We start from the raw sequence: 112749 nt of genomic DNA, 5'->3' as shown, positions 1-112749 counted from the left end.
GTGACCGCGTCGGCGAAGAAGACCGAGAAGGCCGAGGAGACCGTCGAGGCGCCCGCCGCCGAGGCCGCGCCCGAGGTCGTCGAGCCCGCCGAGGCCGCCGCCGAGGGCGACGTCAAGTCGGAGTCCTGATCGTGCTCGCCGACGCTCTCGAGCACCTCGTCCGTGGCGTGGTCGACCACCCCGACGACGTGTCCGTGCGCGACCGGCAGGCCCGGCACGGATCCGTGCTCGAGGTCCGGGTCAACCCCGAGGACCTCGGCAAGGTGATCGGCCGCGGTGGTCGCACCGCGACGGCCTTCCGCACGGTCATCAACGCCCTGGCGGGCCGCGGAGGCGCTCGCGTCGACTTCGTCGACGTCGACAAGCGCTGACCTCGTCAGTGGGTCCGCACGCCGCCTGAACGGCGGGGAGGCACGACGCCTCCCCGCCGTTCGTCGTCCCACGACACCTGACACCCGACTGAACCGCGAGAGGAGCCCTGGTGGAAGCCGAGCAACCGCTGTGGCTCGCGGTGGGCCGCGTCGGCAAGCCGCACGGCGTACGCGGCGAGCTGACCGTCGAGGTCCGCACCGACGAACCCGAGCGGAGGTTCCGGCCCGGTGCCGTCCTCACGGTGCTGCCCCCCTCGCCTACGACCGCCCGCGGTGAGCCGCAGGCGACGCTGCCGTCCACCGTGGAGGTCGAGAGCGTCCGCTGGCACCAGGAGCGACTTCTTCTCCGTCTGGTGGGCGTGACGGACCGGACCGACGCCGAGGGGTGGCGTGGGGTCGTGCTCCAGGTCGCGGTGGACCCCACCGAGACACCGGAGGACCCCGAGGAGTTCTACGACCACCAGCTCGAGGGGCTGGTGGTGGTGGACCTCGAGGGTGCCGTGATCGGCGCCGTCGAGGAGGTCCAGCACCCGGGGGTGCAGGACCTGCTGGCGGTGCGTACGCCCGAGGGCCGCCTCGCCCTCGTGCCCTTCGTCGCCGCGCTGGTCCCCGAGGTCGACCTGACCGCGGGTCGGGTCGTCGTCGCCGACCGACCCGGTCTCGTCGCGCCGTTCGAGGACTGAGGGCGGCTTTCGTCATGCGCATCGACGTCGTCTCGATCTTCCCCGACTACCTCCTCCCGCTGCAGCTGAGCCTGCCGGGCAAGGCCATCCGCGACGGGCTCGTCGAGCTGGCCGTCCACGACCTGCGCGGCTGGACCGACGACCGTCACCGCACCGTCGACGACAGCCCGTACGGCGGCGGAGCCGGCATGGTGATGAAGCCCGGACCGTGGGGCGACGCGCTCGACGAGCTGGTCGCGGCGTCGGCGACGCCCGAGTCCGTGCTCGTCGTGCCGACACCCTCGGGGCGTCCCTTCGACCAGGCGCTCGCCCGGGACCTCGCGGGAGCGGCCCATCTCGTGGTGGCCTGCGGTCGCTACGAGGGCATTGACCAGCGGGTCGTCGACCACTACCGCAGCGGTGCGGGCGGCTCGGTACGGGTCGAGGAGGTCTCGCTCGGGGACTTCGTGCTCAACGGCGGCGAGGTGGCTGCGCTCGCCGTCATCGAGGCCGTCGTACGTCTCCTGCCCGGCTTCATGGGCAACCCGGAGTCGCTCGCCGAGGAGTCCCACGACCCGGAGACCGGGGGACTCCTGGAGTACCCGGTCTACACCAAGCCCGCCTCGTGGCGCGGGCTCGACGTGCCGGCGGTGCTGCTCTCCGGTGACCACGGCCGGGTCGCGACCTGGCGGCACGAGCAGTCGCTGCGACGCACCGTCGCACGGCGACCGGACCTCCTCCCCGCCACGGCGTTGACGGGGCTCGGTGCCGTACCCGACCTCGAGCTCACCGCGGCGGTGCCGGCGGACGTGCCGGAGTGGCACGTGCTGCAGCTGGCGTGCTGGGTGACCGAGCAGCAGGCGAACCCCGGCACGGTCATCCCGACCCTGCACGAGACGGTGGACGACGTCCGCGCCTGGTGGCCCGGCTGGACCGTGCGCGTCCTCCGTACGCCGCAGGGTCGTCTGGTGGGAGGGTTCCGCGGTCGTCTCGTCGAGCGCGAGGACGGCCCCACCTGGGAGGTGGGGCGGCTGATGGTCGCCCCCGACCTGCGCGGACGAGGTGTGGGTCGCTCGCTCCTCGCGGCGTGCGAGGAGCTCGCCCCGGACGAGGCTGTCGCGTGGTCGCTGATCACCGGCGCGTCGAGCGAGCGCAACCACCGTCTCTACCGGCGCGCGGGGTACCGGCGTGGGCCGGCGCAGGAGCCCGGTGCGGTGCGCTTCACCAAGCGACGTCGCGTACGCCCCGGGGCCCCGCCCACCGATTGAGAGTTCAGGCGGCCGCTGTGGCATCATTGCGCCTTGGTCCGGTCGCCGGCCCGCCTGCCACAGGGGGAACGTCCGAGCGACCCGGCCCGACCCGGTCTCAGTCCCGGGTGGGCCCGCGACCCGCACGTCCGCCAGACACCCACGAACCGTGTGCGACCTGTGGCGCCCACGAGGAGCAGCCATGACGAACGTCATCGACACCATCAACGCCGCCTCCCTGCGCGACGACAACCCCGACTTCCGCGCCGGCGACACCGTCAAGGTGCACGTGAAGGTCATCGAGGGCAACCGCAGCCGCGTCCAGGTCTTCCAGGGCGTCGTCATCAAGGTGCAGGGCTCCGGCGTCGGCCGCACCTTCACCGTCCGCAAGGTCTCCTTCGGCGTCGGCGTGGAGCGCACCTTCCCGCTGCACTCCCCGATCTTCGAGAAGATCGAGCTCGTCACGCGCGGCGACGTGCGCCGCGCGAAGCTGTACTACCTGCGCAACCTGCGCGGCAAGGCCGCCAAGATCAAGGAGCGCCGCGAGGCGTGAGCGAGACACCCGGGTCACCGGGGTCATCCACCGACGCGACCAGCCGGCGCCGCTCGACGTTGATCGAGCTCGCCGTGCTGGTCGTGCTGTCCCTGCTGCTGGTCTCCGGGGTCAAGCACTTCGTGGTGCAGGTCTTCTACGTGCCGAGCACCTCGATGGAGCCGACGCTCGCCGTCGACGACCGGATCCTGGTGGAGAAGTGGTCGCAGGGGCCTTACGACCGCGGTGACGTCGTCGTGTTCGACGACCCCGGCGGCTGGCTGTCGGAGGCCGACACCCCGGTCGCGTCGAACCCCTTCACCCGCGCGCTGGAGCTGGTCGGGCTCTACCCGACGACGGGCCACCTCGTGAAGCGGGTCATCGCCGTCGGTGGTGACCGTGTCGCGTGCTGTGATCCCCTCGGTCGTGTCACGGTCAACGGCCTGGCGCTGGACGAGCCGTACATCCCCGCGGGCAAGCCGCCCTCGCGCATCCGGTTCGACTCGGTCGTGCCCGCCGACCACTACTGGTTGATGGGCGACAACCGCGACGCCTCCGCCGACTCGCGCGTCCACCTGGGCGACCCCGGCGGCGGCATGGTGCCCGAGAGCGACGTCGTCGGTCGGGTCTGGCGCATCGCGTGGCCGCCGAGCCGCTTCGGACCGGTGGAGGTGCCCGCCGTCTTCTCCGAGGTCCCGGCGCCGTGACCAGGGTCCCGCGTGGCACCACGGTGCGCCGCGACGCCGGTCTCGGCGGCTACGAGCGGGCGCTGCGACGCGCCGGCCTCGGGCCCGTCGCAGGCGTCGACGAGGCCGGGCGCGGTGCCTGTGCCGGGCCGCTGGTGGCCGCGGCCGTCGTGCTGCCCGACGGCGGACGGGGCCAGGTGCCCGGGCTACGGGACTCCAAGCTGCTCACCGTCGCCGCCCGCGAACGCTGCTACGACCAGGTCGTACGCCGCGCCGAGGCCTGGTCCGTCGTGGTGGTCGAGCCGGGGGAGTGCGACGCCATGGGGATGCACGTGGCGAACCTCGCCGCGCTGCGTCGCGCGGTGGCCAGGCTCGCGGTCAGGCCGGCCTTCGTGCTCTCCGACGGGTTCCCGCTGACCGGGACGGGTGCCGCGAACCTCGCGGTGTGGAAGGGCGACCGGGTCGCCGCCTGCGTCGCGGCCGCGTCGGTGCTGGCGAAGGTGACCCGTGACCGGCTGATGCACGACCTGCACGGCGAGCACCCGGCGTACGCGTTCGACGTGCACAAGGGCTACATCACCGACCTGCACACGGCCCGGCTCCTCGAGCACGGGCCCTCGGCGGTGCACCGCCGACGGTTCGTGAACGTCCGCCTGGCCGAGGCCGCCACGAGTCCCGCATCGAGGTGAGCGGGCCGGGCGAGCGGGTGGAGCGGGCCGGTTAGCGTCCCGGCGGCGCGTGGCGAGAGGTTCTCCACCGCTGCGGGAGCAGGCCCTCGGCGATCGCGCGCAGAGGCGACAGGGTCGCCGACATGGACACCCCCACCGACACCCCCACCGACACCCCCACCGGCGCCCCGGCCGGACGGCGCCGCTCGGCCCTCGTGCACTCGACGAGCTCGGCGCCGCTCGGCAGACTTCCCGATCGCGCGGCGCACCTCTCACTGGGCGAGATGGGGGAGCGGTTCGCCCGACGCCACCTCGTGGCCCAGGGGCTGGTGCCGCTGGACCGCAACTGGCGGTGCGAGCTCGGCGAGCTGGACCTCGTGGTGCTCGACGGCTCCGTCGTCGTCGCCGTCGAGGTGAAGACCAGGCGCGACGTGAACCACGGCCACCCTGTGGAGGCCGTCGGCGAGGAGAAGCTGGCCCGGCTGCACCGGCTCGCCTGGCGGTGGCAGCAGGACCACGGCGTCCGAGCGACCGGGGTGCGGGTCGACGTGGTCGGTGTGGTGTGGCCCCGCCGCGGCCGGCCGCAGCTGACCCACCTCCGGGGTGTGGCCTGATGGGCATCGCGACCGCCCACACCGTCGTCCTGGCCGGCGCCGTGGGCCACCGCGTGGACGTGCAGGTCGACGTGTCCATGGGCCAGGTCAACACCCTGGTCGTGGGGCGGCCCGACGCCTCCATCAACGAGGCGCGCGACCGCTGCCGCACGGCCGTGGACAACTCCGGCTTCCGGTGGCCGACGACGAGGCGTACGACGATCCTCCTCAGCCCGGCGGACCTGCCCAAGCGGGGCAGCCACCTCGACCTCGCCATCGCCGTGGCCGTGCTCGTGGCGGCCGAGGACATGGCGGCCTCGCTCGCCGGCACCGCTCTCATCGGCGAGCTGGCGCTCGACGGTGCCATGCGCCCGGTGGTGGGGGTGCTGCCCATGGTGCTGGCGGCCCGGGCCCAGGGCCTGGGCCACGTCATCGTCCCCGAGCCGCAGGCGGCCGAGGCCGCGCTGGTGCCGGGCATGGCCGTGACCGGCGTCCGGTCCCTGGCGCAGGCCGTGGCCGTGCTGACGGGTGAGGAGGTGCCACCGGCGCCGCCCGTGGCCGTGGTCGGCGCGTCACCCATGCTGGGAGCGGGCGCTCGCGGACCGCGCGCCGACCTCGATCTCGCCGACCTGATCGGTGTCGTGGACGCCCGTCACGCCCTGGAGGTCGCCGCCGCCGGCGGTCACCACCTGATGCTGTCGGGGCCGAAGGGGGCGGGCAAGACCTCGCTGGCCGAGCGGCTGCCCGGACTGCTGCCGGACCTCGACGTCGAGGAGGCGCTGGAGCTCACCGCGCTGGTCTCCCTGGCCAGTGCCACGGGATCGGGGGCGGTCGAGGTCGAGGGTCTCGTGCGACGGCCGCCCTTCTCGGCGCCGCACCACACCTCCTCGCGCACGTCCGTGCTGGGCGGCGGCTCGGGCCGCGTGCGTCCGGGCGAGATCAGCAAGGCCCATCGCGGCGTGCTCTTCCTCGACGAGTTCCCGCTCTTCCACGCCGACATCGTCGAGGCGCTCCGGCAACCGCTCGAGAGCGGTGAGATCACGATCGCCCGCGGTGAGGAGGTCGCCACGTTCCCGGCGCGCGCGGGTCTCGTGCTCGCGTGCAACCCCTGCCCGTGCGGGGAGTGGCGTCCCGACGACCGGCACGCGGCCTGCAGCTGCACCGAGGTGGCGCGACGGCGCTACCGCGCCAAGATCTCCGGACCGATCGCCGACCGCATCGACATCACCCGACACGTCATGCCCGTCTCCGCGTGGGAGGCCCGCGACCCGTTGGCCGCGCGGGAGAGCAGCGCGGTCGTGCGCGCCCGGGTGACCGCCGCCCGCGAGCGGCAGCGCCGGCGCTACGCCGGCACGCCGTGGCGGGTCAACGCCGACGTCCCGGGGGCAGCGCTGCGCGAGCAGTTCCCCCTCAGCGAGGCTGCCACGACGGTGCTCGACGAGCAGCTCTACAGCGGCCGTCTCACCCACCGTGGGTCCGTCCGCGTCCACCGGCTCGCCTGGACCCTCGCCGACCTCCGCCTCGAGGAACCGTGTCCTCCCGACGTCTCCGAGGTACGCGACGCCTTGGCCCTGCGGCTCGGTGAGCCGCTCCCGGACGCGTCGCTGACTCGTCGGGCGGGGGCCGCACGATGACGGGTTCGTACGACGGCGAGGCTGCCGCGCAGCTGTCGATCTTCTCGACGGACGCGGCCGACGACCGCGAGGCGACGACCGCTGTGGGTGGACACCACGAGCAGGAGCGCCTGGCGCGCGCGGCCCTCACGCGCCTGGGGGAGCCTGGCGACCTGCGGATCGCCTCCCTCGTCGCGGACGTGGGGGCCGAGCAGGCCTGGAGGCTCCTGGTCGACCAGGACGTCCGCGTCCCGTACGGCAACCGCGAGGTGGGCACGGTCCGCGACGACGTGTGCCTCCGCGCCGCGGACGTCGACGCCGCCGCCGACCTCGAGCGGGCCGCGGAGCTCGGCATCCGGTTCCTGGTCCCGGGCGACCCCGAGTGGCCTGGGCGGCTCGAGGACCTCCACCGCGCCGGGGCGGTGCAGCGCCGCGGCGGACCGCCGCTGGGGCTGTGGGTCCGTGGCCGGCCGCTGACGACCCTGGTCGAGCGTGCCGTCGCCTTCGTCGGGTCACGGTCCGCGACCGGGTACGGCACCACCACCGGGGCCGAGATCGCCGCCCACGTCAGCCGCGAGGGCTACGGGGTCGTCTCCGGTGCCGCGTTCGGCATCGACCAGGCCACCCACCGTGCCGCGCTGGCCGTCGAGGGGGGCACGGTCGCCGTGCTGGCCTGCGGGGTCGACCGCGCCTATCCCTCGGCCCACGAGCAGCTGCTCGAGAAGATCGGGGAGCGGGGCGCGGTCGTCAGCGAGCTCCCGCCCGGGTGTGCCCCGACCAGGGTGCGGTTCCTGGCCCGCAACCGCCTCATCGCCGCCCTGTCCGAGGGCACGGTGGTCGTGGAGGCAGCGGTGCGCTCCGGCGCCCTGAACACCGCCCACTGGACCACCCGGCTGCACCGACCGCTGATGGGCGTGCCGGGCGCCGTGACGAGTGCGGCCTCGGCGGGAGTGCACGAGCTGATCCGTACGCGGGACGCCACCCTGGTCACCAGCGGCGAGCATGTGCTGGACCTGCTCGGCGGGCCCGAACACGCAGCGGGCCTCGCCCGCGGCGCCGAGACGGTGCGCGACCAGCTGCCCCGCCATCTTCGCGAGGTGCTGGAGGGCGTGCCCGTGACGCGCGCCATCACCACCCGCAGCGTCGCGCGCGAGGTGGCGGTCAGCGAAGCCATAGCGCGCGACTCACTCGCCGAGCTGTCCGCCCGTGGGCTGGTCGAGCACGGCGACGGGCGGTGGCGGCTGAGCGCTGGTGCGCGCGCCGACGCCGAGGCGGGCACCGGCACACCTACCGTGGACTGGTGAGCCGAGCCGCGACCGGTAGCGACGCCCGATCCCACCCCCAGCCCCAGCCCGACGTTGAGCTGCCGGCGGCGTGGGAGGAGGCCGTGACGGCGTACGCCCGGCACCTCACCTCCGAACGGGGCCTGGCCGAGCCGACCGTCCGCGCCTATGTCGGCGACGTCACTCACCTCGCGCAGCACCTGACACGACCTGGCCGCGACCACCCCGCGGGCGGCCGGGGTCCCGCCGCGCTCACGCTGACCGATCTCCGGTCCTGGCTGGCGGAGATGCAGGCGCAGGGCCTGGCACGGTCCACGCTGGCGCGCCGGGGCAGTGCCGTACGCGGCTTCACCGCGTGGCTGGTGCGGTCGGGACGCGCCGAGGAGGACCCCGGCCTCCGCCTCGCCAGCGCGAAGCCGCGCCGGGCTCTCCCGGTCCCGCTGGAGCAGCAGCAGGCCCGAGCCCTCCTCGAGGGACTCGGTGAGGACCCGGAGCCGGCGGAGGAGGGCACCCGCAGCGAGGAGGCGATCGCGGTGCGTCGCCGTGACGCGGCGATGCTGGAAGTCCTCTACGCCACCGGCATCCGGGTCGCCGAGCTCTGTGGTCTCGACGCCGGCGACATCGACGAGGAGCGGCGGGTGCTGCGCGTGCTGGGCAAGGGCGGCAAGGAGCGCGTGGTGCCGCTGGGACGCCCCGCGCACGAGGCGCTGCGGACCTGGCTGGACGGGGCGCGCGAGCAGCTCGCCGGCCCTGCCTCAGGCGAGGCGGTGTTCCTCGGCGTGCGCGGGCGACGCATCGACCCCCGCACCGTGCGTCGTGTCGTGCACGACCGCGTCCGTGAGGTAACGGGCGCGCCGGACGTGGGGCCGCACGGGCTGCGACACTCCGCCGCCACCCACCTGTTGGACGGGGGAGCCGACCTGCGCGCCGTGCAGGAGCTGCTCGGCCACGCCTCGCTCGGCACCACCCAGATCTACACGCACGTCAGCAACGAGCGGCTCCGCCGCGCCTTCGACCAGGCTCACCCCCGCGCCTGAGCGTCGTCGGCCGGCAGCAGGCGGACGCGTCTGGCACCGAGGAGGTCCATCGGGTCCAGGTACTCCTCGTCCCGTTTGAGGCCCCAGTGCAGGCAGACGCCCGGTGGGCAATGGGACCCCTCGGCGCTGAGGTGCCCGATCACCTGACCGGGGGTCACGTCCTCACCGACGGCGACGGCGGCGCGCACCGGCTGGTACGTCGTGCGCGTCTCGCCGTGGCTCACCACCACCACCGGCGTCCCGGCGATCGAGCCCGCCGTGGTGACGGTCCCGGCGAGAGGTGCCAGCACCGGCTGCCCGGCAGCGCCGGCCAGGTCGACGCCGCGGTGACCCGCACCGAACAGGCTCGACGGGGGATCGAAGGCGGTCATCAGCTCGAGCGGAGTCAACGGCGGCACAGCCCGTGGCGCCGACGCCGCCGGGTCCGGCGTGGTGGCCGGCGTCGCGACCGACGACAGCCCTGACGGGGCGGCGAGTCCCGCCGGCGGCGCCTGCGTGGGCGCGATGAGCGCAGCGATCGACAGGGGAAGGGCGAGCGGGGCCAGGGCGGAGGAGAGGATCACGGTCGCAGTCTGGGCATCGTGCCCGCGTCGGGCCATGGCCCGCACGGCCGGCGGTGGACAAGACGGACGGGGAGGCTCCCGGCAGGGCAACCGGCCCGAGAGGACAAGCAGGGCCCCCGACGCGTACGATGTCGGCAGCAGCCCGCATGGGTTGACTTCGCGCGCTCGCTCTCCGCGCCGGACCGCGCCCTCCCGGGGCCGGAGCCGGGACAGACCCGCGGGCGACGACCTTCAGTCCAGCACACCAGCCCGATCAGGGTGCCGGTCCGGTCGCGCCGAGCGCCAGGGCACACGGCTCCCGCCGCGTGCAGAGAACTGAGAACCCGGTCCGCGCTCGCGCGCGGGCCCTGACGAGAAGGACACGAGCCCATGGCCGTCGTCACCATGCGCCAGCTCCTCGAGAGCGGCGTCCACTTCGGGCACCAGACCCGTCGCTGGAACCCCAAGATGAAGCGCTTCATCATGACCGAGCGCAACGGCATCTACATCATCGACCTGCAGCAGTCGCTGTCCTACATCGACCGCTCGTACGCGTTCATCAAGGACACCGTCGCCAAGGGCGGCACCGTGATGTTCGTCGGCACGAAGAAGCAGGCTCAGGAGGCCATCGCCGAGCAGGCCGCCCGCGTCGGCATGCCGTACGTGAACCAGCGGTGGCTGGGCGGCATGCTCACGAACTTCCAGACCGTGCACCAGCGGATCAACCGCCTCAAGGAGCTCGACGACGTCGACTTCGACAACGTCGCCGGCTCCGGTCGCACGAAGAAGGAGCTCCTGCAGATGAAGCGGGAGCGGGACAAGCTGCAGCGCACCCTCGGCGGCATCCGCGACATGGGTCGCACCCCGTCCGCGGTGTGGATCGTCGACACCAAGAAGGAGCACCTCGCCGTCGAGGAGGCCCGCAAGCTCAACATCCCGATCATCGGGATCCTCGACACCAACTGCGACCCCGACGAGGTCGACTTCCCGATCCCGGGCAACGACGACGCCATCCGCGCTGTCGGTCTGCTCACGCGCGTCATCGCCGACGCCGTCGCCGACGGTCTCCAGGCCCGTGGGGGTGCCTCGGCCGGTGAGTCGGGCACCACCGACGAGCCGCTGGCCGAGTGGGAGCGCGAGCTCCTCGAGGGCTCCGCCGACGAGGCTGCCGTCGCCGCGACCGGCGGCCAGGTCGAGTCCGCCCCGCAGGCCAACGTGCCGACCGAGGCGACCACCGACACCCCGGCGCCGGACGAGACCCCCACCCCGGTGGCCGAGGCCGCCACCCCGGAGCCGGCCGAGGCCGCCACGGGCGCCTCCAGCGAGAAGGCCGAGGCCGACGAGGCGAAGGCTGCCGCCGAGCAGGCCTGAGCACCAGCTCGTACGCCGGGCCCGTCCCGGCACCCCGCACGGCCCGACCGCCCGGTCGGGCCGTGCGCCCCCTTCCTGCGGGCCGGCACCGGACCGGTGCGCCCGCTCACCGCGGCTCGGACGCCGCACGACCACTCACGAGGTGAATTGCATGGCCACCATCTCCGCTGCCGACGTCAAGCGGCTCCGCGACCTCACCGCCGCCGGCATGATGGACGCCAAGAAGGCGCTCCAGGAGGCCGACGGCGACTTCGACAAGGCTGTCGAGATCCTGCGCGTCAAGGGATCCGCCAAGGCCGACAAGCGCGCCGAGCGCACCGCCTCCGCGGGCCTCGTCGCCGCTGCGGGCTCGGCGATCGTCGAGGTGCGCTGCGAGACCGACTTCGTGGCGAAGAACGACGACTTCATCGCTGCCGCCCAGCGGATCGCCGAGGTCGCCGACGCCCAGGGCGCCACCGACACGGAGTCCCTCAAGGCCGCCCCGATGGACGACTCGACGGTCGGCCAGGTCGTCGAGGACCTCGCCGTCAAGATCGGCGAGAAGATCGAGCTGGGTCGCGTGGCCCGGTTCGAGGGATCCGTCGTGACCTACATGCACCGTCGTTCCCAGGACCTCCCGCCGGCCGTCGGCGTGCTGGTCGAGTACGACGGCGACGAGGCCGCCGCCCGCGCCGCTGCCATGCAGGTCGCCGCGATGAAGGCGCAGTACCTCACCCGCGAGGAGGTGCCGGCCGACGTGGTCGACGCCGAGCGCGACGTGCTCGAGAAGAAGACCCGCGAGGAGGGCAAGCCCGAGCAGGCCGTCGCGAAGATCGTCGAGGGTCGCCTCGGCGGGTTCTTCAAGGACATCGTGCTGCTCGACCAGGAGTCGGTCACCGAGTCCAAGAAGACCGTCAAGCAGGTCCTCGACGCCTCCGGCACCACCGTGACGCGGTTCGCCCGCCTCGAGGTCGGCGCCTGAGCCCGACCTCACCGGGCGACCACCCGCGCGGCGGGCTAGGGTCGTCCTGACTTCGTACGCCGAGGCCGTGACCGGACGCAACCCGTCCGGTCCGGTCTCGTCGCACGTCACGACGCTCCCCACACCCGGAGGCACACCTGCGATGACCACCTACCGACGCGTGCTGCTGAAGCTGTCAGGAGAGGTCTTCGGCGGGGGCACCGTCGGGGTCGACCCGACGGTGGTGCGGGGGATCGCGAAGGAGATCGCCGAGGTCGCCGAGGCCGGGGTCGAGGTCGCGGTCGTCGTCGGTGGCGGCAACTTCTTCCGTGGCGCCGAGCTGAGCCAGCAGGGCATGGACCGCTCGCGCGCGGACTACATGGGGATGCTCGGCACCGTGATGAACTGCCTCGCCCTGCAGGACTTCCTGGAGAAGCAGGGCGTCGAGACCCGGGTGCAGACCGCGATCACCATGGGGCAGGTGGCCGAGCCGTACATCCCGCGCAAGGCCATCCGCCACCTGGAGAAGGGCCGCGTCGTCATCTTCGGCGCCGGCGCCGGCATGCCCTTCTTCTCCACCGACACGGTGGCCGCCCAGCGAGCCCTGGAGACGCGCTGCGAGGTCGTGCTGATGGCCAAGCAGGGGGTCGACGGGGTCTACACCGCTGATCCGCGCACCAACCCCGACGCGACGAAGCTGGACCACCTCTCCTTCCAGGACGCCCTGGAGAAGGGGCTGCGCGTGGCCGACGCCACGGCGTTCGCCCTCTGCATGGAGAACGAGCTGCCGCTGATCGTCTTCGGCATGGAGACCTCCGAGGCGATCCTGCGGATCGTGCAGGGCGAGCAGCTCGGCACGCTGGTGACCAGCGACGGCGACTGAGCCTCGGCAGCGCCAGGCTCTGACAGGATCGACCCACACAGCCCGAGTAGGCCCGAGTAGGAGAGCGACATGATCGACGACACGCTGCGCGACGCCAGCTCCAGGATGGACAAGGCCGTCGAGGCCACGCGGGAGGAGTTCTCCGCGATCCGGGCGGGCCGCGCCAACCCGCAGATGTTCTCCAAGCTCACCGCGGAGTACTACGGCACACCGACCCCCGTGCAGCAGCTCGCCTCGTTCACCTCGCCCGAGCCGCGCATCATCCTGGTGCAGCCCTTCGACCAGGGCTCGCTGGGCGCGATCGAGCGCGCCATCCGCGACTCCGACCTCGGGGTGAACCCCTCCAACGACGGTCGCATGATCCGGTGCGTCTTCCCCGAGCTGACCGAGGAGCGCCGCAAGGAGTTCATCAAGGTCGCCCGGCAGAAGGCGGAGGACGGGCGCGTGTCGGTGCGCAACATCCGTCGCACGGCCAAGCAGGCCCTCGAGAAGCTCGACAAGGACGGCGAGGCGAGCGAGGACGACGTCAACGCCGCCGAGAAGCGGCTCGAGGGTGCCACGAAGAAGCACACCGACCAGATCGACGACATGCTCAAGAGCAAGGAGGCCGAGCTCCTCGACATCTGAGGAGCCGACCACGATGACCCCTGCCGACACCCCACCGCCGCCGGTCCCCGCGGACGGCGGATCCGGCGCGGCAGGCGGCCGCGACCTCCCACGCGCCGTCGCCTCGGGCGTGGGCCTCGGAGCCCTGGTGCTGCTCTCGCTGCTGTTCGTCGAGGGCCTGTTCACCGTGGTCGTCGCCGTGGCGATGTGCCTGGCGTGCTGGGAGTTCTCGCGCGGGTTCGCCGAGCGGGGCATCGACCTGCCGAGGATCCCGCTGTACGCCGCCTGCGTGGCCATCGTCGGCGGCGCGTACCTCGGCGGCACCGACGTGCACCTGGCCACCACGGCGGTGAGCGCCCTCGGGACCCTGCTCTGGCTGATGCGGCGGGGCATCGACGGTTTCGTGCGCAACGCGACCGCGTCGCTGTTCACGATCACCTACGTCCCGTTCCTCGCGGGCTTCGTCGCGCTGCTGCTGCGCGAGCCCGAGGGGCTCGCGGCGGTCATCGTCTTCATCGCCGTGACGGTGTCCTCCGACATCGGCGGCTACTTCGCCGGCAGTCGCTTCGGCCGGCACGCGCTCGCGCCCAACGTCTCGCCGAAGAAGTCCTGGGAGGGGGCAGCGGGGTCCGTGCTCCTCGCCACCGCCGTGGCGGTGTGGCTGGTGATGTGGCTGCTCGAGGGCGACTGGTGGGTGGGTCTGCTCCTCGGTCCCGCGACCGTGGTCACCGCCACGCTGGGGGACCTCGTGATCTCGGTGATCAAGCGCGACCTCGGCATCAAGGACATGAGTCGCATCATCCCCGGCCACGGCGGTCTGATGGACCGGCTGGACTCGCTGCTCGCGACGGTGGCACCCGCCTGGATCGTGCTGCACTTCGCCGTGCTCTGAGCCCGGCGACGCGTCGGTCACCTCAGAGCACGAGAAGCATCGTGGTCGACTCGCCCTGGTGGCCGACCGGTGCGAAGCCGCGCGCGTCGTACAAGGCCCTGGCGGCGGCGTTGGTGTCGCGCACGCTCAGGCTCACCGAGCCGACGCCGGCCGTACGCAGCGCCGCCAGCAGCGCGTCGAGCAGCGCGCCGCCCCACCCCATGCCCCGCCAGTCGGGCCCGACAGCCATCGACAGCTCGGGCACGGCGGGGGAGACGAAGCCGTGGCCGCGGTCGGTGAGGGGGAACGTCCGTGCCCACGCGGCTCCGACCGGGCGCCCGTCGGGGGTCTCGGCGACGACGCCGGTGTCGCCGGTGCGCGGCCACTCCGCGACGTAGCGGGCGAGCGCGGGATCGGTGAGGACCTGCTCGTAGGTCAGCCCTGGGCCGGACGGGTCGGCGGCCAGCCGCAGCACGTGTCCGAGCAGCACCTGGTCGTGCGCTCCGGCCGGCCGCAGCGACACCTGGTGGGCCTCCCGCTCGCTCATGGCGCCATCGTGCCCGCTCGACGCCTTTTGGGCGTACGCACCCCTCTCGGCGACACTGGAGGCCTGATGTCTGACACCACGACGCCCACCTCCGCCACGACCGAGGCCGCCGAGGAGGCGGCGCGGGCAGGACGCGCCCTGCCCTTGGTCTTCGAGGCGCCGCGACGCGGCAAGCCGCCGACGCACCTCGCGGACCTGACGCCCGCCGAGCGCAAGCAGCGTCTGGTCGACCTGGGTCTCCCGGGGTTCCGGGCGAAGCAGCTCTCCACGCACTACTTCAGCCGTCTCGTCGACGACGCCTCGCAGATGACCGACCTGCCGGCCGAGCAGCGCGAGGAGCTCGTGGCCGGGCTGATGCCCGAGCTCATGACGTCGCTGCGGGTCATGGAGGCCGACAAGGGCACCACGCGCAAGACGCTGTGGCGGTTGAACGACGGGGCGCTGGTCGAGTCGGTTCTGATGCGCTACCCCGACCGGGCCACGATGTGCGTCTCCTCCCAGGCCGGCTGCGGCATGGCGTGCCCGTTCTGCGCCACGGGGCAGGGAGGTCTGCAGCGCAACATGAGCACGGCCGAGATCGTCGAGCAGGTGATGGTCGGTGCCCGCAGCCTGGCGCGCGGTGAGGTGCCCGGCGGCCCCGGCCGGGTCTCCAACGTGGTCTTCATGGGCATGGGGGAGCCGCTCGCCAACTACAAGGCCGTGATCGGTGCAGTGCGCCGCCTCACCGACCCGGCCCCCGACGGGCTGGGCATGTCCGCCCGCGGCGTCACGGTCTCGACGGTGGGCCTCGCGCCCCGGATCCTGCAGCTGGCCGACGAGGGTGTCCCGGTGACGCTCGCGCTCAGCCTCCACGCGCCGGACGACGAGCTGCGTGACGAGCTCGTGCCGGTCAACACCCGCTGGTCCGTGCACGAGGCGGTCGAGGCGGCGTGGACGTACGCGCAGAAGACCAAGCGTCGCGTCTCGATCGAGTACGCGATGATGCGGGACGTCAACGACCAGGCGTGGCGGGCCGACGCCCTCGCGGACGTGCTGAAGGCGTACGGCGACTGGGGCTGGGTGCACGTCAACCTGATCCCCCTGAACCCCACGCCGGGCTCGAAGTGGACGGCGTCCCGGCGCGAGGACGAGCGCGAGTTCGTCCGTCGTCTCGAGGCCAAGGGCATCCCGACGACCGTGCGCGACACCCGCGGCAGCGAGATCGACGGCGCGTGCGGACAGCTGGCAGCGGCCCCGGAATGAGACGGGCACGCGGCCGGGGGTGCAATCCGACGCTCCATGCCGCATGCTGGGGAGATCGTGACGAACTACAGCGGACACCGCAGACACCACGCCAGCAGTCCCTTCGCACCCGAGGCGGAGGTTCCCGTCGTCGACTACGCCGTCGGTGACCGTGTCTGCCACGACGCCTTCGGGATGGGTCGTGTGGTGACGTGCGAGGCCCAGGCGATCGGCGTCGACTTCGGCGACGCCGTCCGTCGCCTGGTCAGCCCGTACGCCCGGCTCGAGCACCTCTGAGTCCCTGACGTCCTGACCCCGGTGGCTCGGGTGGCCCCCGGTGGCCCGGGTGGCCCCGGCGCGGACTCAGCCGTTGCCGGGCAGCCCGCCCCGGTCCAGCTGACGCTCGATCTCGCGCTGCAGCTCCGGGGACAGCGGGTCGCCGTTCCCGTCGGTGATGCCGGGTCCGCCCGACCCGCCCACGGAGCCTCCGGGGTTGCCGCCGCCGAGGTCATCCAGGTCGCCGAAGCCTTCGCCGAACCGGTCCTCCAGCTGCTGCAGCTGCGGGCGCGACAGGTCCTCGGGGGGCGCTGCAGTCGGCCCCCGCGTCGACAGCACCCAGGAGACTCAGCAGGTCGGCGACCTCTGCGGTGAAGTCCGCCGACATGTAGTCGCAGGCGGTGCCCGCGTCTCCGTCCTGCACGGCGCTGGACCAGGTCTCGTACGCGGCCTGCCCCCCGTCTGCGCTCTGGTCCGTAGGGCTGGCGCCGCAGCCGGCCGCGCCGAGGACGAGCACCCCGGCCGGCGCGCATGACCGGAGACGGGTTGTGATGCTCATGAGGGCCTCTCGATGTCGGGACGACCTGGATACTGGCGGTAGGCACTATGGGGAGCCGACCGCACGAGATAGTTGTCACTCGCCACTACCTGACGGCGTGTCGAGATTTCGTTACGCTGTGTCAGTGACGTCCACGAGCCAGAACCGCACGGCATGGGCACGGCACGACGAGGCCGTGGCACGCCTCCGGGCCTCCTACGACGAGATCCCTCCCGGCGAGACGGTGCGTCTGGCGAAGAAGACCTCGAACCTGTTCCGCGCACGCGCCGCCACCACCACCCCGGGGCTCGACGTGGGCGGCCTCGACGGCGTGCTCGACGTCGACGCCGACGCCATGACGGCGCAGGTCCAGGGCATGTGCACCTACGAGGACCTCGTCGCGGCGACGCTCCCGCACGGGCTCATCCCCTACGTCGTCCCGCAGCTGCGCACCATCACCCTCGGCGGTGCCGTGACCGGTCTGGGCATCGAGTCCACGAGCTTCCGCAACGGACTGCCCCACGAGTCGGTCGTCGACATGGACGTGTTCACCGGTTCCGGTGAGATCGTCACCGTCGAGCCCGGTGACGACCTCTTCGACGCCTTCCCCAACTCCTACGGCTCGCTCGGCTACGCCACACGGCTGCAGATCCGGCTCGAACGCGTCCCGGCGTACGCGGCCCTCGAGCACCTCGGCTTCCACGGCGAGGGCGCGGCCGAGCGTGCTGCGGAGACGATGGCGCAGATCGCTGAGTCCGGCGAGCACGACGCCCGGCGCGTGGACGGGCTCGACGCCGCGGCGTTCAGTCCCACCGAGGTGTACGTCGTGCTCGCCCGCTGGACCGACGACGTCCGTGACGGCGGCCGTCACGGCGGCCCGCCGAGCGACTACACCGGCCGGCAGGTCTTCTACCGGTCGCTGCAGCAGCGCAGCCACGACCTGCTCACCGTCGAGGACTACCTGTGGCGCTGGGACACCGACTGGTTCTGGTGCTCCGCCGCCTTCGGCGCACAGCACCCGCTCGTACGCCGTGTCTGGCCACGCCGCTGGCGGCGCTCGGACGTCTACCACCGTCTGCTGGGCCTCGACCAGCGTCTCGGCATCGCCGACCGCCTCGACCGCCGGGCCGGGCGCCCGCAGCGCGAGCGCGTGGTGCAGGACGTCGAGGTGCCCATCGGACGGACGGCCGAGTTCCTCGCGTGGTTCGACGAGCGCGTCGGCATGAGGCCGGTGTGGCTCTGCCCGCTGCGCACCACCCGCGACTGGCCGGCGTACCCGCTGGAGCCGGGTGAGACCTACGTCAACGCCGGCTTCTGGGGCACGGTGCACGTCGGCGAGGGCGCCGAGGACGGTCCGGTCAACCGCGCCATCGAGGATTTCGTGCACTCCCTGGGAGGACACAAGTCCCTCTACTCCGACGCCTACTACGACCGCGAGACCTTCGACCGGCTCTACCGCGGCGACCACCTGAGGGCCGTCAAGGCGGTCCACGACCCCGACGACCGATTTCTCACGCTCTACGACAAGGCGGTGCGACGCGCGTGACCCTGCTCCGAACCCCCCACAGGTCCACCGGCTCCCGGCTCACCCCCGGGGCGGTGCTGCGGCGTGCCGTGGGCGGCATGACCATCGGTGAGGCCGTCGAGACCCTGATGCGCGACGGTCTGCCGTTGCGCTTCACCGCCTACGACGGGTCTGCAGCCGGCGACCCCGACGCCGAGGTGGGCGTGCACCTCGCCTCGCCGAAGGGGCTCGCCTACCTGCTGACGGCGCCGGGTGACCTGGGGCTGGCCCGGGCGTACACGATGGGTGAGCTGCAGGTGGTCGGCGCCCACGAGGGCGACCCGTACGAGGTCATGGTGCGGCTGATGAACCACACCAAGATGCGGCGGCCGCGCCTGGCCGAGCTGCCGCGTCTGCTGGCCGCGCTCGAGCCGACGCACCTCGTGCCGCCGCCGGTGCCGCCGCAGGAGCACCTTCCGCCGTGGCGCCGGGCCGTCGAGGGCCTGCGCCACAGCCAGGCCCGCGACGCCGAGGCGATCAGCCACCACTACGACGTCTCCAACGAGTTCTACGAGCTCGTGCTCGGCCCGTCGATGACCTACACCTGCGCGGCGTACCCGACGGAGACCTCCACGCTGGAGGAGGCGCAGGCGGACAAGTACGACCTGGTGTGCCGCAAGCTGGGGCTGCGGCCCGGCATGCGTCTGCTCGACATCGGCTGCGGGTGGGGCGGCATGGTGCGCCACGCGGCCCGCGAGTACGGCGTGCACGTCATCGGCGCGACGCTGTCCAGGGAGCAGGCCACCTGGGCGCAGGCCGCGATCGAGCGTGAGGGCCTCAGCGACCTGGCGGAGGTGCGTCACTCGGACTACCGCGACATCCCCGAGACCGGCTTCGACGCGGTCTCCTCGATCGGTCTGACCGAGCACATCGGGGTCAAGCAGTACCCGGCGTACTTCGCCTGGATCGCCGACCGTCTCCTCGACGGGGGCCGTCTGCTCAACCACTGCATCACCCGGCCGCACGACGAGCCGACGAAGACCGGGCACTTCATCGACCGGTACGTCTTCCCCGACGGGGAGCTCACCGGTGTCGCGACCATCAGCCGCGACGCAGCGGCGGCCGGGTTCGAGATCCAGCACGTGGAGAACCTGCGGCGCCACTACGCCATGACGCTGCGGGACTGGTGCGCCAACCTCGTCGAGCACTGGGACGAGTGCGTCGACCTCACCGACGAGGGCACCGCACGGGTGTGGGGTCTCTACATGGCCTCGTGCCGGCTCGGCTTCGAGCGCAACGAGATCGAGCTGCACCAGGTGCTGGCCACCAAGACCGTGGACGGGTTCGACGGGATGCCGCTGCGTCACGACTGGTGAGGTGCCCGGGCGTCGCGCGCGTCGCGGGCGACGCCGGCATGTCGCGATCGGTTCACGGGACCTTCACCGGGTGATGGGCGTCCGGACAGCCGCACCCGCGTCACTGGAGTCATCACTCCCGTGACGAGAGGACCCACGCGTGAGCGCGGTGCTGCAGACCGATCCCGTCCCGTTCCCGACCTCCACCCCCGCCCATCCGGCGCCGTCCCGGCCGTCCGCGCCGTTGCGGGTGCTGGTGGTCACCGAGAGCTTCCTGCCCCAGGTCAACGGCGTGACCGGGTCCGTGTGCCGTGTCGTCGAGCAGCTGGTGGCCGCGGGGCACGAGCCGTGCGTCGTCGCCGCCACCGGTCCCGATGAGTACGCCGGCGTGCCGGTGCGCCACGTCGGGTCGTTGCCGCTCCCGTTCTATGACGGCTTCCGGCTCGGCACCCCGACCCGGCGTACGCTGCGCGACCTCATCCGCGACCACGCACCGGATGTCATCCACCTGGCGTCCCCGGCCCTGATGGGACCGCGGGCCGCGCGGGAGGCACGACGCCTCGGGGTGCCGGTGGTGGCGATCTACCAGACCGACCTCGTCGGGTTCGCCGACCGGTACGCGGTGCCCGGTGGCGTCCGGGCGATGACGCGGCTGACGCGTCGGGCCCATCGTGACATCGACCTGACGCTCGCGCCCTCGACCGCGGCACGTGCCCAGCTGGTGGCCCTGGGCATCGCACCCGACCGCGTACGCATCTGGGGCCGCGGGGTGGACCTCGAGCGGTTCGCTCCTGGTCGTCGTTCGGCTCGGCTGCGCGTGGAGTGGGGGGCGCCGGGTGTCACCGTCGTCGGCTACATGGGCCGACTGGCCGCGGAGAAGGAGCTCGAGCTCCTGGCCCCGGTGCAGCACATGGCGGGCGTACGCCTGGTCGTCGTCGGCGACGGACCCGCGCGGGAGCAGGTGCGGCGCGCCCTGCCCGACGCCGTCCACACCGGCGCGCTCCACGGCACGGACCTGGCCCGGGCCGTCGCGTCCTTCGACGTCTTCGTGCACCCCGGGCGGCACGAGACCTTCTGCCAGTCCGTGCAGGAGGCACTGGCCTGCGGCGTGCCTGCCGTGGTCGTCGACGCCGGCGGCCCGGTCGACCTGGTGGTACCCGGTGAGAACGGCGACAGGTTCCGCCCGGGGGACGCGACCGACCTGACCGCGCGGGTGCGACACCTGGTGGACCACCCGCTCGAACGCGCCGTGCTCGCACGGCGGGCGCGAGCCGGGGTCGCCGGGCGCGGCTGGGACGCGCTCGGCGAGGAACTGGTGGGTCACTACCGCGACGCCATCACCGGGGGAGGGACCCGATGAGCCGCGCCACCACGACCCTGCGCAACCTGGGCGCCTCGCTCCGCGCCGCCGTCGAGCTGTCGACGGCCCCCGACCGCAGCCGGACACTCCGCCCCGCCGCGCCGCTGGCGGTCAGCGTGATCGGGTGCGGCTACCTCGGCGCCACCCACGCCGCCGCGATGGCTGCGTGCGGCTTCGACGTCGTGGGCGTCGACCTCGACCGCCGCGCGGTCGCGACGCTGAACGCCGGGAGCGCTCCCTTCCACGAGCCCGACCTCGACGACCTCCTCAGTGAGCACACCGGCTCGGGCCGGCTCGTCTTCAGCACCGCCATCGACGCGGCCGGCGACAGCGACGTGCATTTCCTCGCTGTGGGCACCCCCCAGCGTGCCGACGGCGACGGTGCCGACCTCTCGGCGCTGGAGTCCGTCGTCGACGCCCTCGTGCCGATCCTGCGGCGGGACTCGCTGCTGGTGGGCAAGTCCACCGTCCCCGTCGGCACGGCGCGCCGCCTGCGTGAACGCGCTCGGGCCCTGGCGCCGGACGGGATCAGCGTCGACCTCGTGTGGAACCCCGAGTTCCTGCGCGAGGGGCACGGGGTCGCGGACTCGCTACGCCCCGACAGGCTCGTGCTCGGGTGCGACACACCGGGTGCGGAGCTGACCATGCGGCGCGTGTACGCCGGGGCCCTGGCCGACGGCGTCCCGATGTTGGTCACGGACCTCGAGACCGCCGAGCTGGTGAAGACGGCGGCCAACGCGTTCCTCGCCACCAAGATCTCCTTCGCCAACCTCATGGCCGACCTGTGCGACCGGTCCGGCGGCGACGTGCTCGACCTGACGCACGCCATCGGGCTGGACGAGCGGATCGGACCGAAGTTCCTCGGCGCGGGCATCGGCTACGGCGGTGGGTGCCTGCCCAAGGACGTGCGCGCCCTGAGGGTGAGGGGCGAGGAGCTCGGCGCCGACATGGCCGTCCTGCACGACGTCGACGCCATCAACGAATCGGCTCGCCGACGTGTCGTCGACCTGGTCGCCGCGCAGGTGGCCGACCGGGGCGGACTCGAGGGGGCACGGGTCGCGGTGCTGGGAGCGGCGTTCAAGGCCGGGTCCGACGACGTGCGCTGCTCGCCCGCTCTCGACGTCGTTGCCCGGTTGCAGGCCGCCGGAGCGCGCGTCGCCGTCTACGACCCGATGGCCATCCAGCGTGCCCGGGCGGTGCTGCCGACGGTGCGCTACTGCGCCGACGCACGCGCCGCGTGCCGTCGCGCCGACGTCGTCGTCGTACTGACCGAGTGGCCGGAGTTCGCGGCGATCGACCCCGGGGCGGGGCACGACGCCCACGGCATCGCCTCCGTCGTCGCCGCGCGCAGGGTCGTCGACGCCCGCCACGTGCTCGACGCGGACCGGTGGGCCGCGGCCGGCTGGGACGTGCGTACGCCCGGGCGCCGCGACCGCGGGCCGCTCAGCTCAGGCGGGTGATCGCGACCTCGACGAACATGTCGGCGGTCTCGGCGCCGGCGAAGATCCCGCGCAGGGGGGCGACGTCGGCGTACCAGCGACCGTGGGCGATCTCGATGTGGCTGTTGGTCACGGGCGAGGCGTTCGTGGGGTCGTAGGCCACCCACGCGCCGTCCCACCACTCGATCCAGGCGTGGGACTCGCCTGCCACCTGCACGCCGACGCCGGCGTCGGGGTCGGGGTGGAGGTAGCCGGAGACGTAGCGGGCGGGGACCCCGTGGCTGCGCAGCACACCGAGCACGAGGTGCGCGATGTCCTGGCAGACGCCCTGCCGGTGCTCCCACGCCTCTGCGGCCTTGGTCTGCACGTCGGTGCTGCCGGTGACGTACTCGACCTCCTCGTGCACCAGCTCGCACACCGCGGCGGCAAACTCTCCCGGGGTCGCGGTGCGCTGACGCAACGCGTCGGCCCGCTGGGCCAGCTCGGGGTGCGGCTCACAGGTCTCCTCGACCTGCAGCAGCTCGACGTGGGTCTCGCGCAGGTCGCGGTCGGCGAGGTCCTCCCACGACAACGACACCGCCTCGGGCACCGTACGCGCCACCCGCACCGTCGACGTCGCGGTGACCGTGAGCTCACGGTGCACCTCGTTGACCTCGAACGCGGTGACGGCGCTGCCCCAGTAGTCGGTGTAGGTCTGGGTCCAGGCCGCGGGGCTGATCTCGACGCGGTTCAGCACCGTGAGCTGGTCGGGGCCCGAGATCGGAGTCATCCTGGCCTCGTTGAAGGAAGCCTCGACCTCGCCGGTGTAGCCGAACCCGGTGGTGTGGACGACGCGCAGCTGACGCGCGGCCTCGTGGGTGCCGGGTGTGGACATCGCTGTCTCCGAACTCGTGCTCATCAGGCTGCTCCTCCGGTCCAGGTGGTGGCGGCCGCGCCGTGGAAGTACCTGCGGGTGACGGCCTCGGTGGCGGCGCTGCAGGCGACCTGCAGGCTCTCCATCTCCTCGCCGAGGTCCTCGATGATCTCGCGGAGGGGGCGGTACTCCAGCTCGGCGCGGGCCCGGCCGAGCTGGCGCTGGGCGTCGTCGAAGCCGGACCGCTTGCTGGAGGCGTCGAGCCGCTCCAGTGCCAGCTCCGCCCGGGTCAGCGAGGCCACGACCGAGCGGGGGTAGACCCGGTCGAGCAGCAGGAACTCGGCCGCCTCGAGGTCGGTCTCGATGCCGCGGTAGGTGCGCAGGAACGCCTCGTACGCCCCACAGGCCCGCAGAGTCGAGGTCCAGGCCGCGACCGGACCGGAGCCCAGGGACGCCGTGGCCAGCAGGCGGGCGGTCATGTCGGCGCGCTCGATGTGCCGGCCCAAAGTGAGGAACAGCCAGCCGTCGTCGCGACTCATCGTGCCCTCGGCGATGCCGGTGATCAGGGCCGAGCGGTCGCGGACCCAGCCGAAGGCGCTCGTGGCGCGCATCGAGCGGATGCTGCCGCTGGACAGGCTCAGGTGCGTGGTGTTGATGGCCTCCCACATGTCGCCCGAGAGCGTCTCCCTCGCCCGGCGTGCGCTCTCGCGGGCCGCCGCCAGGGTGGAGGCGATGGACGAGGTGGACTCGGGGTCGTAGAGCAGCTGGTGCAGCAGCACGTAGCGGTCCACGGGACCGTCGACCTCGGCCCCCATGATGGCGAGCAGCTGCTGGCAGGTCTGCTCCTCGTCGAGGCTGGCGTCCTCGGTGAGCAGCTGGGTGCCGACGTCGAGGATGCGGGCGGTGTCGTCGGCGCGCTCGACGTAACGCCCGATCCAGAACAGCGACTCGGCGATGCGGCTCAGCACGTCGGGCTCCCTTCGCTCGGGCGTACGGATTGTTGTTGCTGCTGCTGCTGTTGCTGGGAGCCTCGGTCGCCGCGCGCGGCAGCGGCGGCGTCCTCGTGGTCGGGACCGAGGTCGGGGCTGGGGGAGGCCTCCCGCGGCTCGGCGGTCGGCACGTGGCTGACCTCGATGGTGTCGCGCTCCTCGGGTGAGCCTGCGAGCACCCAGGTGTCCTTGGAGCCGCCGCCCTTGGAGGAGTTCACGATGAGCTCCCCCTCGGGGAGGGCCACCCGGGTCAGGCCGCCGGGCAGGACCCACACCTCGTCACCGGAGTTCACCGCGAAGGGCCGCAGGTCCACGTGTCGCGGGCGGACGTCACGGCTGATCAGGGTGGGGCTGGTCGACAGGCTGATCACCGGCTGCGCGATCCAGGCACGGGGGTCGGCGAGCACCTCCGTGCGCAACTGGTCGAGCTCCCGGGTCGAGGCGCGGGGGCCGATCACGATGCCGGCGCCGCCGGCGCCGTCGACCGGCTTGAGCACCAGCTCGTGCAGACGGTCCATGACCTCCTCACGGTGGTCGGCGTCGCCCATGCGCCAGGTGTCGACGTTGCGCAGCACCGGCTCCTCGGAGAGGTAGTAGCGGATCAGGTCCGGTACGTAGGAGTAGACGAGCTTGTCGTCGGCGACGCCGTTGCCGAGGCCGTTGGAGACGGTCACGTTGCCGGCGCGGGCGGCGTTGACCAGGCCGGGCACACCGAGCACCGAGTCGGCGCGGAAGTGCAGCGGGTCAAGGAAGTCGTCGTCGATGCGGCGGTAGATGACGTGGACCGGCTCGAAGCCGTTGGTCGTACGCATCAGCACCTGCCCGGCGCGGCAGACCAGGTCACGGCCCTCGACCAGCTCGACGCCCATCATGCGCGCGAGCAGCGCGTGCTCGAAGTAGGCGGAGTTGAAGACGCCGGGCGTCATGACCACGACGGTCGGGTCTGCCACACCGGCGGGTGCGGCGGCGCGCAGGGCAGCCACCAGGCGGCGGGGGTAGTCGGTCACCGAGCGCACCGTGTGGTGGCCGAAGACCTCCGGGAGCGCGCTGGAGAGCGCGCGCCGGTTCGTCATGACGTAGGAAACGCCCGAGGGCACGCGCACGTTGTCCTCGAGCACGCGGAAGTCGCCTGCCTCGTCACGGATCAGGTCGATGCCGCCGACGTGGATGCGGACACCGTTGGGGTAGCGCAACCCGGCCGTCGACCGGTGGAAGTGGGGCGAGGAGGTCACCACGGACCGGGGCATGACGCCGTCGCGGAACAGGGCGCCCTCGCCGTACACGTCGTCGAGGAAGGCCTCCAGCGCGCGGACGCGCTGCGCGACGCCGGTCTCGACCGAGCGCCAGCGGTCGGCCTCGATGATGCGCGGCACGATGTCGAGCGGGAAGGGTCGCTCCTCGCCGCCGACGCCGAAGGTGACGCCCTGGTCGACGTAGCTCGAGGCGAGGGAGTCCGCGCGGGCGCGCACCTCCTCGCGGGGCATCGTGCCGAGCGTCTCGTGGACGTCGGCGTAGACCCCGCGCAGCGAGGCCCCGTCGAACATCTCGTCGTACGCCTCGGACGTGGCGTCGACGTAGCCGTCGAAGAGGGAAGCCATGCGGCCACCCAAACAGGCGGGGTGGTCCCGGGCAACTGGATGGGACCGGTTCGTGGGAAGTGCTCCGTGACCGACGCCACGGCCCCGAGTGCTGTGCGCGGTTGCCAGGATGGGCCCATGAGCGACGACTCACACCGCGTACGCAGGGCTGCCGACGCCCTGCGATGGATCAGGCGACCGACCCCGGGCGACCCCGACGGGGCCGGCGGCGTGATCAACCTCTGCTACAACGCCGTCGACAGGCACGTGGTGGCCGGCCGCGCCGACGAGACCGCGGTGACGGGGGAGCGCACCTGGTCGTACGCGGCCCTGCTCGAGGACGTCGCCGCCCTCGCCGGCGCGCTGCGGATGCTCGGAGCGGCGGAGCGCTCCCCGGTGCCGTTGCTGCTGCCCGCCGGCGCCGATCTCACGGTCGCGACGCTGGCATGCCTGCGGCTCGGCGCGGTGCCCCACGTGCTTCCCGTGGGCCTGGACGCGGGCGGTCTCGCCGCCGTGCTGGACGGCTCGCGTCCCGGCGTGATGCTCGTGGCCGGGGGGACCCCGTGGCGGGAGGCGCTCGAGCGCAGCGAGCACGAGGTCGGCTCGGTCGTCGTGCGCCAGCCGAGCCCCGGCCCCGCCGCGGAGCTCACCGAGCCGCGGGACCTGGAGTGGGACTTCGTCGCGCGTGCGGGCCGCAACGACCCGGCGCCGTGCGCACGGGTCGCGTCGGAGGAGCCGGCGTACGCGGTGCTCGACGGACGGAGCGGTGAGTTCGCCGTCGAGAAGACCGGCCGGGCCGGTCTGCTCGCCGCAGCCGGCGGCGCCGCTGACGGGACCCTGCCCGCGCTGCTGGCGTCGCTGGTCAGCGGCTCGGTCCTCGACCTCGCGCCACTCGCGCGGTGACCGCGCTGGTGATGCCGCGGGTGGGAGTCGGTCCGCGGTCGCAGCCGCTGCCAGGATGTCCGGCGTGACACAGCGACGCGACGTGGTGGTGCTCGGCTCGACGGGCTCGATCGGGACCCAGGCGCTGGATGTCGTCCGGGCGCACCCCGACCGCTTCCGTGTCGTCGGCATGACCGCGGGCGGGGGCAACCCCGAGCTGTTCGCCGCGCAGGTCGCGGAGTTCGGCCCCGCCGTCAGCGGGCTCGGCGAGGAGGCCTCGGTGGAGGCGGCCGCCCACCCCTGCGACGTGGTGCTCAACGGCATCACAGGGTCCGTCGGGCTGCGACCGACGCTCGCGGCGCTCGAGGCCGGCACGACGTTGGCGCTGGCCAACAAGGAGTCGCTGATCATCGGCGGTCGCCTCGTCGCCGCAGCCGCCGCCCCGGGGCAGCTCGTGCCGGTCGACTCCGAGCACTCGGCGCTCGCGCAGTGCCTCCGCGGCGAGGACCCGGACTCGGTCCGGCGTCTCGTGCTCACCGCCTCGGGCGGCCCGTTCCGCGGGCGTACGGCGGACTCGCTGCACGAGGTGACCCCGCAGGAGGCGCTGGCCCACCCGACCTGGTCGATGGGACCGGTGGTCACGATCAACTCCGCGACGCTGGTCAACAAGGGGCTCGAGGTCATCGAGGCCCACCTGCTGTTCGGCATCGACTTCGACCGCATCACGACGGTGGTGCACCCGACGTCGGTCGTGCACTCCATGGTCGAGCTGCACGACGGCACGACGATGGTGCAGGCCTCGCCGCCGACCATGCTGATCCCGATCGCCCTGGGGCTGACCTGGCCCGAGCGGCTCCTCGACGTGGCGCCGGCGGTGGACTGGACGCAGCCGCAGACCTGGCAGTTCGACCCACTCGACGACGAGGCGTTCCCGGCGGTGCGGCTGGCGCGCGCGGCCGGTGCCGCGGCCGGCACCGCCCCGGCGGTCTACAACGCTGCCAACGAGGTCTGCGTCGCAGGCTTCCTCGAGGGCGCGATCCGCTTCACCGACATCGTGCCGACGATCGAGCGCGTGCTGGCCGAGCACGACGTCCTCGCCGACGCCGACCTCACCGTCGAGGCCGTGCTCGAGGCCGACGCCTGGGCGCGTACGCGGGCCGCCGAGGTCACCACGCGCTGAGGCGGCCCGGCGTACGCTGATCTGCGGCGCATCCGCGCCGGACCGCGACGACCGGAGGCCTCGCCCGTGACCGTTCTGCTCTACGTCGGCGGGGTCGTCTTCCTCATCGTGACGGTCGCGATCTCCATCGGCCTGCACGAGGCCGGGCACATGGTCCCGGCGAAGGCGTTCGGAGCGAAGGTCACGCAGTTCTTCGTCGGCTTCGGCAACACCGTCTGGTCCTTCCGGCGGGGTGAGACGGAGTACGGCATCAAGTCGATCCCGCTCGGCGGCTACGTGAAGATCGTCGGGATGCTGCCTCCCACCGAGGAGGACAGGGAGGTCGCCGGCGCCGGCGAGCGTCCCTCGGGCGCGGTGAAGATCCGGCAGTCCAACACGGGCATGTTCACCCAGCTGATCTCCGACGCCCGCTCCGCGGAGTACGAGCTCGTCGGTCCCGACGACGAGGACCGGCTGTTCTACAAGCTGCCGTGGTGGAAGAAGGTCGTCGTCATGGCGGGCGGGCCGACGGTGAACATCGTCATCGCCTTCCTGCTCTTCTGGAGCGTCTTCGCCGTCAACGGCGTCGCTCAGTCCACGCGCACGGTCGATGTGGTCTACGACTGCGTCATCGCCGTGGTGCCGGGCCAGACGGACCAGCGGGAGTGCGAGCCGGGGGACCCCGTGACGCCGGCGGTGCAGGCCGGCATGCAGCCGGGTGACCGGATCGTCGGGTTCAACGGCACCGACGTCGAGTCGTGGGAGCAGCTGCAGACGCTCATCCGGGACAACGGTGACGCGCAGGCCGAGATCGAGGTGCTCCGCGACGGGGAGCCCCGCACGCTCACGACCGCCACGACCGTCAACGCCGTCGTCGACCTCGGGGACGCCAGCCGCACCGTCGAAGCCGGTTATCTCGGAGTCACCCCCGAGCAGGTCGTCGTCAGCGAGGGGCCGGTGTTCACGGCCGTCCAGATGTACGACTACACCGAGCGCACCGTCGAGGTCCTGGCCACGTTGCCGGTGAAGCTCTACCACGTCGGACTCGCGGTGATCGGCGTCGAGGAGCGAGCCGCGGACTCGCCGATGAGCGTGGTCGGCGCCAGTCGCGTCGCGGGCGAGCTGTCGAGCAACACCGAGGTCCCCGTCTCCGACAGGTTCTTCTCGCTGCTCGCGCTGCTGGCCGGCATCAACCTCTTCGTCGGCGTCTTCAACTTCATCCCGCTGCTGCCGCTCGACGGCGGTCACATCGCCGGTGCGCTGTACGAGGCCGTACGGCGACGCTGGGCGCTGCTGCGCGGACGGCCCGACCCGGGTCACTTCGACGTCGCCAAGCTGCTGCCGGTGGCGTACGTGGTGGCCGGCGGTCTCATCGTGATGAGCGTGCTGCTGATGGTCGCCGACCTGGTGGCGCCCGTACGCATCACCTGAGTCGCCCGGCAGGCCGGCGCACCACGGGCGACCCGGGTCACCGCGCTAGGTTCTGAGTCATGACCTCGATCGACCTGGGCATGCCCGAGGCCCCTGCACCCACGCTCGCGACGCGCCGCACGTCCCGCCAGATCAAGGTCGGCGACGTGCTGGTCGGGGGCGACGCCCCGGTCTCGGTGCAGTCGATGACGACCACCGTGACCAGCGACATCAACGCGACGCTGCAGCAGATCGCAGAGCTCACCGCCGCCGGCTGCGACATCGTGCGCGTGGCCTGCCCGAGCTCCGACGACGCCGCTGCGCTGCCGGCGATCGCGCAGAAGAGCCAGATCCCGGTCATCGCCGACATCCACTTCCAGCCGCGCTACGTCTACGCCGCCATCGAGGCCGGATGCGCGGCCGTGCGCGTGAACCCGGGCAACATCAAGAAGTTCGACGACCAGGTCAAGCAGATCGCGAAGGAGGCCAAGGACGCCGGCACCTCCATCCGCATCGGTGTCAACGCGGGCTCCCTCGACAAGCGGCTGCTGGAGAAGTACGGCAAGGCCACGCCCGAGGCGCTGGTCGAGTCCGCGGTCTGGGAGGCGAGCCTCTTCGAGGAGCACGACTTCCACGACTTCAAGATCTCGGTGAAGCACAACGACCCGGTCATCATGAGCCAGGCGTACGAGATGCTCGCCGAGCGCGGTGACTGGCCGCTGCACCTCGGGGTCACCGAGGCGGGTCCCGCGTTCCAGGGCACGATCAAGTCGTCGGTCGCGTTCGGCTACCTGCTCGGCAAGGGCATCGGCGACACGATCCGTGTCTCCCTATCGGCGCCCCCGGTCGAGGAGGTCAAGGTCGGCATCCAGATCCTGGAGTCGCTCAACCTGCGTCCTCGGCGCCTCGAGATCGTCTCCTGCCCGTCCTGCGGGCGCGCCCAGGTCGACGTCTACAAGCTGGCCGACGAGGTCACCGCCGGCCTGGACGGCATGGAGGTGCCGCTGCGCGTGGCGGTCATGGGCTGCGTCGTCAACGGGCCGGGCGAGGCCCGCGAGGCCGACCTCGGTGTCGCCTCCGGCAACGGCAAGGGCCAGATCTTCGTCAAGGGCGAGGTCATCAAGACGGTGCCGGAGGCGCTGATCGTGGAGACGCTCATCGAGGAGGCGATGCGCATCGCCGAGGAGATGGGCGAGCCGGTCGAGGGCGGCTCCCCGAGCGTGTCGGTCTCGGGCTGAGGCACGCACGCCGCACGGTGGAGGCATCGCTAGTCTGACCGCGTGGTCAGCGGTCGAGGGAGCGGCGAGAGCGCTCGCACCCTGGCACCGGACGACCTCCCCGAGCTGTTGAGGCTGCTGGCGCGGCACCCGGCGGAGAACTGCTTCCTCGAGCACCGTGCCCGCACGACCTCGTTGGACCGTCGGTGGGTCGGCTCGGAGATCTGGGGTTTCGGGCGTCCCGGTGAGCTGGAGGCCGCGTGCCACGCGGGCTCGAACCTGGTCCCGTCGTACGCCCTCTCCAGCGCCGCACGCGACGCCTTCGCGAGTCGCGCCCTGGACGGTCGTCGACGGTCCGACGCGATCTTCGGCCCGGCTGACGACGTGGCCGCCCTGTGGGAGCTGCTGGAGGGCCGGTGGGAGCGACACGTGCGGGAGTACCGCTGGCGGCAGCCGCTGCTCGTCATCGACGGGGACCCGGCGATCGATCCCGACCCGCGCGTGCGGCTGGGCCGGCTGGAGGACATGGACGTGCTCTATCCCGCAGCCGTGGCGATGTCGACCGAGGAGGTCGGCGTCTCACCCGAGGCGGGCGGCAATGCCCGGCTCTACCGCGCCCGTGTCGAGCAGCTCGTCGAGCGTGGCTGGTCCTTCGTGCTCATCGAGGACGGAGAGCTGCTCTTCAAGGCCGAGGTCGCCGCGGCGACGCCGGACGCCTGCCAGGTCCAGGGCGTCTACGTGACGCCCGAGCGGCGCGGCGAGGGCATCAGCGCCCCGGCGATGGCGGCCCTGGTGGCCCATGCCCGCGAGCAGATCGCGCCGCTGGTGACGCTGTACGTGAACGACTTCAACGAGGCCGCTCGCCGCTCGTACGAGACCTGCGGGTTCGTCGAGCAGGGCCGCTACGCCACCATCATGTTCTGAGCGAGCCCGACGGCGCGACGTAGGGTCGGTGTGTGGCTCGTGCATCCGATCGTCTACGCCCCGCCTTCTCCGGCCGTCGGCGCACCGCGCTCGGAGCGACGGTCGCCGGCGGTGTCGCCTCAGGGCTCGCGGCCGCACCCGAGCGCATCGGACGTGTGGCGCGCGGCCGCTTCCCGACCGTCGCGGTCACCGGCATGACCGGGGTCGGCAAGACCGAGCTGGTCAACCGGCTCGCGCGGCGCACGTCCGACCCCCGCGCGGCCGAGGTCGGGTCGGCGACCCTGGAGCGGCGTACGCGTCGCGGCCGCCGCTTGCGTGGCTTCCGGTTCCGGGTGGTGCCCGGCGACAACGCTGCGACCCGTCTGGCCGCGCTCGACGAGGTCTTCCACGACGACCCGGTCGACGGTGTGATCCACGTCGTGGCGCACGGCCACGCCACGCCCCGCCGCGTCGCGGGCACGACCGGACGCGCGGGGGCCACGCGCGACCAGCAGCTGGCCGCCGAGCTCGAGGACTGGACGATCACGGCCCACCGCATCGCCTCTCTCGCCGTGCGGCAGGACCGGCCCATCTGGCTGGTCATCGCGGTCACCAAGACGGACCTGTACGCCGACGACCTCGACGCCGCGCTCACCTACTACTCGCCCGGTTCCGGCTCGCCGTTCGGGGATCGCGTCGACGAGCTGCGGTCGCTCGCCGGGGGAGCGAAGCTCTCGGTGGACGTCCTGCCGGTCTCTGCCGAGCCCAGCTCGGTCATGATTGACGGTCTCTCGGCCCGCATGGCGCAGCTCGCCGGTCACAGCTGAGTAGCTGCCGTCCCGTCATACGCGCGGCCAGCAACCACGCGAGGTCGCCAGGTAGCTCACCCGATGGGCTGTCGGCGGTCCAGCTCGTCATTGATGCGATCTGCGACCTCCTGCGAACGTTTCGTCCATCGCCACGGCCGCCTCCAGTCGGCCACGATGATGCCGCCTGTGACGTACTGGTCGTAGTCGGACCCCCACGTCTCGTACGAGTGCAGGTGCACCCCACCCCACGAGGCGACTGCGTGGTGCAGGTTCTCCCAGGTTGTCAGCCGGTCGCGGTATGCCGCGCGGATCGCTACCCCGTCATCTCGCATCTGCATGCGAGCGCGTACGCCAGTGAGCGCGAGGAAGGTCAGCAGCGATGCGCCGGCGATCCATGCGAGGAGCCAAGGGCCGAGTAGGTACTCGCGCGGGTCATGTACCGCGAGCCACACCAGCAGTGGGCCGCCGACCACCGGCAGTAGAAGAAGCCTCAGTCGTACCCAGAGCCGCGGACCCCAGGACTCGATGACGCGAGGTTGCCGCATCGGCTGCGGCGTCACGGTTCCTCCGCCTCGAAGCCTCATGGCGCGATGATCTCACCGGCGGCCGCGCGCAGGCGTAGGTTGCCAGCCGTGAGCGCTCCCACCGACGTCAAGCTCCTCTCCGGCCTGTTCGCTGCCTCCGGCGCCGTGCACCTCGTACGCCCCCAGGTCTTCGAGCCCCTGATGCCGCCGTACGTCCCCGCGCACCGTGAGGTGATCGTCGGCTCCGGCGTGGTCGAGGCGGCGCTGGCGGTCGGGCTGCTGCTCCCGGGGACCCGCCGTGCCGCTGGGTGGGGGAGCGTCGCCGTGCTTCTCGGCGTCATGCCCGCGCACCTGCACGGCGTGCAGAGCGCTCGCCGGGCCGGCAACACCCCGATGACGGTCGGTCACCTGGCGCGCATTCCGTTGCAGCTGCCGATGCTGCGAGCGGCCCTGCGTGCCACCCGCTCGTGACGACGGCGGAGGTGACGCGCCGCCCCTGATCGACGTGTCCGGGGTCTTCTATCGCGCGGTTGCGGCCGCGTTCCGCGACCGAGCGCTTTCGGGCTCGCGCGAGGCCGGTCGCTACTCACGTCCGGATCAGCCGACGCTCTATCTCAGTGCCTCGCGCGATGGCGTCGAGGCGGCACTGCGTTCGCATGGTGGTCTCGACGACTCGCGCGACGTGGTGGCCGTGTCGGTCACGGCCTCATCGGTGCTCGACCTGCGAGACGGGTTCTCGCTGCGGTCAGCCGGCCTCGAGGTGTCGGACGCGCTCAGTCCATGGAAGGACATCGTCTCGGCGGGCGGTGAGCCGCCGTCGTGGGCGTTCCGTGACTCGGCGGAGGCGCTTGGCGCTCACGGCCTCATCGATCCCTCGCGCCAAGAACCCGGTCTGTGGCACCTGGTGCTCTTCGCGTGGAACCGCGACAACACCGCGACCGCGCGGCTGCTCGACGGCTGAGGTGCTGACAGACCGACGGCAGAATGTCCGCGCGAGCCTCTGTGGCAGGCCCCACCGGAGACTTTCTCCTGCTCGTCCGGGGCAACCCCTGCCTTGGTGCGGCGCGCGACTAGCCTGACGCCCATGATCCTGCGGATGTCCACGCTGTTCCTGCGCACCCTGCGCGACGACCCCGCAGACGCCGAGGTCCCCAGCCACCGCGTGCTCGTCCGCGCGGGCTACATCCGCCGCGCCGCCCCGGGCATCTACACCTGGCTGCCGATGGGCCTGCGGGTGCTGCGCAAGATCGAGGCGATCGTGCGCGAGGAGATGGACGGCATCGGCGCGCAGGAGGTCTCCTTCCCCGCGCTGCTGCCGAAGGAGCCGTACGAGGCCAGCGGTCGGTGGAGCGAGTACGGCGACCTGCTGTTCCGCCTCAAGGACCGCAAGGACGCCGACTACCTCCTCGGCCCGACCCACGAGGAGATGTTCACGCTCCTGGTCAAGGACCTCTTCAGCTCCTACAAGGACCTGCCGCTCTCGATCTACCAGATCCAGACGAAGTACCGCGACGAGGCGAGGCCCCGCGCCGGGCTGCTGCGGGGTCGCGAGTTCACGATGAAGGACTCCTACTCCTTCGACGTCGACGACGCCGGCCTCGAGCGCTCCTACAACGCCCACCGCGAGGCGTACGTGCGCATCTTCGACCGCCTCGGATTCTCCTACGTCGTGGTGCAGGCGACCTCCGGCGCGATGGGCGGCTCGCGGTCCGAGGAGTTCCTGGCCCGTGCGGCGGTCGGCGAGGACACGTTCGTCTCCTGCTCGTCCTGCGGGTACGCCGCCAACGTCGAGGCCGTCCAGGTGCCCGCGCCACCGGCCGTCCCGTACGACGACGCGCCGGCAGCCCACGCCGAGGACACCCCCGACACCCCGACCATCGCCACCCTGGTCGCTGCCCTGAACGCCGACCACCCGCGCGAGGACGGCCGCGAGTGGACGGCGGGGGACACACTGAAGAACGTCATGGTGGTGCTCACTCACCCCGATGGCACGCGGGAGCCGCTGGCGATCGGCGTGCCCGGCGACCGGGAGGTCGACCAGAAGCGCCTGGAGGGCCAGCTGGAGCCGATCACCGTGGAGCCGATGGACGAGGCCGAGTTCGCGAAGCACACCGCTCTCGTCAAGGGCTACATCGGCCCGCAGGCGCTGGGGGAGGAGTCGGCCTCCGGGATCCGCTTCCTCGTGGACCCGCGTGTCGTCGAGGGCACCCGGTGGGTCACCGGGGCGAACGAGCACGGCAGGCACGTGCTCGACCTGGTCGCCGGTCGCGACTTCGCGCCCGACGGCACGATCGAGGCCGCCGAGGTGCGTGACGGGGACGTGTGCCCGCGCTGCGCCGAGCTCGGCCAGGTCGGTGCGCTGTCGACCGAGCGCGGCATCGAGATGGGTCACATCTTCCAGCTGGGCCGCAAGTACGCCGACGCCCTAGGGCTCAAGGTCCTCGACGAGAACGGCAAGCAGGTGACGGTGACGATGGGCTCCTACGGCATCGGTCCCTCCCGCGCCGTCGCGGCGATCGCCGAGGGCACCCTCGACGAGTCCGGTCTGTGCTGGCCGCGGGAGGTGAGCCCTGCCGACGTGCACCTCGTGGCGACCGGCAAGGACCCGGCGGTGCACGAGGCGGCCGAGGCGCTCGCAGAGGAGATGGGCCGCGCCGGTCTCGACGTGCTCCTCGACGACCGTCCCAAGGTCAGTCCCGGGGTGAAGTTCAAGGACGCTGAGCTGATCGGCATCCCCACCATCGTGGTGGTGGGCCGAGGTCTGGCCGACGGTTCCGTGGAGGTCAAGGACCGCGCCTCGGGCGACCGTGTCGAGGTGCCCCTCGGACAGGCCGTGCAGCACGTGGTCGGCAGGGTGCGCCCGTGAGCGGCGGCCGTGTCGAGGCCGTGATCTTCGACTGGGGCGGCACGCTGACGCCGTGGCACGACGTCGACCTGTCGGCGGCGGCACGGGCCCTGCTCGAGGCGGTCGTGGCCCGGGACATGGGTCAGGGCACGGCGGCGGCCGTCCTCGAGGAGGCCGACCGCCGCATCTGGGCGCGGGCGCGCGAGGAGCACCGGTCCGCCACCATCGATGACGTCTTCGCCGAGGCGGGGCTGGCGTACGACCCGGAGCGGCTCGGGGCCTACCGCGACTTCTGGGAGCCTCACACGCACACCGACGAGCAGGTCGCACCGCTCCTCGAGGAGCTGCGCGCCCGCGGCGCGAAGGTGGGGGTGCTGTCGAACACGATCTGGCCCCGCGCGTGGCACGAGGAGTTCTTCGCGCGCGACGGGGTGCTCGACCTCATCGACGGTGCCGTCTACACCTCGGAGATCCCGCACGCGAAGCCCGCTCCGGAGGCGTTCCGAGCTGCGATGGACGCCGTCGGGGTCGAGGACCCCGCCGCCTGCGTGTTCGTCGGGGACCGGCTCTTCGAGGACGTCCACGGCCCGCATGAGGTCGGCATGCGCGCGATCCACGTGCCGCACTCGACGATCCCGGCCGACCAGCACGGGCACACCGACGGCGAGCCGGACGCAGTCGTGCAGGAGCTCGTCGAGATCCTCGACGTGCTGGAGCAGTGGGGGCTCCCGCCCGTCGACCAGGCCGGGGGTTCCCGGTAGGTCCGGTGAGGTCGGTGCGGCCTCAGCGCGGCATGCCCGGCAGCCCCGGGTAGTCCTCGGGTCCGGCGCCGAGGACGACCCGGCGTACGGCGGCATCGGTGAGCGCGTCGACGGCCCAGGCGCGGTTGCCGCCCGTGGTGGATCCGGCGAGCTCGGCGTACACGGCGGCGGCGCGCTCCTCCACCTCCAGCGCGGCGCTGCGGATGCCGCCGACGCGGGCGAGGCCCTGCGGCGTGACGTAGCCGACCGCGGCGACCGCGGGGGTGCCCCCGGCACGCCGGACCCGCTGCTCGAGCTCGCCTCGCCGCTGCACGTGCAGGTCGTACGCCGCGCGCACCTGCTCGGCGAGCCCGGCGTCATCCGAGGCGTCGGCACGGGCACCCAGCACCCCGTAGACGTAGACCGCGGCGTGCTCGGACCGCAACGCGGCCTGCAGCGCCTCCAGCGGCCTCACGAGCTGTCCCCCGAGGTGTCTGCGACGCCGCGCAGCAGCGCGGACTGCTGCGCCGAGGCCGCGACCATCGCCGCCAGCAGGCTCGCGAACGGACCCGACCGGGCCACCAGCGACGCCTCCCGCAGCCCAGCCCCGGCGAGCTCCTCGATGCGTACGGCAGAGCGGAACCCGTCCTCGCCGGCCGCCGAGGAGGTGAGGGCCGGCGCCAGTCGTCCCGTCGCCGGATCGGCGTTCACGGGCACGGCGGCCGCGACGAGGTCCGCGTGCGCGTCGTGGGTCGCCGCCGCGGCCTCGGCGAGGCGCAGCATGCGGCGGGGCCGGCGGCCGGCGTCGGTCCACACCCGCAGCGCGGTCGCAGCGGCCTGGCTGACCAGCACCACCTCGACGGCCAGGCGTACGTCGGGATCAGCCGGATCGCTCGGTGCCGGGACGGCGGGAGCGGACTCGGCCGGGTCGTCGCCGGCGAGGTCACGGACCCGGTCGACAGCCGACTCCACGCGGCTGCAGCCGCCCAGGGCCGGGCCGAGCGCCACGCCGGCGCCCAGCACCCCGAGCGTGCCGACCCGCAGCACCCGGCGTCGGTCGGGCGAGGTCATCCGTCGTTCGTCTCGACCCCGAACGACACCAGTCGCAGCTCGCCGGGCGTCGACTTGTTCTTCTTGCCCTTCGCCCGGGTCTGCTGCGGCGGCAGCCACTTCAGCTTGGCGGTGAAGGTGGTGTCGGGGTGCGCGGGGCTGAGCCCCTCGAGCGTGCCGTCGGTGGCGAGGATGCGCGACTCCGGCAGGGCCAGCTGTGTCTCGGTGATGGTCACCCGGTTGCCGGGCGGCTGCTTCTTGGGCTCGCTGGTGCGGCCCACGCCGACACCGAGGAGCTCGACGAAGTACTCCTCCTCGGCCCGGTTGGTCAGCTCCTTGCGGAACTGCCCGCAGCCGTCGCACCCGCCCTGGACCGATGCGTCGACCAGGGGCGCGGGGTCGTTGGAGACGAACCCGTAGATCCAGGTGTCCACGACGTACCTGCTGAACTCCGCGCGGTCCTTCGGGCGGTTCTTGAGCCCGGTCGGCTCCTCGGGCGGCTCGACCTCGTCCTGCGCGGTCGTCGTCTCGGCCGCGGGCTCGGCGTCGGGCGTCGCGCTCGCCGAGGCGCTCGCGGAGGCCGCGGACGAGGACGGAGCAGTCGCGCTCGGTGTGGAGGCGACGTCCGGCTCCTCCGCACTGCTGCACGCGGTCGCGGTGACTCCGACGACCAGCGCGGTGGCGGCACCGGCGAGCGTCGTGCGGGCGCGGGGCCGCAGGGGGCGGGGCGTGCTGGTGTCCACGCGGGGAGGCTACCCGTGGGCACTACAGTGGCGCGTACGCCGAGCCGGGACCGCCGTGCTGCGTGTCGCGGCGTCCTGGCATTTCCCACGCATGACCCACCCACAACTCAAGAGGGGTCGCACCGCACCCGGTGCCGATCCCAGGAAGGCAGGAGCCGTGCCGCAGACACCGCAGTCGGGGCCCGCCGCCACCATCGAGCAGGTCCTGCTCGCGCCGCTCGCCGAGCTCGGCCTCGATCTGGAGGCCGTCGAGGTCTCCTCGGCCGGCCGCCGCTCCGTCGTCCGCGTCGCCGTCGACGCCGACGGCGGCGTCGACATGGACGCCGTCGCCGACGCCTCGCGCGAGGTCGGTCGGCTGATGGACGAGCACGAGCCGTTGGGCGAGCAGCCGTACACCCTCGAGGTGACCTCCCGGGGCGTCGACCGTCCGCTGACCGCACCACGTCACTGGCGCCGCAACGCCGGCCGCCTGGTGAAGGTGACCTTCGTCGACGGCCGAGCGCCCTTGACGGGTCGCGTGGTCGACCACGACGAGGACTCCGCGGGTGGCGTACGCCTGGACGTGCCCGGCACCGGCGCCGTCGAGGTGCCCTACGCCGACGTCGCGAAGGCGCTCGTGCAGGTCGAGCTGAACCGCAAGGAGGCATGAGATGGACATCGACATGAGCCTTCTCCGCGCCCTGGAGCGCGAGAAGGGGATCAGCTTCGAGGTCGCGTGCGCGGCGATCGAGCAGGCTCTGCTCACCGCCTACGAGAAGGGCGAGGGGGCCGCGGAGCGCGCCCGGGTCGAGCTGGACCGCAGCTCGGGACACGTGACGGTGTACGCCGCCGAGCTCGACCCCGAGGGCAACGTGCTGGGGGAGTTCGACGACACCCCCGCCGGGTTCGGTCGCATCGCCGCGACCACGGCGCGGCAGATCATGCTGCAGCGTCTGCGCGACGCCGAGGACGACCTGACCTTCGGGGAGTTCTCCGGCCGCGAGGGCGACATCGTCTCCGGCACGGTGCAGCAGGGTCGCAACCCCGCCGACGTGCTCGTCGACCTCGGCAAGCTCGAGGCGATGATGCCGGCCGCCGAGCGGGTGCCCGGCGAGGACTACTCCCACGGCACGCGCCTGAAGGCGCTCGTCGTGAGCGTCCGCCGAGGCACCAAGGGCCCGCAGGTGACCCTGTCGCGGTCCCACCCGGTGCTCGTGCGCAAGCTCTTCGCCTTGGAGGTGCCGGAGATCGCCGACGGGTCGGTCGAGATCATGGGGGTCGCCCGCGAGGCCGGCCACCGCACCAAGATCGCCGTTCGCGGCACGGTGCCCGGGGTGAACCCGAAGGGGTCGTGCATCGGGCCGATGGGCCAGCGCGTACGCAACGTCATGGCCGAGCTCCAGGGCGAGAAGATCGACATCGTCGACTGGCACGACGACCCCGCGACGTACGTGGCGAACGCGCTGAGCCCGGCGCGCACGGTCTCCTCGACGGTCGTCGACGCCTCCGCCAAGGCGGCCCGCGTCGTCGTGCCCGACTTCCAGCTGTCCCTGGCGATCGGCAAGGAGGGCCAGAACGCACGGCTGGCGGCGCGGCTGACCGGGTGGCGCATCGACATCCGCTCCGACGAGGCGCCCGCCGGCGACGCCTGAGCGGTCCGGGCCGTACGGACCCCCGCCACGCGGGTTCGGTCGTGGGCCCGGCAAGCGGTAAGGTGTGTCGTGGTGGGGCAGGACAGCGTCGACCGTGCACCGAGCGCGGGCAGGACCTCTGCAGGAGGGCCGGTCCGCACGTGCATCGGCTGTCGCGAGAAGGCTCCCCGTCGGGACCTCCTGAGGGTGGTCGCCGGATCGGACGCCCGTGCGGTGCCCGACCCGACGCGCACCGCCCCCGGGCGGGGTGCACACCTGCACCCCACCCAGGAGTGCCTCGACCTGGCGGTCCGCAGACGGGCCCTCGGACGCGCCCTGCGCGTCCCGGGTGGTCTGGACCCGGATCCGGTGCTCGCGCACCTCGCCCGGCAGCAGGACCAGCACGACCCGCGAGACCAGCAGGATCAGCAAGGACAGTGACCGTGAGCGGCCCCGCCGGGGCCGCCGACCTGAGACTGGAGCAGCAGCTCATGAGCACTCGATGAGTACTTCCCGATGAGTTTGCACCACCACTAACGGTCCGGGGACCACCCCAAGCGGGGCTCGGGCCAGAAGGAGAATTGTGGCCAAGACCCGCGTTCACGAACTCGCCAAGGAGTTCGGAGTCGAGAGCAAGTTCGTTCTCGAGAAGCTGAAAGAGATGGGGGAGTTCGTCAAGTCGGCGTCGTCGACTGTCGAGCCGCCCGTCGAGATGAAGTTCAAGAAGGCCTACGGCGCCGAGCTCAAGGCCGCCGGTGGTGGCGCGGACGCGCCCGCCGATGCGCCCAAGCCCGCCGCGAAGACCGCGTCGGCGACGCCGAAGCCGACCCCGAAGCCGACGCCGAGCCCGACCTCGCCGGCCGCCGCAGCTCCGGCGCCCACCGAGCAGCCGAGCACCCCGGCCGCCCCCAGGCCTGCGCCGTCGCCCCAGGCGCCGCAGCCCTCGCAGGCTCCCGAGTCGACGGACGCGCCGACGGCTCCCGAGGCCCCCGCAGCCCCGGCTGCGTCGGCGGGTACCGACACCCCGCGTCCCTCGGCGACCCCCGGTCGTCCGGGCCCCCGTCCCTCCGGTCCGACCGGCGGCACGGGCAACGCGCCTCGCTCGGCGAACCCGTCGCAGGGTCGCCCCGGGGCGGCTCCCCGACCCGGCGGCTCCCAGCGCCCCGGCGGTGGAGGCGGCGGACGTCCGGGCGCGCCGCGTCCGGGCAACAACCCGTTCGCGCCCGCCCAGGGCATGGGTCGACGTCCGGCACCCCAGCCTCCGCGTGACGACGCGGGCACCGGGACCGGCGCGGGTGCCGGTGCTGCGGACGGCAACCGTCCGCCGCGGCCGCCGGCCGGCCGGGGCGGCGCCCCCGGCATGCCCCGCCCCAACCCCGGCATGATGCCGAAGTCCCCGGCGGCCTTCGGGTCGGGTCCGGGCGCCAAGCCTGCCCCCGGCCGGGGCCGGCCCGGAGCCCCGGGCCGCGGAGCCCCCGGCCGCCCCGGCGGTCCCGGTGGTGCTCCGGGTCGTCCCGGCGGTGGTCCCCCCGGACGCGGCCGCCCCGGCGGTCGCGGGTCCACGCAGGGCGCCTTCGGTCGTCCCGGCGGCCCGCCGCGCCGTGGCCGCAAGTCGCGTCGTGCACGCCGCCAGGAGTTCGAGCAGATGGAGGCGCCGACGATCGGCGGCGTACGCGTCCGCAAGGGCAACGGCGAGACCGTGCGTCTCGCCCGCGGCTCCTCGCTGACGGACTTCGCCGAGAAGATCGGCGTCGATGCGGCCTCGCTGGTGCAGATGCTGTTCCACCTCGGTGAGATGGTCACCGCGACCGAGTCGGTCAACGACGCGACGCTCGAGCTGCTCGGCGAGGAGCTCAACTACGTCGTGCAGGTCGTCTCCCCCGAGGACGAGGACCGCGAGCTGCTCGAGTCCTTCGACCTGGAGTTCGGTGAGGACGAGGGCGACGAGGAGGACCTCGCGGCACGGCCCCCGGTCGTCACGGTCATGGGTCACGTCGACCACGGCAAGACCAAGCTGCTGGACGCGCTCCGGTCGGCCAACGTGGTCGACAAGGAGGCCGGTGGCATCACCCAGCACATCGGGGCCTACCAGGTGGCGACGGAGGTCGAGGGCGACGAGCGTCGCATCACCTTCATCGACACCCCGGGTCACGAGGCGTTCACCGCGATGCGTGCCCGCGGCTCGAAGAGCTCCGACATCGCCGTGCTGGTCGTCGCCGCCAACGACGGCGTCATGCCGCAGACGGTCGAGGCGCTCAACCACGCGCAGGCGGCCGGCGTGCCGATCGTGGTCGCGGTCAACAAGATCGACCTGCCGGAGGCCGACCCGACCAAGGTGCGCGGTCAGCTGACGGAGTACGGCCTGGTGCCCGAGGAGTACGGCGGCGACACGATGTTCGTCGACGTCTCCGCCAAGGGCATGCAGAACCTCGACAGCCTGCTCGAGGCGATCGTGCTCACCACGGACGCCTCCTTGGACCTGCGGGCCAACCCCGAGCAGGACGCCCAGGGTCTAGTCGTCGAGGCGCACCTGGACCGCGGTCGCGGTCCGGTCGCCACGGTGCTGGTGCAGCGCGGCACGCTGCGGGTCGGCGACTCGTTGGTCGCCGGTCCGGCCCACGGCCGCGTCCGTGCCATGCTCGACGAGTTCGGCAACAACATCGAGGAGGCCGACCCGTCGCGTCCCGCGATGGTGCTGGGTCTGTCCGGTGTGCCGGGCGCGGGTCAGAACTTCATCGTGGTCGAGGACGACCGCGTGGCCCGTCAGATCGCCGAGAAGCGTGAGGCCCGTGAGCGCGCAGCGCTGCAGGCGCAGCGCCGGGTGCGTCGTACGCTCGAGGACTTCATGGCCTCCATGGAGGCGGGCGACAACCAGGAGCTCAACCTCATCCTCAAGGGCGACGTGTCCGGTTCGGTCGAGGCGCTGGAGGACTCGCTGGCCAAGATCGACGTCGGCGACGACGTCAACCTGCGCGTCATCGACCGCGGTGTCGGTGCGATCACCGAGACCAACGTGATGCTCGCGGCGGCCTCCGACGCGATCATCATCGGCTTCAACGTCCGGCCCCAGGGCAAGGCGACGGAGCTGGCCGACCGCGAGGGTGTGGAGATCCGGTACTACTCGGTCATCTACAACGCCATCGAGGAGATCGAGGCGGCGCTCAAGGGCATGCTCAAGCCCGAGTACGAGGAGCAGACGCTGGGCCAGGCGGAGATCCGTGCGATCTTCCGCTCCAGCCGCCTCGGCAACATCGCGGGTTGCATGGTCACCAGCGGCACCATCCGACGCAACGCCAAGGTCAGGGTGGTGCGCGACGGCAACGTCGTGGCCGACAACCTCGACCTGGCGTCCCTGCGCCGCGAGAAGGACGACGTGTCCGAGGTCCGGGAAGGGTTCGAGTGCGGTCTCGTGCTCCGCAACTTCCAGGACATCAAGGAAGGCGACATCGTCGAAGCCTTCGAGATGAAGGAAATCCCGCGCTCCTGAGCCGGGATCGTCTCCGCAACGGCCGGCCCGTCCCGACAGGGGCGGGCCGGCCGTGCCGGTCAGCACCGTCTGACGTCAGATAGGAAGAACTCATGAGCAACCCACGCGTACGCCGCATCGCCGACCGCATCAAGGTCATCGTCGCCGAGATGCTCGAGCGCCGCGTCAAGGACCCGCGACTCGGGTTCGTCACCGTGACCGACGTACGCGTCTCCGGCGACGGCCAGCACGCCACGATCTTCTACACGGTGCTCGGCGAGGACGCCGACCGCGCCGGCACCGAGGTCGCCCTGGCCTCGGCCAAGGGCGTCATCCGCAAGGAGGTCGGCAGCCAGCTCGGCACCCGCACGGTGCCGACGCTGGAGTTCGTCGCCGACGCGCTGCCGGAGAACGCCCGGCAGATCGAGGACCTGCTGAGCCGTGTCCGCGAGTCCGACGCGGCGCGAGCCGCCGAGGTGGCGGGGGCGGCGTACGCCGGCGAGCCGGACCCGTACCGCAAGCCCCATGCCGACGACGACTTCGACGACCTCGACGACCCCGACGAGGACTGATCGCCGGCATGGCCTCCCGACCCGAGCCGACACCGGGCCTGGTCGTCGTCGACAAGCCCGCCGGCTGGACCTCCCACGACGTCGTCGCCCGGATGCGCCGCCTGGCCGGCACCCGCAAGGTGGGTCACGCCGGCACGCTCGACCCGATGGCCACAGGTCTCCTCGTCGTCGGGGTCGGCCGTGCCACCCGGCTGCTGGGACACCTGGCGCTGGGGGAGAAGAGCTACCGGGCGACGATCAGGCTCGGCGAGTCCACGACGACGGACGACGCCGAGGGCCTCTCGCTGGGCGCCGGCGACACGAGCCACCTGGCCGAGGCCGACGTGCGTGCCCGGCTCGAGACGTTCCGGGGCACCCAGCCGCAGGTGCCGGCGGCGGTGTCGGCGATCAAGGTCGACGGCAAGCGTGCCCACCAACGCGTCCGCGACGGCGAGCAGGTCGCGCTCGAGGCGCGTGAGGTCACCGTGCACGAGATGACGGTGCACGACGTCCGCCGCGTCGAGCTGTTCACCGACGTCGACGTGACCGTCCGTGTCTCCTCCGGCTTCTACGTGCGGTCGCTGGCGAGGGACCTCGGGTTCGGGCTCGGGGTCGGCGGTCACCTCACCGCCCTGCGGCGTACGACACTCGGCCCCTTCGCGCTCGAGGACGCCCACACGCTCGACGCGCTCGGCGCGCTGCGCGAGGCGGACGACCCGCTCCCGGTGCTGACGATGGCCCGGGCCACTCGCGCGGCCTTCCCGGCGCTGGACCTCGACACCGAGCAGGCAGCAGCCGTACGCGTGGGTCGGCGGTTGGGCCTCGACCTCGGCCACGACGAGACCACGGCGGTCTTCGCGCCGGACGGGGACTTCCTCGCCCTCTACGCGCGTCACCTCACGCCCGAGGGGGAACCGGAGGCGCGTCCCGTCGCGGTGTTCGTAGGCTGACCCCGGCGGGTGGCGCGGCCCCCGCGCCTGGCCAGGTGCCTGGCCAGGTGCCGACCGGAGGAGAAGACCTGCGATGCAGCTGTGGCGAGACCTCGAGGAGGTGCCCGGGGCCACCGAGCTCGGACGCACCGTCGTCACGATCGGCAACTTCGACGGCGTGCACCGCGGGCACCGGGCTGTCGTACGCCGAGCGCGGGCGGTGGCGACCGACGTCGGTGTGCCTCGTGTCGTCGCGGTGACCTTCGACCCGCACCCGTTCGCCGTGCTGCGACCGGACCATGCGCCGGTGCAGCTGACGCGCATCGACGAGCGCGCGACGCTGCTCCACGACGCCGGGGTCGACGACGTGCTCGCCGTGCCCTTCACGAAGGACCTGGCGGCGTACTCGCCGGAACGCTTCGTCGAGGAGATCCTCGTCGACACGCTGCACGCCGCCGCTGTCGTCGTCGGCGCGAACTTCCGCTTCGGTCGCAAGGCCTCGGGTGACACCGCGACCCTGGTCGAGCTGGGAGCCACGCACGACTTCGTCGTCGAGGCCGTCGACCTCGACGGTGGGCCACAGGTGTGGTCCTCGACCTACGTGCGTACGTGCCTGGCCGCGGGTGACGTCACGGGTGCGGCCGAGGCGCTGGGTCGTCCGGTCACCGTGACCGGACCCGTCGAGCGGGGTGACCAGCGCGGCCGCGACCTCGGCTACCCCACCGCCAACGTCGCCGCCTCGGGCGCGGTGCCGGCCGACGGGGTGTACGCCGGGTGGCTCCACGGCGTGGAGGACCGACCGCTGCCCGCGGCCGTCAGCGTCGGCACGAACCCCACGTTCGAGGGTGAGCGTGAGCGTCGTGTCGAGGCGTACGTGCTGGACCGCGACGACCTCGAGCTCTACGACCGCACCGTCACCGTCGAGATGGTTCAGAAGGTGCGCGGCATGGCTCGCTTCGACGGGGTCGAGGAGCTGCTCGAGGCGATGGCCGGCGACGTGGCACGCACGCGACAGGCACTGGGACTCGATCCCACCGACCACCCGGCCGGGCACGAACGATGAGCCGGGGGACGCCGCGGCTCGGCGGTCGCTGGAGGTCGCAGCCGGCGGACGCGATCCAGGCGACCGAGAAGTGGTTCGTGAAGAACGGACTGCCCTACTTCGTCCCCTCCGAACGGGCCGAGGCCCGCAAGGCGCTGACCCCGCGACGCCTGGCTCCCCTGGTGCTGGCGGTGGCGCTGCTGGGCGTCTCGGGTGGGGCCGCGCTGAGCTTCGTACGCAGCAGCCTGTCGTTCCTGCCCGCGACACTGACCCAGATCATCGTCGTGGCCGCGGTCTTCTACGCGCTCACGTCGCTTCGGGCGCGACCCATCGTGACCTGGGCGGGCAGGCGCATCATCGGCTCGATCAGGCAGCTGATCCCGACCATCACGCGTGCGCTGCCGCTGCTGCTGGTGTTCGTGACGTTCCTGTTCGTCAACGCCGAGGTGTGGCAGCTCTCGGCCAACCTCGACGGCGGCGCCCTGTGGCTGGTCGTGCTGCTCTTCGCGGTCGTCGGGGTCGCGTTCTTCCTGACCTCGATCCCCGCCGAGATCGACCGGGTCGACCACACCTACGAGTCCGAGGCCGTCGCGCGGGCGTGCGTCGGGACGCCGATGGAGGAGCAGGCGCGCCGCCTCGAGGCGCAGGGCGTCGACCTGGGGTCGGTGACCTCGCTGCGCCAGTACGAACGGCTCAACCTGATGCTGGTGCTGCTGCTGACGCAGTTCGTGCAGGTGCTCCTCGTCGCGGCCGGCATCTTCGCGTTCCTGTTCCTCTTCGGACTGATCGCGATGAACGACGTGGTGGCCACCACCTGGACCTCCGAGGAGAGCCTGACCGCCTGGGGTGGGCTGCCGAACCTCTCGATCGAGCTGCTGCAGGTCTGCGTGTTCCTCTCGTCGTTCTCGGGGCTGTACTTCACCGTGTACGCCGTCACCGACGACACCTTCCGCGCCGAGTTCTTCGGCACCGTGGTCGACGAGCTGGACCGGGCGACGGCGGTGCGCGCGGCCTACCTGGAGCTGCGTGAGGAGCAGGGCCTTCCCGACATCTCCGTGGACGAGCCCGACGACCAGCCCGACGACCAGCCCGACGAGCGCGACCCGGACCAGGGAGTGGCGGAGGACGAGATCACCGGTCGAGCGCCCTGAGGTAGCGGTGGGCCATCACGCGCTGGAAGGCCCTGGTGGCCGGTCCGCCGAGGCGCGTGAGCACGCTCGCCGGCCGGGAGAAGGCCACGACGTAGGCCACGACGGCGCCGTCGTCGCGTCGTCGGATGCCGAACCGCTCCTCGCCGCGCTCGGGGTGGCCGGGCAGGGTCCCGTACGCGAACCACGCCTCCTCGCCCGATCGGTGGACGGCGACGACTCGGCAGGGGATGCGCAACGACAAGGCCCCGACCCCCAGGCGGAGCACGACGACGGTGCCCTCGACGAGCGGGACCTCCGAGGAGGCTGCCCGCAGGCCGCTGTGCTCCTGCATCCGCCAGGCGAACAGCTCCTCGGCGAGGTCCTGGAGGTCGCGACGCTCCAGCACGCGCTCGTGGGCGAAGCTGTGCCAGCCGCTCGGCACCGGCGGGCCGCCCGGTGTCGTCGCACCGACGGTGTCGTAGGTGAGTCGCTGCCGACGCAACCGTGCGGACGCAGCGGGAGGCAGGGTCGTGACCACGTCCGGAGCGTACGCAGCGGGTCGGGCCGTCGGCCCCACGGCCGGAGTGTCGCGAACCTCGCAGCGGGCAGACAGGGAGTGCTGCGCTCAGTACGGTGACCCCAGTCCGTGGCACCCGTCACGGCGGCTCATCCTGCGGCGAGAGCGCCACCCGGCAGACGACGAAAGAGGCGAGCAAGTGGACGACGTGCGCGGCAAGAAGGTCCTGATCACCGGCGGCGGCATGGGACTGGGCAAGATCTTCGCGCGGCTGGCCGTCGAGGGCGGCGCCTCCGACGTGGTGCTGTGGGACATCAACGACGAGGCGATGAAGGAGACGTCCGAGGGGCTCTCGGGCCGCGGCACGCAGCTGCACACCTACAACGTCGACGTCTCCGACAACGCGCGCGTCACCGAGGCGGGCACGCAGGTCCTCTCCGAGGTCGGCGCACCGCACGTCGTGTTCAACAACGCGGGCATCGTGCGCGGCAACTCCTACTTCTGGGAGACCGGGGAGGACAACAAGGACTCCGAGCAGACGATCGCCATCAACGCGCTCGCCCCGATGTACGTCACCCGCGTCTTCCTGCCCGAGATGATCGCCCAGAGCGGCGAGGCCCGCATCGTCAACATCGCCTCGGCGGCCGGCTTCGTGGCGAACCCCCGGATGGCCGTGTACGCCGCGTCGAAGTGGGCGGCCATCGGTTTCTCCGACTCGGTGCGGCTCGAGCTCGAGCAGGCCGGGCACGACCACGTCAAGGTCACCACGGTCTGCCCCTACTACATCAAGACGGGCATGTTCGAGGGAGCGAAGTCCGCGCTGCTGGTGCCGCTGCTGGAGCCCGAGGACGTCTGCGCCGAGGTCTGGGACGGCATGCTGTCGGGCAAGCCGATGGTGATCATGCCGAAGACGGTCGCCCTGAACGAGACGATGAAGGGCATCCTCCCGGTGCGGCTGCGCGACTTCATCTCCGACAAGATCGGCATCCACAACTCGATGGACGACTTCAAGGGGCGTACGAAGTCCTGAGAGGTCGCACGGCGCGTGCATGAGGTGACGGGCTCGCGGACACGGTTGATGCATGAGCGAATCAACTGATCGAGGCGCCCCCGTCGTCGTCGTCACGGGAGCCAACGGACTCGTCGGCTCCACCGTCTGCCACGCCCTGCTCGAGCGGGGCGCGACCGTCCGCGCGGTCGTCCGCAGGGAGGGCGTCGCGCCCTCGGCCGAGGGCATCGAGGAGTGGGTCGGCGACTTCGCCGACGCGCGCTTCGCTGCGCGCGTGTGCGACGAGACCGATGGCCTCGTCACCACCGTCCACCCGCTCGGCGCCGACGCCGAGACCCAGCGCACCGTCGCCGTCGAGGGCACGCCCGTCATCGCGCGCGCCGCGAGCGCCTGCGGTGTGCCGCGCATGGTGCACGTCTCGACGGCCGCCGTCTACGAACGGGTCGCCGGTGTGGGTGACGTCGACGAGCAGTCGGCGCTGGTGCCCGAGGGCACCGAGGAGCAGGACGCGTACGCCGCGACGAAGCGCGACACCGACCACGCGCTCGCGGAGATCGAGGGCATCACCCGCACGCTGGTGCGGCCCCCGGCGATCCTGGGGGAGTCGGAGTCCTCGATCTGGAACACGATCCTGCCCGACCGCATGCGCGAGGAGGAGTCCGCGCGCCACGCGGTGCCGGACAAGACGTTCGCCTGGGTGCACGTCGACGACCTCGCCGCGATGATCGCCGACGTCGTGACCGGGCGCATCGACGAGGCCGAGGACGCCGGCACCGGCCCGGTGGCCGGCGGCTGCACCCCGGTCAACGTCACCGCCGAGCGGGCCACCCAGCGTGACTACGTCGGTGCGGTGTGCGAGGCGATCGGTGAGGAGCCCGTCTGGGACGACGACGACGCCTGGACAGGTACCTTGCGCAACGACCGCGCCCGCGGCTGGGGCTGGAGCCCGAAGGTCTCGCTCGAGGACGCCCTGACAGAGCTCCGCGCGGGGCTCGGCTGATCAGCGGGCCACGTAGACCGTCGCGGTGGAACGTCCCCTGGTCAGGGGGTTCGGAAAGCTGACGACCTCCGCCTGCACGGTGTCGAAGACCGTGCGCGCGGCCGCGAGCAGGTCGTCGTCCGGCGGGTCGTCCGACCACAGCGCGAAGACACCGTCGGCGGTGAGACGGCGACGCAGGGACCTCAGGCCTGCAGCCGAGTAGAGATCGGCGTGCGAGGCGTCGAGCAGGTGCCGCGGCGAGTGGTCGACGTCGAGCATCACCACGTCGTACGCGTCGGGCCCGTCCAGCTCCGTTGCGCCCCGTGCCCACGCGAAGAAGTCCGCCTCGACCAGGCGGCACCGGGGGCCCTCGACCAGAGGTGCTGCCTCGGGCAGCAGACCCTCGCGGTGCCAGGCGATCATCGCGGCGAGGGCATCGACGACGACGAGGTCGCTCACCCGCTCATCGGCGAGCGCGGCCAGGGCCGTGTAGCCCAGGCCCAGACCCCCGACGAGGACGCGCAGCCCGCCGTCGGTGTCGACCTGGTCGAGGGCGGCGGTGGCCAGGCGACGTTCGGCGACGGTCCAGGCGCTGGACATGAGGAACTCGTCGTCGAGCTTGACCTCGTAGAGGTCCTGGCGCAGCGCCGGGTCGTAGCGACGTCGCAGCGTCAGCAGGCCCATCCGTGTCGCGGCACTGCCCAGCTCCTCGAGTCGTCTGCCCATCGGCCGACCGTACGCCGCTGTGGCCGTGCCGGAGACGCCGACGGCCGGCCCCGTGCGTACGGGACCGGCCGAGGCAGCTCAGGCGGGGACGATCAGGAGGGGATGCCCGCCGTGATCGTCGCGGTGCCGACGACGAGGCCGGGCTTGACCGCGTCGGTGCCGAAGGTCGAGTTCAGCAGGTCGGCGGCCACCGGCGAGATCTTGACGGTGGTGCCGGTCAGGGTGGCGGTGCCGGCCTCGGAGTCGACCTCGGCGGGCTCGAGGGTGCTGCCGTCGGCGAAGAAGACGTACGCCTGGTCGGCGACCTTCTGCTTGCCGACGCGCACGTCGGCGTAGACCTTCGACGCGCCCGGGTCGATGGTGAAGTTCAGCAGGCGTACGCGGGTGCCGCCACCGGCGAGCTGGAGCCCGGAGGTGTCGTGCTCCACCGAGCCGACGACGTAGGGCTTGACCTGCTCGGGGTCGAACACCGACACGTTGCCCCCGGTGATTGGGAAGACCAGGGTGCCGTTGCGCAGCTTGCCCTGCTTCAGCGTCTTTGGGGTCAGCTCGAGCTGCCCGAGCGCGTCGACAAAGCCCTGGTCGAGGGCGATCTGCGTGTTCTTCCCGGCGCTGAGCGGGCTGATGGAGGCCACCGGCGTCGAGCCCTCGAAGTCCGAGCCGTCCTCTCCGCCGCACGCGGCGAGCGGGAACGCGAGGAGGCTGGCGGACGCAGCACCGACGACGGTGCGGCGGAGACGGGGCGAGAAGCTCATGGAGTTTCCTTCGGTGGACGGCACGACACGGCGGGACTGGTGTCTGAACGATCGTGGTTCGTACGCCGTCACTGTGCGGATGGTCACGATGCGGCAACGGACCAGACGGGTCGGGCGTGACCCCTCAGCCTGGGCCCCTTCCCTCGGTCTTCTCCGCATCGACCGTCCGGTGTGTCGCGTCGCGAGGTATCCCGGCTCGCGGAGTACCGTCCCTCGCATGGATCAGACGCAACTGCTCCGCGGCGTGCTCGACCTGGCCGTGCTGGCCGTCGTGGACGCGGAGGACGGCTACGGCTACGACATCGTGCGCCGCCTTCGCGAGTCCGGTCTCGAGGAGGTGGGGGAGGCCTCGGTGTACGGCACGCTGCGCCGTCTCTTCGGTGCCGGGGCGCTGACCTCCTACGTGGTGCCGTCCGAGTCCGGCCCCCACCGCAAGTACTACGGCATCACCGCCGTCGGTCGTGACCAGCTCAAGCGGCAGCACGACGACTGGTCGCACTTCTCCCACTCCGTCGAGCGCCTGCTCGGCAACTCGCGTGCCCAGGAGGCCCGATGAACGACACCCTCGCCCTCGATGTCTCGGCCCTTCGTGCCTCGGGTGCCCTCCGTTTCGTGGCGGAGGTGCGTGAGCACCTCGGCGATCTCGATCCCGAGACGCGCGAGGAGCTGACCGACGGGCTCGCCGCCGATCTCTCCGAGCAGGTCGCCGAGCAGGGTCCGGCCGTGCTGGAGGACCCGGCCTCGTACGCCGCCGAGCTGCGGGCCGCCGCCGGGCTGCCGGCCGAGGTCACGCGTCGGCGACGCCTCGGCCGCGTACGCGCTGCGGGTGCGGGGCAGCAGTGGCGGGACCGTGTCGACGCCGCGCTGCGCACCCCGACCGGAGCGGCCACCGCGTCGTTCCTGGCCTCGATCCGCCCGGCGTGGTGGGTGCTGCGCGCCTGGATCGGTCTGCAGCTGGTCGACGTGCTCGTCGGTCCGTGGGAGTACCTCAGCCTGCTGCCCTCGCTCGGCAACCCCGTGGTGAGCCTCGCTGCCCTGGTGGCCGCCGTCGTCCTGAGCGTGCAGATTGGTCGTGGTCGCTGGCCCGGGGCGCGCAGCGTGCGTCCGGGGGTCAGGACGTGGTCGCGGCGCGGCATCCTCGCCGCGAACACGCTCGGCGTCCTCGTCGCGCTGCCGTACGTGCTGGGCTCGGCGCTGTCGTCGGACCAGCTCCACGACGTCGCCACCTACGGCACCGTCTACGGCCCCGGGGCGTACGACGTGTCCCGCGAGGGTCTCTGGCTGGGTGACGAGGAGGTGCGGCAGGTGTTCGCCTACGCCGCCGACGGCACGCCGCTGGTCGGTGTGCAGCTCGTCGACCAGGCCGGTCGGCCCCTCGACGTCGTGGCGACGCGCGTGCGAGGCGACGGGGACGGCCGCTTCATCTCCTCGGGATGGCGCAACGGTGAGGTGGTGCAGCGCAACGTCTTCCCGCTGCCCGTGCGCCAGGTCGAGCGGCGCGGATTCGGCAGCCGCCGGGAGCTCGGTCCGGTGCAGGTGCCCGGCGCGCCGTACGCGCAGCTCTCACCGGTGCAGGTCGACGGCATCGCGCCGTCGACCGTCCTCGGTCCGGACGAGGTCGCGGTGGACGCGGCCGAGCTCGCGGCCCTGCAGGAAGCAGTGGCGAGCGGCCGGGCCGACGCTCGGGAGCAGCGCGAGGGGCCGGCCCGAGGGCAGGAGCAGGGTCGAGGCGCCTCACGCGGGTGAGGCGGCCACCACCTCGACCGGTACGCCGCTGAGCACCGCGTTGCCGGACGCGACGTCGAGTCTGGCGGGGTCGGTCAGGTCGTTGATGGACACCCCGGGCACACCGGCGGCGCGCTGCTGCGGTGTGCCGTGGCGGGCGTGGCCGTACCCGTGGGGGAGGGAGACGACCCCGCGCATGACCTCGTCGGTGGCTCTGACCTCGACCTCGACGGCGCCGACGGCCGAGGTGACGCGTACGCGCTGCCCGTCCTCGAGGTCGCGCGCGACCAGGTCCTCCGGGTGGACGAACAGCTGGTGGCGGGGCCTGCCCCGGGTGAGCCGCTCCTGGTTGTGCATCCAGGAGTTGTTGTCGCGCTGGTGCCGGCGGCCGATCAGGACGAGTCCGTGGTCCTCGCCGGCGGCCTCACGCTCGTCGCTGACGGCGCGCAGGCGGGAAAGATCGTCCATGACCGGTGCCGGCGCGAGGCGTACGCGCCTGTCCTTCGTCGCGAGCCGCTCCGGGAGCTGCGGCTTCAGCGGCCCGAGGTCGACACCCGCGGGGTTCTTGCGCAGGTCGCTCATCAGCACCGAGGCGCGCTTGAGGCGCAGCAGGGTGGCGATCGAGAAGGCGGGGGAGAGCGCGAGGCGGGCCCGGGTCGCCAGGCGTCGTCGCCGCGGCATCGGCCGGTCCAGCCGTTGCTGCACCCGCGCGAAGAGGTCGCGGAAGATCTCCCAGTCGTGGCGGGCGTCGTCGGGCTTGGGCAGCACCGCCGGGGTGAAGCGAGCCGTGTCGCGCACGGCGAGGGCCTGGAACACGAGGTCGTAGTGGTCGCGCTCCAGCGCCGTGGTCGGGGGCAGCACGACATCGGCGTGCCGGGTGGTCTCGTTGAGGTAGATGTCGACCGCGACCAGGTGGTCGAGGCCCTCGATCGCCTCGGCGAGGCGCGCGCCGTCCGGCGTGGAGAGCACCGGGTTGCCCGCCGAGGTGATCAGGGCGCGCACCTGACCCTTGCCCGGCGTCTCGATCTCCTCAGCCAGCGCGGAGACGGGCAGCTCACCGCCGAACTCGGGCAGCTCGCGCACCCGGCTGCGACGTCGCGCGAACCCTCCGCGGTGCAGCAGACCCCAGTCGACGACGTCGACCAGGGGCTTGGTGAGCATGGTGCCGCCGGGGGAGTCGAGGTTGCCGGTGAGGACGTTGAGGCACTGCACCGCCCACTGGCAGACCAGGCCGAACTCCTGGGTGGAGATGCCCAGGCGTCCGTACGCCGCACCGCCGTCGGCGGACGCGAGGTCGCGGGTAAGGCGTCGGATGTCCGCGGCCGGGACGCGGGAGACCTGCTCGGCGAGCTCGGGAGTCCACGACTCCACGGCCTCACGCACCTCACCCACGCCGTCGACCCAGGCCGGAGGTGTGGCGAGGCCCTCGGCGAACAGCGTGTGGAGCATGGCGAGCAGCACCCAGGCGTCGGTGCCGGGGCGTACGAAGTGGTGCTCGTCGGCGACCTTCGCGGTCTCGGTGCGCCGTGGGTCGAGCACGACCATCCGGCCGCCGCTAGCCTTCAGCTCGCGCAGCCGGCCGGGGAAGTCCGGCACCGTCATCAGGGACCCGTTCGAGGCCATCGGGTTGCCACCGAAGACCAGGAAGAAGCTCGTGCGGTCGATGTCGGGCACCGGGATGAGGAACTGGTGGCCGTACATCAGGTAGCAGGCGAGCTGCAGCGGCAGCTGGTCGACGCTGGTCGCGGAGTGCTTGTTGCGGGTGCGGAACGAACCGGCGAAGGCGGTGCCGTGCGTCATGGCACCGAGCGAGTGCACGTTGGGGTTGCCGAGGTAGAGCGCGAGGGCGTCGTCGCCGTGGGCGTTGACGGTGGAGGCGATGGCGTCGGCGGCGATGTCGAGGGCCTCGTCCCAGTCGATCTCGACCCAGGTGGCGTCGTCACCCTCGCCCACGCGCTTGACGGGGCGGCGGAGGCGGTCCGGGTCGGCGTGGATGTCGGGCAGCGCGACGCCCTTGGGGCAGATGTGGCCTCGGGAGAGCGGGTCGTCAGGGTTGCCGCGTACGCCGGTGACGTGAGGCCCGCCCTCGGTGCGCGGGCGGTCCTCGACGGTGAGCAGCAGACCGCAGATGGCCTCGCACAGGTTGCAGACCCCGTGCACGGTGCGGGTGGGATGCGAGCCGGACTGCACGGGCGGCGTGGGCTGCTCGGAGGACGTGGCGGTACTCATCGTCCGATCCTCGCACCCGTGGCGCAGGTGTGGCCGCCTCAGCCCAGCACGTCCTCGCCGAGCATCCGACCGATGAGCGCACGGTGCCGCAGGGCTCCGCCGCTGAAGCGCACCGTGCAACCACCGTCGTACGCCCGCTCGACCAGGGTCTGGAGCGTCAGCACACCGCTGACGTCGAGGCGACCCACCCGGTCGAGGTGCACCACGACGTGGTCGACCGCGGGGTGGTCGGCAATCGCGGAGTCGAGCACGGCCTCGACCATCGGGGCGGAGACGAAGTACAGGATGCCTGCGGGACGGATGTGCAAGGTGTCGCCCTGCACCTCGGTCGGCACCTGGACGCGGGCCTCGCGCCACAGGTGCACCGCCAGTGCGGAGCCGACCCCGACGAGCACCCCGAGGTCGACCCGTGGAGCCAGGACGAGGGTCGCGACAGCGGTGACGGTGCCGACGGCGAACTGCGGCTTCGACCAGCCCCAGTAGCGCCGTGGCGCCCGGACGTCGACCAGGTTGACCACAGCCGCGATGACGAGGCCCGACAGGGCGGCCACGGGCAGCTGCTCGAGCAGTCCGACGAAGGGCAGCGCGAGCAGCACGACCACGCCGGTGAGGGCCCCCGACCACCGGGTGCGGGCTCCGGCGAGCCGGTTGAGCGCCGTCCTGGAGAAGGACCCTCCGACCGGGAAGCCGCCGGCGACCCCCGAGGCCAGGTTGGCCAGGCCCTGGCCGACGAACTCTCGGTCCGCGTCCCAGCGACGCCGGTCCTGGGCGGCGAACTTGCGGGCGATCGAGGCGGGCTCGGCGAAGCCGACCACGGCGATGATGGCAGCAGGCACGAGGAGACCGACCACGTCCGCCGGAGCGATGCCACGCGGCAACGCCCAGTCGAGGCTCACCTCGCCGACCGTGGCACCGCCGTAGTCGGCGAGCGCTGCGTACGCCGTGGTCGCCACGACGGCGACGAGGGCACCGGGGAAGAACGATGACACCGCGCGGCCGCCGAGCAGCACGACGAAGGCCGCGAGACCGAGCACCAGCGCGTCGATCCGCCACGCCGTGGGCTGTGCCATCACCTCGAGGGCACCGAGCAGCGGGTTGCGGGCGTCGGTGTCCAGTCCGACGAGTCCCGGCACCTGGGTGGCGATGATGAGCACGGCCGCGGCGCTCGTGAAGCTCACGAGAACCGGCTGGCTCATCAGGAACGCGATCGGACCCGCGCGCACGAGACCGATCACGACACGGACGAGGCCGACGAGCACGGCGAGCGCCGCTGCCAGCGCCGCGAACCGGGCGCTCGTCGGCTCCGCCAGGGGCGCCAGGGCACCGAAGGTGAGCAGGCTCGTGACGGCCACCGGGCCGGTCTGCAGGTACGGCGAGGACCCGACCAGCGCACCGGCGATCGGTGCGGCGACCGCGGCGTACAGGCCGTACACGGGGTCCAGACCCGCGATCGTGGCGTACGCGAGACTCTGTGGGACGAGGATGAGCGCGACGTTCAGCGCCGCCAACGCGTCGGCCCCGGTCGGCGGCGGGGGCAACGCGGGTCGGGCCACGGCCGACACCTTCCCACGGACGACGATTGGCGTGCGTCGCTCGCGCGCTGATAGTCTGCACAGGTTGTCCGAGTGGCGTACGCCCCGTCTCTCACGAGCGGGTTGCGACGGCCGTTGCGGACGACACCGACACCACGCCGTGGAACGGCCGCGGATCGAGAGTGCCCGGGTGGACAGGCCCCGGCGCGCCGCGCAGCGAGAGAGCACAGGAGACACGCATGAGCATCGGCACCGACGCCGCCACCAAGAAGCAGATCATCGCGGAGTACGCCACCAAGGAGGGCGACACCGGTTCGCCCGAGGTGCAGATCGCACTCCTGAGCCACCGCATCCGCCACCTCACCGAGCACCTGCAGCAGCACAAGCACGACCACCACACCCGTCGTGGTCTGCTGCTGCTCGTCGGTCGGCGCCGGCGGCTGCTGAACTACCTGAACAAGACCGACATCGAGCGGTACCGCTCGATCGTCGAGCGCCTCGGCCTGCGGCGCTGAGCCTCCCCGGGAGGCTCCCGCAGACCTGACAGGAGCGGCTCCCCACGCCGGGGGCCGCTCCTGACTCGTTCCGGGCGAACCACCGCACTAGGCTCGGCGCGGGCCACCGGCCCGGCACGAGTGACACGGGGAACGACCCCGTACGCCACAACTCAACACGAACCACATCCAGGAGCGACCGCGGCGTCCGCCCCGGTCCTCGGTAGTGGCCTCCGGAGTCCCCGGTGCCGTGCGACAGCACGGCTCCCGGGGCGGCCGTGGGCCTCGATCGAAGGCCGGCACTCACCGCAGTTCCCAGGTCCCGCCACAGACGGGTGGGACCCGTGCGCCGAGAAGGGCGCCATCGCGGCACGCTCCGCGACAAGAAGGGAGGCCCCATGAACGAGGGCCCCGTCATCTCCACCGTGGAGACCGTGATCGACAACGGCTCCTTCGGCACCCGCACCGTCAAGTTCGAGACCGGCCTGCTGGCCCGTCAGGCGGCCGGCTCGGTCACCGCCTACCTCGACGACGAGACCATGCTGCTGTCGGCCACCACGGCCGGCAAGCGGCCCAAGGACCAGCTGGACTTCTTCCCGCTGACCATCGACGTCGAGGAGCGCATGTACGCCGTGGGCCAGATCCCCGGCTCGTTCTTCCGCTCCGAGGGTCGACCATCGGAAGACGCCATCCTCACCTGCCGTCTCATCGACCGTCCGCTGCGCCCGACCTTCAAGAAGGGTCTGCGCAACGAGGTCCAGGTCGTCATCACCGTGATGGCGCTCGACCCCGACCAGCCCTACGACGTGCTGGCCATGAACGCGGCGTCGATCTCGACGCAGCTGTCGGGTCTGCCGTTCTCCGGCCCCGTCGGTGCGGTGCGCATCGCGCTCATCGAGGGCACCTGGGTCGCCTTCCCCAGCCACACGCAGCTCGAGGACGCCGTCTTCGACATGGTCGTGGCCGGTCGCGTCACCGACACCGGTGACGTCGCGATCATGATGGTCGAGGCCGAGGCCACCGAGAAGACCTTCGACATGGTCCGCGGCGGCGCCACCAGCCCGACCGAGGAGCGCGTCGCCGAGGGTCTCGACGCCGCCAAGCCCTTCATCAAGCAGCTCGTCGAGGCGCAGAGCCAGCTTGCCGCCGAGGCCGCCAAGCCGGTGCAGGACTTCCCGGTCTTCCTGGACTTCCAGGACGACGTCTACGCCGCGGTCGAGAAGAACTCACGCGAGGACCTCTCGACGGCGATGCAGATCGCGGGCAAGCAGGAGCGCGACGACCGTCTCGACGAGGTCAAGGCCGCGCTGCTGGAGACGATCGGCGGCGACTTCGAGGGTCGCGAGAAGGAGATCGGCGCCGCGTTCCGCGCGCTGACCAAGGAGGTCGTGCGCGAGCGCGTGCTCCGCGACAAGGTCCGCATCGACGGCCGCGGCCTGACCGACATCCGCGACCTGTACGCCGAGGCCGGCGTCATCCCCCGCGTGCACGGCTCAGCGCTCTTCGAGCGCGGCGAGACCCAGATCCTCGGTGTCACCACGCTCAACATGCTCAAGCTCGAGCAGCAGCTCGACACCCTGAGCCCCGAGAAGCACCGCCGCTACATGCACAAGTACGTCTTCCCGCCCTTCTCCACCGGTGAGACCGGCCGCGTCGGCGCCCCGAAGCGCCGCGAGATCGGCCACGGCGCCCTGGCGCGTCGGGCGATCCTGCCGGTGCTGCCGACCCGCGAGGAGTTCCCGTACGCCATCCGCCAGCTCTCCGAGGCCATGGGCTCCAACGGCTCGACCTCGATGGGCTCGGTCTGCGCCTCGACGCTGTCGCTGCTGCAGGCCGGTGTGCCGCTGAAGGCCCCCGTCGCCGGCATCGCGATGGGTCTCATCTCCGGCGAGATCGACGGCAAGACCGAGTTCGTCACGCTGACCGACATCCTCGGCGCCGAGGACGCCTTCGGCGACATGGACTTCAAGGTCGCCGGCACCCGTGACTTCGTCACCGCGCTGCAGCTCGACACCAAGCTCGACGGCATCCCCGCCGACGTGCTGGCCGGTGCGTTGACGCAGGCCCGCGACGCCCGCTTCGCGATCCTCGACGTGATGGCCGAGGCCATTGACGGCCCCGAGGAGATGTCGCAGCACGCGCCGCGCATCATCACCGTGAAGATCCCCGTCGACAAGATCGGCGAGGTCATCGGCCCCAAGGGCAAGGTCATCAACCAGATCCAGGACGACACCGGCGCCTCGATCTCGATCGAGGACGACGGCACGATCTACATCGGTGCCACGAACGGTGAGGCCGCCGACGCCGCGCGCAACGCCGTCAACCAGATCGCGAACCCGACGATGCCCGAGGTCGGCGAGCGCTACCTCGGCACCGTGGTGAAGACGACGAACTTCGGTGCGTTCGTCTCGCTGATGCCGGGCAAGGACGGCCTGCTGCACATCTCCAAGCTCCGCGCGCTCGCCGGCGGCAAGCGGGTGGAGAACGTCGAGGACGTCGTGTCCGTCGGCCAGAAGGTGCAGGTCGAGATCGCCGAGGTCGACGACCGCGGCAAGCTCAGCCTCGCGCCGGTGGTCGAGGACGCCGAGGGCGGCTCCGACGCGGGTGAGGAGAGCTGATCCAGCTCACCCCGCTCTCCACGCAGACCCTCCTGGAGAGCACCGACGACGACGGCGCGGTCCTCGGCCGTGTCCGTCGCTCGGTGCTCCCAGGGGGGCTTCGTGTCATCACGGAGTCCGTGCCGGGCGTACGCTCCGCCGCGGTCGGCGTCTGGGTCGCCGCCGGATCGCGCGATGAGACCCCGGCACTCAACGGGGCCAGCCACTTCCTCGAGCACCTGCTCTTCAAGGGCACCCGCGAGCGGTCGGCCTGGGACATCTCGGTGCAGCTCGACGAGGTGGGCGGTGAGATGAACGCCTTCACCGCGAAGGAGAGCACCTGCTTCCACGCCCGCGTGCTCGACCGCGACCTGCCGGTCGCCATCGACGTCCTCGGCGACATGATGACGGCCTCCGCCTTCACCGCCGCCGACGTGGAGGCCGAGCGCGAGGTCATCCTCGACGAGATCGCGATGCACGACGACGACCCCGACGACGTCGCGCACAACCTCTTCGCCGCCCACGCCTTCGGGGACTCACCCCTCGGGCGGCCCGTCGCGGGCACCCACGACTCGATCTCCGCGATGAGCCGTGAGCAGATCCGCCGCTACTACCGCTCGCGCTACACGCCGAGCGCGATGGTCGTCTCGGTGGCCGGCAACGTCGACCACGACGAGGTCGTGGATCTCGTCGCACGGGCCTTCTCCCGGGCCGGCTTCCTGGAGCAGGCCACGGCCTCGGTGCCGCAGCGGCGCACGTCGGTGCGCCGCCGCATGCGAGCGGGCACGGTGAGGTCGTCTAAGGGGTTCGAGCAGGTCAACCTGGTGCTCGGCTTCCCCGGGCTCCCGCGGGGCGACCGCCGTCGCCACACGCTCGGGGTGCTCGACGCCGCGCTCGGCGGAGGCACCAGCTCACGCCTCTTCCAGGAGGTGCGCGAGCGGCGCGGCCTGGCGTACTCGGTCTTCAGCTTCGCCTCGCACTACACCGACACGGGCATCGTCGGCGTCGGCGCCGGGTGCCTGCCGACCAAGGTCGAGCCGCTGCTCGCCGTGGTCCGCGATCAGCTCGCCGACATGGCTCGCGGGGGTGTCACGAGCGAGGAGGTCGAGCGGGGCAAGGGACAACTGCGCGGCGGCATCGTGCTCGGCCTCGAGGACACGGCCTCGCGCATGTTCCGCAACGGCAAGACCGAGCTGGTCGGCGAGGACCTGCTGGGCGTCGAGGCGCTGATCGAGCGCATCGACAGCGTCACGGTCGAGGACGTCACGGCACTGGCCGCCGAGGTGTTCAGCCGGCCCGAGACCCTCGCGGTCGTCGGGCCGGCCTGACCCGGTCGCAGCTGTCGCCCGGTCAGCTGCCGAGTCGGTTCTCCAGGTTGTCGGTGAACTCCTGCTCGCACTGCGCCACGGCGTCCTGGTCGTTGCCGGCCTGCTGGAGGCACTCGGTCAACGAGCCGAAGTCGGCAGCCTGGAAGAGGAACACGGTCACCACGGTGAAGGCGATCGAGATGAGCAGACCGATCACACCGGTCACGCTGCCGCCGATGGCCAGGCCGCGGCCCTGCGCCCGGCCCTTCTTCGCCTTGCTGGAGGCGATGGCCCCCACGATGATCGCGGGGATGCCGAACAGGTAGCCGCCGATCAGGAAGAACCCACCGATGATGCTGATGATGCCGAGGATCAGGGCGGTGATGGCCATCCCCGAGCCTCCTGAGCTGCCGGAGGTCTGGTAGCCCCCGTCGTGCCCGCCGTACTGCGCCGGCGGACCCTGCTGTCCGTCCCCGGGCGGGCCATACGGGTTCTGGCTGCCGCCCTGGTAGCCGCCGGGCGGTGTCTGCTGGTCGCTCATCGGGATTCCTCTCGGTGGGCTCGTGCCCGGGTCGGATGCGTCTCCAGGGATACCCGCGGGCCGCGGCGGCAACCGCCGTGGGGACTAGGTTGGAGCGCATGGCTGTACGTGTGGGCGTCCTGGGAGCTCTCGGCAAGGTCGGTCAGGCGGTGTGCCACGCCGTGGAGGAGGCGGACGACCTCGAGCTGGCGGCGGCTCTCGACAAGGGCGACGACCTGAGTGCCCTCACCGACGAGCGGGTCGAGGTCGTCGTCGACTTCACCCACCCCGACGCGGTCATGGACAACCTCGCGTTCTGCATCGCCGCGGGCATCCACGCCGTGGTCGGCACCACCGGCTTCGACGAGGAACGCCTCGCCGTCCTGCGCGAGCAGCTCCGGGACGCCCCTGACGTCGGGATCCTCATCGCACCGAACTTCTCCATCGGCGCCGTGCTGATGATGCGCTTCGCGGCGCAGGCGGCCAGGTTCTACGAGTCCACCGAGATCGTCGAGCTCCACCACCCGGGCAAGGCCGACGCGCCCTCGGGCACGGCGCGGCGTACGGCCGAGCTCGTGGCCGCCGCCCGCGACGAGGCCGGGCTGGGCGCCCAGCCGGACGCCACCAGCAGTGGTCTCGACGGGGCGCGCGGCGCCGACGCGCACGGCGTCCCCGTGCACGCCGTGCGGCTGCGCGGTCTGCTCGCGCACCAGGAGGTGCTCCTCGGCGGCGAGGGCGAGACGCTGACCATCCGGCACGACAGCCTCGACCGGGTCTGCTTCAACCCCGGGGTGCTGCTGGGCGTACGCACGATGCCCGGCCGCCCTGGACTGACCGTCGGCCTCGAGGAGCTGCTCGACCTGGACTGAGGTCGGTCAGCCGTCGGCGATGCCGACGTGCAGCCGCACCTGGCGGGCGCTGGCTCCCTCGGACCCCTCGCCCAGGGTGCGGTGCGCGCCGTCGGCCTCCCACCCGGCGGAGGTGAGGAACGCGCGGCGCGCGTCGTCCTCGCTCACCACCCAGGTGGTCGCACGCTCGAACCGGTCGGCCTTCAAGGTGTCCACCGCCGCCTGCAGCAGCCGGGACCCGTGGCCGTCGCGTCGGTGGGCCGGGTCGACCACGAGGTCGACCAGCTCACCGTCACCCGGATCCGCGTCGGGGTCGCCGGCGGGAGAGGTGAGGGCGAAGCCGCGGACGGCGCTGCGCTCCAGCGCGACCAGCACCCGCTGCCGCGCCTCGGTGGGACGGCTGAGCGAGCCGCGCCAGATGCCGGTCAGCTCCGCGAGGGCTTCCGCGTCGTGCTCGCCCGGACTGCGCAGCTCACTCGGCAGCAGCTCGGGGCTGTCGGCACGCAGGGCGGCCAGCTGGACCCGGGCGACCGCCTCGGCGTCGTCGGCCCAGGCGACCCGGCAGGACACGTCGGCGGTGGGAGCCATGTCGCCAAGCCTGACAGGCCGCCGGGCCTGGGGCACACTGGCTCCCATCTCACCCCCCGGAGGCCCGATGACCCGCCTGGCGACCCACCCAGCGACCCACCCAGCGCCCCGCCGCGTCCCGTCGTTGCGTCGTCGCCTCGCGACGTCGGTGCTCGCGGTCTGCGCCGGCCTCGCCACGGCCGTCGCGACCGCCGTACCGGCGCAGGCCGTGGTGGGTGGCTCCCCGGTGCCGGACGGGAAGCGGGCGTACACGGTCTCGCTGCAGGCCTCCGGCCCCGCCGACGGCAGCGGCCACTTCTGTGGCGGCACCGCGATCAAGCGCTTCTGGGTGCTGACCGCCGCCCACTGCGTGGAGGACACGAGCCCGGGTGACCTGCAGGCGGTCACCGGCCGCACGGTGCTCAGCCGGGGCGACGGTCACGTCATCGGGGTGCGGCGCATCATCGTCCACCCGGCGTACGCGCGCCGCGGCACCGACGTCGCGCTGCTGCGGGTGGCCGAGCCCGTCCGCACGCGCCTCGCCGCCGTGCCGGGCCCTCGGCACCGTGCCGCGGAGCGCGAGGGCACCGGCGTCGTGGTCAGCGGCTGGGGGGCACAGGTCTTCCCCGACCTGATCGGCGCGACGGCGCCGGACCGCATGCGCGCGGCGAGCCTCGACGTGGTGGGTGATCAGCAGTGCGGCTCGGGTCTGAACGCGCTGTCCGGCTTCACCCCTGACGACGAGGTGTGTGCCTCGCGATTGCTCGGCGACTCCTGCCAGGGCGACTCCGGCGGTCCGCTGGTGCGGGACCGTGGCAAGCGACGCCCGCTGCTGGTCGGCGTCGTCAGCTTCGGCGTCGGCTGCGCGACACCGGGCTTCCCCGGCGTGTACGCCGAGGTCGGCAGTCCCGCGGTCGGCCGGTTCCTCGCCCGCCACGTCTTCCCCGCCCGACGCTGACACACGCAGAGGCGGCGCCGCGGCGTCCGGCCGATCCGCGGGTTAGGTTGAGCCGGTGCAGCAGTACCTCGATCTCCTGACCCGCGTGCTCGACGAGGGCGTCGCCAAGGACGACCGCACCGGCACCGGCACCCTCAGCGTCTTCGGGCACCAGATGCGCTTCGACCTGCGCGCCGGCTTCCCGCTGGTGACCACCAAGAAGGTGCACGTGAAGTCCGTGGTGGCCGAGCTGCTGTGGTTCCTGCGGGGCGAGACCAACGTGCGCTGGCTGCAGGAGCGAGGTGTCTCGATCTGGGACGAGTGGGCTGACGACGCCGGCGAGCTCGGCCCGATCTACGGTCACCAGTGGCGCTCGTGGCCCGCGCCCGACGGCGGCACCATCGACCAGCTGACGCAGGTCGTCACCGCGATCCGCGAGAACCCGGACTCCCGCCGGCACCTCGTCAGCGCCTGGAACGTCGCCGCCCTGCCGGAGATGGCGTTGCCGCCGTGCCACACCTTCTTCCAGTTCTACGTCGCGCCACCGGCCGCGGGGGAGACGCGCGGTCGGCTCTCGTGCCAGCTCTACCAGCGCTCGGGCGACGTGTTCCTGGGCGTGCCGTTCAACATCGCCTCGTACGCCCTGCTCACCCACCTCGTCGCGCAGGTGTGCGACCTCGACGTGGGCGACTTCGTGCACACACTCGGCGACGCACACCTCTACAGCAACCACCTCGACCAGGCCAGGCTCCAGCTGACCAGGCAGCCGCGGCCGCTTCCCCGGCTGGCGCTCGACGAGGGCATCCGCACCGTCGAGCACCTGGGGCGGCTCGAGCTCGACCAGGTCTCGATCGAGGCGTACGACCCCCACCCGGGCATCAAGGCGCCGGTCGCGGTCTGAGCCCGGGTGCATCGGTCGTGAGCACCCCGGGGGGCGTACGCGTCGTCATGGTCGCCGCCGTCGCCGAGAACGGCGTCATCGGCGACGGACCCGATATCCCGTGGCACCTCCCGGGGGAGCAGCGGCTCTTCAAGGAAGCCACGGTCGGCCACGTGCTGGTGCTCGGCCGCACCACGCACGAGTCGATCGGGCGGCCGCTGCCGGGACGGACCACCGTGGTCCTCACGCGTCAGGTCGATTGGTCCGCGGACGGTGTGCACGTCGCCGCCGACCTGGCAGCCGCCCTGGCGCTCGCTGACGAGCTCGTCGGCGGCACCACCGCCGAGGTGCGGATCGGCGGGGGAGCGCAGGTGTACGCCGCCGCGATGCCGTACGCCGACGAGCAGCTGCTCACCCGCGTGCCGCTCTCACCTCCCGGCGACGTGCACTACCCGGCGTACGACGAGGTCGACTGGGTGGAGACCGACCGCACCGCGTACGACGGGTTCACCCAGGTGCGACTCGTGCGGCGTCGGTGATCATGGCTTCACCCCGGTCCCATGTGCGGCTCGCGACCGACGTCCTGCGGATCCGGGCACTCCGAGGTGCGGGCCTGGGGCACCGGGTCGGGCTCGGCGCAGACGTAGAGCCCGGCGTCGAAGAAGACGCGATGGCGCTCGCCGTCCGCCTCGTAGGTGAGGCGGAGGCCTCGACGCTCGAGGTAGCCGGTCGACGTCGGTCGCATCCCGAGGAGCAGCTCGAGACCGGACTCGCGGAGCTCCGGAGTCACTCTCACCGAGTAGCCGGGGCCGTCGACGATCGACTCCGGCGCGAGCAGATCGTCTCGGGGTGGCCAGGGCATGAACTGGATGGATCCGAAACGACGCCGATCGTCCGCGATCTTCCAGCCGATGAGCTCGAGGTCGGGATCGCCGACGGCCTCCACCGAGAGGAGTCGCAGTCTCGTGACGCCGTCAGGGATCACGATGGTCTCGAAGCCGTCGGTGAACGGCACGCCGACCTGACGGGTCGTCGTGGCGAAGTGGGACTTCGGCGGCGGCAGGGGGCCTGACGTCGACTGCGGGTCCTCGGAGCAGCCGGCGACGGACGCCGCCAGCGTCGCGGCCGCCGCGGTCGAGAGCGTCCGCCGCCAAGACGTGGCTCTCACTGCTCCTGGGTGCCCAGCCTCAGCGCGCGCTGGACGGCACGACCGGCGAAGGAGGTGCGGTACGCCTTGCTGGTCGACCGCGCGTACTCCACCGTCACCATGGTGCCCTCGGCGACGCGGTCGTTGTACCAGCTGCTCATCGTCGGGGCGAGGGTGCCGCCGGGGTTGCCGACACCGACCTCGTCGAGCGGCAGCTGGAGGAAACGCGCGAGGCGCCGCTCCAGGCGGGGGTCCTTGCCGTTGGCGGCGACGACCCGGTAGGGCTGGTGGATGGAGGCCACCGACGTGGGCCTCACGTCCAGCAGGAACCGCCTCATGGCGCGGGTCTCCGGTTCAGAGGCGCGCGACGGTCCGCCGTAGCAGCAGCTCGAGGAGGCGTCGGTCCAGCCCGACGTCGGCCAGTTGCGGTTGAGGTCGACGCCGCGCGCGTTCTGCCGCGTGTACGCCCGGGCCCCGTCGGGGTTCATCGTCGGCACGATCCACACGCCGGTGCCGCGCCGGGGCCGGGTGTGGCGCTTCATCCACCGTGCGGTCGACTCCCCGGCGCGCTCGTTGCCGTGCATCGACCCGATCACCATCGTCACCAGGTCGGCGCCCGGGTCCCCACGGTAGAAGGCCCTGATCGGCCGCCCCTGGACCGACCGGCCCACCAGACGCTTGCGACGGACGAACGTACGCGCCTCCGGCTCGGACCCCGGCTCGGCGGCCGGCGGCTCGTCGTCGGCCTGCGAGACCGGCACCGCGCCGCGAGACGGATCGGCTGCCGGGGCGGCACTCGCGAAGCCCGGTGCGACGAGCAGGAGCGAGGTCAGCAGGGCGAGCGCCGCGACCGGCGCGCAGCGGACGGAAAGGGCAGAACGGGAGGAGTCGGCCACCGCGTCATCGTAGGTGGCCGTGGCGGACTGCGGGGCCGATCACGCGGACGGATAGCCTGAGCCCATGACATCGCGAGCCCTCCCCGACGCGCCCTTCGGGCGAGTGCTCACCGCGATGGTGACGCCCTTCACGCCGGAGGGCGCGGTCGACCTCGACGGGGTGGCCGCCGTCGCGACCGCGCTCCTCGCGGCGGGCAACGACGGCCTCGTCGTCTCCGGCACGACCGGTGAGTCCCCGACCACCACCCCGGACGAGGACGGCGAGATCCTCGCCGCCGTCCGCGCCGCCGTCGGACCCGACGTGCCGCTCGTGGCCGGCGTGGGCACCAACGACACGCGTACCTCCCTGGGCCTCGCCCGCCAGGCGCGCGACCGCGGCGCGGACTGCGTGCTGCTGGTCAGCCCGTACTACAACAAGCCCGGCCAGCGGGGGCTCCTGGGCCACTTCCGCCAGGTCGTCGACGCCGCCGAGGTGCCGGTCATGCTCTACGACGTGCCCGGTCGCACGGGCTCGCTGATCTCGCTGGACTCCTACGCGGAGATGGCCGCCTGGGAGCAGGTCGTCGCCGTGAAGGACGCCGCCGGCGACGTCTCGCGCGCGGCCCTGCTCGCCGGCATGGGCTACGCCGTCTACTCCGGCGACGACGCCAACACCCTCGGCTACCTCGCGTACGGCGGCTGCGGTGTCGTCTCCGTCGCCGCCCACGCGGCCGGACGAGAGATCGCACGGATGATCGACGCGCTGGACCGCGGTGACCTGCGCCAGGCCGTGGCCCTGCACCAGCGTCTCGTGCCCGCCTTCGAGGCGGTCATGGGCGTCCCGAACTACGGCGCCACGACGGCCAAGGCCGCCATGCAGCTGCTCGGGGTGATCGACAACCGGCGCGTACGCTCCCCGCTCGCCGAGCTCGACGAGACCGAGGTGGCCGCGCTGCGCGACGGGCTCGCCGCCTCCGGTCTCCTCCCGGCGTGAGACACGCCTGACCCCCACAAGACCTCGCCCGCACAGCGGGCCGGCCCCGACGGGCCACCGGACCACCCCCGAGAAGAACGGACCTGCATGACGCACGCGCACCCCGAGCTCAGCGCCCCCGGCAAGCTCCCGAAGGGAGGCCTGCGGGTCATCCCCCTGGGCGGCCTCGGCGAGATCGGCCGCAACATGACCGTCTTCGAGTACGACGGGCGACTCCTGATCGTCGACGCCGGCGTGCTGTTCCCCGACGAGGACCACCCCGGTGTCGACCTGATCCTGCCGGACTTCGACCCGATCCGGGACCGCCTCGACCGCATCGACGCCCTCGTGCTGACGCACGGGCACGAGGACCACATCGGTGCCGTGCCCTACCTGCTGCGCGAGCGCGGTGACATCCCGGTCGTCGGCTCCGAGCTGACGCTGGGGCTCCTCAACAACAAGATCCGCGAGCACCGCCTCAAGCACACCGTCACCCACACGGTGAAGGAGGGCGACACGATCGACTTCGGGCCGTTCAGCCTGGAGTTCGTCGCGGTGAACCACTCGATCCCCGACGCGCTCGCCGTCGCCATCCGCACGGGCGCCGGCATGGTGCTGCACACCGGCGACTTCAAGATGGACCAGCTGCCGCTGGACAACCGCATCACCGACCTCCGGGCGTTCGCACGGCTGGGGGAGGAGGGTGTCGACCTCTTTCTCACCGACTCCACCAACGCCGACGTGCCCGGCTTCACCACGCCCGAACGCGACATCGCGCCGGCCCTCGAGCGCGCCTTCGGGGCGAGCAGCCAGCGCATCATCGTGGCCTGCTTCGCCTCGCACGTGCACCGCGTCCAGCAGGTCATGGACACCGCCGTCTCCCACGGCCGCAAGGTGGCGTACGTCGGTCGCTCCATGGTGCGCAACATGGCCATCGCCGAGGAGCTCGGCTACCTCCACGTGCCGCCGCACACCCTCATCGACGGCAAGAAGATCGGCGACTACCCGCCGGAGAAGGTCGTGCTGATCTCGACCGGCTCCCAGGGCGAGCCGATGAGCGCCCTGGCTCGCATGGCCCAGGGCACGCACTCCTTCATCCACCTCGTCGAGGGCGACACGGTCGTGCTCGCCAGCTCGCTGATCCCGGGCAACGAGAACTCCGTCTACCGCGTCATCAACGGCCTCACCCGGTGCGGCGCCAACGTGGTGCACAAGGGCAACGCCCTCGTGCACGTCTCCGGCCACGCCAGTGCCGGTGAGCTCCTCTACTGCTACAACATCGTCAAGCCGCGCAACGTGCTGCCGGTGCACGGCGAGGCACGGCACATGAAGGCCAACGCCGAGCTGGCCCGCCGCACCGGCGTGCCGAAGGACCGGATCATCGAGGGCGAGGACGGCATCGTGGTCGACCTCGTCGACGGTGTCGCCCGCATCGCCGGCAAGGTCGACGTGGGCTACGTCTTCGTCGACGGCTCCTCGGTCGGCGACGTCAGCGAGAACTCCATGAAGGACCGGCGCATCCTGGCCGAGGAGGGCTTCATCTCGGCCATCGCGGTCGTGGACGTCTCGGCGGGCAAGGTGGTCTCGGGCCCGGAGATCCACGCCCGCGGCTTCGCCGAGGAGGAGTCGACCTTCGGCCAGGTGGTGCCGCAGCTCGTCCGCGCGCTGGAGAACGCGATGGCCGAGGGCACCGACGACCACTACCAGCTGCAGCAGGCGATGCGCCGGGTGCTGGGACGCTGGGTCAACAAGACCCACCGCCGCCGCCCGATGATCGTGCCGGTGGTCGTCGGCACCTGACTTCGGCGCGCCGTCCGGGCGCGTCGCGACCCGGGGTCGCCGGTGTGTGCGCATAGCGTCGCGGTATGTGGCGTGACGTTGTCCAGAGCACACTCGGGAAGTTCGGCTACGAGATCCGTCGGGCCGGCGGTGGCGGAGCCGAGCAGGCGCCACCCGGCGCGGCGGGCGCGGCCGGCGCGGCGAAGCCGGGCAAGCAGGCCGGCAAGCAGGCGGGCAAGAAGGGCGGCAAGCCGGCTCGCGGCGGGGCGGACGCCCCGCTCCCGCGGGGGGTGGACGAGCGCGATCGCGACATCCTGCTGCGCGCCCGTCCGCGCACCATGACCTCCTGGCCGAAGCTCCAGGCCCTGGTGCTCGCGGTGCGCTACGTGCACGAGCACCGCATCCCCGGAGACATCGTCGAGTGCGGCGTGTGGCGGGGAGGCTCGATGCAGGCGGCGGCGCTGACGCTGTTGCAGCTCGGCGAGCACCGGCACCTGCACCTCTTCGACACCTTCGAGGGCATGCCGCCGCCAGGGGAGCACGACGTACGCCACGACGGCACCCACGCCCAGGGTCTGCTCGACGCGGCGGACCGCGACGCGGCCGTCTGGGCCGTCGCCGACCTGGCCGACGTGAAGGAGGCCATGGCGGAGATCGAGTGGCCGGCCTCGCACGTCAGCTACCACGAGGGTCGCGTCGAGGACACGATCCCCGCCCGGGCTCCGGAGCAGATCGCGATCCTGCGCCTGGACACCGACTGGTACTCCTCGACCAGGCACGAGCTGACCCATCTCTACGACCGCCTGGTGCCCGGAGGCGTCCTCATCATCGACGACTACGGCCACTGGGAAGGTTCGCGCCGCGCCACCGAGGAGTTCCTCGCGGAGACCGGGGCCCAGCTGCTGCTCGTGCCGATCAGCACCGGTCGCATCGCGGTGAAGCCGGTCGGTGCCAGCGGACCGGGCAGCCCCGGCGTGGCAGACGCCGGCTGAGGCCCCGGCGGACCTACCCTCGGCACCATGGCGACCCGCACGTCTTCCCCGACGGGTACGCGCAGCAGATCCTCGTCCTCCGGCAGCAGCAGGAGCTCGGGGGGCAGCACGCGATCTCGTTCGTCCGGCAGCTCATCGACGTCCAAGAAGACCTCGAAGGGCTCCCGGCCGGCGCCACGCGCCGAGCGTTCGGGTCCCAGCCCCCTCGTGCTGCTCGTCCGCGCCGTCGGGCGCGGGCTGCGGGCCGTGTGGATGGGCCTCGCCTCGGTCGTCGGAGGCATCGTGCGGCGCATCGGGCACACCGCTGCCGAGCTCGAGCCCGAGCACCGTCGCGACGGTGTCGGCCTGCTGCTGATCGCCGCGGCGATCGTCGTCGCGGCCGCCTCGTGGTGGCAGCTGCCGGGCGCCGCGCCCGACCTCGTCCGCACGATCGTCGCGGGCTCGATCGGCATCGTCGGCTGGTTCTCGCCGCTGCTCCTGGTCGGCATCGGGTGGCGCACGATGCGCAACCCGGAGGCCAACGGCCCCGCCGGCCGCCAGGTCGTGGGCTGGACGGCGCTGCTGCTCGGCGTCCTCGGCCTGGTGCACCTCGCCAACGGGTCGCCGCAGCCGGCGCTGGGCGACACGACCGAGCTCCAGCGTGCTGGTGGCGCGCTCGGCTACGTCACCGCGAGCCTGCTGATGGACCTGCTGCGGACGCCGTTCGTCGTCGCGCCGCTGCTGGTGCTGCTCGCCGTCTTCGGGGTTCTGGTCATCACCGCCACCCCGGTCTACCGCATCCCCGAGCGGCTCGCCCAGGTGCGCGACAGGCTGCTCGGTGGGAGTGCCGGACCCACGGGCTTCGCGACCGACGCGGTCGGCACCGACGCCGCGGACGTCGAGGAGGCCGGTCCCTCCGGCCGCGCCGGGAGGGCGCCGCGCGTCGACGACGTCGCCTACGACAGCCCCGTGATCGACGAGGACGCGGTCAAGCCGAAGCGTCGCCTGGGTCGCAGGAAGGACACCGGGTCCGGAGACGCCATCGACACGGCGACCTCGTGGTCGCCCGAGGGCACCGAGACCGCGCGTGAGGCGGCCGCGGGCGCGGCAGCCGCCACGGGTGCGGCCACGGCACCGGGTGCCGTGGCCGAGGACACCGGTCCGCCCGAGACCCTGGAGGCCCCGCCCCACTCGCCGCTGCCGCAGCGCGTCGAGCAGCTGTCGCTCTCCGGCGACGTGACGTACTCGCTGCCGGCCAACGACGTGCTGAAGCCCGGCTCCGCCCACAAGGCGCGGTCCGCCGCCTCCGACGCGATCGTCGACGCGCTGACCGAGGTGCTGCAGCAGTTCGACATCGACGCCCAGGTCACCGGCTACACGCGCGGTCCGACGGTGACCCGCTACGTGGTCGAGCTCGGTCCGGCGGTCAAGGTCGAGAAGATCACCGGCATCCAGAAGAACATCGCGTACGCCGTCGCCTCCGCCGACGTCCGCATCCTCTCCCCGATCCCCGGCCGCTCGGCGGTGGGCATCGAGATCCCGAACACCGACAAGGAGGTCGTCTCCCTCGGCGACGTCCTCCGCTCCGGGGTCGCCCGCGGCGACCACCACCCGATGGTGGTCGGCCTGGGCAAGGACGTCGAGGGCGGCTTCGTCGTCGCCAACCTCGCGAAGATGCCCCACCTGCTGGTCGCGGGCGCCACGGGATCCGGCAAGTCGTCGTTCGTGAACTCGATGATCAGCTCGATCCTGATGCGCTCGACGCCCGACGAGGTGCGCATGGTGCTGGTCGACCCCAAGCGGGTCGAGCTGAACGCGTACGAGGGCATCCCGCACCTGATCACCCCGATCATCACCGACGCCAAGAAGGCGGCCGAGGCGCTGCAGTGGGTCGTGCGCGAGATGGACCTGCGCTACGACGACCTCGCCAACTTCGGCTTCCGGCACATCGACGAGTTCAACCGCGCCGTGCGTGCGGGCGAGGTGGAGGTGCCGCTCGGGTCCGAGCGCACCCTCGCGCCGTACCCGTACCTCGTGGTGGTCGTCGACGAGCTCGCCGACCTGATGATGGTCGCCCCGCGCGACGTCGAGGACTCGGTCGTCCGCATCACCCAGCTGGCCCGCGCGGCGGGCATCCACCTGGTGCTGGCGACCCAGCGCCCCTCCGTCGACGTGGTCACCGGTCTGATCAAGGCCAACGTGCCGTCACGGCTGGCGTTCGCGACCTCGTCGCTGGCCGACAGCCGCGTCATCCTCGACCAGCCCGGCGCCGAGAAGCTCGTCGGCCAGGGTGACGGACTGTTCCTGCCGATGGGCGCCTCCAAGCCGATCCGCGTGCAGGGCTCGTGGGTCACCGAGAAGGAGATCGCGCAGGTCGTCGCGCACTGCAAGGAGCAGCTGAAGCCGAGCTACCGCGAGGACGTCATCGCCCCCGCGACCGCCAAGCGCGACCTCGACGACGACATCGGCGACGACATGGAGCTGGTGGTCGCCGCCGTCGAGCTGGTCGTGACCACGCAGTTCGGATCCACCTCGATGCTGCAGCGCAAGCTGCGCGTCGGCTTCGCCAAGGCGGGCCGACTCATGGACATCCTCGAGTCGCGCGAGATCGTCGGCCCCAGCGAGGGGTCGAAGGCACGCGACGTGCTCGTCCAACCCGACGACCTCGACGAGGTCCTCGCCAACCTGATGCAGGGGGAGCAGTGAGCACCACCTCCACGGAGCGTCCGTCCGGTCTCGAGGAGACACCGGGTGACCACGGCGCGACACCGTTCGACAGCGACGTGCCCGTCGGTCCCGTCGTCGTCCGCCGCCGCGCGGCTCTGCTGCTGACCCTGGGTGCGCTCGCCTCGAGCCTCGCCATCGCATTCCTCTGGCGCGCCACCGGCTCCGGCTCCTGGGTCGACGCCCTCGTGTGTGCCGTGCTGGGCGCCATGGGAGCGGGCTACCTCACGGCGCTCATCGACGCCCGCGCACCGCTGCTGGTGGTCGACGAGCTCGGCGTACGCGTCCGCGTGGGCCGCGAGTGGCGGGGACTGCCCTGGGAGTCCGTGGACGGCATGTGGCTGCTGCCGCGTGACGGCATCACCCGCGACGAGCGCCTGGTGGTCGTGCCGACCGACCTCGGTCACGTCGTCGAGGGACTCGACAACGCCTCCGTACGCTCCATGCGCCTGACGCAGCGCTTCCACGGCGCACCCCTGGCCACCCCGCTGGGTGCCACCACCAAGGTCAGCGGCAGTGGGGACCTCGTGACTCGCCTGCGCGCGCTCGCCGGCGAGCACGCCGACGTCGTGATCGACCCGGCGTCCCTGCCCGAGGCCCAGGGCACGCTCGAGGAGCGCGCGCGTCTCACCGAGGAGGTGCTGGAACGCCGCGAGGCCGTCGTCCGCACCCTGCCCGGTGTGCCGCCGGTGCGCGCCGACGAGGTCAGCCACGTGGCGCTGGTGCCCGAGCAGAGCGGCCGCGACGACGAGCAGGACCACGACGGGGACGAGGCCCCCCAGGAGTTCAGCGTCCTCGGTCGGCTCTTCGACCTGCGTCCGTCCGAGCACGACGCCGCCGCCGAGGCGGTGGCGGACGACCTCGAGGAGCGCCCGGCAACGGCCGAGGTGACCGAGACCGTCGACACCGTCAGCCCGGCCGAGACCGTGGACGCGAACGCCGGCGACGACCTCGATGACCTCGACGATGTCGACGAGATCAGCGAGACCCTGCCGGATGGCGCCGCGCGGACGCCGTGGTGGCGCCGACGCCGCACGAGGTCGTGGCGCTCCAGGTCCGCCCGCGCCGACGCGGTAGAGACCGAGGAAGAAGCCACCGTCGAGCCCGTCGACACCGACCGGGCCGCTGACGAGTCCACGGACCTGCCGACCGTCATGGGGGACGAGGTCACCGACGACGTCGTCGAGGACACCGCCCCGACCGCTCCGACACCGCGACCGGTCATCGGCGTCGGCTCGACCTCGCCGGCTGCGACTGACCCGGGGTCGTCGGTGGCGCCGGAGGGCTCGGACGGGTCGGGTGAGTCGGCGGGTCCTGACGCGCCGGAGCAGCCGTCGATGACGCCCGCGGCCCACGTGAGCGTCGCTCCGCTCGTGCCGTCGCGGTCCTCCGCGCGCAGGGTCGAGGTCGTGCACCGGGTGGACGACGCGCCCAGTCACGGAGCCGCCGCACTCGACAGCGGCACGGACGACCACGGCGTGCACCTGCTCCCCGAGTCCGCAGCGTTGCGTCCGGGCAGCGACGACCTGCTGGCCGGGTCGCCGTACGCCTCGCCCGCGACGCCCGGGGCCTCCGGCGCGACGCCGCTCGCCCGCCCCGGAGACGCGGTCGCACCGCTGGTGCTGGGGGGCTTCGCCACCCGCCCGGCGTACGACCCCGTCATCGGTCCGGAGGTGCGCGCCGCGCGCACCCGGCTCGGGTTCAGCATCGACGACCTCGCCGACCGCACCCGCATCCGGCCGCACGTGCTGGAGTCCATCGAGGTCGACGACTTCGCGCCCTCGGGCGGCGACGTGTACGCCCGGGGCCACCTGCGCACCCTCGGCCGGGTGCTCGGCAAGGACGCGGAGGTGTGGGTCCACCTCTTCGACAGCCGGTACGCCGGGGGACCGACGACCGCCAAGCGTGTCTTCGAGGCCGAGCTCGCGACCGCTGTGCGTGCGCCCCGCGGCCCCCGGTCGGGCCCGCACTGGTCGCTCGTGGCGGCCGTGGTGCTCGCCCTCGGCGTGGTGTGGGCCGCGGCGACGTCGCTGTCCGACGAGCCCGTCGAGGTCGTCACCCCCGCCCCGCTCGTGGCACCGGACGCCGGCCAGCAGGCCGACCTGCCGACCGCGGCCCCCGTCCGTACGCTGCAGCTGCGAACGGCCGACCAGGCCGCGTCGGTGACGGTGCGCGACGCCGACGGAGCCGTGGTGCTCGTGACCGAGCTGCAGCCCGGTGAGACCCGCCGCGTCCGCCTGGCGCTCCCGGTGCGGGTGCTCGTCAGCGAGGGTGGCCCCGTGCAGCTGCGGTATGCCGGCGAGGCGCGTGGTCAGCTCGCCGCCGACGGAGTGGTCGTGCCCGGTCGTGAGGGTGAGGCTGCTCTCCCGAGCGCGTCGCGACTTCGCTGAGGGCGCGGGGGACGGGCATACTCGGCACTCAGATGTCGAACTCCCTGCCTTCGTCCCCCGCTCCGTCGCGTCCCGCCTCGGAGACCCTCGACTCCTCGGGGGCGCACGCACCCGTCAGCGTCGCCATCGTGACGCTCGGCTGCGCCCGCAACGAGGTCGACAGCGAGGAGATGGCGGGGCGCCTCGAGGCTGGAGGTTTCACGCTGGTCGACGACCCCGACAGCGCGCAGACCGTCGTGGTGAACACGTGCGGGTTCGTGGAGTCGGCCAAGAAGGACTCGGTCGACACGCTGCTGGCCGCTGCCGACCTCAAGGGCAGCGGCCCCACGCAGCAGGTCGTGGCGGTCGGCTGTCTCGCGGAGCGCTACGGGGCGGATCTCGCGGCGTCGCTGCCGGAGGCGGACGCGGTCCTAGGCTTCGACGACTACCCCGACATCGCCGCACGACTGCGCTCGATCGTCGCGGGTGAGTCCCACCAGGCGCACACGCCGTCCGACCGACGCCGCCTGCTCCCCATCTCACCGGTCGACCGGGCGGGCGCCGCAGGCGTGGCGATCCCTGGCCACCAGCAGGCGGAGGACCCTCTCGTCCCCGCCGCGCCGGACCTGCCGACCGGCCTCGCCCCCGCCTCCGGGCCCCGCGCGGTGCGCCGACGCCTCGACAGGGGTCCCATGGCGCCGTTGAAACTGGCCAGCGGCTGCGACCGACGCTGCGCGTTCTGCGCCATCCCCTCCTTCCGCGGCTCGTTCGTGTCCCGGCGGCCCACCGACGTCGTCGCCGAGGCCCGTTGGCTCGCCGAGCAGGGCACGAAGGAGCTGTTCCTGGTCTCGGAGAACTCCACCTCCTACGGCAAGGACCTCGGCGACCTGACGCTGCTGGAGTCGCTGCTCCCCGAGCTCGCTGCCGTCGACGGCGTCGAGCGGGTCCGCGTCTCCTACCTGCAGCCGGCCGAGACCCGCCCCGGCCTGGTGCGTGCCATCGCCACCACACCAGGGGTGGCGCCGTACTTCGACCTCTCCTTCCAGCACGCCAGCGGTCCGCTGCTGCGCCGCATGCGTCGCTTCGGCGACCCCGACTCCTTCCTGTCCCTCCTCGGGCAGGTTCGCGACCTGGCCCCGGAGGCGGGCGTACGCTCCAACGTCATCGTCGGCTTCCCCGGTGAGACCGAGGAGGACCTCGAGACGCTCTGCGACTTCCTCGTCGCCGCGCGCCTCGACGCCACCGGGGTGTTCGGCTACTCCGACGAGGACGGCACGGAAGCGGCCGGCTACGACGGCAAGCTCGACGAGGACGAGATCGCCGCGCGGGCGGCGCACGTCTCGGACCTCGTCGAGGAGCTGACCGCCCAACGGGCCGAGGAGCGCATCGGTGAGGTCGTCGAGGTGCTCGTGGAGAGCATCGGCGACGACGGCTCGCTCGAGGGGCGCGCGGCCCACCAGGGCCCCGAGGTCGACGGTTCGGTCACGGTGCAGGTGCCTTCCGGCGCGCCACCCCGGATCGGTGACATCGTGGCCGCACGGGTGGAGCAGGCAGCGGGGATCGACCTGGTCGCCGTCTTGACCGAGGGAGGCGACCGATGACCGACACGCGCACCGACACGTCCGCGTCGGGTCCCGCAGACCGGGCGACCTCGCCGAGCAACTGGAACCTGCCGAACGTCCTCACCGCCTCGCGCATCGTCGTGGTGCCGGTCTTCGGGTGGGTGCTGCTGCAGGACGGCGGCGACTCGGTGGGGTGGCGCTGGCTGGCCGTGCTGCTGTTCTCGCTCGCGATGTACACCGACAAGCTCGACGGCGACATCGCGCGCAGCCGCGGTCAGGTCACCGACTTCGGCAAGATCGCCGACCCGGTCGCCGACAAGGCCTTGACGGGCATGGCGTTCATCGGGCTCGCGGTCATCGACGAGCTGTTCGCGTGGGTCGCGGTCGTGGTGATCGTGCGTGAGCTGGCCGTCACCGTCACCCGCATGGCCGTACGCCGCCGCGTCGTCATCGCCGCCGACAAGCTCGGAAAGATCAAGACGGTGCTGCAGTCCATGGCGCTGGCCGGCCTGCTCATGCCGTTGCGGCTGGCGGACGGTGCGTGGGAGGTCCCCGGGCTGATCGCCTGGTGGGTCGCGGTCGCGCTGATGGCCGCTGCGGTCGTCATGACCATCGTGTCGGGTGCCCAGTTCTTCCGGCAGGTCGTGCGCGGTCGCCGGGTCGACGGCGACGGGGTGCCGGCGCAGTCCTGAGCAGCCCAGGGCAGGCCAGGGCGGGCAGGGGCAGCCAGGGGCCCGCTCAGACGTACAGCGCGCGGAGCAGCGTCGCGAGACCGTCGACGGTCATCACGGGCTCCTCGCGGCCGATCTGCTCCAGGGAGAGACCGTTCGCGAGGCTGAGCACCATCGCGGCGGCGTCGGCGGCGGAGACCGCGAGGTCACGGCCCTGCTCCTGGGCGACGGCGGCGAGCGTGTGCATCGTGCGCTCGGTCAACGGCCGGCGTACCTCCACCAGACGCGCCGACAGCTCGGCGTCGCGGGCGGCGTAGGCCGCGAACTCGGTGAAGGCGCGCTGCCCGCGCCCGTCGGAGGCGATCCCGAGGAGCCAGGTCGCGAGGTCGCGGAAGTAGGCATCGGTGTCGGTGGTGCTCGTGGTCTCGCGGCGCTTGTCGCCGAGCTCCTTCATCTCGACGTCCATGCAGGCCAGGAAGAGGCTCTCCTTGGAGTCGAAGTTGGAGTAGACCGCACCCTTGGAGAAGCCGGCCCGTCGCGCGATGCCGTCGAGCGAGGCACCGTGGTAGCCCAGCTCACGGAACGCGTCGCGGCCGGCGGCGAGGACCCCCTCGCGCACGTCCGCGCGCAGGGGACGGACCCGGGCCCGGCGAGGGCTGGGGGTGGCGGCGGCCGTCGGGTTCACGCGAGAAGTGGTTGACACGGAAGTAACCGTACCGAAAATTCACCCGACCCGGCTGTCCTCGGGCACGCGGTCTTGCCCACAGCGCGACGGGATCGCCGCACCGTTGGCTACGCTGGCCCTCCGCAGCGCGACGGTCGGCGTCCCCGAGGAACACCGAGGGAACACCGAAGGAACACGGACGGCCGGAGCGGTGTTGTCAGCAGCAGATCACCCGCCGTGTCCGCCGAAGGAGGTCAGCATGGTGCTCGTACGACGTCACCTCGGGACCGTGCTGCGTGCCGCGCGGCTCGAGCGGGCCCTCACGCTGCGCGAGCTCTCCGCCATGGCGAGGGTCTCGACGGGCTACATCTCCGAGGTGGAGCGTGGCCAGAAGGAGGCGTCCTCGGAGCTGCTCGCGTCGCTGTGCGACGCGCTCGACGTGGGTCTCGGCGACGTGCTCCGTGAGGTCGGGGACCTCGTGACCGCGGAGGAGACGCAGCTGGCCGCCGCCGTCGACGCGACCGTCACCGTGCCCGTGCCGCTCACGATCGAGCCCGTGAAGGACATCGACGGCGACGTCGTCGCCGCAGCGTAGGCACGAGCCGGTTCAACGCTGGCAGGTCGGGCACCAGTAGCTCGCCCGCTCGCCACGTTCAGGACTGTCGGCATCGCGTCGCATCCCGACCCTGATCCGGGTGCCGCACCGCCGGCACGCCTGTCGGTCCCGGCGGTAGACCCAGTGGGTCTCACCGCGCCGCGTGCTGCCCGTGGTCGACTGGCTGGTGCCCTGCGCACCGACCAGGAGCACCCGGCGCGCGCGGTCCACCAGGCGGTCGAGGTCCTCGACGTCGCCGACCGGTGTGAGGGGATCCCGGCCGTGGAGGAATGCGAGCTCGGCGGCGTACATGTTGCCGATGCCGGCCAGGTTGCGCTGGTCGAGCAACGCCTCGACCAGGGGCCGGTCGGGCCGCTGTCGGAGTCGGCGGACCGCCTCGGAGACGCACGCCGCGTCCCAGTCGGCGTCGAGCAGGTCGGGGCCGAGGTGGCCGACGACCTCGTGCTCCGCGGAGGTGGGGAGCAGCTCCACGACGCCGAGGCTGTGCCCGACCGCCTGCCACGCGTCGGTCGTGAGCACGGCCCGCACCTGGTGCGCCGGTCGCCGCCACCGGTCGGCACCGGACGCGACCTCCGGGGTGCGGTGCAGGTGCCACGAGCCCTCCATCCGCAGGTGGGTGTGGAGGGTGTGGACCCCGATCCGGGTGAGCAGGTGCTTGCCGCGGGCGAGCGTACGGTGGACCGTCTGCCCCGCGAGGTCCACGTCCGCCAGCGCCGGCACCCGCAGGTCGCACCCGGTGAGCACGTGACCGCTCAGCGCCCGGTCCAGGGACCGTGCGCTGCGCCAGACGGTGTCGCCCTCGGGCACTCCGGCGTCCCCTGATCAGCCGCGCAGCCGAAGGCCGCGCGGGGTGAGCACGAATCCGGCGCCGGTGAGCGCCTCGCGCAGGGTGGCGGTCTCCTCGCCGAGGATCGAGGCGCCGTCGGCCTTCTCCACGGTCAGCTTGCCGAGCTGACCGCGGCGTACGGCCTCGCCGAGCGACTGCACCGCCGCCGCGGTGTGGCCCGACTCCTCGCCGTAGGTCAGGAGCGTCTTGCCGCCGCGTTCGACGTACAGCGCCAGCTCACCCTCCACCAACACCACCAGGGCGCCCGCCTTGCGTCCCGGACGATGGCCGCCGTCGGGACGCTCGGGCCAGCCGAGCGCCGCGCCGTACGGGTTGGCCGGGTCGGTCGCGGCCAGCGCGACGGCCGCCGGTGCCGTGCCGGGCTTGACGTCCGCGGGCTCGCCGAACGTACGCAGCCGGTCGACGGCGCCGGCCGTGCCGAACTGTGCGGCGCCGAGACCCTCGACGAAGTAGCCGCGGCGGCAGCGACCGGTCTCCTCGAAGCGGGACAGCACGCCGTACACCCCGGCGAAGCCACCCGGGATGCGCTCGGAGACCACCGCGCCGCGGGTGACCACGCCGTGCCGCTCGAGCAGCGACTCCGCCGAGGCGTGGGCACGGCGGGTCGCGTCCTCCTCCCGCTCCGGCAGCAGCGTCCACCGACCGGCCGTCTCCGGCGGACCCGTGCGTGAGGGCATCCGCGGGCCGTCCCCGCGACCCGGCCGACCCATGCGACCCGGTCGCGCTGCCCGGGCGCGCGGGGGAGGGCGTCGGCTCTTGTGGGACGTACGCCCCGTCTGCGTCAGCGCGCGCAGCGGCGCCAGCGTGTCGTTGCCGACGTGGCCGGCCCAGACCAGGTCCCACAGCGCCGAGGTGAGCGCGGCGTCCTCGGGGAGCTCGCCCTCGCTGTGACGGGCGACGGCGTCGGCGAGCTGACGGAAGAAGTACGCGCCGCCGCCGGTCAGCACCTCGAGCAGCGTCCGGTGCAGCGGTGTGTCGTCGTAGGTGCCGTGCTCGGGCAGGGTCAGGTGCGCGAGGTCCGCCGGGTGCAGGGACACCCAGCCGTCGTTGCCGGCCAAGGATCCGTGTCCTGACCAGATGACCTCGCCGGCGCTGGTGAGCTCGTCGAGGTGGGCGGGGGAGTAGTCGCTCACCCGCGCGGGCAGGACCAACGACTCGAGTGCCGACGCCGGCACCGGGCAGCCCGCGAGCTGGTCGACCACGGCGAGCACACCGTCGGCACCGCGCAGCCTGGACCCGACCTGCTGCCAGCCAGGCAGGAAGCGTCCGAGCGTCGACGGCTCGACCGGCTCGACCTCCTTGCGCAGGCGCGCCAGCGAGCGGCGGCGCAGGCGCCGCAGCACCTCGGGGTCGATCCACTCGCTGCCGGCACCGTGGGGGCGGAACTCGCCCTCCATCGCCCGCCCCGAGGCGGCGAGCCGGTGGAGCGTCTGGGTGACCACGGCGACGCCGAGCCCGAATCGCTCGGCGACGTCGGGGGCGGTGAACGGGCCGTGCGTACGCGCGAAGCGGGCGACGAGATCGCCCAGCGGGTCCTCGACGGCCTCGCCGAACACCGCGGGTGTGCCGGGCGGCACGGGCACGCCGAGGCCGTCGCGGAGTCGGGCGACGTCCTCGACCGCCGTCCACCGCTCGACACCGGCGACGCGGGCGACGACGGCACGGCGGGCCGTACGCAGCTCCTCGAGCCAGACCGACGGCTCCCCGCCGTCCTCGAGGGGCACCGAGCGCTCGGCGACCTCCTCGAGGCTGAGGGGACCGAGCAGGCGCAGGAGGTCCGCGACGCCCTCGCGGTCCTTCGCGCGACGCTCCGGCACCAGCCGCTGCAGCTCGGCCTCGACCTCGACGAGCACCTCGGGGTCGAGCAGCTCGCGCAGCTCGGCGCGACCGAGCAGCTCCGCCAGCAGCCCCTGGTCGAGCGTCAGCGCCGCCGCGCGACGTTCGGCGAGAGGGGAGTCGCCCTCGTAGACGAACTGGGCGACGTAGCCGAAGAGCAGGGAGCGGGCGAAGGGCGAGGGCTGACGCGACTCGACCTCGACGATGCGCACCTCGCGGTTGCCGACCTGCTTCATCAGCGTGACCAGCTCGGGCACGTCGTAGACGTCCTGGAGCACCTCGCGCACCGTCTCCAGGATGATCGGGAAGGACGGGTACCGGCTCGCGACCTCCAACAGCTGCGCCGACCGCTGACGCTGCTGCCACAGCGGCGAACGGCGGCCGGGGTCACGACGGGGCAGCAGCAGCGCGCGCGCCGCGCACTCGCGGAAGCGCGAGGCGAACAGCGCCGACCCGCCGACCTCGTTCGTGACCATGTCGACGATCTCGTCGTGCTCGAAGGAGATGAGGTCCGCACCGGGCGGGTCGCCGTCGGTCTCGGGGATCCGCAGCACGATGCCGTCGTCCGAGGCGGTCGCCTGAGCATCGACGCCGTAGCGCTCGCGGAGGCGTACGTTCATCGCCAGCGCCCACGGTGCGTGCACCGGAGTGCCGAAGGGGGAGTGCACCACCAGCCGCCAGTCGCCGAGCTCGTCGCGGAAGCGCTCCACGAGGATCGTCTGGTCGGTGGGCAGCACCTGGGTGGCCTCACGCTGGTCGGTGAGGAACTGCACGAGGTTGTTCGAGGCCCACTCGTCGAGACCGGCCTCACGGGCCCGCGTACGCGCCTGCTCGGGCCTCATCGCCCCCAGCTCGCGGGTGAACGCGCCGACGGCGCGTCCCAGCTCGGCCGGCCGGCCGAGCGCGTCGCCCTTCCAGAACGGCAGCCGCCCGGGCACGCCCGGCGCGGGGGAGACCAGCACCTGGTCGTGGGTGATGTCCTCGATCCGCCAGCTCGTCGCGCCGAGCGCGAAGACGTCGCCGACGCGGGACTCGTAGACCATCTCCTCGTCGAGCTCGCCGACACGGGACTTCTTCTCACCGACGAGGAACACCCCGAACAGGCCCCGGTCCGGGATGGTGCCGCCGCTGGTGACCGCGAGACGCTGGGCACCGGGCCGGCCCGTGAGCGTGCCGGCGACACGGTCCCAGACGATGCGGGGTCGCAGCTCGGCGAACTCGTCGGAGGGGTACCGGCCGGCCAGCAGGTCCAATGTCGCCTCGTACACGCTGCGGGGCAGCGACACGAACGAGGCGGACCGGCGGAAGCAGGCGTAGAGGTCCTCGACGTCCCACTCCTCCATGGCGCAGGCGGCCACGACCTGCTGCGCGAGCACGTCGAGGGGGTTCGTCGGCACCGAGAGCGCCTCGATGGCACCCGTACGCATCCGCTCGACGGCGACCGCGGTCTGCACCAGGTCACCCCGGTGCTTGGGGAAGAGCACGCCCTCGGAGATCTCGCCCACCTGGTGACCGGCGCGACCGACGCGCTGCAGGGCGGAGGCGACCGAGGGTGGGGACTCGATCTGGATCACGAGGTCGACCGCGCCCATGTCGATGCCCAGCTCGAGGCTCGAGGTGGCCACCACCGCCGGCAGCCGGCCGCGCTTGAGGTCGTCCTCGATGATCGCCCGCTGGTCCTTGCTGACCGAGCCGTGGTGCGCGCGGGCCATGACCGGGGCCGCCCCCTCGCTGGTGCCCGACTGGCCGGGCGCCTCGGCCGCGGGACGGGTGGGGTCGAGCCGGTCGGGTGTCTCGTCGTCGAGCGGCGGCTGGGTCGCCGCGGCCTGGTCGGCCTCCAGGCCGGCGCGCTCGGCGGCGATCTCGTTCAGGCGTGCGGTCAGCCGCTCCGCGAGACGACGGGAGTTGGCGAACACGATCGTCGAGTCGTGCTCGGTGATCAGGTCGGCGACGCGCTCCTCCACGTGGGGCCAGATCGACGTACGCCGCTCTGCGCCGGCCGTGGGACCGGCCAGGTCGTCCTCGACCACCTGCCCGATCTCGGCCATGTCCTCGACCGGCACGACGACCTTCAGGTCCCACTGCTTGGTCGAGGTCGGGGACACGATCTCGACGGGTGCCGACCCGCCGAGGTAGCGCGCCACCTCCTCGATCGGGCGCACGGTCGCCGAGAGACCGACCCGCTGCGCGGGCTTCTCCAGGAGCTCGTCGAGGCGTTCCAGGGTCAGGGCCAGGTGGGCGCCGCGCTTGGACCCGGCCACCGCGTGCACCTCGTCGACGATGACCGTCTCGACCCCTCGGAGGGCCTCACGTGCCTGGCTCGTCAGCATCAGGAACAGCGACTCGGGCGTGGTGATGAGGATGTCGGGGGGCGAGGTCGCGATGCGGCGGCGGTCCTGCGCGCTGGTGTCGCCGGAGCGGACCCCGATCGTGACCTCGCGCGCGGTCTCACCGAGCCGGTCGGCGGTCTGCCGGATGCCGGTCAGCGGGGCTCGCAGGTTGCGCTCGACGTCGACGGCGAGCGCCTTCAGCGGTGAGACGTAGAGGACCTTGCAGCGCTCGAGCTTCTCCTCGGGCGGCTCGGAGGTGAGCAGCCGGTCCAGGCTCGCCAGGAACGCGGCGAGGGTCTTGCCCGACCCCGTGGGGGCGACGACCAGGGCGTGCTTGCCGGCGGCGATGCTCGACCAGGCGCCCACCTGCGCGGGGGTCGGCTCGGCGAAGGCGGCGGCGAACCACGTACGCGTGGCGGGGGAGAATCCCTCCATGCCTGCGGGCGCGGTCTGCGGTGCGGTGCTCACGTCCCCATAGTGTCCGGTCCCTCCACCGCCCACTCTAGGGTTGGGGCGTGCCGCATTCCTTGACAGACGCAACACCCGCGGCGGCCTCCAGCCGCGACGACGACGTGATGGTCCGTGCGCGGGATCTCCGCAAGAGCTTCGGCGACTTCGAGGCCGTCAAGGGCATCGACGTCGACGTACGCCGCGGCGAGGTCTTCGGCTTCCTCGGCCCGAACGGCGCCGGCAAGTCCTCCACGATGCGCATGATCTCGGCGATCTCGCCGGTGACCTCCGGCCAGCTGACGGTGCTGGGCATGGACCCCTGGGCCGACTCCTCGCGGGTCAAGGCGCGCCTGGGGGTGTGCCCCCAGGAGGACCTGCTCGACATCGAGCTGACCGTGCGCGACAACCTCTACGTCTACGGCCGCTACTTCGGGCTGCCCCGCAAGGTCGTGCGCGAGCGGGTCATCGAGCTGCTGGACTTCGCGAAGCTGGCCGACAAGGCGGACAACCTCGTCGACGAGCTCTCCGGCGGCATGAAGCGTCGCCTGACCATCGCGCGGTCGCTCATCAACCGGCCCGACGTGCTGCTCCTCGACGAGCCCACCACCGGCCTCGACCCGCAGGCCCGGCATCTGCTGTGGGACCAGCTCTACCGGCTCAAGGAGCAGGGGGTCACCCTCGTGCTCACGACGCACTACATGGACGAGGCCGAGCAGCTGTGCGACCGGCTCGTGGTCATGGACGAGGGCGAGATCGTCGCCGAGGGGTCGCCGAAGAGCCTCATCGAGGACCACGCCACGCCGGAGGTGGCCGAGCTCCGCTTCGGCATCGACGAGCAGCAGGCGCACGCCGACGGCGTACGCCGGGCCGTGTCCGCGGCCTCGGGCGTCGAGGCCCGGGTCGAGGTGCTCCCGGACAGGCTGCTCGTCTACACCGACGACGGCGACGCCGCCCTGCGAGCCATCGCCGAGGCCGGCCTCGAGCCCCGATCGACCCTGGTGCGGCGGGCGACGCTCGAGGACGTGTTCCTGACCCTCACCGGCCGGACGCTGGTCGACTGATGGCGCTGGACACCTCTCCGTCGGCGGGCTCAGCGCAGCGCGCGGCGGACGCGTCGCGCGCAGCGGACGCGTCGGGCACCGGCGAGGCCGGCTGGCGCGGCACCGTCGCGCGCGCGGCCCGCATGACCGACTACTGGCTGATCACCTACCGGCGCTCCTGGCGCGGCACGGTCACCACCGCGTTCGTCGCGCCCGTGCTCTTCCTGATCGCCATGGGGGTGCTGCTCGGGGACTTCGTCACCGGCGACCCCGCGCGACTGGACGGAGCGCCTGACTACCTCGCCTTCGTGGCTCCTGGGCTGCTCGCCGGACAGGTGATGCAGGTGGCGATGACCCAGTCGACCTTCCCGGTCTTCTCGATGACGAAGTGGTCGAAGGCGTACTGGGCCATGTGGGCGACCTCGCTGCAGATCGGCGACCTGGTGCTGGCCCACGTCGTCTCGATCCTGGCGCGGGCGCTGCTCACCGCCGTGGTCTTCACCGCGGTGCTCGTGCCCTTCGGGGTCATCGTCTCCTGGTGGGGGGCGCTGCTGGCGCTCCCGGTGATGGTGCTGCTCGCGGCCGCCTTCTGCCTGCCCACCTACGCCTACGCCGCCGGTCTGACCAGCGAGAAGTCCTTCACGGTGATCCTGCGCCTGGTGATGGTGCCGATCTTCCTGTTCTCGGGCGCGTTCTTCCCTGTGGCGAACCTGCCCGACGCGGTGGAGTGGGTGGCGTACGTGACGCCGCTGTGGCACGGCGTCGACCTGGCCCGCGGCCTGTTCCTCGGCCAGGCGACCCTCGGTCTCGCCCTGGTCAACCTGGCGGTGCTCGGTGCGTACGCGGGCCTCGGCGCCTGGCTGGCGCCGAAGCGCCTGACGAAGCGGATGGTCGCATGAGCGCCGACGTCGCCCTGCCCGGTCCGGCCGAGCCGACGAGCAGGGTCGTCACCGGTTCGTACGCCGGTCGCGTGCTCTCGGGCACCGGCCTGGTGGTCGCCCGCAACTTCAAGGCCTCGCAGACCCGCTGGTACGTCGTGGTCACCGGCCTCGCCGAGCCGCTGCTCTACCTCCTGAGCATCGGCATCGGGGTCGGCGGGCTCGTCGAGGGCTTCACCATCGACGGGCAGCAGGTCGACTACGCGGCGTACGTCGCTCCCGGCCTGCTGGCTGCGGCCGCGATGAACGGCGCGGTGATGGACGGGTCGTTCAACTTCTTCTTCCGGCTCAAGTTCGACAAGGTCTACACCCAGCAGCTCTCGACCCCGCTGACGCCGGTCGCGGTGGGCGCCGGGCAGCTCGTGTCCGCGCTGCTGCGCGGTGCGATGTACTCCGCCTTCTTCCTCGTCGCCATGGTCGTGCTCGGTCTCACCAGCTCGTGGTGGGCGGTGCTGGCGCTGCCCGCGGCGATCATGGTGGGACTGGCCTTCGGCGGCCTCGCGATGACGGCGACCGCGTACGCGAAGAGCTTCTCCGACCTCGAGTACGTCACCCTCGTGACCCTCCCGCTGTTCCTCTTCAGCGCCACGTTCTTCCCGCTGACGGCGTTCCCGGGGTGGCTGCAGCCGATCGTGGAGTGGAGTCCGCTCTACCGCGGCGTGGTGCTCTGCCGCGAGCTGACGACGGGCACGCCCGGGGTGGAGTCGCTGATCTCCGTGGTCTACCTGCTGGTGCTGGGCGCGGTGGCGCTGTGGGCGGTCTCGCGGCGCCTCGAGCGGCTGCTGCTCAGCTGAGCCGGTGGTTGAGGAGCGAGGCGCCAGCCGAGCGTCTCGAAACCGGGTCGTACGCTCTCTCGCGTGCGACACACCGAGCTCTGGGCCCGCCTCGAGGAGGCCCTGGGGGAGACGTACGCCGGGGTGTGGGCCGACACGCAGGTCATCTCAGGGCTCGGCGGCCGAACGGTCAACGACGCGCTCGCCCAGGGTGAGGACGCCAAGGACGTCTGGCGCGCGGTCTGGTCCCACCTGGACCTGCCCGACCGGGAGCGCTGATGCGTACGCCCGGCCCCACGGGCCCTGGCCCCGGTGAGCGGGCCGGGCGTGTCGGACGCTTCCTCGGCGCCGTCAGCGCCTCGGTCGCCCGCGAGGGGGCGGCGCTCGGCTCCGGGATGGCGGCCGGGGTCGTCGGGGGTCTGCGGTGGCCGCCCGAGCGTGTGGCCGCGGTGCAACGCCGCACGATCTGGACCCTGGTCGGGGCGCAGGTGCTGGCCGGGCTGGGACTCACCATCGGAATCGCCGCGGTGTCGCTGCTCGCGCGCGACGTGTCGGGGTCGGAGTCCCTGGCCGGTCTGGCGCAGACGAGCCAGGTGCTCGGTGCGGGGCTCGCGTCGTGGTGGCTCGCCCAGCTCATGGGGTCGCGCGGGCGGCGGCTCGGGCTCGTGGCAGGGTACGCCGTCGGAGCGCTCGGCGGCGTGCTCTGCGTGGTCGCGGCAGCGCTCTCCTCGTTCGTGGTGCTGCTGGTGGGCACCCTGCTGCTGGGCACGGTGACGGCGGCCAACGCCCAGTCGCGCTACGCGGCCACCGACCTCGCGGTGCCCTCCCGTCGGGCACGGGACCTGTCGCTGGTGGTGTGGGCGACGACCGTGGGGGCCGTCGTCGGCCCGAACCTCTCGGGCGTCGGACCGTCGGTGGCACGGGCACTCGGGTTGCCGCCCCTGGCCGGTCCCTACCTGCTGGGGGCGCTGGCCACCGTGGCCGCGGGGGTGCTGGTCGCGACGCGACTCCGTCCCGACTCGCTGCACGTGGCGCAAGAGGCCGCGTTGGTGGCGCGACGCAGGGATCGGGTGGCGGGGGAGCCCTCCTCCGTGCGGCGCGTGGTCGGCCTGCTGCAGCGGCTGCCTGCCGTGCGCGCCGCGGTCGCGGGTCTCGCGCTCGCGCACGCGGTGATGGTCTCGGTGATGGTGATGACCCCGCTGCACATGGACCACGGCGGGGCGGGTCTGCGTGTCATCGGACTGGTCATCAGCCTGCACGTGCTCGGCATGTTCGCCTTCTCGCCCCTGGTCGGTGCGGCCGTGGACCGCGTCGGGGCCGCGACCGTGATGGCGGCGGCGACCCCCGTGCTGCTGGTCTCGCTGCTGCTGTGCGGAGTGGCGCCGGAGGGCTCCTCGCCGGGACTGACGCTCGGCCTGTTCCTGCTGGGGCTCGGCTGGTCCTTCGCGACGATCGCCGCCTCGACGCTGCTGACCGCGGCCACGCCACCGGACGAGTCCCGCACCGACGTGCAGGGGGCGGCCGACCTGCTGATGAACCTGGGGGCGGCCGTGGCCGCCGCGCTCGGAGGCGTCGTGGTGGACGTGCTCGGCTTCCCGGCGCTGGCCTTCGGTGCGGCGTTCCTGGCCTGCGGGGTGGCCACGGCGGCGGAGGTCGCGCGACGGGCAGCGCGTCACGGCGTCGAGGAGACCGACGCGGCCTGGTGACCGGGTCGGCGCCCTCGTCGGCGGTGCACGCCGACACGCGGCGGAACCTGATCGAGATCGAACAGGTGTTCGCCTATCGTCAGGGGTGTCGGGACCGCCACCGGAAGTTCGGAGGCGGTTCTCCACAGGCCACGGTCTGCCCGTCGGAAATGTCGGCGGGTGCCCCTAACGTCTGTGCGCAGACGAGCACACAGGTCACCGCGACCTCCACACGCACAGGAGACACCCATGGCTGCAGCAGACCGCGACAAGTCCCTCGACGCCGCCCTCGCCAACATCGAGCGCCAGTTCGGCAAGGGCTCGGTGATGCGCCTCGGCGACGAGACCCGAGCCCCGCTGGAGGTCATCCCGACCGGTTCTATCTCTCTCGACGTCGCCCTGGGCCTCGGCGGCCTCCCGCGGGGTCGCGTGGTCGAGGTGTACGGTCCGGAGTCCTCCGGTAAGACGACGGTCGCCCTCCACGCGGTGGCCAACGCGCAGGCCGCCGGCGGCATCGTCGCCTTCATCGACGCCGAGCACGCGCTCGACCCGGAGTACGCGAAGTCCCTCGGTGTCGACACCGACGCCCTGCTGGTCTCCCAGCCCGACTCCGGTGAGCAGGCGCTGGAGATCGCCGACATGCTGGTGCGCTCGGGTGCGCTCGACCTGATCGTCATCGACTCGGTCGCCGCCCTGGTGCCCCGCGCCGAGATCGAGGGCGAGATGGGTGACAGCCACGTCGGTCTGCAGGCCCGCCTGATGAGCCAGGCGCTGCGCAAGATGACCGGCGCCCTGCACCAGTCGGGCACGACGGCGATCTTCATCAACCAGCTGCGCGAGAAGATCGGGGTCATGTTCGGCTCGCCCGAGACCACCACCGGTGGTCGGGCGCTGAAGTTCTACGCCTCGGTCCGACTCGACGTGCGACGCATCGAGACGCTGAAGGACGGCACCGACATGGTCGGCAACCGCACCCGCGTCAAGGTCGTGAAGAACAAGGTGGCGCCGCCGTTCAAGCAGGCCGAGTTCGACATCATGTACGGCAAGGGCATCTCCCGCGAGGGCGGCCTGATCGACGTGGGCGTCGAGGCGGGTCTGGTCCGCAAGGCGGGCGCTTGGTACACCTACGAGGGCGACCAGCTGGGCCAGGGCAAGGAGAACGCGCGCAACTTCCTGCGCGACAACCCCGACCTCGCCAACGAGCTGGAGAAGAAGATCCTCGAGAAGCTCGGCATCGGTGCGCAGGTCGACGCACCCGCCGAGGAGCAGCCGACCGGGATCGACTTCTGAGCACCCACCCGCGCGGTCGACGGTCGGGCGGCGTCCAGGAGGACACCGCCCGACCTCGACCGGTCGACACCGACCCCGAGGGCGTCGCGCGGCAGACGATGCTCGACCAGCTCGCGGTGCGAGCACGCAGTCGCCACGAGCTGGCCGAGAAGCTGCGCGGCAAGGACGTGCCCCACGAGGTCGCCGAGCCCCTGCTCGACCGCTTCACCGAGGTCGGTCTCATCGACGACGCGGCGTTCGCGCAGTCGTGGGTCGAGCAGCGCAGCCGCACCAAGGGGCTCGGCCGCCGCGCGCTCGTGCAGGAGCTGCGGCTCAAGGGTGTCGACCAGGTCCACATCGAGGCCGCGCTCGCCGAGATCGGCGCGGACGAGGAACGCGAAGCCGCTCGGGCGCTCGCCGAGAAGCGCCTGCGTACGCTCTCGCGGCTCGACCCGCCCGTGCAACGACGTCGCCTCGAGGGCTTCCTGGCGCGCAAGGGATACCCGGGTTCACTGGTCTCCGAGGTGGTCCGTGAGGCACTGGAGCAGCAAGTTACCGACGAGTAGCCCGTAGTAGCCTGCGCGCATGCCGTCGTTGCCGTCGCTCCCTGTCAGCCTGCCCGTCACCCTCCCGTCGCCGCCGACGCTGCTGCAGCTGTGGCAGGGCGCCTCGAAGGTGCCGCATGGCAAGCGGGCGTTCTCCCTTGCTTTCTCGCGCAAGGCCCCGTACTTCGCGACGGTCTCGCCTCGCTTCGTCGAGCTCCGCGAGGACTACGCCGAGCTCGTGATCCCGCTTCGCAAGTCGACGCAGAACCACATCGGCACGCTGCACGCCATCGCGGTGTGCAACGGCCTCGAGGCTGCGATGGGCGCGCTGGCGGAGGTGTCGATCCCTGACGACAAGCGGTGGCTGCCCAAGGGCATGCAGGTCTCCTACACCGCGAAGTCGACCAGCGACATCACCTGCATCGCCGAGACCGACCGGTCGCAGTGGACCGGTGACGACCCCGATCTCCCGGTCCGCGTCAAGGCGGTCCGTGAGGACGGCACCACGGTCGTGGAGGGCACGATCAACCTGTGGGTGACCAGGAAGCCGGCGAAGAAGTAGCCCGCCGCTAGGGTCCGAGCATGGACATCACAGCAGCCAGCGCCCTCGTCACCGGCGGATCCTCGGGCATCGGGGAAGCAGTGTGCCGCCAGCTCGCGGAGCGCGGAGCCAGGGTCGTCGTCGCCGACATCCAGGAGGGCCCGGGCCAGGCCCTGGCGGAGGAGATCGGCGGCACCTTCGCGAAGGTCGACGTCACCGACACCTCCCAGATCGAGCAGGCGGTGAGCCTCGCCGGCGAGCTCGGACCACTGCGGGTGCTGGTCAACTCGGCCGGCATCGGCTGGGCGCAGCGCACGATCGGGCGTGACGGCAGTGTCGAGTCGGCGCACGACCTGGATGCGTACAAGAAGGTGCTGGCGATCAACCTGATCGGCACCTTCGACTGCATCCGGGTGGCGGGCTCGGCGATGAGCGCGCTCGACCCGACCGAGTCCGGGGAGCGTGGCGCGATCGTGTCCATGGCTTCGGTCGCAGCGTTCGACGGACAGATCGGACAGGCGGCGTACAGCGCCTCGAAGGGCGGCGTGGTGGGGATGACCCTGCCGGTCGCCCGGGACCTCTCGGCCGCGGGCATCCGCGTCAACACGATCGCGCCGGGCCTGATCGACACCCCGATCTACGGCGACGGCGAGCAGGCCGAGCAGTTCAAGGCGAAGCTGGGGGAATCGGTTCTCTTCCCCAAGCGCCTCGGGCAGCCCTCCGAGCTCGCCTCGATGGTCCTCGAGGCCGTGACGAACTCCTACCTCAATGCGGAGGTCATCCGCGTCGACGGCGGCATCCGCATGCCTCCCAAGTGATCGGAGCCTGAGCATGAGCACGTTGTCCTCCCTCGCTGCCCGAGTCGGCGGCGCCGTCTCCGCCCTGCCCTTCGTGGGCGGCCACGGGCAGGCATGGGACCTGACCGGCAAGGTCGTGCTGGTCACCGGCGGTGCGCGCGGCATCGGTGCTGCTGCTGCCGCTGAGCTCGTACGCCGCGGCGCGGTGCCGGTGCTCGCCGACGTCGACACCGATGCGGCCGCTGCGACCGCGACGAACCTGGCGGACCTCGGGCTCGTGGACCCGCTCGTCGTCACCTGCGACGTGACCGACCTGTCCTCGTGCGAGGCGGCTGTGAGAGCCGCGGTGGAGCGCCACGGGCGACTCGACATCGTCTGGGCCAACGCGGGCATCGGCACGGGAGGTCCCGTGGAGCTGATGGATGTCGAGGGGTGGGCGCGGGTCGTGGAGGTGAACCTCCTGGGCGCCTTCCGCACGGTCCGCGCGGCCCTGCCTGCGATCATCGACGCGAAGGGGCACGTGGTGGTCACGTGCTCGCTGGCGAGCTTCGCGCACGCACCGGGACTCTCGGCGTACGCGGCGTCGAAGGCCGGCGCCGAGGCGTTCGCCGACTCGCTGCGCAGCGAGGTCGCGCACCAGGGCGTGACGGTGCAGGCAGTCCACCCCACCTGGATCGACACCGACATGGTGCGCGACGGTGACGAGGAGAACGACGCCTTCGCCGCGATGCGCGCGTCGCTGAAGCCGCCGGTCGACAAGACCTATCCGCTCGCGGACGTCATCCCGACGCTCGTGGACGGGATGGCCGCACGGGACTCCCGCACCTTCCTGCCGGGCTTCGTGGGTCTCGCGTTCCAGCTGCGCAACGCGCTCAACTCGCGTCCTCTCGTGCGCGACCAGGAGCGCGCGGCGAAGAAGATGCGCGGTCTGTTCGCCGCGCAGGTCGAGCGGGAGGGCGCACGGCGGGCGTCGATGGGCAGGCGCTGGTCCTGAGGTGACCGCCGGGGTCGCTCAGGGACCGACGAGGTCCAGCCGGACGGCGGCGATGTCGCCCGCGTCGTCGGTGTAGAGGTCGACCGCGAACCACTGCGCACACGACTCGATGGAGCGAGCGCCCGGCATCACCGCAAGCTGCTGGTCGACGTCGTAGCCCTCGAGCGGCGCGGTGGGGTCGGCGGCGCACTGGTCGTGCTCTCCCGCGACCGTGACGAAGATCCCGGTGTCCTGCTGCTCGCGCAGCGCGCGCTGCGCCTGCTGGGTGACCTGGCGCAGCGCGCTGAGGAAGCGGTCGCGCCCGGCGTACCCCTCGGTGGGCAGCAACCAGCGGCGCGGGTTGCCCAGGTCGCTGCCACTGAGCGTGCGTCGCACCTCGGTGCCCAGGCCGAGATCGACCTCGTCGGCGAAGTCGACGGTGCCCGCGGCCTGGGTGTCGGGACGCAGTGCGAAGTTCACGAACTGTCCGATGAGCTCGCCCTGCTCGGCGTCGGGCAGCGTCGGGAGATCACCCTCGCGGCTGCCTCCGCCGCCGAGACTCCGGTCGGGGGGCATCGACGACGCCGAACTGTCCGTGGAGGACGGCGCTGCGGGCACGCTCGGGTCCGACGGTGATGTGTCACCGCTGCATCCGCCCAGCAGCAGCGCACCGGCCGTCAGGACGGCGGTCGCGAGGGGACGGAGAGCGCGGCGGGACACGCCGCGACCCTACTCAGCGGCCCTCGCACCCAGGCCGAGGCTTGCAGGGACCGGCCTGCGGTGTGACGCAGCAGGGGAGCCGGACGTACGCTCGGTCGCTGTCATGACTGCTGCAGCCGAGCCCCGCACCTACGAGGTCAAGACCTACGGGTGCCAGATGAACGTCCACGACTCCGAGCGCCTCACGGGCCTCCTGGAGGACGCCGGCTACACGAGCGCGCCCGCGGGTGAGCAGGCCGACGTGGTCGTCTTCAACACCTGCGCCGTGCGCGAGAACGCCGACAACCGCCTCTACGGCAACCTCGGCCACCTCGCCCCGGTCAAGGCAGGCAGGCCTGGCATGCAGATCGCGGTCGGCGGCTGTCTGGCGCAGAAGGACCGCGACACCATCACGAAGAAGGCGCCCTGGGTCGATGTCGTCTTCGGCACGCACAACATCGGCTCCCTACCGGCGCTGCTGGAGCGGGCGCGCGTCCAGGAGGAGGCCCAGGTCGAGATCCTCGAGAGCCTCGAGGTCTTCCCCTCCACGCTGCCGACGAAGCGGGAGTCCGCGTACGCCGCCTGGGTCTCGATCTCCGTCGGCTGCAACAACACCTGCACCTTCTGCATCGTCCCGAGCCTGCGCGGCAAGGAGCGCGACCGCCGCCCGGGGGAGGTGCTCGCCGAGATCGAGGCCCTCGTCGCCGACGGCGTCTCCGAGGTCACGCTGCTCGGGCAGAACGTGAACTCCTACGGCGTCGAGTTCGGCGACCGTCAGGCCTTCTCCAAGCTGCTGCGCGCGTGCGGCGAGATCGACGGTCTCGAGCGGGTGCGCTTCACCAGCCCGCACCCGGCCGCGTTCACCGACGACGTCATCGCCGCCATGGCCGAGACGCCGAATGTCATGCCCCAGCTGCACATGCCGCTGCAGTCCGGCTCCGACCGCGTCCTGAAGGCGATGCGCCGTTCGTACCGCTCGGAGCGGTTCCTGGGCATCCTCGACCGTGTCCGTGCCGCGATGCCCGAGGCCGCGATCAGCACCGACATCATCGTGGGCTTCCCCGGCGAGACCGAGGAGGACTTCGAGGAGACGATGCGCGTCGTGGCCGCCTCCCGGTTCGCGCAGGCCTTCACCTTCCAGTACTCCCCACGTCCCGGCACGCCCGCTGCCGAGCTCGAGGACCAGGTGCCGAAGAAGGTCGTGCAGGCCCGCTACGAGCGCCTGGTCGAGCTCGTCAACGACATCGCCTGGGAGGAGAACAAGCGGCAGGTCGGCCGTCACCTCGAGCTGATGGTCGCGGAGGGCCAGGGCCGCAAGGACGACGCCACCCAGCGGCTGTCGGGCCGCGCACCCGACAACCGGCTGGTGCACTTCCGGCCCGTCGACGCCGACGGGTCCTCGGTCGACGTACGCCCCGGTGACACCGTCCTCGTCGAGGTCACCTACGCCGCGCCCCACCACCTCAACGCCGACGGACCGGTGCTCGAGGTGCGGCGTACGCGCTCCGGCGACGCGTGGCAGCGTCGACAGGACCAGCCCGAGACCGGCGGCCAGGGCGTCTCGCTCGGCCTGCCCGGCATCGGCGTCCCGCCGCCGCTGCCTCCCGTGACGACCCCCTGCGGCTGAGGGGTCACCGTGCCCGCCGAGCAGCCGACCATCCTCGCCACCTCCGGCGGGGCCGTCGCCGACCCTCGGCTGCGGTGGCGGCCCGGTCCGCTCACCGAGCTGGCCGTCGACCTCTCCGGCGTCGAGGGCACCCCGAAAGTCTGCTTCCTCGCGACCGCGCTCGGCGACGACCAGAGCACGATCAGCGCCTTCTACGCCGCCGCCACGGCCCGCGGCTGGCAGCCCAGCCACCTGCAGCTCTTCCCGATGCCCAACCACGCCGACGTCGCCGCCCACCTGTGCGACGTGGACGTGGTCTGGGTGTGGGGCGGGTCGGTCGCCGGCCTGCTCGCGATGTGGCGCATGCACGGCGTCGACACCGCCGTACGCACCGCCTGGCAGCGAGGCGTCGTGCTGACCGGCGTCTCGGCAGGCTCGATCTGCTGGCACGCAGGAGGCACGACCGACTCCTACGGTCCCGACCTGCGTCCGGTCACCGACGGACTCGGGCTGGTGCCGTACAGCAACGGGGTGCACTACGACTCCGAGGAGCAGCGGCGGCCGCTGTTCCAGTCGCTGGTCGCCGACGGGACCCTGCCCGACGGCTACGCCACCGACGACGGGGCAGGCGTCCTCTACCGCGGCACCGAGATGGTGGGTGCCTACGCCGAGCGACGCTCCGCGGGGGCGTACGCGGTGCGACGGACCGCCGACGGTCGGGCGGAGGAGACGGCGCTCGACATCGAACGGCTCTGACGTCCCAGAGGCCCCGGACGCCCCAGTCGTCCTCAGTCGTCGTCAGTCGTCGCCAAGGGCCTCGCGCTGCTGCTCCATGCGGCGCTCCGAGGTCACCCCGTCGGGGATCGCCGTGTCGGGTGTCTGCGCCGCCTTCGGCTGGTCGGCCGGCAGCGGCGCCTCATCGCGCGGGGTCGAGAGGTCGAGTGCCGTCGGGGAGGCGTCGATGCCGCCCGCGGCGCGGGGTGGCTGGGTGTCGTCGACGGTCACGTCGGGCATGTCACCGAGCTCGCTCATGGTGTGAGCATCACCACTCGCCGCGAATCTCAATCAGCCGGGTGCCTCGGACGGCGCCTCGGGGTCGCCGGAGTCCGGGCCCTCGTCGTCGGTCGACCGCTCCTGCTCGCCGAGCTTCTGCGAGACCGCGGAGTCCTCGGTCTGCGCCGCACGCGGCTGGTCCGTCGGCAGGGGTGGCTCCTCGCGGGGTGAGGAGAGGTCCTTCGCCGTCGGTGCGTTGTCCTGACGACCCGGTGCCCGCGGCGGTTGCGACTCATCGACGGTCGGCTCGGGCTGGTCTCCCAGGTCTCGGCTCATGGGCTCACCCTGTCCAGCCGAGCCGCACGCCACACCCGCAGCGGCGGGACACGTCACTGAGAGGATCCGGGCGTGCCCACACACCTCCCGCCCGTCGTGCTGCTGGTCGGTCCGACCGCGTCGGGCAAGACGGGGCTGAGCCTCGACCTGGCCGAGCGGCTCGACGGCGAGATCGTCAACACCGACGCCATGCAGCTCTACCGCGGCATGGACATCGGCACCGCGAAGCTGCCGGTCGCCGAGCGTCGCGGCATCCCCCACCACCTGCTCGACGTGCTCGAGGTGCACGAGGCGGCCTCCGTGGCACAGTTCCAGGCCTGGGCGCGTGACGCCGTCGCCGACATCCGGGGGAGGGGGCGTACGCCGATCCTCGTCGGGGGGTCGGCGCTCTACAACCGCGCCGTCGTCGACCAGTTCACCTTCCCCGGCACCGACCCGGACCTGCGCGCCGAGGTGGAGGCCGAGGTCGACCGTGACGGACTCGTGGCCGCGTACGCCCGCCTGGCCGACGCCGATCCCGCGGCGGCCGCGGCCATCGAGCCCGGCAACCGGCGCCGGGTGGTCCGGGCGCTGGAGGTGATCGCCCTCACCGGGCGGCCGTTCAGCGCCACGCTGCCGCGGCAGGCGTACGCGCTCGAGGGCGTCGTGCAGATCGGCATCGACATCCCTCGCGAAGTCGTCGACGACCGCATCGGGCAGCGGGTGGACGCGATGTGGCGCGCCGGACTCCTCGACGAGGTCGAGTCGCTGCTCGCGCGCGGGCTGCGGGAGTCGCGTACGGCGGCCGCGGCGATCGGCTACCGGCAGGCGGTGGACCAGCTCGACGGGACACTGACCGAGGAGCAGGCGCAGGCCGACACGGCGACGGCGACCAGACGGTTCGTCCGCCGCCAGCTCGCCTGGTGGCGCAAGGACCCCCGCATCACCTGGCTGCCCCACGACCACCCCGAGGCGGCTGACCAGGCAGCATCCTGGATCGTCGGTGGTCGCTCGTAGTCTGGACGCATGAGACCGGTCTCCGACATCGAGCGTCGCGTCGCCCCCTTCGAGGTCGTCAGCGACTACTCACCCTCCGGCGACCAGCCGACCGCGATCAAGGCGATCTCCGAGCGCATCAACGGCGGTGAGAGCGACGTCGTGCTGCTGGGCGCGACCGGCACCGGCAAGACCGCCACCGTCGCGTGGGTCGCGGAGCAGCTGCAGCGTCCGATGCTGGTGATGCAGCCCAACAAGACACTCGCGGCACAGTTCGCGAACGAGCTGCGACAACTCTTCCCGAACAACGCGGTGGAGTACTTCGTCTCCTACTACGACTACTACCAGCCCGAGGCGTACGTCCCCCAGACCGACACCTACATCGAGAAGGACTCCTCGATCAACGAGGAGGTGGAGCGGCTCCGGCACTCCGCCACCAACTCGCTGCTGACCCGGCGCGACACGATCGTGGTCTCGACCGTCTCCTGCATCTACGGCCTCGGCACGCCGCAGGAGTACGTCGACCGCATGCTGCGGCTCAAGGTCGGCGACGAGCGCGACCGCGACTCGATCCTGCGCCAGCTCGTGGAGATCCAGTACACGCGCAACGACCTGTCCTTCACCCGCGGCACCTTCCGGGTGCGCGGCGACACCCTGGAGATCTTCCCGGTCTACGAGGAGATGGCGATCCGGGTGGAGTTCTTCGGCGACGAGATCGAGCGGTTGATGACGCTCCACCCGATCACCGGCGACGTCATCAGCGAGGACACCGAGGTCTACGTCTTCCCCGCCACCCACTACGTGGCCGGTCCCGAGCGCATGGAGCGCGCCATCAAGGGCATCGAGGCCGAGCTCGAGGAGCGGCTGGCGGAGTTCGAGGCGCAGGGCAAGCTGCTGGAGGCGCAGCGGCTGCGGATGCGCACCACCTACGACATCGAGATGATGCGGCAGGTCGGCTCCTGCTCGGGCATCGAGAACTACTCGATGCACATCGACGGGCGCAGCCGCGGGTCGGCGTCGAACTGTCTGCTCGACTACTTCCCCGAGGACTTCGTGCTCGTGGTCGACGAGTCGCACGTCGCGGTGCCGCAGATCGGCGGCATGTACGAGGGCGACATGAGCCGCAAGCGCAACCTCGTCGACCACGGCTTCCGGTTGCCCTCCGCGATGGACAACCGCCCGCTGAAGTGGGAGGAGTTCCTCGAGCGCATCGGCCAGACGATCTACCTCTCGGCGACCCCGGGCGACTACGAGATGGCCAAGACCGGCGGGGAGTTCGTCGAGCAGATCATCCGGCCGACCGGGCTGATCGACCCCGAGGTGCTCGTACGCCCCACGAAGGGTCAGATCGACGACCTGCTGCACGAGATCGGCCTGCGGGTCGAGCGCAACGAGCGTGTGCTGGTCACGACCCTGACCAAGAAGATGAGCGAGGACCTCACCGACTACCTCCTCGAGCACGGTGTCCGCACGCGCTACCTGCACTCCGAGGTCGACACCCTGCGGCGCATCGAGCTTCTGCGCGAGCTGCGGATGGGGGAGTACGACGTGCTGGTCGGCATCAACCTGCTCCGCGAGGGCCTGGACCTGCCCGAGGTCTCGCTGGTCGCGATCCTCGACGCCGACAAGGAGGGCTTCCTCCGCTCGGACAAGTCGCTGATCCAGACGATCGGTCGCGCGGCGCGCAACGTGTCCGGCCAGGTCGTGATGTACGCCGACAAGGTCACCCCCTCGATGGAGCTCGCCATCGACGAGACCAACCGACGGCGCGAGAAGCAGATCGCCTACAACACCGAGCGCGGTGTCGACCCCCAGCCGCTGCGCAAGAAGATCGCCGACATCACCGAGATGCTGGCCCGCGAGGACGAGACGACCCAGGAGCTGCTCAAGACCTGGCAGGGCACCGGGGCGCGTGGCGACAAGTCCAAGAAGGCGCCGGTCCCGGGTCTGTCGAAGATGGGCGGCGCACCCGATCGCGCCGACATGCCCTCCGCCGAGCTCGCGCAGCTGGTGCAGGAGCTCACCGAGCAGATGCACACCGCCGCGGCCGAGCTGCAGTTCGAGGTGGCAGCCCGGCTCAGGGACGAGATCGGCGACCTGAAGAAGGAGCTCCGGCAGATGATGGAGGCCGGCGTCAGCTGAGCCACGGCAGACTGTGAGCGTGGACATCCCCGACCCGCTGCTGGTCGTGCTCGGCCTCGGTGTGCTGGTGCTCGGCGGTGACCTGCTGGTGCGCGGCGCGACGGGCATCGCCCGCCACGCGGGGCTCTCCACCCTCGTCACGGGCCTCACGGTCGTGGCCTTCGCGACCTCGGCGCCGGAGATGGCGGTGTCGGTCGACGCCGTCCTCGACGACCGGGGTGGTCTGGCGGTCGGCAACGTCGTGGGCAGCAACATCGCCCTGGTGCTGCTCATCCTCGGCTCCGCCGCGGTGCTGCTGCCGCTGCTCGTGCAGGCGGCGCTGGTCCGCGTCGACCTGCCCGTGCTCGTGGCCTTCTCGGTCGCCCTGCTCGTGCTGGCGCTCGACGGCAACCTCTCGCGACTCGACGGTCTGCTCCTGCTCGCAGCCACCGCGGTCTACCTCGTCGTCCTCGTCCGGACGCGCGGGGACGACACCACCGGCGCGACGGCCCCGGCGGAGGAGGCAGGACCGACGACGTCGTTGCCGATGTCGCTCCTGGCGTTGGCCGCCGGGCTGGCTCTCCTCGTCGGCGGGGCGCGCGCCCTGGTCGCGGGAGCCGCCGGCATCGCGAGCAGTCTGGGCGTCTCCGATCTCGTCATCGGGTTGACCGTGGTCGCGATCGGCACGTCGGTGCCCGAGCTCGTGACCGTCCTGGTGGCGGTGGCCAAGGGCGACCGCGACATGGCCGTGGGCAACGTGGTCGGCAGCGGCATCGCCAACATCGGTCTCGTGCTGGGCGTCACCGGGCTGGTCGCCCCCGACGGTGTCCCGGTCGCCGGGGCCGCCGTGGCGCTCGACATCCCCCTCATGCTCGCCTCGGCGGTCGTGCTGATCCCGATCGCCTTCACCGGGCTGGCGATCGCGCGCTGGGAGGGTGCGCTCTTCCTGGCGCTCTACGTGGCGTACACGGCGTACGTGCTGCTCGACGCGGCGGACCACGACGCGCTGCGGGACTTCGAGCTGGTGATGGTGTGGTTCGTCCTGCCGCTGCTGGGGGTCGTGCTGGTCGCCCTCACGTCCTACGAGCTCGGGAGACGCCGCGGTGGGGGGCACCCGCTCGTGCCGCGCTGACGCGTACGCGCGCCCCCGCCCCTCACCCGTCGTCCAGCTCCTCCGGGGGGTCCTCTCGCGGGCCGGGTGGTCTGTCGGGGCCGTCGGTGTCGGCGTGCCTCGTGAGCCAGTTCGCCAGGAGCGGGGTGACCGCGAGCATGACGACGATGCGTACGACCTGCAGCGTCAGCACGAAGGTCACGTCGGCGCCGGCCCCGGCGGCCAGCGGCAGCACGGCGAAGAGCCCTCCGGGTGTGGTGGCGAGGTACGCGGTCAGCTGGCTCACCCCGGTCACCGCGGCCAGCGCGACGCCCATCAGGCCGGAGCCGGCGATGACCACGACGATCGCGACCATCGCCCACGGCAGCAGCCGCGCGACGTGACGGATGGAGGAGCGGGTGAAGCGCAGGCCGACCGCCACCCCGATCACGACGTACGCCCCCTGCTCGAGCAGCGCCGGGACGGCCGGCTCCCCGAATGCTCCGGTCGCCGAGAGCGTCGCGGCGATGGCCAGCGGTGCGAGGAGGGCCGCCGCCGGCAGCGGGACGAGACGGGCGAAGAGTAGGCCGCCGACGATCGAGACGGCGGAGACCGCGAGGCCCGCGCCCAGCGTCCCGTCTCCGCCTGCAACGCCGGTGCCCCCGTCGCCGGCGGCATCGAAGAACAGTCCGGCGATGACGGGGAGGCTGAGCACGACGACGAGCACGCGCACGTACTGCACGACCGCGACGGTGCGATCGTCCGCCCCGACGTCGCGGGCGATCGCGACGACCCCCGAGGCGCCACCGGCGACCATCGAGCAGATGCCGGTCGCGCGATCGACGTGGGGGAGCAGCGCCAGCAGGCGACCCGTGGCGATGCTCAGCCCCAGGGTGCCGACCACGACCAGCGTCACCGCGACCCAGTTCTCGGCGAGGCGGGTGATCGTGCCGACCTGCACGATGGCACCGATGACCACGCCGATCGCGGCCTGGCCGACCCGGAAGAGGGCTGCGGGGAACGACAGTGGTGCGGTGAGCCGCGGGGCTCCCAGCGACAGCGCGACGGTCCCGACCAGCGCCCCGAACAACACCGGCGAGGGAAGGCCGATGAGCAGACACGCCGCCGTGGCCGCCGCGACGGCCGCCGTCACGAGCACCCAACGCCCCAGGAGCCCGGGCCCGGACTCCGCCCCGCCGTCGACCGCCACCCCGTGACTCTCGCAGAGACGGCCTCGGCACCCGTCCGACCCACCCCCAGGGCCCGGGCATGACCGACGGAGCAGGCGGGCAGACCTGAACCATGACCACCACGAACAGCACCGACCTCGGCCGTCCGACCGACGGCAACGTCATCGACCTCATCCTCGCCGACCACCGTCGGTTCGAGGACCTCCTGCGCGACCTCCGCGGCGACAAGGACGGGCGCCGCGCCGCCCTCGACGCCTTCGCCACCCTGCACGTGGCACACGCCCACGCCGAGGAGTCCGAGGTCTACCCGGTCGTGAAGAAGAAGGACGGCGTCGATGCCGACGAGGCCGAGCACGGGACCGAGGAGCACGCTGAGGGCAACGAGGCGCTGCTGAAGGTCATGGAGCTCGACGCCCTCGAGGGGGAGGACTTCGAGGAGGCGGCCGAGCACCTCGGCGAGATGATCAACCACCACCTCGGCGAGGAGGAGATCAACATCCTCACGCCCGCCCGCGAGTCCATGGCGGCCGACCGCATGGCCGAGCTCGGCAAGGCCTTCTGCGACAAGCGCAACCAGATCATCGACGAGGGCGTCGACATCGACCGCGTCCGGTCCATCGTGAACAAGGCTGAGGACAAGGGTCTGCTTGACTGACGTGGCATGAGCCACGTCACGTCCGCGGGAGACACACCGGACCACGTCGACCTCGTCGTGGTGGGGGCGGGCCCGACGGGCCTCTACGCCGCCTACTACGCGGGGTTCCGCGGTCTGAGCGTGGCCGTGGTCGACTCGTTGCCGGAGCTCGGCGGGCAGGTCACGGCGCTGTACCCGGAGAAGAAGATCTTCGACGTCGCGGGCTTCCCGGTCATCAAGGGTCGGGAGCTGGTCGCGGGCCTGGTCGAGCAGGCCGCGGCGAGTGAGCCGACGTACCTGCTCGGACGCACCGCGGTCACGATCGAACCGGTGCTGGGCGTCGACGGGGAGCCGACCGGCCTCGAGATCGGCCTGGGCGGTGACGGGCACGACATGACCGGGTCGACGCGGGGACTCACCTGCGGGGCCGCCCTGGTCACCGCCGGCATCGGCACCTTCGCACCGCGGCCACTGCCCGCAGCGGAGACGTGGCAGGGCGCCGGCATCGAGTTCTTCGTGCCCTCCCTCGACCCGTACGTCGACGCCGACGTCGTCATCGTCGGGGGTGGCGACTCCGCGTTCGACTGGGCACTGCACCTGCACGAGGTCGCTCGGACCGTGACGCTGGTGCACCGTCGCGACCGGTTCCGCGCGCACCAGGCGACGATCGACGCGGTGCGTGAGGCGGGCGTACGCATCGTGGCCCCGGCCGAGGTCGTCGCCCTGCGTGACAGCGAGGGCGGTGACGGGAGCTCGGGCTCGCCCCTGGCCTGCGTCGAGGTCGAGCTGGGCGCCCGCGGCGAGGAGAAGCGCCGCGAGGTCCTCGCGGCGCACCAGGTCGTCGCGGCCCTCGGGTTCCTCGCCGACATCTCCGCGCTGAAGGAGTGGGGCCTGGACCTGGACGCCCGGCACGTCCGCGTCGACACGACGATGGCGACCAGCGTGCCCCGCGTGTACGCCGCGGGCGACATCACCGAGTACCCCGGCAAGGTGCGGCTGATCTCGGTCGGCTTCGGGGAAGCGGCCACGGCCGTCAACAACATCGCCGTCACCCTGGACCCGGAGTCCTCGCTGTTCCCCGGACACTCCAGCGACGTCTGAGACGGGCGGGGGCCCACCGGCCCCCGGGCGCTGTGATGACCCCCACCGTGCCCCCGGCCCGGGGCCGGCGCGTGACAGAATCGGCCGGTCCGACCTGCCCGCGGTCAGCGGGTTCCCAGAGCAGAGAGAGGGGTCCGGTGCGCGTCGCGCTGCTGTCCTACCGGAGCAAGTCCCACGTCGGCGGCCAGGGCGTGTACGTCCGTCACCTCTCGCGCGAGCTCGTCGCGCTCGGGCACGACGTCGAGGTGCTCTCCGCGCAGCCCTACCCCGAGCTCGACCCGGGCGTACGCCTGACGAAGGTCCCCTCGCTGGACCTCTACCGCGACGACGACCCGTTCCGTACGCCCCATCCGCGCGAGCTGCTGCAGCGCCGCGACCCCGTCGACCTGCTCGAGCTGGCGACGATGTGGCTGGGTCGGTTCCCCGAGCCGCGCACCTTCGCCCTGCGCGTGGAGCGCCTCCTGCGCGACCGTCTGGTGGCGGAGCCCGCGGCGCGACCGCACGTCGTTCACGACAACCAGACTCTCGCGCCCGGGGTGCTGCGGCTGCGCCACCTGGGGCTGCCGCTGGTGACCACGATCCACCACCCGATCAGCCACGACCGCCGTGTGGACCTCGCCGCCGCGCCCTCGCGTCGACGACGCCAGGCGCTGAAGCGCTGGTACTCCTTCGTGGAGATGCAGGCGCGCACCGCGCGGCAGGTGGGCCGGGTGCTGACGGTCTCACGCAGCTCCGAGGCCGACATCGTCCGCGACTTCGCCGTGGACCCCGCCGCCGTGACCGTCGTGCCGCTCGGCGTGGAGGAGGACGTGTGGGCGCCGCCGACAGGTCCTCGTACGCCGGGCCGCCTGGTCGCCATGGCCAGCGCCGACACCCCGATGAAGGGCGTCGACGTGCTCCTGCGCGCGGTCGCGCAGCTGCGTGACCGCGCCGCGACCGAGGGGCGTACGCAGCCGCTGGAGCTCGTGCTCGTCTCGAAGCCGAAGCCACGCGGCCGCACCGAGCGGCTCCTGGACGAGCTCGACCTCGGTGACGTCGTACGCTTCGTGTCCGGGGTCTCCGACGCCGAGCTGGCCGCCCTCGTCGGATCGGCCGAGATCGCGTGCGTCCCGTCGCTGTACGAAGGCTTCTCCCTGCCGACCGCCGAGGCCATGTCGTGCGGGACGCCGCTCGTGGTCAGCCGCGCCGGCGCGATCCCCGAGGTCGTCGGTGAGGACGGAGTCTGCGCCGACCTGGTGCCGCCGGGCGACGTGGATGCGCTCACCGACGCGCTCGAGGCGCTGCTGGCCGACCCCGAGCGACGTGCGCGCCTGGGCGCCGCCGGTCGCGCCCGGGTGCTCGAGCGCTTCTCCTGGCGCGCGGTCGCGCGTGCCACCGCTGCCGTGTACGCCGAGGAGATCGCCGCCTCGGGTCACGCCCTGCCCGCCGACGACCCAGCGCGGACGACTGCCGACCTCATCCCGTCCATCCCCTCACCGAGCCTCGCAGGAGAACGCTGATGCTCACCGTCGACTTCGACCGGCTCGGGCTGCGGCCCGGCGAGCGCGTGCTGGACATGGGCTGCGGCGCCGGCCGCCACGCCTTCGAGATGTATCGCCGCGGTGCCGACGTCATCGCCTTCGACCAGGACGCCGACGAGCTCTCCGACGTGGCCGAGTTCTTCGCCGCGATGCGGGACTCCGGCGACCTCCCCGCCGGTGCCGAGGCGGACGTCAAGCAGGGTGACGCGCTCTCCCTGCCGTTCGGCGACGGCGAGTTCGACCGCATCGTGTGCGCCGAGGTGCTTGAGCACATCCCCGCCGACGAGCAGGCCATCGCCGAGCTCGCGCGCGTGCTGCGCCCGGGCGGCACGATCGCCGTCACCGTGCCGCGGTGGGGCCCGGAGAAGGTGTGCTGGGCGCTCTCGGAGGCCTACCACTCCAACGAGGGCGGCCACGTACGCATCTACCGCGGCCACGAGCTGATCGAGAAGCTGGCGGCCGTCGGGCTCGTGCACGAGCGCACCACCCACACGCACGGGCTCCACGCGCCGTACTGGTGGCTCAAGTGCGCCGTCGGCGTCGACCGCGACAAGCACCCGCTGGTGCGGGGGTACCACCAGGTGCTGGTGTGGGACATCGTCGGCACCAGGGGCCTCTCGCGCCTGACCCGGCTGGCCGAGCGCGCGCTGAGCCCGGCGATCGGCAAGTCGATGGTGCTGTACCTGCACAAGCCGGCCGTGCCGGCCGGGGCTGGTCGGGCTGCCGGGGACTCCGCCCGGCCCGATGCGTCCGTGCAGGCTCGCTGAGCCGGTGCTGCTGCCGACACAGCCGTCCGTACCGCACCTGCCGGGCGTCCTGACGAAGCACGACGTGCGCGCCACCGGCGCCTCGATCGTCGCGGTCCAGGAAGCCGACGGGGCGATCCCCTGGAGCCGCGCGGACCGTACCGACGTGTGGAACCACGTCGAGGCCGCCATGGCCCTCGTGGTGACCGGTCATCTGACCGCGGCGCACCAGGCGTATGAGTGGTGCGCGGCGACGCAGCGCGAGGACGGCTCCTGGCCCATGCGCACCACGATGGGCGAGGTCGACGACACCTCCGGCGAGACGAACATGAGTGCCTACCTCGCCGTCGGCGTGTGGCACCACTGGCTGGTGCGCCGCGACCGTCGCTTCGTGGACAGGATGTGGCCGCACGTACGCGCCGGGCTGGACTTCGTCGTCGCGCTGCAGCAGCCCGTCGGCGGGATCGCCTGGTCGGTCGACCCGCAGGGGCGTACGAATCGCGAGATGCTGCTGACCGCCTCCAGCTCGATCCACCAGTCGCTCGGCGCCGGCCTGGCGCTGGCGGGGCTCGTGGACGACCCGCAGCCGCACTGGGAGCTCGCGCTCGGCCGGCTCGGGCACGCGCTGCGCGAGCACCGCGACGCCTTCGAGGATCTCTCCCACTTCGCGATGGACTGGTACTACCCGGTGCTGGGCGGGGCCGTCCGTGGCGAGCCCGCCCGCGAGCTGCTGCGCGGCGCGCTGTGGGACCGGTTCGTGACCCCCGGCGTCGGGATCCGGTGCGTCGTCCCGAACGAGTGGTGGACCGGTGCCGAGACGTGCGAGCTGGTGATGGCGCTGCACGCGGTGGGTGAGGAGTCAGCGGCGCGGGCGTTGTTCGCCGACATGCAGCACCTGAGGCACCGGGCGGGGGGCTACTGGACCGGCTTCGTCGAGCCCGACCGCGTGAACTGGCCCCGCCAGCAGACGACCTTCACTGCGGCGGCGGTCGTGCTCGCCGCCGACCAGCTCTCGGGCACCACCCCCGGCGCGGACATCATGGTCGGCCGCACCCTGGTGACCGCCGCGCCCGAGATCGGGCTCGGCTGCGGTTGCCCGGACGACCCCGAGGTGCGCGATCGCACCGCGGAGCCGTCGCGCCGGCACGCCCCCGCCCGCTGAGAGGACACAGAATCACGCCGAGAGGGCAGGAAATCACGCCGAGACGGCAGAGAATCACGCCGAGAGGGCAGAGAATCACGCCGAGAGGGCAAAGAATCACGCCGAGACGGCAGAGAATCACGCCCACGAGGCACGAGACCATGTCGAGACCCGTCGTGGGCTTGGGGCGAGTGCGTCATCTGCGACCGACCGGCCGTGATTTTCTGCCCTCTCGCGAGAACTTTGTGCCCTCTCGCGGAAACTTTGTGCCCTCTCGGCGTGATGGTGTGCCCTCTCGCGGTCAGGTGCGGGTCAGGGCGCGCAGGGACCCCAGCGCAGCCGTCTCGCGCCAGGCGCCCGATGCCAGGGCCCGCTGGTGGACCCGCCACGGCGGTTGGCCTCCCTCGGCCGGGTCGCTGAACACGTCGTGGATCACCAGCGTCCCGCCGGGCACCACCCACGGAGCGAACCCGTCGAAGTCGTTGCCGACGTGCTCGTCGGTGTGACCGCCGTCGACGAACAGCAGCCCCAGCGGCGTACGCCAGTGCCGCGCGACGACCGTGTTGTGCCCGACCACCGGCACGACCACGTCCTCGAGTCCCGCGTCGACGAGCGTCGCACGCAGGAACGGCAGCGTGTCGATGCGTCCGGTGCGGGGGTCGACGAGGTCGGGTTCGTGGTACTCCCAGCCCGGCTGGTTCTCCTCCGAGCCGTGGTGGTGGTCGAGGGTGAAGACCGTCGCGGGTGCGCCGTCGTCGGTGCCGGCCGCCGTCGCGGCGCGGGCCGCGGCACCGAGCAGCACCGTGGACCTGCCGCACCACGACCCGACCTCCAGGCCGGGACCGCGCCGTAGCGCCTCGGTGGCGATGTCGACCAGCAGCTCACCCTCGTCGCGAGGCATGAACCCGCGGACGCCCCACGCGTACGCCACCAGCGCCGCCGGGTCCGCCGGATCCGCGGGAGGGGCGGGCAGGTCTGCCGGATCGGGGCCGTGCGGGCTCACACCGCGGCCCGCTGGGCCTGCTGCCACCGCCGGTGGTGCCAGGTCAGGAAGCGCTCGATGCCGTGGACCGCATGGGCGCTGCGCACGCTCGGCAGCACGTCGAAACCGTGCTGCGCCCCGGGCAGCTCGGCGTAGACGACGGCCTTCTGCGACTCCTCGCGCAACCGACGGACGAACGCGTGCGCCATGCCCGGGTCGACGAGGGAGTCGCGACCGCCGTGGAGCACGAAGAAGTCCGGCGCGTCCGCGTCCACCTGCAGCAGCGGTGAGGCCTCCTCGTAGTCCGCCATGTGCTGCTGCGGATCGCGCTGGAAGATGCGCTCGGCGAGGAACTCGTCACGCAGGCGCGCGGCATGCCGCGAGCCGCTCGTGCCGGCCATGTCGTACACGCCGTAGTGCGGCACGCACGCGGTGACGGAGGTGTCGGCGTCCTCGAAGCCGGGCTGCCAGTCCGACTTGCCGGGGGTGAGGGCCGCGAGCGAGGCGAGGTGGCCGCCGGCCGACCCGCCGGTGATGGCGACGTAGGAGGGGTCGCCGCCGTAGGTGCCGATCTCCTCGCGGATCCAGGCCAGCGCCCGCTTGACGTCCACGACCTGGGCGGGCCAGGCGTCGCGCGGTGCCAGCCGGTAGTTCAGGGCCACGCAGACCCAGCCCTGCTGGGCCATGTGGACCATCAGCGGCACGCCCTGGTGCTCCTTCTCGCCGAGCGTCCACGCTCCTCCGTGCACCTGCAGCAGCACGGGCGCGCCCCGGACCTCGCCGTCGGGGTAGTAGACGTCGAGCAGGCCGCGCTTGCCGGCGGGGGAGTAGCGCACGTCGTGGTGCCGGTGCACGCCCTCGGTCTGCCGGGGGCTCAGCCGCGGCCCCTCCAGCAGCTGCTGGGCGAACTGTCGGGTCTGCGTCGCGGGTGCGGGGAGGTCCTCGTCCCAGCCGGCTCCGAGGCCGACGCGCAACGCGTCGTCGACGACGCGGCGGGCGCGCTGCCCCTCGGCGCTCAACCAGGCCAGACCTGCGGCGTTCACCGCGCCGAGCGCGAGGGCGAGGCGGTCCGGCGTACGCCCGGTCGCGCGGCACCAGGTGAGGTACAGCGCCGCGTCGAGGGCCTGCCCGGCGAGCAGCTGGGGTGCCAGCTCGGAGACGAGCCAGCCGGGCGCGAACGCGGCCACACCGCTGCGGAAGCCGCGCGGCGGGGCGAGAGCGTTGGCTACGAGCCCCGCCGTGCCCAGCTGCGTCAGCAGGGCGGGGCGGGGGATGCGTACGCCGAGAGGTCCAGACACGCCGTCACCCTAGTGAACGCCGTCACCGGGTGCTGGCGGTGTGGGTGTCCGGGTGCGCCGGACGTGACCGCGTCGGGTCAGCGCAGCCCGACCTTGCGCGAGCACACGGGCCATGCCCGCCAGCCCTGTCGCGCCTGGACGTCCTGGGCGGTGCGGATCTGCTCCAGCTTCGTCGCCTGGTGGGCGTAGCGGGCGTACTTCGTGCCGCCGAAGCCGCGCCAGGTCGAGGCGCTGAACTGCAGGCCGCCGTAGTAGCCGTTGCCCGTGTTGATCTTCCAGTTGCCACCGGACTCGCACTGGGCGAGACGCTCCCAGCCCCGCAGGGTGGTCGGTCGCGCGTCGGCGCTGACCGCGGTGGCGGGGATGAGTCCGCCGGTCAGCACCAGGACGGTGCCGGCAGTGAGGGCGCGTACGCGCACGGGGCCTCCAGAGGCTCGCTTGTGTCTCGGATCGGACCCGGCGAGGTTACGGAAGCGTCACGGCGTACGGCAACCCGGGGTCGACGTGAGGCGCCCCACGTGACCCCGGGGCGCCAGGGCGGCACCGCCTCAGTCCTGGGCGGCCTCGAGCGCCGTGATCGCCTCGTGCATGGTGAGCACCCGCTGGGCGGACTCGACGTGCAGGTTCTCGACCATGCGGCCGTTGTAGGTGACCACGCCGGAGCCCTTGCCGTCCTCCCAGGCCGTGAGGATGCCCCGGGCGTCCTCGACGGCCTGCTGCGACGGCGCGAAGGCCTCGTTCGCCGGCGCCACCTGACCGGGGTGGATCAGCGTCTTGCCGTCGAAGCCCATGCTGCGACCCTGCGCGCACTCGACGAGGAACCCGTCGGTGTCCTTCACGTCGTTGTAGACGCCGTCGATGATCGCCGTGCCGGTGGCGCGAGCGGCGAGCAGGCACAGTCCGAGACCGGTGAGCAGCGGTGCGCGGCCGGGGACGTGCTCGGCGTACAGCTCCTTGGCGAGGTCGTTGGTGCCCATGACCAGCACCGTCAGCCGTTCGGAGGCGGCGGCGATCTCCTCGCAGTGCAGCATCGCGCGCGGGGTCTCGACCATCGCCCAGAGCTTCGTACGCGCCGGGGCGCCGTGCCGCTCCATCGTCGCGACGAGCTCGCGCACGGCGTCCGCCGAGTCGACCTTCGGCACCACGATCGCGTCGGGTCCGGCCGCGCACGCGGCGGCCATGTCGTCGGCGTGCCAGGCGGTGTCCATGCCGTTGACGCGGATGGTGATCTCGCGGCGGCCGTACTCACCCGACTGTGCGGCCGCGCAGGCCGCCTCGCGGGCCTCGGGCTTGGCGTCGGGGGCGACGGCGTCCTCGAGGTCGAGGATCAGCCCGTCGCAGGGGATGCCCTTGGCCTTCTCGAGCGCGCGGGCGTTCGAGCTCGGCATGTAGAGCACCGAGCGGCGGGGGCGGAATATCGACAGCGACGCGGTGTCCATCTCGGCGGTCATCTCAGGCACCTGCCTCGGCGTACGCGGCCTTCAGGTCCTCGTCGACCTCCGAGAGCCGCTCGGCGAGCTCGACCATGACCAGGCACTGCTTGAGGGAGGCGTCGTCCTCCATCTTGCCGTCGAGCATGACCGCTCCGGTGCCGTCACCCATGGCCTCGACCACCCGGCGGGCGTGCGCGACGTCCTCGACCGAGGGGGAGAAGACGCGGCGCGCGATGTCGATCTGCTTGGGATGCAGGGTCCAGGTGCCGACGCAGCCGAGAAGGAAGGCGTTGCGGAACTGGTCCTCGCAGGCCACGACGTCGGCGATGTCGCCGAAGGGCCCGTAGTAGGGGTAGATGCCGTGCATGGCGCACGCGTCGACCATGCGCGAGATCGTGTAGTGCCACAGGTCCTGCTGGTACGTCGTGCGGTCGGCGTCGACCTGCGACGCACCGTCGTCAGCGCGCGGGGGGTCCTGGCGCACCAGGTAGCCGGGGTGCCCGCCACCGACGCGGGTGGTCTTCATGCGGCGGTCGGCGGCGAGGTCGGCGGGGCCCAGGGAGAGTCCCTGCATGCGGGGGCTGGCACCGCAGATCTCCTCGACGTTCGCGACACCGCGGGCGGTCTCGAGGATCGCGTGCACGAGGATCGGCCGTTGGAGTCCGGCCTTCGCCTCGAGCTGGGCGAGGATCCGGTCGACGTAGTGGATGTCCTCCGCGCCCTGCACCTTCGGCACCATCACGACGTCGAGCTTGTCGCCGATCGCGGTGACGAGCCGGGTGATGTCGTCGAGGAACCAGGGGGAGTCCAGCGCGTTGACGCGGGTCCACAGCTGCGTGGGCCCGAAGTCGGTCGACTGCGCGATCGACACGAGGCCCTCGCGGGCGGCCTCCTTGTTGTCCGCCTTGACGGCGTCCTCGAGGTTGCCGAGCAGCACGTCGACGCTGCCGACCATGCCTGGCACCTTCGAGGCCATCTTCTCGTTGCTGGGGTCGAAGAAATGGATCGCCCGGCTGGGGCGGGCCGGGATCTCGCGCAGGGGCTCGGGTGCCCCGACGGCGAGCGGCCGGAAGAAGTCCTTGGCGCTGCGCACGGTGTCTCCTGTGGTGTGACTGGGCGGGCTCGCTCGAGCCGGTCGGCGGTACGGCCCGGACGCTAGCAGCGTGCGCTCGACCACAACGCCGCCCTTCCGTGGACGCGAGATGGGCTGGTGTGTGCCGATTCCTGCCCCGGTGGCCCGGATGTCGTGCGTCTGGGATCGGAAACCGGGGGAACTAGTCACATCGAGGCACGGACACAGAGCGCGAGGACGGTTACCGTGAACGGTGTGAGCAGCGGAACCTGGGCGTCTCTGCGTGAGGCGTACGACGAGGCCGTGCTGCGCCGTGCCACCGGGGAGAGCGACCCCCAGCTCCTGGACCACGTGCTGCGCTCGCACGACGTGGCCCCGATCTGGACGCGCTCGGGCTCGGCCCGCGACCTGCTGCAGAGCGCCTTCGAGGCCGAGGTGCCGCAGCAGCGCCTGCGCTCGCACATGATGCAGGGCGTGCCGCGCCTCATGCGTCACCGCCGGCAACTCAGCGATCTTGCCGTCCTGCAGCCCGAGGCCCTCCTGGACCGCGAGCAGCGCAAGCGCGCCGCGGAGGCGTGGTGGGCCATCCCCGACGAGTGGATCCCGCTCTCCCACGTCACCGCCCACCAGCGCCGTTCGTGGCGGCCGGGACGGTCCTCGACGGCGCTCCTCCCGCTGCCCGTGATGCTCGAGAGCGGGTGCGGCGCGAGCCTGACGCACTGTGTCGAGTTCCCCCGCGACGGTGAGGGCTGGCACAACGTGCTGGTGTGGCTCCGGGTGGAGGACCCCGAGGAGGTCGTCGCGATCGCCGACGCCCAGGACGGCGAGCACTACCTGCTCGATGTCATGGTCGGTGACGCCAAGGTCGCCGAGACACTGGTGCCGATCGCCCTGGCCCGCGTGCTCGCCGGTCTGGCGGCCGCGCAGGTGGTCTCCGACGGCCTGCTCCAGGTCAACCTCGACCCCCGCACCGGCAGCCCGTACGTCGGTCGCATGCGCTGCCACCTGCCCGACTGACGCGCACACGCGCGACGTAGCGTCGGGACGGTGCCCGACTCACCGAACCCAGCACGCGCCGCGTCCACCTCCTACGTCCTCGAGGTCGCCGAGATCGTGGACGAGACCGGCGGGGCACGCTCGGTGGTGCTGGAGGTGCCCTCGGGACTCCGCGAGGAGTTCACCTACCGGGCGGGGCAGTTCCTGACCCTCGCCATCCCGAGCGAAGCGGCCGAGTCGGGCCT

The 112749-nt window shown here is 72.3% G+C and carries 112 protein-coding genes (2 of these 112 only partly in view); 81 read left to right on the top strand and 31 right to left on the bottom strand.

The genetic code is table 11. From position 1 onward, the window contains the following. The 11 genes from rpsP to KLP28_01055 form a co-directional block, all read left to right on the top strand. Window positions 1–129, top strand: the 3' end of a protein-coding gene (rpsP, locus tag KLP28_01105) for a 30S ribosomal protein S16 (GenBank protein ID QWC85414.1). 363 nt of this gene lie to the left of the window's left edge; only the last 129 of its 492 coding nucleotides appear in the window; its start codon lies beyond the left edge, outside the window; it ends in the stop codon at window positions 127–129. 2 nt (window positions 130–131) lie between these two features. Next, window positions 132–371 (top strand): RNA-binding protein, encoded by a 240-nt coding sequence (locus KLP28_01100; protein QWC85413.1) that lies wholly within the window; start codon window positions 132–134, stop codon window positions 369–371. Between the two features lie 128 nt (window positions 372–499). Next, window positions 500–1054, top strand: coding sequence for a ribosome maturation factor RimM (gene rimM / locus KLP28_01095; protein ID QWC86721.1), 555 nt, complete (start codon window positions 500–502; stop codon window positions 1052–1054). A gap of 14 nt (window positions 1055–1068) precedes the next feature. Continuing rightward, window positions 1069–2301 (top strand): tRNA (guanosine(37)-N1)-methyltransferase TrmD, encoded by a 1233-nt coding sequence (gene trmD / locus KLP28_01090; protein QWC85412.1) that lies wholly within the window; start codon window positions 1069–1071, stop codon window positions 2299–2301. Window positions 2302–2482: 181 nt separating this feature from the next. Continuing rightward, window positions 2483–2833: a 50S ribosomal protein L19 gene (gene rplS, locus KLP28_01085; protein ID QWC85411.1), complete on the top strand. Its 351-nt coding sequence runs from the start codon at window positions 2483–2485 to the stop codon at window positions 2831–2833. Continuing rightward, on the top strand, window positions 2830–3519 hold the full coding sequence (gene lepB, locus KLP28_01080; protein QWC85410.1) for a signal peptidase I: 690 nt from the start codon (window positions 2830–2832) through the stop codon (window positions 3517–3519). Before rplS ends, lepB begins: the two co-directional genes overlap by 4 nt. Beyond that, complete coding sequence (locus tag KLP28_01075) at window positions 3516–4187, top strand: ribonuclease HII (protein QWC85409.1); 672 nt, start codon at window positions 3516–3518, stop codon at window positions 4185–4187. The genes lepB and KLP28_01075 overlap by 4 nt, the downstream gene beginning before the upstream one ends. A gap of 122 nt (window positions 4188–4309) precedes the next feature. Continuing rightward, on the top strand, window positions 4310–4780 hold the full coding sequence (locus KLP28_01070; GenBank protein ID QWC85408.1) for a YraN family protein: 471 nt from the start codon (window positions 4310–4312) through the stop codon (window positions 4778–4780). After that, window positions 4780–6393 carry a YifB family Mg chelatase-like AAA ATPase gene (locus tag KLP28_01065; GenBank protein QWC85407.1) on the top strand — a complete coding sequence of 538 codons (1614 nt, stop codon included), beginning with the start codon at window positions 4780–4782 and terminating at the stop codon, window positions 6391–6393. Before KLP28_01070 ends, KLP28_01065 begins: the two co-directional genes overlap by 1 nt. Beyond that, window positions 6390–7676, top strand: a complete 1287-nt coding sequence (gene dprA / locus KLP28_01060) for a DNA-processing protein DprA (protein QWC85406.1) — start codon at window positions 6390–6392, stop codon at window positions 7674–7676. The genes KLP28_01065 and dprA overlap by 4 nt, the downstream gene beginning before the upstream one ends. A gap of 59 nt (window positions 7677–7735) precedes the next feature. After that, complete coding sequence (locus KLP28_01055; GenBank protein ID QWC86720.1) at window positions 7736–8692, top strand: tyrosine recombinase XerC; 957 nt, start codon at window positions 7736–7738, stop codon at window positions 8690–8692. Here KLP28_01055 and KLP28_01050 read toward each other — a convergent pair. Next, window positions 8677–9063, bottom strand: a complete 387-nt coding sequence (locus KLP28_01050) for a M23 family metallopeptidase (protein ID QWC86719.1) — start codon at window positions 9061–9063, stop codon at window positions 8677–8679. The genes KLP28_01055 and KLP28_01050 overlap by 16 nt on opposite strands. A 561-nt stretch (window positions 9064–9624) precedes the next feature. On the opposite strand from KLP28_01050, the gene rpsB reads away from it, so the two are divergent. The 5 genes from rpsB (at window position 9625) to KLP28_01025 (ending at window position 13926) form a co-directional block, all read left to right on the top strand. After that, window positions 9625–10605 carry a 30S ribosomal protein S2 gene (gene rpsB / locus KLP28_01045; GenBank protein QWC85405.1) on the top strand — a complete coding sequence of 327 codons (981 nt, stop codon included), beginning with the start codon at window positions 9625–9627 and terminating at the stop codon, window positions 10603–10605. A 151-nt stretch (window positions 10606–10756) separates the two neighbouring features. Further along, window positions 10757–11566 carry an elongation factor Ts gene (locus tag KLP28_01040; protein ID QWC85404.1) on the top strand — a complete coding sequence of 270 codons (810 nt, stop codon included), beginning with the start codon at window positions 10757–10759 and terminating at the stop codon, window positions 11564–11566. A gap of 142 nt (window positions 11567–11708) precedes the next feature. Continuing rightward, window positions 11709–12428: a UMP kinase gene (gene pyrH / locus KLP28_01035; GenBank protein QWC85403.1), complete on the top strand. Its 720-nt coding sequence runs from the start codon at window positions 11709–11711 to the stop codon at window positions 12426–12428. A gap of 69 nt (window positions 12429–12497) precedes the next feature. Beyond that, the gene (gene frr / locus KLP28_01030; GenBank protein ID QWC85402.1) at window positions 12498–13055 is read left to right on the top strand and encodes a ribosome recycling factor; all 558 of its coding nucleotides are present in this window, start codon (window positions 12498–12500) and stop codon (window positions 13053–13055) included. Window positions 13056–13068: 13 nt separating this feature from the next. Next, complete coding sequence (locus KLP28_01025) at window positions 13069–13926, top strand: phosphatidate cytidylyltransferase (GenBank protein ID QWC85401.1); 858 nt, start codon at window positions 13069–13071, stop codon at window positions 13924–13926. Between the two features lie 22 nt (window positions 13927–13948). Here the strand turns inward: KLP28_01025 and KLP28_01020 are convergent, their stop codons facing one another. Then, window positions 13949–14452, bottom strand: a complete 504-nt coding sequence (locus tag KLP28_01020) for a GNAT family N-acetyltransferase (GenBank protein QWC85400.1) — start codon at window positions 14450–14452, stop codon at window positions 13949–13951. Between the two features lie 66 nt (window positions 14453–14518). Here KLP28_01020 and rlmN point away from each other — a divergent pair, with 66 nt between their 5' ends. Then, entirely contained in the window at window positions 14519–15694 is a 1176-nt protein-coding gene (rlmN, locus tag KLP28_01015) for a 23S rRNA (adenine(2503)-C(2))-methyltransferase RlmN (protein QWC85399.1), read from the top strand. A 36-nt stretch (window positions 15695–15730) separates the two neighbouring features. Beyond that, complete coding sequence (locus KLP28_01010) at window positions 15731–15970, top strand: hypothetical protein (GenBank protein QWC85398.1); 240 nt, start codon at window positions 15731–15733, stop codon at window positions 15968–15970. 66 nt (window positions 15971–16036) lie between these two features. On the opposite strand, the gene KLP28_01005 is transcribed toward KLP28_01010, so the two are convergent. After that, window positions 16037–16288, bottom strand: coding sequence for a hypothetical protein (locus KLP28_01005; GenBank protein QWC85397.1), 252 nt, complete (start codon window positions 16286–16288; stop codon window positions 16037–16039). Window positions 16289–16506: 218 nt separating this feature from the next. Here KLP28_01005 and KLP28_01000 point away from each other — a divergent pair, with 218 nt between their 5' ends. The 4 genes from KLP28_01000 to KLP28_00985 all read left to right on the top strand — a co-directional run bounded on the left by KLP28_01000 (window position 16507) and on the right by KLP28_00985 (window position 22166). Continuing rightward, window positions 16507–18033, top strand: a complete 1527-nt coding sequence (locus KLP28_01000; protein QWC86718.1) for an FAD-binding oxidoreductase — start codon at window positions 16507–16509, stop codon at window positions 18031–18033. A 77-nt stretch (window positions 18034–18110) separates the two neighbouring features. After that, window positions 18111–19367, top strand: a complete 1257-nt coding sequence (locus KLP28_00995) for a class I SAM-dependent methyltransferase (protein QWC86717.1) — start codon at window positions 18111–18113, stop codon at window positions 19365–19367. Window positions 19368–19590: 223 nt separating this feature from the next. After that, entirely contained in the window at window positions 19591–20706 is a 1116-nt protein-coding gene (locus tag KLP28_00990; GenBank protein ID QWC86716.1) for a glycosyltransferase family 1 protein, read from the top strand. Further along, complete coding sequence (locus KLP28_00985) at window positions 20703–22166, top strand: UDP-glucose/GDP-mannose dehydrogenase family protein (protein ID QWC85396.1); 1464 nt, start codon at window positions 20703–20705, stop codon at window positions 22164–22166. Before KLP28_00990 ends, KLP28_00985 begins: the two co-directional genes overlap by 4 nt. On the opposite strand, the gene KLP28_00980 is transcribed toward KLP28_00985, so the two are convergent. The 3 genes from KLP28_00980 to KLP28_00970 are packed head-to-tail and all read right to left on the bottom strand — an operon-like array spanning window position 22150 to window position 25585. Next, window positions 22150–23043, bottom strand: coding sequence for a transglutaminase family protein (locus KLP28_00980; protein QWC85395.1), 894 nt, complete (start codon window positions 23041–23043; stop codon window positions 22150–22152). The genes KLP28_00985 and KLP28_00980 overlap by 17 nt on opposite strands. Next, complete coding sequence (locus KLP28_00975; GenBank protein ID QWC85394.1) at window positions 23043–23966, bottom strand: alpha-E domain-containing protein; 924 nt, start codon at window positions 23964–23966, stop codon at window positions 23043–23045. The genes KLP28_00980 and KLP28_00975 overlap by 1 nt, the downstream gene beginning before the upstream one ends. Further along, the gene (locus tag KLP28_00970; GenBank protein ID QWC85393.1) at window positions 23960–25585 is read right to left on the bottom strand and encodes a circularly permuted type 2 ATP-grasp protein; all 1626 of its coding nucleotides are present in this window, start codon (window positions 25583–25585) and stop codon (window positions 23960–23962) included. The genes KLP28_00975 and KLP28_00970 overlap by 7 nt, the downstream gene beginning before the upstream one ends. Before the next feature lie 117 nt (window positions 25586–25702). Between KLP28_00970 and KLP28_00965 the strand changes: the two genes are divergently transcribed. The 6 genes from KLP28_00965 (at window position 25703) to KLP28_00940 (ending at window position 31962) form a co-directional block, all read left to right on the top strand. Then, window positions 25703–26467, top strand: coding sequence for an AMP-binding protein (locus KLP28_00965; GenBank protein QWC85392.1), 765 nt, complete (start codon window positions 25703–25705; stop codon window positions 26465–26467). A gap of 55 nt (window positions 26468–26522) precedes the next feature. Continuing rightward, window positions 26523–27626 carry a 1-deoxy-D-xylulose-5-phosphate reductoisomerase gene (locus tag KLP28_00960; protein QWC85391.1) on the top strand — a complete coding sequence of 368 codons (1104 nt, stop codon included), beginning with the start codon at window positions 26523–26525 and terminating at the stop codon, window positions 27624–27626. Window positions 27627–27692: 66 nt separating this feature from the next. After that, entirely contained in the window at window positions 27693–29036 is a 1344-nt protein-coding gene (locus KLP28_00955) for a site-2 protease family protein (protein ID QWC85390.1), read from the top strand. Between the two features lie 59 nt (window positions 29037–29095). Further along, window positions 29096–30253 (top strand): flavodoxin-dependent (E)-4-hydroxy-3-methylbut-2-enyl-diphosphate synthase, encoded by a 1158-nt coding sequence (gene ispG / locus KLP28_00950; GenBank protein ID QWC85389.1) that lies wholly within the window; start codon window positions 29096–29098, stop codon window positions 30251–30253. A 42-nt stretch (window positions 30254–30295) separates the two neighbouring features. Beyond that, window positions 30296–31156, top strand: coding sequence for a GNAT family N-acetyltransferase (locus KLP28_00945; GenBank protein QWC85388.1), 861 nt, complete (start codon window positions 30296–30298; stop codon window positions 31154–31156). Between the two features lie 32 nt (window positions 31157–31188). Beyond that, window positions 31189–31962, top strand: a complete 774-nt coding sequence (locus KLP28_00940; GenBank protein ID QWC85387.1) for a 50S ribosome-binding GTPase — start codon at window positions 31189–31191, stop codon at window positions 31960–31962. Between the two features lie 56 nt (window positions 31963–32018). Here the strand turns inward: KLP28_00940 and KLP28_00935 are convergent, their stop codons facing one another. Further along, window positions 32019–32504 carry a hypothetical protein gene (locus KLP28_00935; protein QWC85386.1) on the bottom strand — a complete coding sequence of 162 codons (486 nt, stop codon included), beginning with the start codon at window positions 32502–32504 and terminating at the stop codon, window positions 32019–32021. Window positions 32505–32576: 72 nt separating this feature from the next. Here KLP28_00935 and KLP28_00930 point away from each other — a divergent pair, with 72 nt between their 5' ends. The 4 genes from KLP28_00930 (at window position 32577) to KLP28_00915 (ending at window position 36074) form a co-directional block, all read left to right on the top strand. Then, window positions 32577–32939: a hypothetical protein gene (locus KLP28_00930; GenBank protein QWC85385.1), complete on the top strand. Its 363-nt coding sequence runs from the start codon at window positions 32577–32579 to the stop codon at window positions 32937–32939. Between the two features lie 34 nt (window positions 32940–32973). Beyond that, window positions 32974–33429 carry an RES family NAD+ phosphorylase gene (locus tag KLP28_00925; GenBank protein ID QWC85384.1) on the top strand — a complete coding sequence of 152 codons (456 nt, stop codon included), beginning with the start codon at window positions 32974–32976 and terminating at the stop codon, window positions 33427–33429. A 123-nt stretch (window positions 33430–33552) separates the two neighbouring features. Next, entirely contained in the window at window positions 33553–35334 is a 1782-nt protein-coding gene (locus KLP28_00920; GenBank protein ID QWC85383.1) for a proline--tRNA ligase, read from the top strand. Then, window positions 35331–36074: an HAD family hydrolase gene (locus tag KLP28_00915; protein ID QWC85382.1), complete on the top strand. Its 744-nt coding sequence runs from the start codon at window positions 35331–35333 to the stop codon at window positions 36072–36074. The genes KLP28_00920 and KLP28_00915 overlap by 4 nt, the downstream gene beginning before the upstream one ends. 22 nt (window positions 36075–36096) lie before the next feature. Here KLP28_00915 and KLP28_00910 read toward each other — a convergent pair whose 3' ends face one another. The 3 genes from KLP28_00910 to KLP28_00900 are packed head-to-tail and all read right to left on the bottom strand — an operon-like array spanning window position 36097 to window position 37846. After that, complete coding sequence (locus KLP28_00910; GenBank protein QWC85381.1) at window positions 36097–36528, bottom strand: ferritin-like domain-containing protein; 432 nt, start codon at window positions 36526–36528, stop codon at window positions 36097–36099. Continuing rightward, the gene (locus KLP28_00905; protein QWC85380.1) at window positions 36525–37124 is read right to left on the bottom strand and encodes a hypothetical protein; all 600 of its coding nucleotides are present in this window, start codon (window positions 37122–37124) and stop codon (window positions 36525–36527) included. The genes KLP28_00910 and KLP28_00905 overlap by 4 nt, the downstream gene beginning before the upstream one ends. Then, on the bottom strand, window positions 37121–37846 hold the full coding sequence (locus KLP28_00900; GenBank protein ID QWC85379.1) for a hypothetical protein: 726 nt from the start codon (window positions 37844–37846) through the stop codon (window positions 37121–37123). The genes KLP28_00905 and KLP28_00900 overlap by 4 nt, the downstream gene beginning before the upstream one ends. Before the next feature lie 91 nt (window positions 37847–37937). Between KLP28_00900 and rimP the strand changes: the two genes are divergently transcribed. The 8 genes from rimP to KLP28_00860 all read left to right on the top strand — a co-directional run bounded on the left by rimP (window position 37938) and on the right by KLP28_00860 (window position 46595). Beyond that, entirely contained in the window at window positions 37938–38495 is a 558-nt protein-coding gene (gene rimP / locus KLP28_00895; protein QWC85378.1) for a ribosome maturation factor RimP, read from the top strand. A gap of 1 nt (window position 38496) precedes the next feature. Then, complete coding sequence (gene nusA, locus KLP28_00890) at window positions 38497–39477, top strand: transcription termination/antitermination protein NusA (GenBank protein ID QWC85377.1); 981 nt, start codon at window positions 38497–38499, stop codon at window positions 39475–39477. 72 nt (window positions 39478–39549) lie between these two features. Then, the gene (locus KLP28_00885) at window positions 39550–39897 is read left to right on the top strand and encodes a YlxR family protein (protein ID QWC85376.1); all 348 of its coding nucleotides are present in this window, start codon (window positions 39550–39552) and stop codon (window positions 39895–39897) included. A gap of 142 nt (window positions 39898–40039) precedes the next feature. Then, on the top strand, window positions 40040–42943 hold the full coding sequence (infB, locus tag KLP28_00880; protein QWC85375.1) for a translation initiation factor IF-2: 2904 nt from the start codon (window positions 40040–40042) through the stop codon (window positions 42941–42943). A 92-nt stretch (window positions 42944–43035) separates the two neighbouring features. Beyond that, a complete protein-coding gene (rbfA, locus tag KLP28_00875; GenBank protein ID QWC85374.1) occupies window positions 43036–43494 on the top strand; it encodes a 30S ribosome-binding factor RbfA in 459 nt (152 codons plus the stop codon). Window positions 43495–43502: 8 nt separating this feature from the next. Further along, complete coding sequence (gene truB / locus KLP28_00870; GenBank protein ID QWC85373.1) at window positions 43503–44423, top strand: tRNA pseudouridine(55) synthase TruB; 921 nt, start codon at window positions 43503–43505, stop codon at window positions 44421–44423. Between the two features lie 73 nt (window positions 44424–44496). Continuing rightward, the gene (locus KLP28_00865; GenBank protein ID QWC85372.1) at window positions 44497–45465 is read left to right on the top strand and encodes a bifunctional riboflavin kinase/FAD synthetase; all 969 of its coding nucleotides are present in this window, start codon (window positions 44497–44499) and stop codon (window positions 45463–45465) included. A 77-nt stretch (window positions 45466–45542) separates the two neighbouring features. After that, window positions 45543–46595 carry a hypothetical protein gene (locus KLP28_00860; protein ID QWC85371.1) on the top strand — a complete coding sequence of 351 codons (1053 nt, stop codon included), beginning with the start codon at window positions 45543–45545 and terminating at the stop codon, window positions 46593–46595. Here the strand turns inward: KLP28_00860 and KLP28_00855 are convergent. Further along, window positions 46576–47112: a DUF1990 domain-containing protein gene (locus tag KLP28_00855; protein QWC85370.1), complete on the bottom strand. Its 537-nt coding sequence runs from the start codon at window positions 47110–47112 to the stop codon at window positions 46576–46578. The genes KLP28_00860 and KLP28_00855 overlap by 20 nt on opposite strands. Window positions 47113–47290: 178 nt before the next feature. Between KLP28_00855 and KLP28_00850 the strand changes: the two genes are divergently transcribed. Next, the gene (locus tag KLP28_00850; GenBank protein ID QWC85369.1) at window positions 47291–48121 is read left to right on the top strand and encodes an SDR family oxidoreductase; all 831 of its coding nucleotides are present in this window, start codon (window positions 47291–47293) and stop codon (window positions 48119–48121) included. Window positions 48122–48173: 52 nt separating this feature from the next. Next, complete coding sequence (locus KLP28_00845) at window positions 48174–49100, top strand: NAD(P)-dependent oxidoreductase (protein QWC85368.1); 927 nt, start codon at window positions 48174–48176, stop codon at window positions 49098–49100. Here KLP28_00845 and KLP28_00840 read toward each other — a convergent pair whose 3' ends face one another. Both KLP28_00840 and KLP28_00835 read right to left on the bottom strand, forming a co-directional pair. Further along, complete coding sequence (locus KLP28_00840; protein ID QWC85367.1) at window positions 49101–49805, bottom strand: spermidine synthase; 705 nt, start codon at window positions 49803–49805, stop codon at window positions 49101–49103. It lies immediately after the preceding gene. A gap of 92 nt (window positions 49806–49897) precedes the next feature. Continuing rightward, window positions 49898–50560 (bottom strand): hypothetical protein, encoded by a 663-nt coding sequence (locus KLP28_00835; GenBank protein QWC85366.1) that lies wholly within the window; start codon window positions 50558–50560, stop codon window positions 49898–49900. Window positions 50561–50777: 217 nt separating this feature from the next. Between KLP28_00835 and KLP28_00830 the strand changes: the two genes are divergently transcribed. Next, window positions 50778–51116, top strand: coding sequence for a PadR family transcriptional regulator (locus tag KLP28_00830; GenBank protein ID QWC85365.1), 339 nt, complete (start codon window positions 50778–50780; stop codon window positions 51114–51116). After that, on the top strand, window positions 51113–52306 hold the full coding sequence (locus KLP28_00825) for a hypothetical protein (protein ID QWC85364.1): 1194 nt from the start codon (window positions 51113–51115) through the stop codon (window positions 52304–52306). The genes KLP28_00830 and KLP28_00825 overlap by 4 nt, the downstream gene beginning before the upstream one ends. On the opposite strand, the gene KLP28_00820 is transcribed toward KLP28_00825, so the two are convergent. After that, window positions 52295–54514: a molybdopterin-dependent oxidoreductase gene (locus tag KLP28_00820; GenBank protein QWC85363.1), complete on the bottom strand. Its 2220-nt coding sequence runs from the start codon at window positions 54512–54514 to the stop codon at window positions 52295–52297. The genes KLP28_00825 and KLP28_00820 overlap by 12 nt on opposite strands. A 38-nt stretch (window positions 54515–54552) precedes the next feature. Beyond that, window positions 54553–56067, bottom strand: coding sequence for an STAS domain-containing protein (locus KLP28_00815; GenBank protein ID QWC85362.1), 1515 nt, complete (start codon window positions 56065–56067; stop codon window positions 54553–54555). A gap of 218 nt (window positions 56068–56285) precedes the next feature. On the opposite strand from KLP28_00815, the gene rpsO reads away from it, so the two are divergent. The 3 genes from rpsO (at window position 56286) to KLP28_00800 (ending at window position 60465) form a co-directional block, all read left to right on the top strand. Beyond that, window positions 56286–56561: a 30S ribosomal protein S15 gene (gene rpsO / locus KLP28_00810; protein QWC85361.1), complete on the top strand. Its 276-nt coding sequence runs from the start codon at window positions 56286–56288 to the stop codon at window positions 56559–56561. 377 nt (window positions 56562–56938) lie between these two features. Beyond that, the gene (locus KLP28_00805) at window positions 56939–59158 is read left to right on the top strand and encodes a polyribonucleotide nucleotidyltransferase (GenBank protein ID QWC85360.1); all 2220 of its coding nucleotides are present in this window, start codon (window positions 56939–56941) and stop codon (window positions 59156–59158) included. Further along, window positions 59155–60465, top strand: coding sequence for an insulinase family protein (locus KLP28_00800; protein QWC86715.1), 1311 nt, complete (start codon window positions 59155–59157; stop codon window positions 60463–60465). The genes KLP28_00805 and KLP28_00800 overlap by 4 nt, the downstream gene beginning before the upstream one ends. A gap of 22 nt (window positions 60466–60487) precedes the next feature. On the opposite strand, the gene KLP28_00795 is transcribed toward KLP28_00800, so the two are convergent. Further along, entirely contained in the window at window positions 60488–60985 is a 498-nt protein-coding gene (locus tag KLP28_00795; GenBank protein QWC85359.1) for a DUF4190 domain-containing protein, read from the bottom strand. Between the two features lie 98 nt (window positions 60986–61083). Between KLP28_00795 and dapB the strand changes: the two genes are divergently transcribed. Further along, on the top strand, window positions 61084–61833 hold the full coding sequence (gene dapB, locus KLP28_00790) for a 4-hydroxy-tetrahydrodipicolinate reductase (GenBank protein QWC85358.1): 750 nt from the start codon (window positions 61084–61086) through the stop codon (window positions 61831–61833). A 6-nt stretch (window positions 61834–61839) separates the two neighbouring features. On the opposite strand, the gene KLP28_00785 is transcribed toward dapB, so the two are convergent. Next, a complete protein-coding gene (locus KLP28_00785) occupies window positions 61840–62400 on the bottom strand; it encodes a GNAT family N-acetyltransferase (protein QWC85357.1) in 561 nt (186 codons plus the stop codon). A gap of 124 nt (window positions 62401–62524) precedes the next feature. On the opposite strand from KLP28_00785, the gene KLP28_00780 reads away from it, so the two are divergent. The 3 genes from KLP28_00780 to KLP28_00770 are packed head-to-tail and all read left to right on the top strand — an operon-like array spanning window position 62525 to window position 64735. Beyond that, window positions 62525–63337 carry a serine protease gene (locus KLP28_00780; GenBank protein ID QWC85356.1) on the top strand — a complete coding sequence of 271 codons (813 nt, stop codon included), beginning with the start codon at window positions 62525–62527 and terminating at the stop codon, window positions 63335–63337. 55 nt (window positions 63338–63392) lie between these two features. Then, on the top strand, window positions 63393–64217 hold the full coding sequence (locus KLP28_00775; GenBank protein ID QWC85355.1) for a thymidylate synthase: 825 nt from the start codon (window positions 63393–63395) through the stop codon (window positions 64215–64217). A gap of 47 nt (window positions 64218–64264) precedes the next feature. Beyond that, window positions 64265–64735, top strand: a complete 471-nt coding sequence (locus KLP28_00770; GenBank protein ID QWC86714.1) for a dihydrofolate reductase — start codon at window positions 64265–64267, stop codon at window positions 64733–64735. Window positions 64736–64743: 8 nt separating this feature from the next. Here the strand turns inward: KLP28_00770 and KLP28_00765 are convergent, their stop codons facing one another. After that, window positions 64744–65364: a hypothetical protein gene (locus KLP28_00765; GenBank protein ID QWC85354.1), complete on the bottom strand. Its 621-nt coding sequence runs from the start codon at window positions 65362–65364 to the stop codon at window positions 64744–64746. Continuing rightward, window positions 65361–66239, bottom strand: coding sequence for a DUF2817 domain-containing protein (locus tag KLP28_00760; protein QWC85353.1), 879 nt, complete (start codon window positions 66237–66239; stop codon window positions 65361–65363). The genes KLP28_00765 and KLP28_00760 overlap by 4 nt, the downstream gene beginning before the upstream one ends. A 64-nt stretch (window positions 66240–66303) precedes the next feature. On the opposite strand from KLP28_00760, the gene dapA reads away from it, so the two are divergent. The 7 genes from dapA to pgsA all read left to right on the top strand — a co-directional run bounded on the left by dapA (window position 66304) and on the right by pgsA (window position 77288). Further along, window positions 66304–67212: a 4-hydroxy-tetrahydrodipicolinate synthase gene (dapA, locus tag KLP28_00755; GenBank protein QWC85352.1), complete on the top strand. Its 909-nt coding sequence runs from the start codon at window positions 66304–66306 to the stop codon at window positions 67210–67212. An 87-nt stretch (window positions 67213–67299) separates the two neighbouring features. Further along, window positions 67300–68991: a ribonuclease J gene (locus KLP28_00750; GenBank protein ID QWC85351.1), complete on the top strand. Its 1692-nt coding sequence runs from the start codon at window positions 67300–67302 to the stop codon at window positions 68989–68991. Between the two features lie 65 nt (window positions 68992–69056). Then, on the top strand, window positions 69057–69962 hold the full coding sequence (locus KLP28_00745) for a TylF/MycF family methyltransferase (protein QWC85350.1): 906 nt from the start codon (window positions 69057–69059) through the stop codon (window positions 69960–69962). Window positions 69963–69989: 27 nt separating this feature from the next. Beyond that, window positions 69990–72647: a DNA translocase FtsK gene (locus KLP28_00740; GenBank protein ID QWC85349.1), complete on the top strand. Its 2658-nt coding sequence runs from the start codon at window positions 69990–69992 to the stop codon at window positions 72645–72647. Further along, window positions 72644–75055, top strand: a complete 2412-nt coding sequence (locus KLP28_00735) for a DUF4115 domain-containing protein (GenBank protein ID QWC85348.1) — start codon at window positions 72644–72646, stop codon at window positions 75053–75055. Before KLP28_00740 ends, KLP28_00735 begins: the two co-directional genes overlap by 4 nt. 32 nt (window positions 75056–75087) lie before the next feature. Beyond that, complete coding sequence (rimO, locus tag KLP28_00730) at window positions 75088–76635, top strand: 30S ribosomal protein S12 methylthiotransferase RimO (GenBank protein ID QWC85347.1); 1548 nt, start codon at window positions 75088–75090, stop codon at window positions 76633–76635. Beyond that, window positions 76632–77288 (top strand): CDP-diacylglycerol--glycerol-3-phosphate 3-phosphatidyltransferase, encoded by a 657-nt coding sequence (gene pgsA / locus KLP28_00725; GenBank protein ID QWC85346.1) that lies wholly within the window; start codon window positions 76632–76634, stop codon window positions 77286–77288. Before rimO ends, pgsA begins: the two co-directional genes overlap by 4 nt. A 46-nt stretch (window positions 77289–77334) precedes the next feature. Here the strand turns inward: pgsA and KLP28_00720 are convergent, their stop codons facing one another. Beyond that, window positions 77335–77970, bottom strand: a complete 636-nt coding sequence (locus tag KLP28_00720) for a TetR/AcrR family transcriptional regulator (protein QWC85345.1) — start codon at window positions 77968–77970, stop codon at window positions 77335–77337. A 220-nt stretch (window positions 77971–78190) separates the two neighbouring features. Between KLP28_00720 and KLP28_00715 the strand changes: the two genes are divergently transcribed. Further along, window positions 78191–78526 (top strand): helix-turn-helix domain-containing protein, encoded by a 336-nt coding sequence (locus tag KLP28_00715; protein QWC85344.1) that lies wholly within the window; start codon window positions 78191–78193, stop codon window positions 78524–78526. Window positions 78527–78538: 12 nt separating this feature from the next. Here the strand turns inward: KLP28_00715 and KLP28_00710 are convergent, their stop codons facing one another. Together KLP28_00710 and KLP28_00705 are read right to left on the bottom strand one after the other, a co-directional pair. Further along, window positions 78539–79354, bottom strand: a complete 816-nt coding sequence (locus tag KLP28_00710; GenBank protein ID QWC85343.1) for an Fpg/Nei family DNA glycosylase — start codon at window positions 79352–79354, stop codon at window positions 78539–78541. Window positions 79355–79369: 15 nt separating this feature from the next. Then, a complete protein-coding gene (locus tag KLP28_00705) occupies window positions 79370–83995 on the bottom strand; it encodes an ATP-dependent helicase (protein ID QWC86713.1) in 4626 nt (1541 codons plus the stop codon). Between the two features lie 140 nt (window positions 83996–84135). Here KLP28_00705 and KLP28_00700 point away from each other — a divergent pair, with 140 nt between their 5' ends. The 10 genes from KLP28_00700 (at window position 84136) to KLP28_00655 (ending at window position 92592) form a co-directional block, all read left to right on the top strand. Then, window positions 84136–85071, top strand: coding sequence for an ABC transporter ATP-binding protein (locus KLP28_00700; GenBank protein QWC86712.1), 936 nt, complete (start codon window positions 84136–84138; stop codon window positions 85069–85071). Beyond that, the gene (locus KLP28_00695; protein QWC85342.1) at window positions 85071–85949 is read left to right on the top strand and encodes an ABC transporter permease; all 879 of its coding nucleotides are present in this window, start codon (window positions 85071–85073) and stop codon (window positions 85947–85949) included. Before KLP28_00700 ends, KLP28_00695 begins: the two co-directional genes overlap by 1 nt. Next, entirely contained in the window at window positions 85946–86782 is an 837-nt protein-coding gene (locus KLP28_00690; protein QWC85341.1) for an ABC transporter permease, read from the top strand. Before KLP28_00695 ends, KLP28_00690 begins: the two co-directional genes overlap by 4 nt. A gap of 63 nt (window positions 86783–86845) precedes the next feature. Continuing rightward, window positions 86846–87040 (top strand): DUF3046 domain-containing protein, encoded by a 195-nt coding sequence (locus KLP28_00685; protein QWC85340.1) that lies wholly within the window; start codon window positions 86846–86848, stop codon window positions 87038–87040. 116 nt (window positions 87041–87156) lie between these two features. Next, on the top strand, window positions 87157–88467 hold the full coding sequence (locus KLP28_00680) for an MFS transporter (GenBank protein ID QWC86711.1): 1311 nt from the start codon (window positions 87157–87159) through the stop codon (window positions 88465–88467). A 228-nt stretch (window positions 88468–88695) separates the two neighbouring features. Next, complete coding sequence (gene recA / locus KLP28_00675) at window positions 88696–89736, top strand: recombinase RecA (protein ID QWC85339.1); 1041 nt, start codon at window positions 88696–88698, stop codon at window positions 89734–89736. Between the two features lie 116 nt (window positions 89737–89852). Next, entirely contained in the window at window positions 89853–90281 is a 429-nt protein-coding gene (locus KLP28_00670) for a recombination regulator RecX (protein ID QWC85338.1), read from the top strand. Between the two features lie 19 nt (window positions 90282–90300). Beyond that, window positions 90301–90822, top strand: a complete 522-nt coding sequence (locus KLP28_00665; GenBank protein ID QWC85337.1) for a DUF4442 domain-containing protein — start codon at window positions 90301–90303, stop codon at window positions 90820–90822. Window positions 90823–90842: 20 nt separating this feature from the next. Beyond that, window positions 90843–91619, top strand: coding sequence for an SDR family NAD(P)-dependent oxidoreductase (locus tag KLP28_00660; GenBank protein ID QWC85336.1), 777 nt, complete (start codon window positions 90843–90845; stop codon window positions 91617–91619). A gap of 13 nt (window positions 91620–91632) precedes the next feature. Then, complete coding sequence (locus tag KLP28_00655; GenBank protein ID QWC85335.1) at window positions 91633–92592, top strand: SDR family NAD(P)-dependent oxidoreductase; 960 nt, start codon at window positions 91633–91635, stop codon at window positions 92590–92592. Window positions 92593–92610: 18 nt separating this feature from the next. Here KLP28_00655 and KLP28_00650 read toward each other — a convergent pair whose 3' ends face one another. Beyond that, complete coding sequence (locus tag KLP28_00650; GenBank protein ID QWC85334.1) at window positions 92611–93147, bottom strand: hypothetical protein; 537 nt, start codon at window positions 93145–93147, stop codon at window positions 92611–92613. Between the two features lie 247 nt (window positions 93148–93394). Between KLP28_00650 and miaB the strand changes: the two genes are divergently transcribed. Together miaB and KLP28_00640 are read left to right on the top strand one after the other, a co-directional pair. Next, the gene (gene miaB / locus KLP28_00645; protein QWC85333.1) at window positions 93395–94897 is read left to right on the top strand and encodes a tRNA (N6-isopentenyl adenosine(37)-C2)-methylthiotransferase MiaB; all 1503 of its coding nucleotides are present in this window, start codon (window positions 93395–93397) and stop codon (window positions 94895–94897) included. Between the two features lie 9 nt (window positions 94898–94906). Continuing rightward, window positions 94907–95632, top strand: coding sequence for a peptidase E (locus KLP28_00640; GenBank protein ID QWC85332.1), 726 nt, complete (start codon window positions 94907–94909; stop codon window positions 95630–95632). 42 nt (window positions 95633–95674) lie between these two features. Here KLP28_00640 and KLP28_00635 read toward each other — a convergent pair whose 3' ends face one another. Next, on the bottom strand, window positions 95675–95908 hold the full coding sequence (locus KLP28_00635; GenBank protein QWC85331.1) for a hypothetical protein: 234 nt from the start codon (window positions 95906–95908) through the stop codon (window positions 95675–95677). Between the two features lie 33 nt (window positions 95909–95941). Next, window positions 95942–96205: a hypothetical protein gene (locus KLP28_00630; protein QWC85330.1), complete on the bottom strand. Its 264-nt coding sequence runs from the start codon at window positions 96203–96205 to the stop codon at window positions 95942–95944. A gap of 72 nt (window positions 96206–96277) precedes the next feature. On the opposite strand from KLP28_00630, the gene miaA reads away from it, so the two are divergent. From miaA to KLP28_00615, 3 genes are read left to right on the top strand one after another with little or no spacing between them, the layout of a single operon-like run. Next, window positions 96278–97201: a tRNA (adenosine(37)-N6)-dimethylallyltransferase MiaA gene (miaA, locus tag KLP28_00625; GenBank protein ID QWC85329.1), complete on the top strand. Its 924-nt coding sequence runs from the start codon at window positions 96278–96280 to the stop codon at window positions 97199–97201. 9 nt (window positions 97202–97210) lie between these two features. Further along, a complete protein-coding gene (uvrB, locus tag KLP28_00620; GenBank protein ID QWC85328.1) occupies window positions 97211–99322 on the top strand; it encodes an excinuclease ABC subunit UvrB in 2112 nt (703 codons plus the stop codon). A gap of 19 nt (window positions 99323–99341) precedes the next feature. Beyond that, window positions 99342–100433, top strand: coding sequence for a calcium/sodium antiporter (locus KLP28_00615; protein ID QWC85327.1), 1092 nt, complete (start codon window positions 99342–99344; stop codon window positions 100431–100433). A 22-nt stretch (window positions 100434–100455) separates the two neighbouring features. Here KLP28_00615 and KLP28_00610 read toward each other — a convergent pair whose 3' ends face one another. Then, window positions 100456–101601: an AbrB family transcriptional regulator gene (locus KLP28_00610; protein QWC85326.1), complete on the bottom strand. Its 1146-nt coding sequence runs from the start codon at window positions 101599–101601 to the stop codon at window positions 100456–100458. A 92-nt stretch (window positions 101602–101693) separates the two neighbouring features. Between KLP28_00610 and KLP28_00605 the strand changes: the two genes are divergently transcribed. The 5 genes from KLP28_00605 (at window position 101694) to KLP28_00585 (ending at window position 106744) form a co-directional block, all read left to right on the top strand. Next, the gene (locus KLP28_00605; protein QWC85325.1) at window positions 101694–102236 is read left to right on the top strand and encodes a hemerythrin domain-containing protein; all 543 of its coding nucleotides are present in this window, start codon (window positions 101694–101696) and stop codon (window positions 102234–102236) included. Between the two features lie 6 nt (window positions 102237–102242). After that, a complete protein-coding gene (locus KLP28_00600) occupies window positions 102243–103316 on the top strand; it encodes an NAD(P)/FAD-dependent oxidoreductase (protein QWC85324.1) in 1074 nt (357 codons plus the stop codon). A gap of 137 nt (window positions 103317–103453) precedes the next feature. After that, window positions 103454–104815 (top strand): glycosyltransferase family 4 protein, encoded by a 1362-nt coding sequence (locus tag KLP28_00595; GenBank protein ID QWC85323.1) that lies wholly within the window; start codon window positions 103454–103456, stop codon window positions 104813–104815. Then, on the top strand, window positions 104815–105603 hold the full coding sequence (locus KLP28_00590) for a methyltransferase domain-containing protein (protein ID QWC85322.1): 789 nt from the start codon (window positions 104815–104817) through the stop codon (window positions 105601–105603). Before KLP28_00595 ends, KLP28_00590 begins: the two co-directional genes overlap by 1 nt. 4 nt (window positions 105604–105607) lie before the next feature. After that, on the top strand, window positions 105608–106744 hold the full coding sequence (locus KLP28_00585) for a prenyltransferase (protein ID QWC85321.1): 1137 nt from the start codon (window positions 105608–105610) through the stop codon (window positions 106742–106744). Window positions 106745–107024: 280 nt separating this feature from the next. On the opposite strand, the gene KLP28_00580 is transcribed toward KLP28_00585, so the two are convergent. The 5 genes from KLP28_00580 to KLP28_00560 form a co-directional block, all read right to left on the bottom strand. Then, on the bottom strand, window positions 107025–107624 hold the full coding sequence (locus KLP28_00580) for a class I SAM-dependent methyltransferase (protein QWC86710.1): 600 nt from the start codon (window positions 107622–107624) through the stop codon (window positions 107025–107027). Window positions 107625–107722: 98 nt separating this feature from the next. Continuing rightward, window positions 107723–108964 (bottom strand): alpha/beta hydrolase, encoded by a 1242-nt coding sequence (locus tag KLP28_00575; GenBank protein ID QWC86709.1) that lies wholly within the window; start codon window positions 108962–108964, stop codon window positions 107723–107725. A gap of 116 nt (window positions 108965–109080) precedes the next feature. Beyond that, window positions 109081–109422 (bottom strand): transglycosylase family protein, encoded by a 342-nt coding sequence (locus tag KLP28_00570; protein ID QWC85320.1) that lies wholly within the window; start codon window positions 109420–109422, stop codon window positions 109081–109083. A gap of 129 nt (window positions 109423–109551) precedes the next feature. Continuing rightward, window positions 109552–110442 (bottom strand): CoA ester lyase, encoded by an 891-nt coding sequence (locus tag KLP28_00565; GenBank protein QWC86708.1) that lies wholly within the window; start codon window positions 110440–110442, stop codon window positions 109552–109554. A 13-nt stretch (window positions 110443–110455) separates the two neighbouring features. Further along, on the bottom strand, window positions 110456–111529 hold the full coding sequence (locus KLP28_00560; GenBank protein ID QWC85319.1) for a CoA ester lyase: 1074 nt from the start codon (window positions 111527–111529) through the stop codon (window positions 110456–110458). Window positions 111530–111763: 234 nt separating this feature from the next. On the opposite strand from KLP28_00560, the gene KLP28_00555 reads away from it, so the two are divergent. After that, a complete protein-coding gene (locus tag KLP28_00555) occupies window positions 111764–112525 on the top strand; it encodes a hypothetical protein (GenBank protein ID QWC85318.1) in 762 nt (253 codons plus the stop codon). Window positions 112526–112555: 30 nt separating this feature from the next. Next, on the top strand, window positions 112556–112749 hold the beginning of the coding sequence (locus tag KLP28_00550; GenBank protein ID QWC85317.1) for a hypothetical protein. It continues 613 nt past the right edge of the window; 194 of the gene's 807 nt are visible here — the first part of the coding sequence; it begins with the start codon at window positions 112556–112558; its stop codon lies beyond the right edge, outside the window.

The sequence above is a fragment of the Nocardioidaceae bacterium genome (assembly GCA_018672315.1).
Taxonomy (GTDB): domain Bacteria; phylum Actinomycetota; class Actinomycetes; order Propionibacteriales; family Nocardioidaceae; genus TYQ2.
This window is presented reverse-complemented; position numbering and strand designations above follow the sequence as displayed.

Excerpts from the sequence above, each read along its gene's own strand:
- KLP28_00665 (QWC85337.1), top strand. The coding sequence starts at position 90,301 with ATGCCGTCGTTGCCGTCGCTCCCTGTCAGCCTGCCCGTCACCCTCCCG.
- trmD (QWC85412.1), top strand. The coding sequence starts at position 1,069 with ATGCGCATCGACGTCGTCTCGATCTTCCCCGACTACCTCCTCCCGCTG.
- frr (QWC85402.1), top strand. The coding sequence starts at position 12,498 with ATGATCGACGACACGCTGCGCGACGCCAGCTCCAGGATGGACAAGGCC.
- KLP28_00960 (QWC85391.1), top strand. The coding sequence starts at position 26,523 with ATGTCCGGCGTGACACAGCGACGCGACGTGGTGGTGCTCGGCTCGACG.
- KLP28_00695 (QWC85342.1), top strand. The coding sequence starts at position 85,071 with ATGGCGCTGGACACCTCTCCGTCGGCGGGCTCAGCGCAGCGCGCGGCG.
- KLP28_01050 (QWC86719.1), bottom strand. The coding sequence starts at position 9,063 with ATGACCGCCTTCGATCCCCCGTCGAGCCTGTTCGGTGCGGGTCACCGC.
- KLP28_00825 (QWC85364.1), top strand. The coding sequence starts at position 51,113 with ATGAACGACACCCTCGCCCTCGATGTCTCGGCCCTTCGTGCCTCGGGT.
- pgsA (QWC85346.1), top strand. The coding sequence starts at position 76,632 with ATGACCGACACGCGCACCGACACGTCCGCGTCGGGTCCCGCAGACCGG.
- KLP28_00830 (QWC85365.1), top strand. The coding sequence starts at position 50,778 with ATGGATCAGACGCAACTGCTCCGCGGCGTGCTCGACCTGGCCGTGCTG.
- KLP28_01025 (QWC85401.1), top strand. The coding sequence starts at position 13,069 with ATGACCCCTGCCGACACCCCACCGCCGCCGGTCCCCGCGGACGGCGGA.
- KLP28_00630 (QWC85330.1), bottom strand. The coding sequence starts at position 96,205 with ATGAGCCGAGACCTGGGAGACCAGCCCGAGCCGACCGTCGATGAGTCG.
- KLP28_00750 (QWC85351.1), top strand. The coding sequence starts at position 67,300 with ATGACGCACGCGCACCCCGAGCTCAGCGCCCCCGGCAAGCTCCCGAAG.
- rimO (QWC85347.1), top strand. The coding sequence starts at position 75,088 with ATGTCGAACTCCCTGCCTTCGTCCCCCGCTCCGTCGCGTCCCGCCTCG.
- KLP28_00985 (QWC85396.1), top strand. The coding sequence starts at position 20,703 with ATGAGCCGCGCCACCACGACCCTGCGCAACCTGGGCGCCTCGCTCCGC.
- KLP28_00635 (QWC85331.1), bottom strand. The coding sequence starts at position 95,908 with ATGAGCGAGCTCGGTGACATGCCCGACGTGACCGTCGACGACACCCAG.
- rpsB (QWC85405.1), top strand. The coding sequence starts at position 9,625 with ATGGCCGTCGTCACCATGCGCCAGCTCCTCGAGAGCGGCGTCCACTTC.
- KLP28_01070 (QWC85408.1), top strand. The coding sequence starts at position 4,310 with ATGGACACCCCCACCGACACCCCCACCGACACCCCCACCGGCGCCCCG.
- nusA (QWC85377.1), top strand. The coding sequence starts at position 38,497 with ATGGACATCGACATGAGCCTTCTCCGCGCCCTGGAGCGCGAGAAGGGG.
- KLP28_00740 (QWC85349.1), top strand. The coding sequence starts at position 69,990 with ATGGCGACCCGCACGTCTTCCCCGACGGGTACGCGCAGCAGATCCTCG.
- KLP28_00605 (QWC85325.1), top strand. The coding sequence starts at position 101,694 with ATGACCACCACGAACAGCACCGACCTCGGCCGTCCGACCGACGGCAAC.
- KLP28_01040 (QWC85404.1), top strand. The coding sequence starts at position 10,757 with ATGGCCACCATCTCCGCTGCCGACGTCAAGCGGCTCCGCGACCTCACC.
- KLP28_00655 (QWC85335.1), top strand. The coding sequence starts at position 91,633 with ATGAGCACGTTGTCCTCCCTCGCTGCCCGAGTCGGCGGCGCCGTCTCC.
- KLP28_00650 (QWC85334.1), bottom strand. The coding sequence starts at position 93,147 with ATGCCCCCCGACCGGAGTCTCGGCGGCGGAGGCAGCCGCGAGGGTGAT.
- KLP28_00690 (QWC85341.1), top strand. The coding sequence starts at position 85,946 with ATGAGCGCCGACGTCGCCCTGCCCGGTCCGGCCGAGCCGACGAGCAGG.
- KLP28_00840 (QWC85367.1), bottom strand. The coding sequence starts at position 49,805 with ATGGGCAGACGACTCGAGGAGCTGGGCAGTGCCGCGACACGGATGGGC.
- dapB (QWC85358.1), top strand. The coding sequence starts at position 61,084 with ATGGCTGTACGTGTGGGCGTCCTGGGAGCTCTCGGCAAGGTCGGTCAG.
- ispG (QWC85389.1), top strand. The coding sequence starts at position 29,096 with ATGACCTCGATCGACCTGGGCATGCCCGAGGCCCCTGCACCCACGCTC.
- miaB (QWC85333.1), top strand. The coding sequence starts at position 93,395 with ATGACTGCTGCAGCCGAGCCCCGCACCTACGAGGTCAAGACCTACGGG.
- dprA (QWC85406.1), top strand. The coding sequence starts at position 6,390 with ATGACGGGTTCGTACGACGGCGAGGCTGCCGCGCAGCTGTCGATCTTC.
- KLP28_00785 (QWC85357.1), bottom strand. The coding sequence starts at position 62,400 with ATGGCTCCCACCGCCGACGTGTCCTGCCGGGTCGCCTGGGCCGACGAC.
- KLP28_00715 (QWC85344.1), top strand. The coding sequence starts at position 78,191 with ATGGTGCTCGTACGACGTCACCTCGGGACCGTGCTGCGTGCCGCGCGG.
- KLP28_00600 (QWC85324.1), top strand. The coding sequence starts at position 102,243 with ATGAGCCACGTCACGTCCGCGGGAGACACACCGGACCACGTCGACCTC.
- KLP28_00865 (QWC85372.1), top strand. The coding sequence starts at position 44,497 with ATGCAGCTGTGGCGAGACCTCGAGGAGGTGCCCGGGGCCACCGAGCTC.
- truB (QWC85373.1), top strand. The coding sequence starts at position 43,503 with ATGGCCTCCCGACCCGAGCCGACACCGGGCCTGGTCGTCGTCGACAAG.
- KLP28_00660 (QWC85336.1), top strand. The coding sequence starts at position 90,843 with ATGGACATCACAGCAGCCAGCGCCCTCGTCACCGGCGGATCCTCGGGC.
- dapA (QWC85352.1), top strand. The coding sequence starts at position 66,304 with ATGACATCGCGAGCCCTCCCCGACGCGCCCTTCGGGCGAGTGCTCACC.
- KLP28_00835 (QWC85366.1), bottom strand. The coding sequence starts at position 50,560 with ATGAGCTTCTCGCCCCGTCTCCGCCGCACCGTCGTCGGTGCTGCGTCC.
- recA (QWC85339.1), top strand. The coding sequence starts at position 88,696 with ATGGCTGCAGCAGACCGCGACAAGTCCCTCGACGCCGCCCTCGCCAAC.
- rlmN (QWC85399.1), top strand. The coding sequence starts at position 14,519 with ATGTCTGACACCACGACGCCCACCTCCGCCACGACCGAGGCCGCCGAG.
- KLP28_00580 (QWC86710.1), bottom strand. The coding sequence starts at position 107,624 with ATGCCTCGCGACGAGGGTGAGCTGCTGGTCGACATCGCCACCGAGGCG.
- KLP28_00820 (QWC85363.1), bottom strand. The coding sequence starts at position 54,514 with ATGAGTACCGCCACGTCCTCCGAGCAGCCCACGCCGCCCGTGCAGTCC.
- rplS (QWC85411.1), top strand. The coding sequence starts at position 2,483 with ATGACGAACGTCATCGACACCATCAACGCCGCCTCCCTGCGCGACGAC.
- KLP28_00805 (QWC85360.1), top strand. The coding sequence starts at position 56,939 with ATGAACGAGGGCCCCGTCATCTCCACCGTGGAGACCGTGATCGACAAC.
- pyrH (QWC85403.1), top strand. The coding sequence starts at position 11,709 with ATGACCACCTACCGACGCGTGCTGCTGAAGCTGTCAGGAGAGGTCTTC.
- KLP28_00970 (QWC85393.1), bottom strand. The coding sequence starts at position 25,585 with ATGGCTTCCCTCTTCGACGGCTACGTCGACGCCACGTCCGAGGCGTAC.
- KLP28_01020 (QWC85400.1), bottom strand. The coding sequence starts at position 14,452 with ATGAGCGAGCGGGAGGCCCACCAGGTGTCGCTGCGGCCGGCCGGAGCG.
- KLP28_00770 (QWC86714.1), top strand. The coding sequence starts at position 64,265 with ATGGTCGCCGCCGTCGCCGAGAACGGCGTCATCGGCGACGGACCCGAT.
- KLP28_00705 (QWC86713.1), bottom strand. The coding sequence starts at position 83,995 with ATGGAGGGATTCTCCCCCGCCACGCGTACGTGGTTCGCCGCCGCCTTC.
- uvrB (QWC85328.1), top strand. The coding sequence starts at position 97,211 with ATGAGACCGGTCTCCGACATCGAGCGTCGCGTCGCCCCCTTCGAGGTC.
- KLP28_00590 (QWC85322.1), top strand. The coding sequence starts at position 104,815 with ATGCTCACCGTCGACTTCGACCGGCTCGGGCTGCGGCCCGGCGAGCGC.
- rpsO (QWC85361.1), top strand. The coding sequence starts at position 56,286 with ATGAGCATCGGCACCGACGCCGCCACCAAGAAGCAGATCATCGCGGAG.
- KLP28_00995 (QWC86717.1), top strand. The coding sequence starts at position 18,111 with ATGACCATCGGTGAGGCCGTCGAGACCCTGATGCGCGACGGTCTGCCG.
- KLP28_00680 (QWC86711.1), top strand. The coding sequence starts at position 87,157 with ATGGCGGCCGGGGTCGTCGGGGGTCTGCGGTGGCCGCCCGAGCGTGTG.
- KLP28_00965 (QWC85392.1), top strand. The coding sequence starts at position 25,703 with ATGAGCGACGACTCACACCGCGTACGCAGGGCTGCCGACGCCCTGCGA.
- KLP28_01010 (QWC85398.1), top strand. The coding sequence starts at position 15,731 with ATGCCGCATGCTGGGGAGATCGTGACGAACTACAGCGGACACCGCAGA.
- KLP28_01000 (QWC86718.1), top strand. The coding sequence starts at position 16,507 with ATGAGGGCCTCTCGATGTCGGGACGACCTGGATACTGGCGGTAGGCAC.
- KLP28_00845 (QWC85368.1), top strand. The coding sequence starts at position 48,174 with ATGAGCGAATCAACTGATCGAGGCGCCCCCGTCGTCGTCGTCACGGGA.
- KLP28_00980 (QWC85395.1), bottom strand. The coding sequence starts at position 23,043 with ATGAGCACGAGTTCGGAGACAGCGATGTCCACACCCGGCACCCACGAG.
- KLP28_00745 (QWC85350.1), top strand. The coding sequence starts at position 69,057 with ATGTGGCGTGACGTTGTCCAGAGCACACTCGGGAAGTTCGGCTACGAG.
- KLP28_00920 (QWC85383.1), top strand. The coding sequence starts at position 33,553 with ATGATCCTGCGGATGTCCACGCTGTTCCTGCGCACCCTGCGCGACGAC.
- KLP28_00700 (QWC86712.1), top strand. The coding sequence starts at position 84,136 with ATGGTCCGTGCGCGGGATCTCCGCAAGAGCTTCGGCGACTTCGAGGCC.
- rimP (QWC85378.1), top strand. The coding sequence starts at position 37,938 with ATGACCCACCCACAACTCAAGAGGGGTCGCACCGCACCCGGTGCCGAT.
- KLP28_00905 (QWC85380.1), bottom strand. The coding sequence starts at position 37,124 with ATGACCTCGCCCGACCGACGCCGGGTGCTGCGGGTCGGCACGCTCGGG.
- rbfA (QWC85374.1), top strand. The coding sequence starts at position 43,036 with ATGAGCAACCCACGCGTACGCCGCATCGCCGACCGCATCAAGGTCATC.
- KLP28_00795 (QWC85359.1), bottom strand. The coding sequence starts at position 60,985 with ATGAGCGACCAGCAGACACCGCCCGGCGGCTACCAGGGCGGCAGCCAG.
- KLP28_01065 (QWC85407.1), top strand. The coding sequence starts at position 4,780 with ATGGGCATCGCGACCGCCCACACCGTCGTCCTGGCCGGCGCCGTGGGC.
- KLP28_00565 (QWC86708.1), bottom strand. The coding sequence starts at position 110,442 with ATGGACACCGCGTCGCTGTCGATATTCCGCCCCCGCCGCTCGGTGCTC.